At 47.1% G+C, this 115343-nt stretch carries 95 protein-coding genes, 3 pseudogenes and 1 other annotated feature (1 of these 99 running past the window's edge); of the genes and pseudogenes, 30 read left to right on the top strand and 68 right to left on the bottom strand.

Features of this window, described 5'->3' with window-relative positions; translation table 11 throughout:
• The 3 genes from bglX to G9G53_RS00470 form a co-directional block, all read right to left on the bottom strand.
• A protein-coding gene (gene bglX, locus G9G53_RS00480) for a beta-glucosidase BglX (protein ID WP_165144560.1) crosses the window boundary here: on the bottom strand, nt 1–1813 show its 5' portion. Its footprint begins 443 nt before the window's first position; only the first 1813 of its 2256 coding nucleotides appear in the window; it begins with the start codon at nt 1811–1813; the stop codon falls past the left edge of the window.
• Nucleotides 1814–1831: 18 nt separating this feature from the next.
• Complete coding sequence (locus G9G53_RS00475) at nt 1832–3238, bottom strand: sucrose-specific PTS transporter subunit IIBC (protein ID WP_069011536.1); 1407 nt, start codon at nt 3236–3238, stop codon at nt 1832–1834.
• A gap of 291 nt (nt 3239–3529) precedes the next feature.
• Entirely contained in the window at nt 3530–5299 is a 1770-nt protein-coding gene (locus G9G53_RS00470; protein WP_165145383.1) for an acid phosphatase, read from the bottom strand.
• Nucleotides 5300–5585: 286 nt separating this feature from the next.
• Between G9G53_RS00470 and G9G53_RS00465 the strand changes: the two genes are divergently transcribed.
• A complete protein-coding gene (locus G9G53_RS00465) occupies nt 5586–6272 on the top strand; it encodes a hypothetical protein (protein WP_165144557.1) in 687 nt (228 codons plus the stop codon).
• Nucleotides 6273–6480: 208 nt separating this feature from the next.
• Nucleotides 6481–7749: an MFS transporter gene (locus G9G53_RS00460; RefSeq protein ID WP_029516140.1), complete on the top strand. Its 1269-nt coding sequence runs from the start codon at nt 6481–6483 to the stop codon at nt 7747–7749.
• Nucleotides 7750–7799: 50 nt separating this feature from the next.
• Here G9G53_RS00460 and G9G53_RS00455 read toward each other — a convergent pair whose 3' ends face one another.
• The gene (locus G9G53_RS00455) at nt 7800–8726 is read right to left on the bottom strand and encodes an EcsC family protein (RefSeq protein ID WP_165144554.1); all 927 of its coding nucleotides are present in this window, start codon (nt 8724–8726) and stop codon (nt 7800–7802) included.
• A 133-nt stretch (nt 8727–8859) separates the two neighbouring features.
• Here G9G53_RS00455 and G9G53_RS00450 point away from each other — a divergent pair, with 133 nt between their 5' ends.
• Nucleotides 8860–9336 (top strand): GNAT family N-acetyltransferase, encoded by a 477-nt coding sequence (locus G9G53_RS00450; RefSeq protein WP_081317578.1) that lies wholly within the window; start codon nt 8860–8862, stop codon nt 9334–9336.
• 249 nt (nt 9337–9585) lie between these two features.
• On the opposite strand, the gene G9G53_RS00445 is transcribed toward G9G53_RS00450, so the two are convergent.
• Nucleotides 9586–10011 (bottom strand): Lrp/AsnC family transcriptional regulator, encoded by a 426-nt coding sequence (locus tag G9G53_RS00445; RefSeq protein ID WP_165144551.1) that lies wholly within the window; start codon nt 10009–10011, stop codon nt 9586–9588.
• 159 nt (nt 10012–10170) lie between these two features.
• On the opposite strand from G9G53_RS00445, the gene G9G53_RS00440 reads away from it, so the two are divergent.
• Together G9G53_RS00440 and G9G53_RS00435 are read left to right on the top strand one after the other, a co-directional pair.
• Complete coding sequence (locus G9G53_RS00440) at nt 10171–10923, top strand: MBL fold metallo-hydrolase (protein ID WP_165144548.1); 753 nt, start codon at nt 10171–10173, stop codon at nt 10921–10923.
• A gap of 76 nt (nt 10924–10999) precedes the next feature.
• Nucleotides 11000–11899 carry an SDR family oxidoreductase gene (locus tag G9G53_RS00435; RefSeq protein WP_069011529.1) on the top strand — a complete coding sequence of 300 codons (900 nt, stop codon included), beginning with the start codon at nt 11000–11002 and terminating at the stop codon, nt 11897–11899.
• A 105-nt stretch (nt 11900–12004) separates the two neighbouring features.
• Here the strand turns inward: G9G53_RS00435 and mmsB are convergent, their stop codons facing one another.
• The 5 genes from mmsB to G9G53_RS00410 all read right to left on the bottom strand — a co-directional run bounded on the left by mmsB (nt 12005) and on the right by G9G53_RS00410 (nt 17178).
• Nucleotides 12005–13168 carry a multiple monosaccharide ABC transporter permease gene (gene mmsB / locus G9G53_RS00430; RefSeq protein WP_039269462.1) on the bottom strand — a complete coding sequence of 388 codons (1164 nt, stop codon included), beginning with the start codon at nt 13166–13168 and terminating at the stop codon, nt 12005–12007.
• Nucleotides 13152–14702, bottom strand: coding sequence for a multiple monosaccharide ABC transporter ATP-binding protein (mmsA, locus tag G9G53_RS00425; protein WP_165144545.1), 1551 nt, complete (start codon nt 14700–14702; stop codon nt 13152–13154). The genes mmsB and mmsA overlap by 17 nt, the downstream gene beginning before the upstream one ends.
• Nucleotides 14703–14734: 32 nt before the next feature.
• The gene (gene chvE / locus G9G53_RS00420) at nt 14735–15820 is read right to left on the bottom strand and encodes a multiple monosaccharide ABC transporter substrate-binding protein (RefSeq protein ID WP_165144542.1); all 1086 of its coding nucleotides are present in this window, start codon (nt 15818–15820) and stop codon (nt 14735–14737) included.
• 408 nt (nt 15821–16228) lie between these two features.
• The gene (locus G9G53_RS00415) at nt 16229–16561 is read right to left on the bottom strand and encodes a nucleoside triphosphate pyrophosphohydrolase (protein WP_165144539.1); all 333 of its coding nucleotides are present in this window, start codon (nt 16559–16561) and stop codon (nt 16229–16231) included.
• Between the two features lie 77 nt (nt 16562–16638).
• A complete protein-coding gene (locus G9G53_RS00410) occupies nt 16639–17178 on the bottom strand; it encodes a HEPN domain-containing protein (protein WP_165144536.1) in 540 nt (179 codons plus the stop codon).
• Between the two features lie 353 nt (nt 17179–17531).
• Here G9G53_RS00410 and G9G53_RS00405 point away from each other — a divergent pair, with 353 nt between their 5' ends.
• Complete coding sequence (locus G9G53_RS00405) at nt 17532–17879, top strand: helix-turn-helix domain-containing protein (RefSeq protein ID WP_029516129.1); 348 nt, start codon at nt 17532–17534, stop codon at nt 17877–17879.
• A 41-nt stretch (nt 17880–17920) separates the two neighbouring features.
• On the opposite strand, the gene hcp is transcribed toward G9G53_RS00405, so the two are convergent.
• The 4 genes from hcp to G9G53_RS00385 form a co-directional block, all read right to left on the bottom strand.
• Nucleotides 17921–19213, bottom strand: a complete 1293-nt coding sequence (gene hcp / locus G9G53_RS00400; RefSeq protein ID WP_028543172.1) for a hydroxylamine reductase — start codon at nt 19211–19213, stop codon at nt 17921–17923.
• A 144-nt stretch (nt 19214–19357) separates the two neighbouring features.
• Nucleotides 19358–20659 (bottom strand): response regulator, encoded by a 1302-nt coding sequence (locus G9G53_RS00395; RefSeq protein WP_165144533.1) that lies wholly within the window; start codon nt 20657–20659, stop codon nt 19358–19360.
• Nucleotides 20610–22610 (bottom strand): cache domain-containing sensor histidine kinase, encoded by a 2001-nt coding sequence (locus G9G53_RS00390; protein ID WP_165144530.1) that lies wholly within the window; start codon nt 22608–22610, stop codon nt 20610–20612. The genes G9G53_RS00395 and G9G53_RS00390 overlap by 50 nt, the downstream gene beginning before the upstream one ends.
• A 34-nt stretch (nt 22611–22644) precedes the next feature.
• Nucleotides 22645–23652, bottom strand: a complete 1008-nt coding sequence (locus G9G53_RS00385; protein WP_165144527.1) for a substrate-binding domain-containing protein — start codon at nt 23650–23652, stop codon at nt 22645–22647.
• A 217-nt stretch (nt 23653–23869) separates the two neighbouring features.
• Between G9G53_RS00385 and G9G53_RS00380 the strand changes: the two genes are divergently transcribed.
• Nucleotides 23870–25096 (top strand): acyltransferase, encoded by a 1227-nt coding sequence (locus G9G53_RS00380; protein ID WP_165144524.1) that lies wholly within the window; start codon nt 23870–23872, stop codon nt 25094–25096.
• Between the two features lie 180 nt (nt 25097–25276).
• Here the strand turns inward: G9G53_RS00380 and G9G53_RS00375 are convergent, their stop codons facing one another.
• A complete protein-coding gene (locus G9G53_RS00375; protein WP_141695431.1) occupies nt 25277–25546 on the bottom strand; it encodes an aspartyl-phosphate phosphatase Spo0E family protein in 270 nt (89 codons plus the stop codon).
• Between the two features lie 226 nt (nt 25547–25772).
• Complete coding sequence (locus tag G9G53_RS00370) at nt 25773–27170, bottom strand: helix-turn-helix domain-containing protein (protein WP_165144521.1); 1398 nt, start codon at nt 27168–27170, stop codon at nt 25773–25775.
• A 204-nt stretch (nt 27171–27374) separates the two neighbouring features.
• Between G9G53_RS00370 and G9G53_RS00365 the strand changes: the two genes are divergently transcribed.
• From G9G53_RS00365 to G9G53_RS00355, 3 genes are all read left to right on the top strand, one after another.
• Nucleotides 27375–27824, top strand: a complete 450-nt coding sequence (locus G9G53_RS00365; protein WP_238437691.1) for an AbrB/MazE/SpoVT family DNA-binding domain-containing protein — start codon at nt 27375–27377, stop codon at nt 27822–27824.
• A gap of 170 nt (nt 27825–27994) precedes the next feature.
• Complete coding sequence (locus G9G53_RS00360; protein ID WP_165144515.1) at nt 27995–28501, top strand: DJ-1/PfpI family protein; 507 nt, start codon at nt 27995–27997, stop codon at nt 28499–28501.
• A gap of 92 nt (nt 28502–28593) precedes the next feature.
• Entirely contained in the window at nt 28594–29088 is a 495-nt protein-coding gene (locus tag G9G53_RS00355; protein ID WP_165144512.1) for a hypothetical protein, read from the top strand.
• A gap of 70 nt (nt 29089–29158) precedes the next feature.
• On the opposite strand, the gene G9G53_RS00350 is transcribed toward G9G53_RS00355, so the two are convergent.
• Complete coding sequence (locus G9G53_RS00350) at nt 29159–29629, bottom strand: hypothetical protein (protein ID WP_165144509.1); 471 nt, start codon at nt 29627–29629, stop codon at nt 29159–29161.
• 393 nt (nt 29630–30022) lie between these two features.
• Here G9G53_RS00350 and G9G53_RS26260 point away from each other — a divergent pair.
• From G9G53_RS26260 to G9G53_RS00330, 4 genes and pseudogenes are all read left to right on the top strand, one after another.
• Nucleotides 30023–30265 (top strand): annotated as a pseudogene (locus tag G9G53_RS26260) (hypothetical protein); the annotation flags it as partial.
• A gap of 82 nt (nt 30266–30347) precedes the next feature.
• Nucleotides 30348–31421, top strand: a complete 1074-nt coding sequence (locus G9G53_RS00340) for a polysaccharide deacetylase family protein (RefSeq protein ID WP_165144506.1) — start codon at nt 30348–30350, stop codon at nt 31419–31421.
• 176 nt (nt 31422–31597) lie between these two features.
• Nucleotides 31598–32533 (top strand): hypothetical protein, encoded by a 936-nt coding sequence (locus G9G53_RS00335; RefSeq protein ID WP_029516118.1) that lies wholly within the window; start codon nt 31598–31600, stop codon nt 32531–32533.
• A gap of 75 nt (nt 32534–32608) precedes the next feature.
• Nucleotides 32609–32845, top strand: a complete 237-nt coding sequence (locus G9G53_RS00330) for an NHLP leader peptide family RiPP precursor (protein ID WP_013309068.1) — start codon at nt 32609–32611, stop codon at nt 32843–32845.
• A 99-nt stretch (nt 32846–32944) separates the two neighbouring features.
• On the opposite strand, the gene G9G53_RS00325 is transcribed toward G9G53_RS00330, so the two are convergent.
• Nucleotides 32945–34834 carry a sensor histidine kinase gene (locus G9G53_RS00325; protein ID WP_165144503.1) on the bottom strand — a complete coding sequence of 630 codons (1890 nt, stop codon included), beginning with the start codon at nt 34832–34834 and terminating at the stop codon, nt 32945–32947.
• Between the two features lie 132 nt (nt 34835–34966).
• Nucleotides 34967–35254, bottom strand: a complete 288-nt coding sequence (locus tag G9G53_RS00320; protein WP_165144500.1) for a hypothetical protein — start codon at nt 35252–35254, stop codon at nt 34967–34969.
• A 183-nt stretch (nt 35255–35437) separates the two neighbouring features.
• Here G9G53_RS00320 and G9G53_RS00315 point away from each other — a divergent pair, with 183 nt between their 5' ends.
• From G9G53_RS00315 to G9G53_RS26785, 4 genes and pseudogenes are all read left to right on the top strand, one after another.
• On the top strand, nt 35438–35698 hold the full coding sequence (locus G9G53_RS00315; protein ID WP_165144497.1) for a hypothetical protein: 261 nt from the start codon (nt 35438–35440) through the stop codon (nt 35696–35698).
• Nucleotides 35699–35788: 90 nt separating this feature from the next.
• Nucleotides 35789–35968: a hypothetical protein gene (locus G9G53_RS00310; RefSeq protein WP_029516114.1), complete on the top strand. Its 180-nt coding sequence runs from the start codon at nt 35789–35791 to the stop codon at nt 35966–35968.
• 101 nt (nt 35969–36069) lie between these two features.
• Nucleotides 36070–36340, top strand: a binding site (T-box leader).
• An 88-nt stretch (nt 36341–36428) separates the two neighbouring features.
• Nucleotides 36429–37511, top strand: coding sequence for a bifunctional 3-deoxy-7-phosphoheptulonate synthase/chorismate mutase (locus G9G53_RS00305; protein ID WP_029516113.1), 1083 nt, complete (start codon nt 36429–36431; stop codon nt 37509–37511).
• A gap of 239 nt (nt 37512–37750) precedes the next feature.
• Nucleotides 37751–37918: pseudogene (locus tag G9G53_RS26785) on the top strand (hypothetical protein); the annotation flags it as partial.
• A gap of 86 nt (nt 37919–38004) precedes the next feature.
• On the opposite strand, the gene G9G53_RS00300 reads toward G9G53_RS26785, so the two are convergent.
• Nucleotides 38005–38865: a TrmB family transcriptional regulator gene (locus G9G53_RS00300; protein ID WP_165144494.1), complete on the bottom strand. Its 861-nt coding sequence runs from the start codon at nt 38863–38865 to the stop codon at nt 38005–38007.
• A 154-nt stretch (nt 38866–39019) separates the two neighbouring features.
• Between G9G53_RS00300 and G9G53_RS00295 the strand changes: the two genes are divergently transcribed.
• Entirely contained in the window at nt 39020–39922 is a 903-nt protein-coding gene (locus G9G53_RS00295; RefSeq protein ID WP_165144491.1) for a DMT family transporter, read from the top strand.
• Nucleotides 39923–40039: 117 nt separating this feature from the next.
• On the opposite strand, the gene G9G53_RS00290 is transcribed toward G9G53_RS00295, so the two are convergent.
• Both G9G53_RS00290 and G9G53_RS00285 read right to left on the bottom strand, forming a co-directional pair.
• Nucleotides 40040–40219, bottom strand: a complete 180-nt coding sequence (locus G9G53_RS00290; protein ID WP_025723205.1) for an aspartyl-phosphate phosphatase Spo0E family protein — start codon at nt 40217–40219, stop codon at nt 40040–40042.
• Nucleotides 40220–40369: 150 nt separating this feature from the next.
• Nucleotides 40370–41602, bottom strand: coding sequence for an MFS transporter (locus tag G9G53_RS00285; RefSeq protein ID WP_165144488.1), 1233 nt, complete (start codon nt 41600–41602; stop codon nt 40370–40372).
• 131 nt (nt 41603–41733) lie between these two features.
• On the opposite strand from G9G53_RS00285, the gene G9G53_RS00280 reads away from it, so the two are divergent.
• The gene (locus G9G53_RS00280; protein WP_029516109.1) at nt 41734–41991 is read left to right on the top strand and encodes a YqkE family protein; all 258 of its coding nucleotides are present in this window, start codon (nt 41734–41736) and stop codon (nt 41989–41991) included.
• 330 nt (nt 41992–42321) lie between these two features.
• Complete coding sequence (locus G9G53_RS00275; RefSeq protein WP_029516108.1) at nt 42322–42999, top strand: peptidylprolyl isomerase; 678 nt, start codon at nt 42322–42324, stop codon at nt 42997–42999.
• Between the two features lie 226 nt (nt 43000–43225).
• Here G9G53_RS00275 and G9G53_RS00270 read toward each other — a convergent pair whose 3' ends face one another.
• On the bottom strand, nt 43226–43897 hold the full coding sequence (locus G9G53_RS00270; RefSeq protein WP_165144485.1) for an MgtC/SapB family protein: 672 nt from the start codon (nt 43895–43897) through the stop codon (nt 43226–43228).
• Between the two features lie 120 nt (nt 43898–44017).
• Nucleotides 44018–45451 (bottom strand): N-acyl-D-glucosamine 2-epimerase, encoded by a 1434-nt coding sequence (locus G9G53_RS00265; protein WP_165144482.1) that lies wholly within the window; start codon nt 45449–45451, stop codon nt 44018–44020.
• A gap of 186 nt (nt 45452–45637) precedes the next feature.
• Here G9G53_RS00265 and G9G53_RS00260 point away from each other — a divergent pair, with 186 nt between their 5' ends.
• Nucleotides 45638–46429, top strand: a complete 792-nt coding sequence (locus G9G53_RS00260) for an SDR family oxidoreductase (RefSeq protein WP_165144479.1) — start codon at nt 45638–45640, stop codon at nt 46427–46429.
• A gap of 114 nt (nt 46430–46543) precedes the next feature.
• On the opposite strand, the gene G9G53_RS00255 is transcribed toward G9G53_RS00260, so the two are convergent.
• On the bottom strand, nt 46544–47338 hold the full coding sequence (locus G9G53_RS00255) for a YwaF family protein (protein WP_165144476.1): 795 nt from the start codon (nt 47336–47338) through the stop codon (nt 46544–46546).
• A gap of 152 nt (nt 47339–47490) precedes the next feature.
• On the opposite strand from G9G53_RS00255, the gene G9G53_RS00250 reads away from it, so the two are divergent.
• Complete coding sequence (locus tag G9G53_RS00250) at nt 47491–47703, top strand: hypothetical protein (protein WP_013309048.1); 213 nt, start codon at nt 47491–47493, stop codon at nt 47701–47703.
• Nucleotides 47704–47797: 94 nt separating this feature from the next.
• On the opposite strand, the gene G9G53_RS00245 is transcribed toward G9G53_RS00250, so the two are convergent.
• The 7 genes from G9G53_RS00245 to G9G53_RS00215 all read right to left on the bottom strand — a co-directional run bounded on the left by G9G53_RS00245 (nt 47798) and on the right by G9G53_RS00215 (nt 57466).
• Complete coding sequence (locus tag G9G53_RS00245; RefSeq protein ID WP_029516103.1) at nt 47798–49069, bottom strand: methyl-accepting chemotaxis protein; 1272 nt, start codon at nt 49067–49069, stop codon at nt 47798–47800.
• 263 nt (nt 49070–49332) lie between these two features.
• Complete coding sequence (locus tag G9G53_RS00240) at nt 49333–50673, bottom strand: hemolysin family protein (RefSeq protein WP_029516102.1); 1341 nt, start codon at nt 50671–50673, stop codon at nt 49333–49335.
• 141 nt (nt 50674–50814) lie between these two features.
• The gene (locus G9G53_RS00235) at nt 50815–51474 is read right to left on the bottom strand and encodes an SGNH/GDSL hydrolase family protein (RefSeq protein WP_029516101.1); all 660 of its coding nucleotides are present in this window, start codon (nt 51472–51474) and stop codon (nt 50815–50817) included.
• A 168-nt stretch (nt 51475–51642) separates the two neighbouring features.
• Entirely contained in the window at nt 51643–52560 is a 918-nt protein-coding gene (locus tag G9G53_RS00230) for a PD-(D/E)XK nuclease family protein (RefSeq protein WP_029516100.1), read from the bottom strand.
• A gap of 116 nt (nt 52561–52676) precedes the next feature.
• The gene (locus tag G9G53_RS00225; RefSeq protein ID WP_029516099.1) at nt 52677–53987 is read right to left on the bottom strand and encodes a galactokinase; all 1311 of its coding nucleotides are present in this window, start codon (nt 53985–53987) and stop codon (nt 52677–52679) included.
• A 189-nt stretch (nt 53988–54176) separates the two neighbouring features.
• Complete coding sequence (locus G9G53_RS00220; protein ID WP_165144473.1) at nt 54177–55700, bottom strand: copper amine oxidase N-terminal domain-containing protein; 1524 nt, start codon at nt 55698–55700, stop codon at nt 54177–54179.
• A gap of 101 nt (nt 55701–55801) precedes the next feature.
• Nucleotides 55802–57466: a PucR family transcriptional regulator gene (locus G9G53_RS00215; protein WP_165144470.1), complete on the bottom strand. Its 1665-nt coding sequence runs from the start codon at nt 57464–57466 to the stop codon at nt 55802–55804.
• Nucleotides 57467–57710: 244 nt separating this feature from the next.
• On the opposite strand from G9G53_RS00215, the gene ald reads away from it, so the two are divergent.
• On the top strand, nt 57711–58841 hold the full coding sequence (ald, locus tag G9G53_RS00210; protein ID WP_165144467.1) for an alanine dehydrogenase: 1131 nt from the start codon (nt 57711–57713) through the stop codon (nt 58839–58841).
• An 81-nt stretch (nt 58842–58922) separates the two neighbouring features.
• Here ald and G9G53_RS00205 read toward each other — a convergent pair whose 3' ends face one another.
• The 12 genes and pseudogenes from G9G53_RS00205 to melA all read right to left on the bottom strand — a co-directional run bounded on the left by G9G53_RS00205 (nt 58923) and on the right by melA (nt 75756).
• The gene (locus G9G53_RS00205; RefSeq protein ID WP_029516095.1) at nt 58923–59468 is read right to left on the bottom strand and encodes a mismatch-specific DNA-glycosylase; all 546 of its coding nucleotides are present in this window, start codon (nt 59466–59468) and stop codon (nt 58923–58925) included.
• 14 nt (nt 59469–59482) lie between these two features.
• Nucleotides 59483–60052: pseudogene (locus G9G53_RS00200) on the bottom strand (aldo/keto reductase); the annotation flags it as partial.
• A gap of 5 nt (nt 60053–60057) precedes the next feature.
• Complete coding sequence (locus G9G53_RS00195; RefSeq protein ID WP_165144464.1) at nt 60058–61299, bottom strand: WD40/YVTN/BNR-like repeat-containing protein; 1242 nt, start codon at nt 61297–61299, stop codon at nt 60058–60060.
• A 149-nt stretch (nt 61300–61448) separates the two neighbouring features.
• Nucleotides 61449–62903: a PstS family phosphate ABC transporter substrate-binding protein gene (locus G9G53_RS00190; RefSeq protein ID WP_165144461.1), complete on the bottom strand. Its 1455-nt coding sequence runs from the start codon at nt 62901–62903 to the stop codon at nt 61449–61451.
• A gap of 197 nt (nt 62904–63100) precedes the next feature.
• Nucleotides 63101–63865, bottom strand: a complete 765-nt coding sequence (locus G9G53_RS00185; RefSeq protein ID WP_165144459.1) for a class I SAM-dependent methyltransferase — start codon at nt 63863–63865, stop codon at nt 63101–63103.
• Nucleotides 63866–64074: 209 nt separating this feature from the next.
• Nucleotides 64075–66171, bottom strand: a complete 2097-nt coding sequence (locus G9G53_RS00180) for a DUF6449 domain-containing protein (protein WP_029516089.1) — start codon at nt 66169–66171, stop codon at nt 64075–64077.
• Complete coding sequence (locus G9G53_RS00175) at nt 66146–67048, bottom strand: ABC transporter ATP-binding protein (protein ID WP_165144457.1); 903 nt, start codon at nt 67046–67048, stop codon at nt 66146–66148. Before G9G53_RS00175 ends, G9G53_RS00180 begins: the two co-directional genes overlap by 26 nt.
• A complete protein-coding gene (locus tag G9G53_RS00170) occupies nt 67041–67430 on the bottom strand; it encodes a GntR family transcriptional regulator (protein WP_069010351.1) in 390 nt (129 codons plus the stop codon). The genes G9G53_RS00175 and G9G53_RS00170 overlap by 8 nt, the downstream gene beginning before the upstream one ends.
• Before the next feature lie 161 nt (nt 67431–67591).
• A complete protein-coding gene (locus G9G53_RS00165) occupies nt 67592–70267 on the bottom strand; it encodes a PAS domain S-box protein (RefSeq protein WP_069010350.1) in 2676 nt (891 codons plus the stop codon).
• 183 nt (nt 70268–70450) lie between these two features.
• Nucleotides 70451–71386, bottom strand: a complete 936-nt coding sequence (locus G9G53_RS00160; protein ID WP_165144455.1) for a nucleoside hydrolase — start codon at nt 71384–71386, stop codon at nt 70451–70453.
• 176 nt (nt 71387–71562) lie between these two features.
• Nucleotides 71563–73707, bottom strand: coding sequence for a glycoside hydrolase family 6 protein (locus tag G9G53_RS00155; protein WP_165144453.1), 2145 nt, complete (start codon nt 73705–73707; stop codon nt 71563–71565).
• 549 nt (nt 73708–74256) lie between these two features.
• The gene (gene melA / locus G9G53_RS00150; protein WP_165144451.1) at nt 74257–75756 is read right to left on the bottom strand and encodes an alpha-glucosidase/alpha-galactosidase; all 1500 of its coding nucleotides are present in this window, start codon (nt 75754–75756) and stop codon (nt 74257–74259) included.
• A gap of 264 nt (nt 75757–76020) precedes the next feature.
• Between melA and G9G53_RS00145 the strand changes: the two genes are divergently transcribed.
• The 5 genes from G9G53_RS00145 (at nt 76021) to G9G53_RS00125 (ending at nt 82476) form a co-directional block, all read left to right on the top strand.
• On the top strand, nt 76021–76866 hold the full coding sequence (locus G9G53_RS00145) for a Cof-type HAD-IIB family hydrolase (protein ID WP_069010348.1): 846 nt from the start codon (nt 76021–76023) through the stop codon (nt 76864–76866).
• 229 nt (nt 76867–77095) lie between these two features.
• On the top strand, nt 77096–78094 hold the full coding sequence (locus tag G9G53_RS00140) for a sugar-binding protein (protein WP_165144449.1): 999 nt from the start codon (nt 77096–77098) through the stop codon (nt 78092–78094).
• Complete coding sequence (locus tag G9G53_RS00135; protein WP_165144447.1) at nt 78091–79536, top strand: sensor histidine kinase; 1446 nt, start codon at nt 78091–78093, stop codon at nt 79534–79536. Before G9G53_RS00140 ends, G9G53_RS00135 begins: the two co-directional genes overlap by 4 nt.
• On the top strand, nt 79511–80848 hold the full coding sequence (locus tag G9G53_RS00130; protein ID WP_165144445.1) for a response regulator transcription factor: 1338 nt from the start codon (nt 79511–79513) through the stop codon (nt 80846–80848). The genes G9G53_RS00135 and G9G53_RS00130 overlap by 26 nt, the downstream gene beginning before the upstream one ends.
• 227 nt (nt 80849–81075) lie before the next feature.
• Entirely contained in the window at nt 81076–82476 is a 1401-nt protein-coding gene (locus tag G9G53_RS00125) for a sugar porter family MFS transporter (RefSeq protein WP_165144443.1), read from the top strand.
• Between the two features lie 69 nt (nt 82477–82545).
• Here the strand turns inward: G9G53_RS00125 and G9G53_RS00120 are convergent, their stop codons facing one another.
• From G9G53_RS00120 to G9G53_RS00010, 23 genes are all read right to left on the bottom strand, one after another.
• A complete protein-coding gene (locus G9G53_RS00120) occupies nt 82546–83457 on the bottom strand; it encodes an AraC family transcriptional regulator (protein WP_165144441.1) in 912 nt (303 codons plus the stop codon).
• 148 nt (nt 83458–83605) lie between these two features.
• Complete coding sequence (locus tag G9G53_RS00115) at nt 83606–84265, bottom strand: TetR/AcrR family transcriptional regulator (RefSeq protein ID WP_165144439.1); 660 nt, start codon at nt 84263–84265, stop codon at nt 83606–83608.
• Nucleotides 84258–85457 carry an MFS transporter gene (locus G9G53_RS00110; protein ID WP_165144437.1) on the bottom strand — a complete coding sequence of 400 codons (1200 nt, stop codon included), beginning with the start codon at nt 85455–85457 and terminating at the stop codon, nt 84258–84260. The genes G9G53_RS00115 and G9G53_RS00110 overlap by 8 nt, the downstream gene beginning before the upstream one ends.
• Nucleotides 85458–85599: 142 nt before the next feature.
• Entirely contained in the window at nt 85600–86256 is a 657-nt protein-coding gene (locus G9G53_RS00105; protein WP_165144435.1) for a DJ-1/PfpI family protein, read from the bottom strand.
• A 187-nt stretch (nt 86257–86443) separates the two neighbouring features.
• Entirely contained in the window at nt 86444–88282 is a 1839-nt protein-coding gene (locus tag G9G53_RS00100) for an ABC transporter ATP-binding protein (RefSeq protein WP_165144433.1), read from the bottom strand.
• The gene (locus G9G53_RS00095) at nt 88263–89999 is read right to left on the bottom strand and encodes an ABC transporter ATP-binding protein (RefSeq protein WP_185156334.1); all 1737 of its coding nucleotides are present in this window, start codon (nt 89997–89999) and stop codon (nt 88263–88265) included. The genes G9G53_RS00100 and G9G53_RS00095 overlap by 20 nt, the downstream gene beginning before the upstream one ends.
• Before the next feature lie 246 nt (nt 90000–90245).
• Complete coding sequence (locus G9G53_RS00090) at nt 90246–91382, bottom strand: homocitrate synthase/isopropylmalate synthase family protein (protein ID WP_165144429.1); 1137 nt, start codon at nt 91380–91382, stop codon at nt 90246–90248.
• Entirely contained in the window at nt 91360–92124 is a 765-nt protein-coding gene (locus tag G9G53_RS00085; RefSeq protein WP_165144427.1) for a HesA/MoeB/ThiF family protein, read from the bottom strand. The genes G9G53_RS00090 and G9G53_RS00085 overlap by 23 nt, the downstream gene beginning before the upstream one ends.
• Before the next feature lie 94 nt (nt 92125–92218).
• The gene (locus G9G53_RS00080; protein WP_069010336.1) at nt 92219–92608 is read right to left on the bottom strand and encodes a NifB/NifX family molybdenum-iron cluster-binding protein; all 390 of its coding nucleotides are present in this window, start codon (nt 92606–92608) and stop codon (nt 92219–92221) included.
• Entirely contained in the window at nt 92605–93912 is a 1308-nt protein-coding gene (gene nifN, locus G9G53_RS00075; RefSeq protein ID WP_165144425.1) for a nitrogenase iron-molybdenum cofactor biosynthesis protein NifN, read from the bottom strand. Before nifN ends, G9G53_RS00080 begins: the two co-directional genes overlap by 4 nt.
• On the bottom strand, nt 93902–95263 hold the full coding sequence (nifE, locus tag G9G53_RS00070; protein ID WP_165144423.1) for a nitrogenase iron-molybdenum cofactor biosynthesis protein NifE: 1362 nt from the start codon (nt 95261–95263) through the stop codon (nt 93902–93904). The genes nifN and nifE overlap by 11 nt, the downstream gene beginning before the upstream one ends.
• A 79-nt stretch (nt 95264–95342) precedes the next feature.
• Nucleotides 95343–96872: a nitrogenase molybdenum-iron protein subunit beta gene (nifK, locus tag G9G53_RS00065; RefSeq protein WP_165144421.1), complete on the bottom strand. Its 1530-nt coding sequence runs from the start codon at nt 96870–96872 to the stop codon at nt 95343–95345.
• Nucleotides 96869–98317 (bottom strand): nitrogenase molybdenum-iron protein alpha chain, encoded by a 1449-nt coding sequence (nifD, locus tag G9G53_RS00060; protein WP_165144419.1) that lies wholly within the window; start codon nt 98315–98317, stop codon nt 96869–96871. The genes nifK and nifD overlap by 4 nt, the downstream gene beginning before the upstream one ends.
• A gap of 88 nt (nt 98318–98405) precedes the next feature.
• The gene (gene nifH, locus G9G53_RS00055; RefSeq protein ID WP_069010331.1) at nt 98406–99272 is read right to left on the bottom strand and encodes a nitrogenase iron protein; all 867 of its coding nucleotides are present in this window, start codon (nt 99270–99272) and stop codon (nt 98406–98408) included.
• 6 nt (nt 99273–99278) lie between these two features.
• Nucleotides 99279–100778 (bottom strand): nitrogenase cofactor biosynthesis protein NifB, encoded by a 1500-nt coding sequence (nifB, locus tag G9G53_RS00050; protein ID WP_165144417.1) that lies wholly within the window; start codon nt 100776–100778, stop codon nt 99279–99281.
• A 313-nt stretch (nt 100779–101091) separates the two neighbouring features.
• Nucleotides 101092–103539, bottom strand: a complete 2448-nt coding sequence (locus G9G53_RS00045) for a rhamnogalacturonan lyase (RefSeq protein ID WP_165144415.1) — start codon at nt 103537–103539, stop codon at nt 101092–101094.
• 342 nt (nt 103540–103881) lie between these two features.
• On the bottom strand, nt 103882–107169 hold the full coding sequence (locus G9G53_RS00040; protein ID WP_165144413.1) for a DUF5704 domain-containing protein: 3288 nt from the start codon (nt 107167–107169) through the stop codon (nt 103882–103884).
• A 7-nt stretch (nt 107170–107176) separates the two neighbouring features.
• Nucleotides 107177–108121: a stalk domain-containing protein gene (locus tag G9G53_RS00035; RefSeq protein ID WP_165144411.1), complete on the bottom strand. Its 945-nt coding sequence runs from the start codon at nt 108119–108121 to the stop codon at nt 107177–107179.
• Between the two features lie 465 nt (nt 108122–108586).
• Nucleotides 108587–109096, bottom strand: a complete 510-nt coding sequence (locus G9G53_RS00030) for a response regulator (RefSeq protein WP_274597639.1) — start codon at nt 109094–109096, stop codon at nt 108587–108589.
• A complete protein-coding gene (locus G9G53_RS00025; RefSeq protein ID WP_165144400.1) occupies nt 109048–109212 on the bottom strand; it encodes a hypothetical protein in 165 nt (54 codons plus the stop codon). The genes G9G53_RS00030 and G9G53_RS00025 overlap by 49 nt, the downstream gene beginning before the upstream one ends.
• Nucleotides 109190–109501, bottom strand: a complete 312-nt coding sequence (locus tag G9G53_RS00020; protein ID WP_165144409.1) for a sensor histidine kinase — start codon at nt 109499–109501, stop codon at nt 109190–109192. Before G9G53_RS00020 ends, G9G53_RS00025 begins: the two co-directional genes overlap by 23 nt.
• Nucleotides 109473–109940 (bottom strand): hypothetical protein, encoded by a 468-nt coding sequence (locus G9G53_RS00015; RefSeq protein ID WP_165144408.1) that lies wholly within the window; start codon nt 109938–109940, stop codon nt 109473–109475. Before G9G53_RS00015 ends, G9G53_RS00020 begins: the two co-directional genes overlap by 29 nt.
• A 178-nt stretch (nt 109941–110118) precedes the next feature.
• Nucleotides 110119–114144, bottom strand: coding sequence for a DUF5695 domain-containing protein (locus tag G9G53_RS00010; RefSeq protein WP_165144406.1), 4026 nt, complete (start codon nt 114142–114144; stop codon nt 110119–110121).
• Between the two features lie 525 nt (nt 114145–114669).
• Here G9G53_RS00010 and G9G53_RS00005 point away from each other — a divergent pair.
• On the top strand, nt 114670–115071 hold the full coding sequence (locus tag G9G53_RS00005) for a VOC family protein (protein ID WP_165144404.1): 402 nt from the start codon (nt 114670–114672) through the stop codon (nt 115069–115071).
• A 75-nt stretch (nt 115072–115146) separates the two neighbouring features.
• On the opposite strand, the gene G9G53_RS26255 is transcribed toward G9G53_RS00005, so the two are convergent.
• A partial coding sequence (locus G9G53_RS26255; protein WP_238796258.1) for a hypothetical protein occupies nt 115147–115343 on the bottom strand: 197 nt, incomplete at its 5' end.

Raw genomic sequence — 115343 nt, 5'->3', positions numbered from 1 at the left:
GATAAGAGCCATTTTCCTTTAAATTCGGTCTGCCTGTATTCAACTCATTGTAGGACATCGGAATTTGTCCCACGCTCCGTGGAAAGGTCATGGCTAATTTCCCCGATGGATTGACTTCCCCATACAGTATATTGGCCAGTGCTTCTCCGCCCATCGTTCCTGGATACCAGGCTTGAACAATAGCGTCCACTTTTCCGGCTACTTCGGTAAGAATCAAAGGTCTTCCACTATAAACGATCAGAACCGTCTTTTTGCCCAGTAAACTTAATTCATGGAGTAGTTTCATTTGCGGCTTAGGAAGCGTCGGGTTCGTTCGCGATCCCCCTTCTCCGCTCTGATAAATACTTTCTCCCAAGGCGAGGACAATGACATCCGCTTCGTTAGCATTTCGGATTGCTTCGCGCAGCAGGGCCTCCTCATCGACTGTTTCAGCAGCCAGCTTGTCCGCATATTTGCCAAGGGCTTCTCTTGCATTAGCAGGAAGCATGTGCGCCCCTTTGCAAACCGAGAGATTGTCGGGATCAACATGCTTTAATAATCCCATTTTCAAATTGACGGTATCCGCCTCATCCCCCTTAATGGCCCACATGCCCAGGGTGGAGTTTTCATCTGCGTAAGGACCGATTAAAGCTACTTTGGTATGTTTAGACAATGGCAGCAGTTGATTCTCATTTTTCAGCAAGACGACGGATTCTTCAGCCAAGGACAGCGCGGCTTTTTTATGTTCATCTGACAGAATGCTGTTTCTCGACCGCTGAACGGTTTCCTGTAATCCGCGGAACGGGTCCTCAAACAGCCCCAAATCATTTTTCAGCTTTAAAATACGGTATACCGCTTCATTCAACAGCCCCAGCATATGCTCGTTATCAGATACTACTTTCTCCAATTGATTGGCGTATACTGCTGTCTTCATATCCACATCAACACCAGCCAACAATGCCAGCCTTGCGGCGGAAGCCTCATCTTCGGCATAACCGTGCATGATCAGTTCTTCTATAGCGGCGTAATCCGAGATCAACACACCATTAAAATTCATCTCTCGTCTTAGCACGTCGCGGTTAAGCCACTCGTTTCCTGTTGCAGGAACGCCATTCAGGGTATTAAAGGCCGTCATAACAAGCTTTGCCCCCGCCTCGATTGCAGCTTGATATCCTGGCAAATAATATTCTCGCAGCGTATGCTCCGACATATCCACGGCGTTATACTCACGTCCAGCGACAGGTGCCCCATAAGCGGCAAAATGTTTGACGCAAGCGGCAATTTTATTCGTTGGTATGATTCCTTCCAAGTTTCTCCCCTGGATCCCCTGAACCATGCTTTCAGCATATTTTTTCGCTAGCAAAGTATCCTCTCCAGGCGATTCCATCACCCGCCCCCAACGAGGATCTCTAACGATATCTACCATGGGGGAAAAGGTCACGTGCACACCTTCGTCATAACATTCCTGGGCAGCAATCGAACCTGCATGTTCTATACTCTCATAATTCCAACTACATGCTTGTGCAATCGGAATCGGGAAGATGGTTCGATACCCATAGATAATATCTGCCATGAACAGCAGCGGAATTTTATGAATCGATTTTTCCAAATAATCCGTTTGCAGTTGGATAATTTTTTCTGGATTAGTGATGTTCAATATGGAGCCCGTGTTATATATATTGTAGCCGGCGTTTAACCCTAATTTTTTTAAAGGACCCGTCACAACAGTGTCTATATCCCCTTCAAAAAAATCACCGGTCAGTTGGATGAGCTGGCCTATTTTCTCTTCTATTGAAAGGCTGTCCAATTTTTTAAGCAGTGTGTTGTTGTCCATGATTCTCCCCACATCATTTTATTTGTGATCTATTTTTTCTTTAAACCCAAAGATCCACGTTAGTGCAAATGCCACAGCAAAGCCGATTACACAAACTAAGATATATATGAATATCTGATTGTTCAGGTACAATAACATTCCCGGTAGGGCTGTGATTGACATGCCCGTTGCTTGAACATTAAATATACGTGCGAAGAAACCGCCAACCGCTCCGCCAATCAAGCCCATCAAGAACGGTTTGCCATATCGAATGTTCACCCCAAAGATAGCGGGTTCTGTAATACCCAATAACGCAGACAAGGTAGAAGGATACGCAATGGATTTGGTTTTTACATTTTTAGATTTTAGACCAACAGCCAATGCAGCACCCGCTTGTGCGCAAATCGACGCTGAACTGATCGGGTTCACCATATTCCAACCATTGCCTACTAACATCTGTATTTCAATCAGGTTTAAGGCATGGTGCAGTCCGGTAACTACAATAATCTGATTGATGCCACCGTAAATAAATCCGCCGATGCCGTATGGTAATTTTAAAATGGCGGTAACACCCATTAATATTAAAGTTTCCACCTCGTGAAAAATGGGACCAATCACGAACAATCCTAATACCAGTGTTATTAATAATGTCAGAAACGGTGTCAGAATTAAGTCCAATGCATCCGGGACTGATTTTCTGATTTTCTTCTCCAGCATCGCCCCCACGACACCTATTATGAAAGCAGGCAAAACCGAGCCCTGATAGCCTGCAATTTTAATGAATCCGAAAAATACTAGTGGTTCCTGAACTTTTTGAGCGACATCCCAAGATGTAGGCAACGAAGGACTTACTAACATTAATCCAATCAATATCCCCAATAGTGGTGATCCACCAAACACCCGGAAGGCCGACCAACATACCAACACGGGTAAAAATGCAAAAGCCGTATCGGTCAATATTTGCGTAAACAATATGAAATTCGCAGAAATATGATCAGGTGTAAGTCCAAATAACTGGAGCAGTGCAGGCTGAGTTACTAAGCCTCTAACTCCCATAAATAATCCTGTAGCTACCAATGCAGGCATAATCGGAACAAATACATCCCCGAAAACACGGATCATTCTTTTGAACCGATTATCACCTTGAGTGGAGGCCATCTCTTTCAAATCAGCCTTTGATGTAGCAGATATGCTTTGGCCAACCATGGCATCGTATACTTTATTTACAGTACCGGTTCCAAAAATAATTTGATATTGCCCAGAGGTAAAGAAAACGCCCTTGGCCTTATCAATATTTTCAATAAATTCATCATCAATAATTTCTCTATCTTTTACAATCAGCCTCAGCCGTGTGGCACAATGTGCCATGGAAATAATATTGTCTTCTCCGCCAAGCCCTTTAATGACATCTTGGGCTATTTTAACGTATTCTTTTTCAAGACTCATCAGTCTCTTCCTTTCCTCTGTTCCTCTTAGTTAGTCTGAATCATTTAAAACTTTTGATCAAATATGCTTCTTAAGAATATCATGACTGCGCTTTCAAACAGCGGGATTATTTTACTACATTAAGGTCAAATTTTGACCTTTTTATATCCTTAATTATAAATGCATACTAGCAACTGGTGCCTGATGAAACAATAAAGTGCACCCTAGAATACATACTGGAATAACCTTCTGGTTTATCCCCGTGTATTTTAAAGGTGCACTTCAATTGTTGTATAGAGAGTTACTTACGTTTTACTTAGTGACTTTCAACTGAGCACTGTGAGCTGTATAGATAACCTTCACTTTATAATTGCTTGGTAAACCTACCGTTTCAATCGAAGAAAATGCTCCATTCCGTTTACCATAAGTTAAGATCGTAGCACCATTAGCCGGCACATATTTGTTAGAGAAATTCAGGCGTAATTTTCCGTTAAGTATAGCTGTTCCCTTCATTTTGAGCACATCATTTTTAGTGCGCAGGTTAAGTTCAAGTGTTCCCTTGGCAGATTGTCTGTAATTTCCGCCAATAATCAGCTTCCCAGAAGCATTTTTAAGAAGAGTTCCCCCATTATTCGTAATTCCGCCACTTCCGAAAGCCGTGTCCGAAGTTCCCTCCAAAGTACCTTGGTCGATCTGTGTACCACCGGAATACGTATTGTTGCCCATTAGCTTCAACGTACCTGTTCCCTTTTTAGTCAGCTTTCCAACGCCAGAAATATTGTTGCGCCAGCGATCCAATGCATTGAAACCACCTTTGGAAGCGTCCATATTTACCGTCACATTATTGGCGAAAGCACCGTAGCCATCCGCAGCGGAAAACAAGTTCAATCGTCCCCATCCCTCAGCATCATCAAGTACAGGATAGCCGGAAGGAATCCCCGTGGTAGCCAAAACCCAACGACGTTGTGTGCTATCCAGGTAAGGCAAGCGTGTCTCCAATAGTACCTCAGCTCCCTTAGGCACTATCATAGGCGTCGCGGTTGGATTAACCTGACTGAATCCGTATGTTAATCGTTGATTATAATTTTTTTTGTTTGTGGCATAATTGCTGAACCGATCTGGAGCTGTACCTTTTTGAGACAGCAGTTGTTTACGAGCATCCTGATAAGCCGCTTTCTTCAAACTGCTATTGGCTGGATCAGACAGGATAGCAGCAGCCATCGCTGTTGCCATGACACGCCCTCCCATAACATCAAGCGGGGAATGCATACCGGCAACAACACGGTTATTGCCCAGCTCCGAAGCTCGCGTCAGCAGTTCTTGATAACGCTCCGGCACGGCGTAGGCCATAGCAATAGAACTGAGATACGCAGCATTGGTATGACCGCTAGGAAAGCCGCCATCGCTAGTAGCATCAGCTTTGAGAGCGGGAATAAGGCTCGGAACAACTACAGAGTTATCGCTCCAGCGAAACGGGCGAGGATAGCTAAAATAAGACTTAGCCGGGTTCGTCGTAGAATATTCTCCGCGCAAGGTATTTACCAGATTTACGATGTTGCCGAGATTGGAGCTTGTACTCCCAGCATTCGTTCCCTCATCTTCGTATTTCTTAGTCAGGGCATCTGCCGGAATGTCGTTGATCGTTGTCGTGGCACCTGCATTCTTTCGATATACATCAGTGAGCGAACCCAGCCCGTCGATCACACTGTAGCTCTGGTTTCTGCGATCATCCAAATAAGCCGCATCGGCCTCACTGGAAGTGCGACGGGCAGCGATATCAATCACTTTTTGAATATTGGCGTCCAGCACGCTGCTGTTTAGCTTGGTACCTGTATCCCAGGTAGCGCCGGGAGTCCAAAGCTTATTAAATTCGGAGAGCAACCCGAGGGTCGGATTAGAGCTTTCCGTCTTATTTGCAGAACTATTATTTTTATAATGATCTACGAAATATCCCCACGACGGTTCTGTTGGAGTTACCGCTGTTGGTAGGGTTGCTGCACTCGCATAACTTCCACCCAGGGAACCTAGAAGTAAGGGTAAAGATAGTAATGCAACTGATAATGGTTTCCTTAGCGATTTCATTCTCAAATCAGATCCTCTCTTCTCTTGTGCTCTTCATACTTTCTCTACGGAGCTATTATCTATATAACAAGATGTATGACATAAAGAATCATATCTTACGTTTGTTAAATCAAGAGCTTGGTTTTGTTAAATAATTCTTGCTTATTTATATGTAAAAGAATATCAACAACACTTAATATAGAAATAGTTTTAGTGTGTTTGTAATACTTTCGCCATGTTGATATGTGCTTATGATCAATATAGTTGGAGTAGTGGACCATAAAATTTAATTAAGGTAGGTCGTCTTATGAGCGAGGAAACTATTGCTTTCAAGTGTGGATCGTGTAAACAGGTACCAGATAAACCCCTATTAAAAGACAAAAATGTTGAGATTGTGGCCATCGAAGATGCTATGGACTGGGCAGATTTCAAGCATGATACTCCAGATCTAAATACTGAAATATGGGAAAGAGCATTGAAACCCCCGGCAAAAGGTGACTTAAAAAAAGTACAAGTATATTTTCCTTTTCATATGTCTGTTGGAGAAACTTTTTGGACTCTATTCAGACCTGCTTATTCACATTTTAATGGTTGGGATGAGCATCCTGAGGAGATCAACTTCTCTGCGTTTATTAAATGTAGATTTGAAGACATCATATCCAAAAATGAAAAAAAAGCTTGGATCAATGTCAGAGTGGAGGAAGTTCTGTTATTAAAAGATGTATGTAATAAAATCCCAGCGCGTGATGGAGCAGGCTATTTGGATTCATTTCATATGTTTGGAGAGCCTCAACTATTTCAATACAAGGATTGGATTTTCTTGGATGCAAACGCACAAAGTAATCTTGGTATTTGGGCATTAATTAAAAGAGTTAAGGATTATAACCATTTGGTGGCATATGGATCGTGGGAATTTCATTCCAACATGGTCTACTGTGGAAATCTAATAATTCCTGAAGATGAGTTGAACTCATTCATGCATATTAGCGAGTAAAATGACAAGTAAAGGATACCTTAAAACAAATACAATGCACCCAGAGCAAGATAATCTATCGTGAATTAAAGGATCGTGCAATAAAGAGTATCCAGCAGAATGGGCAAGCAGTAATGAGTAAAGTGGGACTTTATCCCACTTTCAGCCATTTGCTGCAAACGGATCGCTTCCTATATCTTAAAATATACATACATATTCGGAGGTTGCCATGACTAGTAAATCTGCTACAAAAAATGAAACGGGTCAATCGCTCCCCCTCCCAGGGCCGCAAGTGAAAGGCACCGTTTTTGCGATTCTGATTGCGATCAGTTTCGTCCATCTGTTCAATGACTCGATTCAATCGGTCATTCCAGCGATCTTTCCGATCTTAAAGGAATCTATGAGCCTGAACTACACGCAGATCGGCTGGATTTCATTCGCGATCAATTTTACAGCTTCGATCATGCAGCCTGTGATTGGCTTGTTTTCAGACAAACGGCCTACGCCCGCTATCCTTCCCATCGGCATGGGCTTTACGCTGACTGGCATGCTGTTGCTCGCCTATGCTGCCGATTATAAAGCGGTGCTGATCGCAGTCATCTTTGTGGGTCTGGGCTCGGCTGCCTTTCACCCTGAAGGCTCGCGCGTATCCCATATGGCGGCCGGGCCGCGTCGGGGATTGGCACAATCCATTTTTCAAGTTGGCGGTAATGCGGGCCAATCGCTGGCGCCGATGCTCACGAGCTGGATTTTTATCCCGTTGGGACAATTTGGTGCGATCTGGTTCACAGGTATTGCGGCAGCGGGAATTGTGGTGCAATCGTTCATCGCACGCTGGTACGGTAACGTCCTACGTACAGAAGGCATTGCACGCAAAAAAGCGGTGGCACGCCGCATGAAGCCCGAAGTGCGTAACCGCGTTATGTTTGCCATGATTGTCCTCATTCTACTGGTATTCGTCCGTTCGTGGTACTCGACCTCGGTCGGAAGCTACTATTCGTTTTACCTGATGGAAGTATTTAAAATGCCATTGGCTGATGCACAGCTTTACATTTTCCTGTTCCTCGGAGCTGGAGCGCTGGGCACCTTCTTTGGCGGTCCGCTGGCGGACCGTTTTGGTAAACGCAATATGATATTTCTGTCCATGGTATTAGCTGCACCACTCGCGCTGGCACTACCTTATGCTAACCAATTCTGGACGGCGATCCTGCTGGCAATTATCGGATTTATTATGCTGTCTAGCTTTTCGGTCACAGTCGTATATGCACAAATGCTTGTGCCTGGTAAAATCGGGACCGTGTCTGGTCTCATTACGGGCCTGGCTTTTGGCCTTGGTGGTGTGGGCGCACTCGTACTCGGCAACTGGATCGACAAAGTAGGCATCACCCACATCATGTTCCTATGCGGCTTTTTGCCACTGCTCGGCATCTTAACCTTCCTGCTTCCTACAGATAAAACCCTGAACCGCTGGGCGGAAGAAAATGGAGCCGAAGTGTAACAGGCTAACGTGTGGCGGCCATCCTGGCCGCTGCACACCTTTATAGCCAACTAACGTGATTCCTCACTTTCTACTTCTGCCAAACGCATCACAATCCGACGCTTCCGATACAGCATTTTCCCTGCTTCAGCTACATCACTAATAGCACTTCGATTCGCGATAGACCCGAACAAAATGCCCGCAATCGGGACCATTTGAAGCAGCTTTTTCCATCCAAACTGATCACGATAGGTGTTAATGACCTCTCTCCATCCCTGCATCTGGGAAAAAACCTGTGCCTGACGTGAAGGATCATCGAACAAAGCCAGCTCCTCTAATACGGCCTTCTTCCCCACAATATCGGCTGAAGCAAATTGCATACATTTAATAATAAAAATGCGTTCCTGCTTATCATGGGGATTAAAGCCATAGCACAAGGCTATTTCCTGAAGCACTTTGAGCGACAAGCCGAGCAAAAGAGGAATATCCGCCGCAATCGTAAACACACCACCAATCCCCGTTGTTGCTCCCTGAGCGGTGGCAAAGGTAATGCGAGCCGATGTCATATCGTCGGCAGTCCGATCCATGATGGTTAGCGGGAGCTCAGCCGCCTGCTTCAACTCCCACATAGGTTCGACACTATGTTCCGAATCAACGTTTTCCCCGGCACGAGGCAGGTCCTGCGTATCCGAAGCGGAATCTGCACCATTTTGCTGAATGACATGTTCATGGGCCGTCTTTTTCAGCCTGTTCAGAACCGTTTCTTCCTTCACCAAATATTTGCCGCCGTTCTGAATGAAGCTGCCCAACTCGTTAAGGAGTTGCTCCAGCTTGTCTTTAATGATTTTGGGCGTCAGCCGATCCAGCAACATAAAAGGCCATCTGCCGATTTTTTCCCAGAAAAAAATGTCCTTCTGTTCCTTCTCCCATTTTTCAATATTCTTCAACTCATGACGCAATACGTCCTGGCTTTCCCGATATTCTGTAAGCTGCTTCATAAGCGTAGACGTCTCCTTTTGACTATGCTAGTTTATGTATGGGTAATACGTAAGCAAGGCGAGTTCAGGTTTCTTTTTTTAGCAAACTAGATGATAAAGAAAGTTAAAAATCCATACAGATCGGAGTGTAATGATGAATAATGTAGAGCTTGTCCCTTACCATTGTGGGCATGATGCCATTTTACATACCTTCTACTTACCTGAGGAGCAGAAGCAGTTTACTGGAATGCCGGATGAAATGCTCATACTGGCCAAGGAAGATCCGCACCGCCATCCTGTCGTGATTACGGCTACTAGAAGACCCGTTGGATTTTTCATTTTATACAATGGGGATGAATTAGCGGACTATACGACTACTTCTGAGGCACTGCTGCTACGCGCGTTCTCTATTCATTACGCAGATCAGGGACAAGGATTCGCCAAAAAAGGGCTGCTTCTACTACCACAGTTCATCGCCAGACACTTCCCACATATTCGCGAGATTGTACTGGGCGTCAATGCCCGTAATCTGTCTGCCCAAAGTCTGTATCGCAAATGCGGCTTTATAGATGAAGGTGACACTAAAATGGGTCAACACGGCTTGCAGCATATTTTTAAAATGAGCCTATAAGAGGTTGTTCAAAAAGTCGTCTTTCCATAACGAAGCTATTCAAGAAGCGGATTCGACGTCGAATCTTGAATTCAGCCGGGCCTTCCGTTGCTCACGTAGATCTGTCTACGCTCCGCTACTCTGTCCCTAGCTTCATCCAACCTTCTCGGTCCTGAAAAGCCGTTTTTTTGAACACACACTATAAGTTGACCTCGATAGCCCTCGCCCAAATAGAAAAGCTTTCGGCACCAACGCCAAAAGCTTTTATCGTTAAATCTCACCAATTGAAAAACTCAATTTGTAATTACCAAACTTCGTAAGCTCATCCAGCATGGTATTTAACTCTGTCTGTGAGGACATGCGCACCCGCATCCAATAACAGCCCTCCCCACTCACCCGGTGGATTTCAACAATATAGGGATGCTCCCGTGCAAAAGCCTGGAAAGCACTGTGAGTCGTTCCTGAATTCAAAAAAACCGTAATAAAGGCATGAATCGTCTGTCCAATTTTTTCAGGGTTCCAGCGCAGCGTATAGCCTTCGATAATGCCCGCATCCTGCATTCTTCGAACACGCGCCCCTACGGCTTGGCCTGTCAAATGAACAAGCTGGCCGATCTCCTTGTGCGATAAAGAGCTGTCTTCAATTAAATGATGAAGAATGCGCAGATCGGTGTCATCAGGTGCGAATAGTTCCATAGTTATTTTTCCTTTCATGATGAAACGATAATGCTGATTTTCCTTTCAGCAAACCGTAGCCTGTAGCTCCTTGCGTCAGATATGATTGTAACAGAAACAATGAACTACCGAAAATACACTTGGTCAAAAATAACATTCATCACAAAGGAGCTTTCATATATGAAAATCACACTAATCCGTAACGCAACCTTATGGCTGGAATACGCTGGAATAAAATTTCTGATCGATCCGATGTTGAGCGATGCTGGCGCAAATCCGCCGGTCCCCAATACGGAAAATGCCCGCCGTAATCCGCTGGTTCCCTTGCCGCCACAATGGCAGGCACTCGGACAGCCTGACGTTGTCATCGTCACACATTTACATCCCGATCATTGGGACCCGGCAGCAGTACGCTGGTTGGACAAACAAATTCCTGTCTTCTGCCAGCCCGGAAATGAAGAACAAATCACTGCTGATGGTTTTACACAGGTTACCCCGATTCCGTTGGCTGGTTCTGTGGGAGAAATTGAGATTATCCGTACAACCGGGCATCACGGCACCGGAGAAATCGGGGAGCAGATGGGACCCGTATCCGGCTTTGTTTTTCAGGCACCAGGTGAACCTGTCGTCTATTTGGCCGGGGATACGATCTGGTGCAGTGAAGTCGCGGAAACACTGGATAAATACCGTCCTGACTGGACAATTGTGAACGCTGGAGGAGCACGGTTTACGGTAGGTGATCCCATTATTATGACTGCCCAAGATGTAACGGCGGTAGCACAACATGCCCCTTATACACAAATCGTGGCTGTCCACATGGAAGCAATCAATCATTGTCTACTAACTCGCTCAGAGCTTACGGAACATATCAACCGTGAAGGTTTAAAGGGGCGCGTCCATATTCCGGCAGATGGAGCGACGGTTTCGGAGTAAGGCAATCGTCCTGAGTCACCGTTTGCGCCTATTTTGAATATATTGGATTTCAAAACGTATAAAGAAGGGATTATCGATGAATTGGCAATATCCTAATTACGGTACAGAAACCCAATGTAAAGAAGTTCCGATTACTTTTCCTCCCCAGCATCAATATAGACAGCCGGGGTTGGAATACCTAATGGTTCCACGCCCTATTTATGATAATCCAAAGTATATCGGCACTGGAAAGCTTCAGGATCGGGTGGCTATTATTAGCGGTGGGGACAGTGGTATTGGTCGCGCGGTTGCAGTGGCATTTGCCAAGGAAGGGGCCGATGTGGTCATTGCCTATCTCGATGAGCATCGAGATGCCATGGAAACCCGTGATGTCATTCACAGGCTTGGCCGACGTTGTTTGTTAATTCCGGGGGATCTAAGGCTAAAAAGCAACTGCTGTCTGGTTGTTCAACAAACGATGGAAACCTTTGGTCGTATTGACATCCTGATTAACAACCTAGGTATTCAGTTTGTGCGCGAATCGTATCTGGATATCAGTGAGCAGCAGCTTCGTGATACGTTTGATACGAATATTATTTCCTTCTTCCATATGACTACAGAAGCATTGCCGTATATGCGGGCTGGGGCCAGCATCGTCAATACAGCATCGGTGACAGCCTATGTGGGTCAAAAGAATATGATCGACTATTCAGCTACCAAAGGAGCTATCGTCAGCTTCACCCGCGCTTTGGCTAATAATCTGGTCGATCAGGGTATTCGCGTGAATGCCATTGCGCCCGGTCCGATCTGGACTCCGCTGAATCCGGCCACACAGTCGCCTGAAGTCATTCGCACCTTCGGCAGCAATACACCAATGAAGCGTGCCGGGCAGCCTTATGAATTGGCTCCTGCCTATGTGCTGCTGGCTTCGGATGACGGTTCCTACATTACAGGCCAAACGCTGCATATAAACGGCGGCCAAATGGTCACGACTTAGTTTCGTTGGCTGATAGCCACAAGACCCAACAAGCAAGAAAACCTCCAGCATCCACATTTCTAGTGGAACTGGAGGTTTTCTTGTTTTACGATACCGAATCTGAGCTTAAGCAGATCTTTTGTTTTTGTTGTAAATATCGAAGGCAACCGCCAGCAGCAGCACCAAGCCCTTGATTCCTTGCTGCCAGTCAATACCCAGACCGATCAGAGACATACCGTTATTCAGTACGCCCATGACCAAACCACCGATAATGGCTCCAAAAACGGTTCCGATCCCGCCGGATGCGGAAGCTCCACCGATAAAGCAGGCTGCGATGGCATCTAGCTCGAAGTTCGTACCCGCTCTCGGCGTAGCCGCGTTCAGACGTGCAGCAAAGATCAGACCGGAAATGGCGGCCAGCACCCCCATGTTGACGAATACCCAGAACGTTACTTTTTTCGTTTTGACACCGGACAGACCCGCTGCCTTTTCATTTCCACCCAACGCATACACATGACGTCCCATAATCGTGCGGTTCATGACGAAGGAGTACACAACGATCAGTATGAACAGCAGCACGAGAATGTTAGGTATCCCCGCGTAGCTCGCGAGCATGAAGGTGAACAGATTGATGACCGCAGCTACCACAATCAACTTGAGTACAAATAAAGCTTGTGACGGAACCTCGAATCCATATTTAAGCTGAGAACGACGTTCGCGAAGTTCGTTCACGATAAACCATACCGTGAGTGCAATGCCGACAATGATGGATACCAGGTTATAACCGGTAGATGAAAAATCCGGCAGGAAGCCTGAACTGATTTTCTGGAATCCCCCCGGAAATGGAGAGATCGATTGACCTTCCAGCACAATCATGGTCAATCCACGGAAGAGCAGCATTCCCGCCAATGTAACGATAAATGCCGGAATCCGTACATAAGCGACCCAGAACCCTTGCCATGCGCCGATTAACGCTCCGACCAGCAAAGATGCAATCACAGCGATCCATGCTGGAAGCTGCCAATCGACCATCATTATGGCGGCAACCGCACCGACAAAAGCGGCTATGGAGCCGACGGACAAATCAATATGTCCAGTGATGATGACCAGCACCATCCCGATCGCCAGCACGAGAATATAGCTGTTTTGCAGAATCAGATTGGTAATATTAATCGGCTTCAACAGCAGGCCGCCCGTCAGCACCTCGAACAAAATCATAATGACGACCAGCGCAATCATCATGCCATATTGGCGGATGTTATTTTTAAATAGTTTAGTTATGGTTTCCATGCTTCACGCCTCCTGACTTGGTCATATATCTCATCAACGTTTCCTGCGACGCGTCCTCACGGCTAACCTCTCCAGTGATCCGCCCAGCATTCATGACATAAATCCGGTCACACAAACCTAGTACCTCTGGCAGCTCGGACGAAATGACCAGCACTCCCTTGCCTTCAGCGGCAAGTCGATGAATAATGGTATAAATTTCATATTTGGCACCCACATCAATGCCGCGTGTCGGCTCATCCAGAATCAGAATATCCGGCCCGGCGAAAATCCATTTGCTCAGCACCACCTTCTGCTGATTGCCACCACTCAGGTTACCCGTTTTCTGTAAAATGCTCGGCGCTTTGATGTTCATGCTTTTTTTCATTTCCTCTGCAATGACGACTTCCTCCTGCTCATTGACGACAGCGCCCTTCGTCAGCTTGTTCAGGCCAGTCAGCGAAATATTACGCTTGATATCATCCATCAGAATGAGGCCATACTCCTTGCGATCCTCTGTCACATAGGCAAAGCCGTTGTTGATCGCGTCCGTAACCGTGTTGTTCTGGATCGGCTTGCCGTCTTTAATCAGCTGACCAGAGATGTTACGTCCATACGACTTGCCAAAAATGCTCATCGCCAGCTCTGTCCGTCCCGCTCCCATCAGTCCGGCAATACCGACAATTTCACCGCGACGGATGTTCAAATTCACCTGATCCAGCACCTTACGGTCTGCATGATGCTCGTGATACACCGTCCAATCCTTCACTTCCAGAACGACTTTGCCAATCTCGGCATGACGCTCTGGATAACGGCTGGTCAGATCACGTCCAACCATCCCGCTAATGATCCGATCCTCCGTAACCTCATCCTTCTTCATATCCAGTGTCTCAATCGTCTTTCCGTCCCGCAAAATCGTGATCGAATCTGACACCTTCGCGACCTCATTCAGCTTGTGGGAGATCAGGATGCAGGAAATGCCCTGTCTTTTAAATTCCAGCATCAAATTAAGCAGATTTTCACTATCATCCTCATTCAATGCCGCTGTTGGTTCATCCAGAATAAGCAACTTTACCTTTTTAGAGAGCGCTTTCGCAATTTCAACCAGTTGTTGCTTCCCGACCCCAATGTTCGTAACCAATGTATTGGGATTTTCACTCAAACCGACCTTGGACAGCAGATCGCGTGTCCCTACAAAAGTCTCTTTCCAATCAATCACGCCGCCACTGGCGCGTTCGTTGCCCAGATAAATATTTTCCGCAATCGAGAGGTACGGGATCAGCGCCAGCTCCTGATGGATAATGACAATGCCTAGTTCCTCGCTCTGCTTGATATCCTTGAACTCACACGTTTTGCCCTGGAAAACAATATCCCCTTCATAGGTTCCATGCGGATATACACCGCTTAGTACCTTCATCAGCGTCGATTTGCCCGCACCGTTCTCACCGCACAGGGAATGGATTTCGCCTTCCTTGACCTTGAGATTTACATTTTCCAATGCCTTCACGCCGGGAAAGGTTTTGGTAATTCCCTTCATTTCCAAAATGATTCCAGTCATGGGATACGCTCCTTTCGGTTGGATTCCTACTCTTATTTCAGTCCAATTTGCTCTTTGGTGTAATAGTGACTGCCGACAATATCCTTCTCCACATTCGTTCGATCTACCGAGATCGGATCAAGCAAGTAAGCAGGAATGACTTTTTTACCGTTGTTATAGGATTTGGTGTCATTCACTTCCGCTTGTTTGCCCTGTAAAATGCTGTTGGCCATCACGACCGTTTGCTCAGCCAGCTTGCGGGTATCCTTAAATATAGTTTGCGTCTGCTCCCCGGCCACAATGGACTTGATCGAAGCCAGCTCCGCATCCTGCCCCGTAATGATCGGCAGCGGCTTGTTCGCTGATCCGTAACCGACCCCTTTCAGGGATGAAATGATACCGATGCTAATGCCGTCATACGGGGATAGTACCGCGTCCAGATTGGCCCCTGAATAGTAGGCACTCAGCAAATTATCCATCCGCGACTGGGCCAATGCTCCGTCCCACCGCAGTGTAGCAATCTGCGCCATCGTCATCTGCTTGCTGCGTACGACCAGCTTACCGGAATCAATGTACGGTTTAAGAACGGACATCGCACCATTAAAGAAGAAATAAGCGTTATTGTCATCCGGTGAACCACCGAAAAGCTCGATATTGAACGGGCCTTTGCCTTCCTTAAGTCCCAGCTTTTTCTCAATATATGCTGCCTGTAGTACGCCCACCTTGAAGTTATCGAAAGTCGCATAATACGTTAAATATGGTGTGTTGCGAATCAGACGGTCGTAAGAAATGACCTGAATGCCTCGGTCGTGTGCCTTCTGAATCACATCCGTCAGCGTGTTTCCGTCGACCGAAGCGATCACCATAACATTGACGCCCTTGGTGATCATATTTTCGATTTGGGAGATTTGGTTTTCCACCACGTCCTCGGCGTACTGTAAATCCGTTTTATAGCCTTGCTCCTGAAACAACCGGACCATATTTTCTCCGTCCCCTACCCAACGCTCGGACGATTTGGTCGGCATGGAAATGCCCACATAGCCTTTTTCCTTGCTACCCGTTCCACTCTCCGCCAGATTGCAGGCCGAAAGCATTAGGGCCAAAACCAGAAGCCATACGACAACAGCTCCTTTTTTCATATGAAGTTCCCCTTTCCTCATGTAATGCAGGTCATTTGAAGGTAAGGATTTTGCAAAATCCTCAGGTCAGTACTGATTAGAGTTGAGATGAGATAGCGCTTACATAAATGAGGCGATGAGCACCTCTCTTTTTTTATGTGCAAACACATGGTATCATTCCAGGCCGGGAAAGGTCTTTGCTGGTTTTGAACTTTTTTTATAAAATTTTAACCTTTGTGATGGGGGGAGTTAGAAGTTGGAGAAGATAAAATGAAACTCGTTGACTAAATAATCATATGGCTTGTAAATAAATTAAAATAACTTCCACTTTGTAAATTTTTCGCTATACTAGGTGCTTAAAAAGAGACAAAAAAGGTAGCTCCAATTATCAAGCTCCCCTTTTGAATGTGCTATCCTTGAAATATTTAGTTAACTTTTATCTTCATCTACATCAATTAAAAACACCCGCTCCTGAAAGCCACCCCGTGCCTCGGCTTTGTCTGCCCGCAGCTTGTCCAGCTCTGCTGCATTCGCCCCATGTACTTCTGCTAGTGCTCGGATGACTTCCAGCATATCCGCCAGCTCTTCTAGCGCTTCCTGATCTTTTTCCGCTTCAAAATATTCCTCGGCTTCTTCACGAAGCTTGGTTCGCAGTTCCTGCTTATACTCCTCTGTTTCCAAGATACGTGTCCGACATTCCTTACCCTGAGACATAATGAGTTGCGGAATCCGATCCCGCACCAGTTTGTTGTATGTAGGCATATCAAATAACACCCTTTCTGATGTGGGAAGCTCCAGGGCGCATCCAACATCTTCCTTTTCCTCATTATATCATTAGCTCAAAAAGAACCGGGTATTATTGATAAAAGATCTACCGATTCATTGAACGAATTTTCTTTATAAATCGATGGATACCGCTTAGCCGGATCAGCTACGATCCGCTGTGACAGAGACTCTAGAATAGAGTCCGTTTTATAAAGCAACTTGTCTACTTCCTCCTGTCTCATCGTCTCCTCGGATGCTTCATCCTCTCCCGAAACCAGATAATGTACCGTACCGATAAACAGCACCATATCTAAATTGGGCTCAGCATCTGTGTGAATTAAAGGGAATAGGTCAGTCATGGATCGAATGTACGATGGAATGATTTGGTTTCGATGAACATACATGGCCTTAGCCATAGAAAACATCGCTCGATCACAAAGAATGAGGCAGTTTTGAAACTGATGATGGTCGCGCATCATCTGTGCAAGCTTGATCTGGTATTCGGCAAGCTTTTGAAAATCCATCATGCAATTGAATATGTAGGTGTCGCTGTACTTAGGCAATTTGAAATCAGAACCATTATGTAGTTGGGGACTTAAGGAGTAATGTTTCATGGGGAATCAACTCCTGAATTAAAATTTCATAAATAAGGGTTTTGCAAAATCCTGAAACAAATGTGAGCAACGTAGCACAAATATGTAACCATCAAGATGTATAATTTTCTAGCTACCGGACAAGCTTCCTAATAAATATTACTATATAGTAGTTTTTAATTCAATTTACTTACTAACACTTATTAATTAGATGTAACTCTTTCTCTACACTTCTAACTAGAGGATTTTGCAAAATCCAACAAGCGACTTCCAATAATAATATATAGGTCGTGATGATCTAGTTCGTCTATATATTGCACTTTGGAGCGATTGGAATCGATTTTGTAGAACCCTTACTATAGAGAGGTGTATTCATGTCAGAACTTTTGGAATTAGTCGGTACACGTATTCGAGATATTCGAAAGTCTAAAGGGCTTTCCCAAGAAGCTTTAGCCGAAAAAGCAGGATTCAATTCGAGTTATATTGGATTTATTGAGCGAGCGGAGAGAAATATATCTTTGAAAAATCTGGAGAAAATAGCGAAGGCATTGAACGTGGGCGTCTATCAGTTGCTTACATATGTGAAGGACAATGATGAGCTTACCGAAGAACATTCAAGTATAAAAACCATTTTAACTCTCCTAAGAACTCGTGAATCCAAAGATACTGAACTGGCATTAAAGATTCTTACGGACATCTTTATAAGAATCGATGAACGATGAAACAAAAAAGGAACTGCACTTTGCAGTTCCCCACCAATCTCTTACGACAATGCCAACATCGCTTTCATATCTTCCTCTGCGGTCGTAATTAGCTTCAAGCCAAACATCTCCACCAGCACATCCAGTACACCAGAAGAAATAAACTCAGGCGGCTTCGGCCCAATGCGAATATCCTGGATGCCAAGGCTGAACAAGCCCAGCAGAATGGCAACCGCTTTTTGCTCAAACCAGGACAGAACAATGCTGACAGGCAGCTCGTTCACCGTACAGCCGAATGCATCCGCCAATGCCAGAGCAATTTTCACAGTAGAACCCGAATTGTTGCATTGCCCCAAATCAATATAACGCGGAATGCCGGTATCTCCAACGGTGCCATAATCCACGTCATTGAAGCGGAATTTACCACAAGATGTGGTCAGAATGACCGTATCGTTCGGCAAGGATGTAGCCAGCTCGCGATAATAGTTGCCGCCTTTGCCTGGTGCGTCGCAGCCTGCGATGACGAAGAAACGGCGGATATGTCCGTCTTTAACGGCCTGAATAATCTCAGGAGCCAGCCCGATAACTGTCTCATGATGATATCCCGTTGTAAGCACCTGCTCTGAATCTACATCTGCGGCTGGCAGAGCCAACGCGCGCTCGATCAATGGTGAAAAGTCGTCGTCCATGATCTTGGCTACTCCCTCCAGCCCGGCTACTTCATAAGAGAAGAAGCGGTCTGCATACGTGCCTTTAATCGGCATAACACAGTTCGTCGTAGCCAGAATTGCGCCCGGGAACTCTTCGAACAGTCTACGCTGATCGTACCAGGCTTTACCGATATTCCCTTTGAGATGTGCATATTTCTTCAATGCCGGATAACCGTGAGCAGGCAGCATTTCCGAGTGAGTATAGATATTGATGCCCTTGCCCTCTGTTTGCCGTAGCAATTCCTCCAGCGCATATAAATTATGTCCGGTCACGACGATGCATTGGCCTTCGATTTTATTTTGGCTGACCGTAATCGGCTGCGGAATGCCAAAACGATCCGTATGCGCACGATCCAGCACATCCATGATCCGTACAGCCGCATTTCCGACCTTCATCGCCATTTCCAAATGCTCTTGTACATTAAAGTTAGAATTGGTTAAAGTCATATATAACGCTTCATGCGTGATGCGATCTACCTCAGGATCGGTATAGCCCAACTGGCGAGCATGTGTCGCATAGGCAGCAATCCCTTTTAATGCAAAAATCATCGTATCCTGCAAGCTTGCTATCGTCTCATCTTTCCCGCATACCCCAACTACTTTACACCCGCCACTCGGCGTCTGTTCACACTGATAACAAAACATATCGTTTTCCTCCAAATATTTATAGATATTTGTTCGTTATCCCCAGCCTAACAAACCCCTGAATGCGTAGGTGTGATTACACACACATTTTTTAGCATTTATCATAATAAGACAGTGTAGGACAATTCCACATTCCAATTATTTCTATTCTAACGAATTTTCCTGAATTCCCCCGCCTTTACGGTACTGCACAGGAGACACGCCCATGGTCTTTTTAAAAGCGGTGCTAAAATAGTGCTGACTGTCGTATCCCGTACGTTCTGCTATATCATAGATAGACAACGTCGTGGAATCCAGCAGTTGCACCGCTTTACGGATACGGGCACGCGTGACGAGGGTCACGAAGCTGTCGTTGAGCTCCTTTTTGAGCACACGGCTGAGATATACGGCGGATACTTGTAGCCGCGAAGCAAGGGCTTCCAACGTCAGCTCCCGATCGGCGTAACCTTCCTGAATGAGCTGCCGTGCCCGACGTACGATGGGAGACAGCTGCGATTCACCATACACTCGATCCCGACTCACCCGGTACGCGTCCATTACGCCTTCCAGCCCACCCGCGTTGGATTCCACATGCGTATGAACCGCTATATTCAGGTAGCGTCCAATCGCCTGCTCTATGGAAGCGCCAATCGTCTCGGGTGCCTCCTGCCACAGGCATATGCCGATCAGCCCGTTCGCATCGCGGAACAACACATGTGGCAGGTCCTCCAGCAGTTCGCCAATAATATTTTCAGCGGCAAAAAGAAACAACTGTCGGTCATTCTCGCGCATAATCGTCTGCCGGGCCTCTGCCGCTGGCCACCGTACGACACCGATCTGAGCAGGCGGCCGCGATGGAAGCCGTAAAAACGCCAACTGCTCCATGACATCTATGCCCGTATGTTGCCCTTCCAGCCATTCCAGGCAAAACCGCTGGCGCAACAACGGAATATTCCGCTCAATCTGCCCGGCAGCTTGTTCTACATAGGCGGCACGCTTACGCTCTTCCTCGAGCCGCTGACCGAGCCGTGACAGCGCAGCGTGAAGCTGCTCAGCATCTACCGGCTTCAAGATATAATCCTCTACGCCAAGTCGGACTGCCTCCTGCGCATAAGCAAATTCATCATGCCCGGAAATGATTAGACAGCGGCACTCCGGACGTACTTCCCGCAGCCGACGAATCAGTTCAATCCCGTCCATGAACGGCATATTCATATCGACCAGCATGATATCTATGCGAAGCTGACCCACCAGCTCCAGCGCTTCTTCACCATCCTCCGCCTCAGCTGCAACCTCCATGCCGAGTGCCGCCCAGTCTATGCAATCCCGTATCCCCTCTCGGATGATCGGCTCATCATCTGCGATCAATACTTGGTAACGCTGTGCTGTCCCTGTTATCACTTCCGTTATGGCCTGGTCAATCAGACTCACCGTCGTTGAGTTGTCTCTGCCCTTTGATTTCGTCATCCTGACCCTCTCCTTTTTCATGCGGCTTCTTCAGTTGCGCCATATCCAGCAGCAGCGGATGAATGATCGTCACGCAGGTGCCTGCTCCTTCTTTACTATCCAGTACAATTCCATATTCCTCACCAAAAGATAGCCGGATACGCGCTTGTACATTCAGCATGCCGTAGCTTCTACCATTTGTACTAGCCCCACTTTGCTTCTGCTGTCCTTCCATCGCCTCCAGCGGTATTTCCAGCAATTCACGCAGCTCACGCAGCCTTTCTGCCGCCATCCCTGCGCCATCATCACGCACCGTCAGCAGCAGCTTGTCGCCTTCAGCTTTAGCTTCTATCCAAATCGTGCCTGGGCCACGTCTGGCCTTGATGCCGTGATAAATCGCATTTTCCACTACAGGCTGAAGCATCAACTTCAACACGAACAGATCCTTTAGCTCGTCGGGTACATTCAACTCCCAGCGAAGTCGGTCACGATAGCGGGTTTGCTGGATTTGCATATAGCTAGATATATGCTCAATCTCGGAGCGCAGCGGAATAAAGTCATCTCCCTTGCTCAGCCCGAGACGAAACAATCTCGATAGCGCTCCTACCATGTCAGATACGTCGTCTACTCCATTTCTTCGGGCCATCCAATGAATCGTATCTAGCGTATTGTATAGAAAATGGGGCTTAATATGCTCCTGAAGGCTGCGTAGCTCGGCATCCCGTTTTTGCCGTTCTCTCAGTTCGCTAAGTGACATGAGACGGCGAATTTGCTCCAGCATCCGGTTAAAGCTCCGCCCCAGCATTCCGACTTCATCCCCACGGTCACTCCATTGGCGAACTGTAAGATCCCCTGTCTCTGCCGTCCGCATATAGGACATCAGCCGGAAAATTGGCTGCGCAATGGAACTCGACAATCGCAAGGATGCCGTTAAGCCAAATAGACATACAATGAAAACAAAACAGACGACATAGAACTGAATTTGTCGCACTTCCAGTGTAGATTCGCGTGCCGGGAATACCCCCACTGTTCTCCAGCCCGTGAATTCGGAAGCCCTGAACATGAACAGCAATTCCCTGCCCCTAGCTTCACGGGTAAACATCCCGCTGTCACCTGCCCCGAACCATTGCGGTGGAATGCGCTCAATCAAAGGCATATCCGGCCTGTACACGCTGCGTCCCTCAGCATCTGTCACCATTAAATACCCACTTTTGCCCAAGGTTACATCTCTGGCGGCCTGCGACACAGCCCGTAGCTTGAGGTCAATCATTATCGCGCCTAGCACGCGTCCGGTTTCCGAATCCGTAACCGAACGAACGACGGAGACAATTTCACTGTCCTTGTACCGGACATGAGTGGTCACATTACGGTGGCTCGGCTGTCCTAGCACAGTGAATATGCCTGCATGCTGCGCCGCCTGTTGGTACCAATCTTCTTCCGTCAGGCTACGCGTGCTTCGAGCATACATTTCGTTGCTGATATAGTCGCCTTTTTCGTTCACGATCAGAATCCCTGCAATTTCAGGATATAACGTAGTATAGCCCTGCAAAAATTGCTTCATTTTATACAGCGTATCCTGCTCCTGTACAGAACTTAATGCCTGCTTGGAGCTGAGAGCCTGATTTTGCGCCGAGTTCTGAGTCTGCTCCCCCTGGTTTTCCGGTGTTATTACACTCGCATGACCTGCGTGGCCGTCAGCCAGCGTCTTCCCTTTCCAGAACTCCCCGATATCGGGGTTAAAAGCAATCAGATACGTCATGTTCTGCAAATTTTCCATTTTGGTGTCCAGTGCTTCATTTACCTTGCCAATCAACTGCATCGTATGGTCTTCCACCTGCCGCTCAATAATCCGTTCCACCGTCCAATTGACCAGCAGACCTAATCCCAGCGAAGGTACAATGCCAAACAACAGGAACAGAAGCATCAGCTGATAACGTAAGGGCATATTGCGCAAGCGTAACCGCGGCATCATGTGGTGCACTCCTAGCTGGATACGCTTCCAAAATTTATTTCGCATAATAATCATCTACATTCGCCTGGGTGACAACAGAGATTCCAGTGTCTACCCGCACGGGCAGCGGAGTGTTGTCTCCAGTGGAAGAAGGCGCAGGAGTCGTCAAATGATGATGCAGATGGAACAGATATTGAAGCGACCAATAGCCCATATTCCATGTTCCCTGGGCAATTGTTGCCGAGATTGTGCCACCACGAATCATATCCAATGTCGCTTTATTCGTATCAAAAGAAATGATTTTCAGCGGGTGGCTGTTTTTTTGACTCAGTACCGCTTCACCTACACCTGTTCCTCCCGTTGCTTCGGTCACAAAAATGCCCGCCAGTTTCGGATAAGCTTTCATCAGCCTTTGCGACTCATCCCGGGAGACCATCGCGTCTGCGCGGCCATCCGCTACTTCCACCACCTTCATGGCAGGATACTGCCGCTGTATGGTATCGCGAAAGCCACGCAAGCGCTCCTCATGATTTTGCTGACCGGGTAGCGTCAAAACAGCGACTTGACCTTCTCGTCCCAACAGCTCTGCCATTTTGTCCGCAGCGGTCACGCCCGCCTTATAATTATCCGTGCCCAAAAAAGAATACGCCCGACTCCCCGGCGCTTCGGCATCAAACAGTACCACAGGAATGCCCGCATCCAGCGCCTTATTAATTACCGGAATCAGAGAGTGAGGATCAATCGCTGATATGGCAATCCCTGCGGGCTTACGAGCAATCGCCTGCTCAATAACGGTCGTCTGCTCCTGTGCATCATAACGGGTAGCTCCCCGATACTCCACAGTCACTCCCAAAGCATCTCCCGCATCCTCGAAACCCTTGAGCCCGCTTTTCCAATACTCCAAGCCAGACTGGAAGGTAATCATCATATAGGTTTCTCCGATGCTGCCTCGTAGCCCCTTATCTTCCCAAGTACCATTCAACGGGCCAGTTTGTTCATACCTGAACACATAGAGAGCAAAGGCCGCAATCAACAGCATATATACCAGCAGCGTTTTTTTCATCCTTCCTCCCTCTTCCTGTGTGTATCCTTAAGTTATAAATTCACTTTAATTTATTCTGGTTTCACTTAGATTGTAAACGCAATCATATTAAATTGGAACTACTTCACTCTTCTTACTTTCAGGTGGCGTTAATCCTGCACTAATGTTTCTACGTTACAATACCTACAATTGCGCTAGGAAAAACATGTGCGTATCTTGAGGAAAAGGAGTGATATGGATGAGCAAGCCGCGTATCGCGGAGTGGACAGAACTACGGGGCCTCGCCTACCTCGCTGTCGTGCTTCAGCATTGCATTGGCGAATATATTTATCGCAGCGACATCCAACAGCCAGATTCTGTGATGCTCGCGATGCTGTATCATTTGACACGTTTTGGCACACCGACGTTCGTTTTCCTGTCTGCGGCGCTGCTTTTTTATAATGGTAACAAACCGATTGGCTACCCTCGCTATATTGGCAGGCGGTTTCGAGATATTTATGTTCCTTTCCTCTGCTGGACGGTTATTTATTGGGTATGTACTCAAAACTGGTCAACGGCGCAGTGGGGAAATATTTATTTTTACAAAGGTATGTTCGAGGAAATGATCATCCCCGTCAGCGGATATCATCTATGGTTTGTAGTGATGATCTTTCAGTTTTATATTTTGTTTCCTTTATTTTCAAAAGCAGCCGGGCAGGTTCAAGCGTTTCTACGCCGTTACAGCACGAAAAGACGCAAACAGCTTGTTTTGGCTGTTATGCTGATTGCCGCTGCGGCTTACGCTTTGTTGTTACAATGGTCCTACTATGACATGTCTGCATGGAGCACTGGGTTGCCGTCCTTTTGGCAGACTCTGTTAGATTACCGCACTTATAACTTTGTTATGTATTTTTTCTATTTTATGCTGGGCGCAGTGTGCGCCTATATGACGGACACCTGGCGGGGATTGGCCCAACAGACGTTACCGTGGAATGTATTTGTCTTTATTGGTCTATTCATGCTTATGGGTCACACAATGCTGATCCAGTCGGGTGATACGATCAATCTCAATATTTCTACTTATTTGAAACCAAGCACCTTCGTGCTGATTGTCTCGCAGTTGCTTTTGTTGTATGGACTGCTGCTTCATTTGCAAAAAGATACGCGATCCGAGCCGTTTCGCCGTATGCTGAACTGGATCGGACGCTATTCCTTCGGAGGATATCTGGCCCATGCGCTCGTGCTGTCCTTCATATCCTACTACACCCGCCCGCTTGCACTGGGTGATCATCATTTTACAGCTACGCTCATTACGTTTGTCGTCGTGGCAAGTGTTTCTCTGGGCATCAGCTGGCTCTTTGCCCATCTGCCCGGCGGCAACTGGATTGTTGGCTCCAAAGGCAGACAGCGGTTGAACTGGCATTCGTTTCGTTTCCAGTTCCTTTCCTCTAAGCGCGCTTCCAAAAGCACGCAGGAGCTTGGCTAAACTTGTGCGTCTGTGTTTCAGCATGGGGTTATAAATCCAATGGACTTTGGCAGGGCTCTCTTATGGAGCTCTGCTTTTTTGTTGCCTTAGTATGCTGTCCCCAAAAAAATGATTAACATTTTATGACATGAATATGTATTTTATTTTAAAATAAGTCATTATATAGAATAATAATAAACATTACGTGGGAGAAGTCACAGTTTTGCATAAAGAGAAAGGGGAGGATGGACTGAACATAACATCGTCGTTGTTAATGATCTGATCCAAAACATGGTGAGGCTGCTTTCTGGTCTGATACATACGGTTGTACTGATTAATCAGTTCATCCAAAAGCATAGACTGTTCAAGTACACAAGCATGTCCGAAGCCATACTCTGCGTAAAGATCATGCAAGTGTTGTCTGGCGTGTTCCATTTGTTGAATTAACGTTTCCGTTTTATCCCTGTTCATCCTGCATACCTCCTATTGAATCTTATTTTAAGGAGGGATGTCCAACTACGTCATGATCTTTTTTGAACCGAAAAATTACAAAATAATACAAAAATAGACCAGCGATAAGCTGGTCCAGGGTAATAAATTAGTGCTTGGTCAAGATCCACCAACGTGTCCTTGTGTTTGGATTGTGTCATGGCTTAGATTTCCAGCCTGGGCTGGTACTGTGAATACCAGTAAAAAGCTAGTTACCGTCAAGCAGAAAGCCATCCTTTTGATCATTTCTCTCCCACACCTCCTCATAAATAGATTGGAACTGAGCATGTGTTTCAGGAGCCGCATGTGTTTTGAAATGAGAAAATAGTCCAAAACAATTGGCAATAAGTAGTACGTGGTTAATTGTAACAGCTTTTTCAAAAGCGTTTATTAAACAATTGAAACCATATGGATATCTGCCTTTATTTAGGCTGTACTTAGCCATCTTGTACCAAAATCGCACGTATTCTTCAGGTAAAACTTGTTGTGTATACATGTCAGAAGATAACGGCTCCTGATACGCTGCAATTTGGGATTCAAAACGCTTAAGGATATGGTCTACATCTACATTGTACCGATTAGCCACTTCAATGACGTTTATTAATTCGGAAAAAATCTCTTTTTCGGCAGCCATATGTTCTACGTAATCCGGCAGAACACTGATGTCCCCGGACATAAGTCTATTGACGTACGTATTAATTTTCGCCCATTGCAGATACTGCTTCTTCCAATAGAGAGACTCGGAATCTTGTTCCTTCACCCAACTTAGATCGGCATAACCTCGAATATGTTCTAATGCCTGTTCATGATCGCCTTTTGCATCACAAGCATTAGCACACAGCAACTCGGAGTAAACTATGTATACAAACAGCGGCCTGCTTAGCCTTTTTCGCGGCTCTGTTCCTTTACGCTTGGAGTTATGAACCAAATTATATTGGATCTGTCCTAATTGACCCATCTGATGGGCAAATTCATACACCTTGTCCCACATACTTAATGATCTGTACACGTTAGCCAAATCTTTTAATGCATCTAATTGCTCTATCTCGTCTAAACGATCCACAAAAGGAGCAAATTCAATGGCAGCTTGAAGATTTACAGCTCTATCTTGTCCAATATTGATTTGGAACAAACGATACTGGCAGACCGCCAATCGCTCTGAATGCTGCTGCTTCTCACTTTCAGCCACCTTTTTGTAAAGGTATGCCGCTGCTTCGTTGTAACCGTCTTTGTATACATTTTCGGCAACTTCAAAGAGCGATGGCGGATAATTAGGGTTATCCAATAACATAATTACAACTCGCTGCAAGCAGTCGAGTCGTCCTAGTTCAATGCATCGGTACAGAAAAGGGCTTATTTTTTTCCAGTTTAGCGGAGATTCTTCAATGGATTCTTCAATATAACGTTCGTAAAAATAATCCGGTGGTAAATTCATTCCCGCAGTAATACTGTCCAGTTGGTGAACAGAAATAGATCGGTTACCAGTCACAATGCTACTAACTGTACCTACATTCAAATCAATCGTGTGACCAAACTTGGTCATCGTTAAGCCTTTTCGTTTCAGATAAGTTTGAATTTCTGCCTGTATCGTAGGTGTGATTTCCATGGATAAACCACCCTTTCAGCATTTTCATAGAATTTCAATTTCAATTTCAATAAACAATGTAGTTTGGAAACTAATGGTATAATTATTGATTTTCTTTCACGATAATACCATCTTTTGGAACAAACATAAATGCTTTTACTTTATTGATTTTTATATTTTTATTAGGAAATCATTGGATGTTGGATAATGAAAGGAGAAGATCACTTGAAAAATACAGGTATGACACGTCCACTGGATACGTTAGGTCGAATTGTTATTCCTAAAGAGATGCGAACCTCTATGGGTATTCAAGCTGGTGAGTCCTTAGAATTTTATTTAGATGTTGAAACAGGTTTATTGAGTATGCGGAAGTATATAGGAGTCTGCTGTCACTTATGCTATTCGATTCAGGATTTAAGCTATTTCAGGGATTCATTTTTATGTAAAACATGCATAAACGATCTGAAGGGGAATATAGGGGTGAGTCCATTACCTGTTCCTGTCGTAAAGAAACCTGCGTACAAAGAAAAAAATGCACCTCGGTCGTCTTCACAACACTTGGTTGAGAAGCTAAGAAGAATCATGCGCGAGCATCCCACAGCCAAGCAAGGCGAATATGCTGAATGGCTCGGCGTATCCCAAGGCCGTATTTCCCAGCTTAAAAAGCTATTATAGGTATCGCTCAACTCATATACTAGCAAAGCTCAATAACCAGTCGCTGGTTGATCTCATGCGACTGGTTATTTAAACTTCTAAGCCTATATTTTCTGTAAATTATGGAGTTAAACCTATCAAAGTGGTATATTGACTCAAAGCTAAAAACTAATGTTGAAGTAGGTGTATAAATGAAATCACACGTTCTAATTTATGATGGTTATGTGAGTTTTGAGATTATGCTAGCAACCTATTTTATGAAAACCAAAGGGGACATTGTTACGATTGGAGTAACCAAAGACCCTGTAATTTCCTATGAGGATTTTAAAGTTACGCCTTCGGTAGCCCTTGATGAAGTGTCTGCTGTGGATATTCAACTCCTAATTATACCTGGCGGAGATAACACCCCATTAAAGACGAACAAGCAGCTTCTAGCTCTAATTAATACATTGAATAATGATCATAAAGTGATAGCGACCATTTGTTCTGCCACTGAACTACTGGAGATAGCAGGTGTCTCCTATAAAAATCCTGTGAATCATCCAACGGGTCTGGAGATACACAAGAATATCATTACGGCTAAACCAAATCAGTATGTGGACTTTGCAATTGAAATAGGCAAGGTGATGAACATTTATACTGATGATGAAGATTTAAAAGAAACCATTGATTTTTTTAAGCTCTTTAAAGATAATTGACTCTTCTGCTCTCCCACAACAATCACTTTATATATGGTGATATTTAGGATACTATAGTGAGGGAATTAGCATACATAAGAGGGGTAATTAAAATGAATGACAAATTAAAGGGGCTATTAGTGGGCTTAACCATTGGTATGATGATTACTGGTGCAACCGCAATGGCTGCATCTGGAACAAGCGTAAATGCTGTTGTGAAAAAGTTTGATGTATTTTTAGAGGGGACAAAAAAGAACACTGCCGATGGCTTGATTTACAACGGAAACACGTATATCTCTGTTAAAGATATTGGGATTGCAGAAAGCAGACAAATCAGCCTCATTGATAATAAACTGTATTTAGGTAAACAGCAAAAGATGATTACAGAAAATCAAGCACTCCATATTCTTTCTGATAAAATAAAAAAGGATGCTGTTAAATATAATTTAAACTTAATGGTTGAAGGTTTGGAAGGAACTAAATATTGTATAAGAGTTTACGAAGATTTCCCTGATCACATTGCAACTTATGGATTCTATTATGTAGATAAACACACCAGTAAAGTAACTAAATATGACATAGCACAAGATAAGGAAGTAGAAATTTAAGGATGGGTTTCCCCCATCCTTTTTTTACTCCTCGACTTATTCAAGAGCAGATATACCACGGTATCCCCGGCTAACGCTTCAATTGAGCTTCATTCGAAGCGCCGGACTTACGATCGAATGTAATCGGGCCTTTACGGTTCACAAGCCGTTTCAAGTCCACGGTCATTTCATTCTTCAACTTATCAATGAGCTGGTCCTCTTTGATGCCTTTGCTTTTAGCAACCTCGGCCAACGACTTCCCTTGTCCCAGCTCTTTCTCTAACTGGACAGGAGTGATGCCCAGCAGCTTGGCTACTTTCTCGTTGAGATGGTGATTCAAGCCGCCAGGCCTTTTGCCGTGCCTATGTCTGTGAACATGCCCGTGTTCGTCCTGTGGTTCAGCATTCCATTGGCGGGCTGCCCCTTGGATAGAGGCGTTGGAGGTGATTGCTTGCAACGAATTACCCGGTTCCGTCCCGGAAGCTCCAGCTGCACCCGCAGTGCCATACATCATCACTCCTCCATACAGGATAGCAGCGGTCAGTTTCCATTGTTTTTTCATGTTGCAGACCCTTCTTTCATCCTTTTTAAAATAATATTTTCTTTTCCCGCTATTTTTATTCATATTTTCGCCTGTTAAGTAACCATAAGACGGGAAAAAAGAAATTATGAACATTGCTATCACAATTACACCCAACCTTCGATCTACACGCGCTCCTTGGGAACCCTATCCTGTAGAGTGAGCAAGAATGAATAACTATACTTTCTACAATATAACTTGAAATTTTCCAAGTTATATATTAAGGAAAATATGATAAAATAAAATTGTAAACGTTTACATTTTTATTTTTGGAAAGACATGTTGCATTAAGCTACTACAGAATGCACTGCATCATAGTGAGGCTACAGGAGGAAAGTCCAATGAAACAAAAAAATAAGGTTATTTTTATGGACATCCAAACGCACGAGCAAAACCATATCGGTCAGCGAGCACTTCAAAAAGTGGGAAGACATGGACAAGATGTATGAAGATTCACTTATTGTATAGGGATACCAAAGCAGTCGGAGTGCCAATGTAACTAGTAATACAATTACGATTGGCGGCAATAATGGCACCAGAAACCAAGAGATCGAGCTCGTTGTAATAGCCGATGACGGAACATGGAATGCTTATGTTGATTATTTGGAGATCAACTAAAATTTCAAATCTAGTAAAGAGTTGAATCGGTTCGGAGTATCGGAACATCCATACTATATTAAAATAGCTAGGAGGTAGACCCATGTTTATAGCTAAAGCAGGAAAATGGACGGCGATTATGTCAATCACCTTGTCTTTATTCACAGGCTCGCTGGTGATCTCGAGCAACCAGGCGCTTGCGGCTGATTGCTCGAGCGGTTATGTAGCGTTAACCTTCGACGATGGTCCCAATCCCTCTAACACCAAAGCGCTTCTTAGTGCTCTGAAGCAAAACGGTTTACGCGCGACGCTCTTTAATCTTGGACAAAACGCGCAGAATAATCCTTCGCTTGTACGTGACCAGCAAGCAGCAGGCATGTGGATCGGTAATCATTCATGGTCACATCCGCATATGACACAACTGAGCACATCGCAGATGTCATCGGAAATTACACGCACGCAGCAAACGATACAGTCCATTACTGGCACGGCACCAAAGTTGTTCCGTCCTCCGTATGGCGAGACCAACGCAACCCTCAAATCCATTGAGACCCAAAACGGTCTTACCGAAGTATTGTGGAACGTTGACTCCCAAGACTGGAACGGCGCCTCCACCGCACAGATCGTAGCTGCTGCGGGCAAACTTAAAAACGGCGATGTGATCCTGATGCATGATCAGTACCAGACTACACTCCAAGCTATTCCACAAATTGCACAGAACCTCAAAAATCGTAACCTTTGCTCTGGTATGATCTCACCAAGCAATGGCCGGGCGGTAGCGCCTGATGGCGGAAACGGCGAAACGCCGCCAAACAAAGGCACAAAAGTGGAAGCAGAGAATATGACCAAAGGCGGTCAGTATACTTCAAATATCAGCTCGCCGTTCAACGGAGTGGCTTTATACTCCAACAATGATTCAGTGAAATTCACACAGAATTTTACCAGCGGCACCCATAGTTTTTCACTCCGTGGTACTTCAAATAATTCCAACATGGCCAAAGTTGACTTGAAAATTGGTGGACAAACGAAGGGTACCTTCTACTACGGCGGGAACAGTCCTGCGGTCTATACTTTAAACAATGTCAGCCATGGAACCGGAAATCAAGAGATTGAGCTTGTTGTAACAGCCGATAATGGGACATGGGATGCTTATATTGACTATTTAGAGATCATCTAATTTAAAAAAACAAAATCCCGGCGGGATCTTCCCAACCGGGATTTTTGTCGATATCCTTTTTACAACATTCTCAATGTAAAAATAACAAAATCTTGAAAATTGCAATCTGTTGTATAATGGCGGGTAACAACTAGAAGTCGCTATAAAAATATTCATAAGAGATGCAGGTGATGGCGATGGAATGGTATTTTGCATACAAAGACGAATTGGAAAAAGTATTTCGTCAAGCGGAGGAACGGACGTCCACGTTTCCAGCTCCCTTTCAGCAAGAGGGTTTGGACTATCTGGCGCGTTTTAATCCGTTGCGGGAAGACAGCACGCGTAATTACATATGCTATTTGCTTCCATTTTGGCTGCAAGAACTCACAGGACTGCCCCCCGAAACATGCCGCAGGCTGTCACTTGGCAACGTGTTCGTCATGGCTCACTATTTAATTCAAGACGATGTGATGGACACAGCAGCAGACAACCGTAAAACGCAACTCGCTTTAAGTCAACTATTCTATACCGAGTGTCTAAGCGTATATCGGGACCTTTTTCCGGCAACCTCTCCTTTTTGGTCATATGCCCGAACGTATGTTGATGAATGGGCCGTTAGTGTGATATCCGAAGGAACAGAGGACTATTTTCAAGGAGAAAAAAATAAGGTCGCGCTGAAAGCAAGTCCATTAAAAATGGCCGGAACGGGTGCTTTGCTGCTCGCAGGCCGTGCTGATCTGATTCAAAACATTACAAATATGACGGACTTGGCGCTACTCGTGCTTCAAATGTCGGATGATTGGGCGGATTGGTCAGAAGATTTGGTCGAACATAGCTATAACTGTCTTTTGTCCCATATCAGTGCCGAGCAAAAGACGGCTTACTGTGAAGGATTGGGACCCAAACAGATTCAGGAAGCGATTTATGTACGCGGTGCGCTTGCCAGCTATGTGAACATTGCCGATCAAGCAGTCCAACAGTTAGAGACCCTGGAGCCTTCTATCCACGGCCTACATAGCTTTGCACATTCTATCGCAGCTGAGCTGGGCGAAGTGGCGGCAGAAATTGAAGGCGGACGCTCGCATTTGAGAAGAGGCGGACTTGACTACTGGCTCTCCAAAAATATGAAATAATGCTAGATTTTTCTGAGCCCTTCGTGGTATACTGACTAGGTAAATATAACCAATTGAATGAGAGGGTGATTTTTGATGGCTACTGAAGTTCTTCAAACACAAGTCATTCAAAAAGCTTGGGAGGATGCCAGTTTCAGAGAGAAACTGATGACTGATCCCAAATCTGCAATTCGTGATGTGTTAGGAGTCGTGATCCCCGATCATATCCAAATCAAAACATTAGAAGAAACGCCTGATCAGTTTTTTCTGGTAATTCCTCCAGACCCCTCCGGCGTGCTCGCTGCATCCCAGAAACCTCGCTCAATGTGGTAGAATGGTTGTTAATGCTTATTTAATCTAGATTCCTTAACCTCATAGGGGTGGGCTCAGCAAGCTTCCCTCCGTTTTCTCCGAACGCAAAAAAGCCGGATATTATCCGGCTACGGGGAAGCGGATGGTCGCTTCTGTTCCCACCCCTTTTGCACTTGTAAAAGTTATTTTTCCATTCATCGTTTCAATAATCCGAAAAGTCACCATCATTCCTAAACCCGTGCCTTTTGTCTTATTCGAAAAATAAGGCTCACCTAGTCTGGATAAAGTCTGAGCATCCATCCCTTCACCATTATCCCGAATATGAATGACAGCTTCTCCGTTATCCACATAAGCCCATATATGAATAAGCCCCTGGTCTCGCAGCGCTTCAATACTGTTTTTGATGATATTGATGAACGCCTGCTTGAACTTGGAGGAATTCCCGCGTACTTTGATTTCCTGGGGAATATCCAGCGAAATTTTTCCACCTTGCAAATTAGCCATTGGACTGATGATTCCTTCAATATGCTTGAATTCGTCCAATATGGTCAACGTTTTGGTTTGGTCAAATTCTGGCTTGGCAAAGGTCAGAAAATCAGTAATAATCGCGGAAGCTCGATCCAGCTCCTCCAGAGCAATATGTAGATAGTCTTTGTTCTTACCATCCTCCTGCTTGCTCATCAACTGAAGAAATCCACGTGTAACTTGAAGGGGATTACGTACCTCATGAGCTACAGATGCAGCCAGATCGCTAATTATCTCCATTTTCTCCGAACGTTGAAGCTCATTGTTGAACATCTCCAGTTCTCTGGAATACCGAACCACCTGCTTGTGCTTTTCTGCCAGCCTTCTGCCCAAAATCGCGATCAACGCCAGTACAAAGCCGAACACGCCCCATTTCCACAAAAACATATTGTAGTGTCCGTCCAGAATGAAAAACCAGCTCAGTTCCCCGATAGAGATGACTGCAAAAAATGCAAAGCCTGTCGATAAGATAATCGCTTCGTGATCACCCTTAAGTGCCATGCGAACCGAAGCAAATACCAGCAGTATCATTAAGGCGACGAGTAATATACCCAGAATGACTACACTAAAAAAATAATATATGTTGTTCAACCGCTCCTGTGCTCCTAAATTCACAATCATCATGGTAAAGCAGAACAAAGAGTAGGCGGTTAACAACTTTCTGAATTTACGAATCAGTATAATCGAATTGATGTTTTGCTCAAAAAAGAAGGCTAATGAGGGCAGCAGAATAAATAGTGCCACATCAAAAAGTTGTAAGTACAGCTTGCCATAGCCGCGATAGAATGTATACAAGAATGGTGAATACGTTACGATCATCAGACCAATAGACAATACAATCGCACTTAGAGACAGCCACATGGCCATACTCGGACGGAACAGAAAAAACGAGCAGATCAGCAGCACCAGGGCGATAAAGATAAACGTACTGCCCAGTACAATATCTAAAACATCCATTCTGACCAAGGTCCCCAACAAATCGCGATAATCACCGGTCATCACATTACCGATGATGCCCAGTCTATTCTTACTGCTTTCCGTCCATATGTATAATGTTTTACCGCTGTCTTCCGGCTTCAGCGGAATCAGAATACGATTATTCTCATAATTGTACCCACGGTAGGATTCGTAAAAATTGGTTCCATCCTTATACAGCGTAATATGCCTGCCATAAATATTTTCAAAAAGTATCGCTGGCGTTTCATCATTTAGCGAAGGTAACTTAATACGAATCCAGGCGGAGCCTATATTGCCAGGCTGCCTAAGCAGTTGTGTATCATTTTCAATATGCATCCAGATCTTGCTGGGATCCTTTACCTCATCTAAAGAGCCATCCTCGTCTACCTCTCCCCATCTCATATCCCAGGAGGGTATTTTATAATCCCCTTCCGGGGTTATTTTGGCCGCATAGGCGGAGTGACCCAGCGACAACAGCATCACAATGACCGCTAGCAGGGCGGCGACAGCTTTGGGCACATGCCTCATATTAAGCACCTCAAAGTTACATAGTAGGATTTACAAGTTTGTATACGTTTTAACATTTTTTACGTCCTGAAATTATATTATTCTATACGATGATGTGCATACCTTCTTCACAAGAAGGATATCATGTTCTTTTTACTCATTTTTTGTAAAATCTTCATATTGATTAATGATCATTTCCTGTTCGCGCCGCTCTTTCTGCTCTCTAATCCCCAACCATGGTTCACAATCTTCATCTTCATAGATCGTCCAAATATCGGAAAATAAATAATCGCGTATTTCTACTATTTTTCCGGCCTGTCCGCCATCTGTCCAGTATAAGCCTTCCGGGCGCCTAATGAGGGTGCGGGAAAATCCCGGGGTAGATGCCTTTTGTCCTACGCGGATACGACTAATCATCGGACCAAACATGTACCATTCCAATTCATATCCCTCCCTATCTTCTTTATCATATCACAGCAGTTACCAAAAAAACGCTAATTGAGAATGGGCATCTCCCTATTCGCATGATTTTAACTTCCTACAGACACACTAACTGAAGGTTTAGCCGTTCCGCTGTTTGGGTAAGGTCGGAATAAGCAACAAAAAGTAAAGGAGCTGAGCAACATGGCAAATCGTGACGATCGAACTACTGAGCTACATGACAATGATTTTGAGCCTTCTCTGCAAAATGCAGAAACCAACTGGGAGAATCTAACCGAGGGTCCGGATACTCCTCTGGAAGACGTCCCAGATGCCGATGAACTGACACCGAACAGTCCCGTTGATCCTTCTGCTCCTGCCGAATTCCTGCATGGTACCGATTTGCTGAATGGTACCGATGGGGACGAAGAAGAGCAACTGGACAGCGACGATATACTGGATTAACCACTCATTTTATCGGGTGAAAGAAAACGGTTACCCATTCTGCTATGCGGGTAATGAAGTGTATAACCGAAAGGAGTTGACTGATCTCCTATGTATAAAGACCCGATGTCTCAAGCCGATATGGAGTATAAGCGCTACAAAGCCTTGAATCCTGTGGAAGCAGACGACCGTAGGACTGCGGACAAGACGAATACGGACGATACCTCGACCGAAGATAACCCACGAGGAGTTGCATCTGCGAATCCCGAACCCAGGGATCAAGGAAAATAAAAGGGCAGCAATTCAAGGGAAAAAACTTGAACCTGATAATCAGGGCTTGCCTTCTGTACCTACTTTGTTTAAAATAAGGTCAAATCTTTTGAATACCATGAACAAAGACATCGACGGAGACAAGTAAACGTCTAACGGATTCCCACAGAAAGGTACGAATTGCTGAGAGCGTACCGCAATCCCGCGTTGAAATTCACTCCCGAGTCGAGCCTTGAACCGACAGAAGGATTCATTCCTTTGTCCGAGTAGAGGTTTCCGGAAGCCCCCGTTACGGGCATCAAGCTCAGAAGTTACTGCTGTCGACTGAACGACGTTGACGATTCGTATGTATACTTCTGTAATTAGGGTGGTACCACGGCATTCGTCCCTTGCGGCGAGTGCCTTTTTGTGTTATTTTCTGCAAAAAAGTCCATGGACTGACAGAAAAAACAAATTAAATTCGGGAAGGGTGTAGTACTGTATGTCTACAAATGAAAATTCTTTGGAGCTGCTGCGTGAACAACTCGATGCTACAAATTTGCAATTGCTGGAGCTGCTGTCCCAACGCGCTGAACTGGCCGGACAACTTGGAAAATTGAAGGAAGCTCAAGGGGTACCTGACTTTGATCCGGTACGTGAGCAACAAATGCTGGACAAGCTGATCGCGGCTAACCGTGGGCCTTTTGACGATGCTACGATTCGCCAACTGTTCAAAAATATTTTCAAGGCTTCTTTGAACTATCAAAAAGAAGAACACAAAAAACATCTGATCGTCAGCCGCAAAAATCAACCAGATAGCACAATTATTAAGGTTAAAGATACGCTGGTAGGCGGCAAAGCCTCCATCATGGTCGCAGGTCCATGCTCGGTGGAAAGCTACCAGCAAACTCGTGAAGTAGGTGCGGCTCTCAAGGAAGCCGGTGTGCCGATTCTTCGTGGTGGCGCGTTTAAACCACGTACGTCTCCGTACGATTTCCAAGGACTGGGCGTGGAAGGACTGCAAATTCTCAAACGTGTAGGTGATGAGTTCGGACTGGCTACAATCAGTGAAATCGTCGATCCAAGACATTTGGAGGAAGCGATCCAATACATCGACATTATTCAAATTGGTGCGCGTAACATGCACAACTTTGAATTGCTCAAAGCTGCGGGTGAAACAAGAACTCCGGTTCTGCTCAAACGCGGACTGGCTGCAACAATGGAAGAGTTCCTTCATGCTGCTGAATACATCGTTTCCCGTGGTAACACGCAAGTCATGCTGATTGAACGCGGTATCCGTACGTACGAAAAATGGACGCGTAACACGCTGGATATTTCCGCTGTTCCGATTTTGAAAAAGGAAAGTCATCTGCCTGTATTGGTGGACGTGACTCACTCGACAGGCCGTAAGGACATCCTGGCCCCTTGCGCCAAAGCTGCCCTGGCTGCTGGAGCCGACGGTATCATGGTGGAGGTCCATCCGAACCCGGCAGTCGCTTTGTCCGATGCTCAGCAACAGCTGAACATTCCTGAGTTCCACAACTTCCTATCTGAAGTCAAAGAATCCGGTTTATTCAAAGCGTAAAACTAATTTTATGCTGGGACTTGTAAACCGCTTTCATTTTCTCGGACATTGATGTAAAATCGGATCAGGATTGTGACTGATCATGCAGGCAAAACCTAAATGTATATATGCTCAACTATTGTTGAGACATATATATGTTTAGGTTTTTTTTATGCCTAAATCTTGAATAAAAAGAATACTTACATGGTCATAATCCTAAAAAACATCATAGGAGCGTTCAGAGTGGGGAACAAAAATGAGAGAAAGTAAACACGATTGACTTGCAAGGTAGTGATACGAATGCAGTTAGTTTCACAGTTCCCGCAGATGCTAAGTCAGGGAATACGCTTCATATCATTGCAGAAGTACAGGACAATGGAAAACATCCTTTAAAGCATTATCAACGTGTGATTGTAACCGTAAAATAATAGAACACAACATCCAATAAAATTAGGCTCATGGAATAACACTCCATGGGCCTGTTTATTTTTGCACATCGGACCTCAGACAATCTCTATACACGTTTCATGCTTTTTTCAGTCAAAGGAATATAATATCCTTTGCCATTCGGACCCATAGCAAATTTATTGCGGAGATGGATTAGATTAGGGCCGAATTTCTCTTCTAATTGTTCACGGAACTCATATAGGATTTCCATGATATAAATATCATGAATAATCACTTCAGTAATCGGCATCACCAGCCCCGGATGCAACGTCCATGCCGCGCGACTGTCATCACCAAGTGAAAGTATGCCAGCTACGACCTCCCGGTCGTCTACGCTAAGTACAATCCACCGACCACCAATTTCAGACGTAATCTCCTCACTCATATCATGGCGGTAAACAGTAGCGAAATCAAAGTTAAGCTCCCCATACGCTACAATGATCACTTCAATTCCTTGTTGAGCGACTTGCTCTAAGGCATCTCGGAACACCTCGGCATCCTCTTTCCAAATTTCCAATAAAATTCGGTGTTTTGCTCCCTTTACCCCTTCATTTATGCGATTGATAATGGCTTCATACCCTGAGATATTCCAAATATTCTCTCTATTTTGAAATGATGCTGTGTACTGCTCCAAACTCTCTTGCGCCACATTGAAAATCTGCTCTGCTTTGCGTTTTCTCTGGGCAATCAATTCATGCGGCGGAAGCGGCACATACAGAGGCGTATTTTCTTGACTGACCATGATATCCCCACGGTTAACCATTCCAGACAAAACCTCGTAAATTTTGGATCTCGGTACCCCGGAATTCAATGAAACGGCGTATCCCGAAAGTGGAGAGCTTTCCAATAAGGTCACATAAGCCTTGGCTTCATATTCACTAAAATTCAAATCCCGTAGAATTTCTAATATATTTGGTTTTGGTTTCATGACGTCTTCTCCTCAATTCGTGTTCATCCTTACTATATCACTTCCCCTTGACAAAAACTGATATACACACTATCTTTTTAGTAACGTTTTTATAGTAGTCACTATAGTAGCAACTATTGTATTTCACAGGGGATTACCTCAGGGAGGATTTAACTTGAACAAAGTCATAGCTCATCACAGCGAAAGCAACAGGATTTACTATGGTTCTACGATTCTGGCCCTATTGATCTGGAGTACATCGTTTATTGCCACCAAAGCAGCCTACACGACGTTCCCCCCTCTTACCTTGGGTCTATCCAGATTTATTATAGCTTCCGTAGTGCTAGGTATCGTTTTGCTGATTAAAAAAGAACATGTCAAAGTAAAGCCAAAAGATTTGGCTACGATTTCGTTTAGTGGTGTTTTGGGGATCACTCTCTATTTTTCAATGGAGAATATAGGGGTTAGCCTGACTACCGCTTCCAACGCAGCATTGATTGTTGCATCATATCCCGCAATTACGTCGCTGCTTGAGCTTATTTTGTATAAAGTAAAAATATCCAAATATAAAATTTGCGGCATAGCACTGGCCATGATCGGGGTATATTTCTTGACTTCAGTTGGCGAAAGTTCGGATAGTAAGAATCAACTCATCGGAAATTTAATATTAATCGGGACGGGTTTTGCGTGGGCGTTTTACATTTTCATGACGCGTAAGGTTGTGGACAAATATCCACCCGTGACGTTATCTTTTTATCAAACCGTTGCAGGGAGTATCTTTTTCATACCGTTGGCTCTATTAGAAAAGGATCGTTGGCAGGTTCCGACAACAGGATCGTTTATGTTGTTAGTATATCTGGGAGTATTCTGCTCCGTTATCGCATTTTTGCTTTACAATTACGGATTAATTAAGCTGTCACCAAGTAGTTCCGTTTCTCTAATGAATTTAGTTCCGATATTTGGAGTCTTATTTTCTGTGTTGCTTTTGCAAGAAACGATTACATGGCGCCAAATCATTGGCGGTTTGGTCGTTATTATCGGTGTTTTACTGAGTGCACATCAAACAAACCGTACCTAATATGATAGATTGCGCACTTGTTATAAAGGTTAAGACAAGCATCGTTGTTATAAATATCAGCGCTACAATACAAGGGCGAGTGACCTCACCAAAAGTTTCTCGCCCAGTCGGTTGCATTTATGCCGTCGGCTTTTTTTCTTTTATATAAAAAAGGTGGTTATATTGATTGATGAGGTTATCCATAATTACAGACTGTCTGAGCACACTGGCATGATTAAAACCATGTTTTGCTTGCAAAATATACAGCTTTTGACGAGCTTTCTCAAGCTGTTGACGCAAAATGTCGTCTCTTATCATAATATATCCCTCCTTGTCATATTATCAGTGTAGAGGGTTATGAATAAGTATACTAAAAGTAAAGGTTTGGGATAATTATCTAATCGTGCAAAAAAAGACCTGCTCTAGGAGCCTTAAGCTTATGCCATTAGACAATCTGCTGTCATTCGCCTATCCGGCAGAATGAATATCCTGATCCGTGACGTTCTTCTTGGCTGAAACCGGAAAAACGTTTTTTCCCTTGGCCCATAGCAACAACGCTGCAAGCAGCAATATGCCACCGTTTAACACAAAGATCCAGCGGATCGGCATCCAGCTACCAAGCATGCCGCCAATCAACGGCCCTGCCATTGTCGCGAGTTGAGTGGCTGATTGGCTCAAGCTAAAGGCTCGTCCGCGAAACTCCGGCTTGGTGACCTCCACAGTCATCGCGTTGATAGCAGGCATGACGGACGCATAAAACAATCCATATCCAAACCGAAGCGCACCAAAACCAACAAAGTTGGTTATAAAAAATTGTAAGATATTCCCGATTCCCGAACCGATCAGCCCAATCAGCAACACGTGTGCAAATCCGGTCCGTCCTCCAATCCGTCCCCATCGGGGAGCCATCAGCACCGCCGCAATCCCTACGGCTGAGAATACAATCCCGGAACTTAAAGACGCCCGGCTACGGTCAACTCCCATTTCAAGCACATATACCGTAATTAACGGTTCCAATATCATGACGGAAAAGGTACTTAATCCCGCCAGAATAAGCAAAAAGCACAAAGGCCGATTAGCAATAGCCTCCTTGATATCATCACGAACATGCGAGCGGGTACTGGTTCCCTTGAAGCTGTCCTCTCTAGCACCAAAGGTCGCAATTAACGCAGATACCAGTACAAGAGCCGCAGAGAAAAAAAAGGCATTCCGATTGCCATAATAATGGCTCACCACACCCCCAATCAACGGACCTATAATGCTGCCTGTCGCCCCAGCGGTCGCCATAATACCGAGTGCATAGCCGGTTTTCTCCTCAGGCGAACCCGTTCCGACCAGCGCAATCGCAGCAGGAATAAACCCGGATAGAAGGCCTTGAAACAATCGTACTCCTACGAACACATATGGATCTGTCACAAAAGCACATATCAGGTATAACACCGCCAGGCTAAAGCCTGAACGAATCAGCATCGGCTTACGTCCATACTTATCTGCAAGCGAACCCCAAAATGGGGCAATCAGCGCGCTGGCTAAAAAAGTAACTCCAAAGGCAATCCCTGACCACAGTTCCAGATGATCATTTACACCCATTTCCGTATTCAGAAAAATAGGTAAAAACGGAATAGACACGGAATAGGCCATGCTGCAAAACAACACGCCAATCCACAAAATGACCAGGTTTCGCTTCCAATATAGATGCATGATGCCACACGTCCCTTCTGCTCATTCCATTATTACCCCCTCAATTAGAAAAGTCTACCGCCCCCCTCATCCTTCCATCGTGGAACAACCGTGAAGAAGCTGATATAATCGAATGGAATGGAGATGATGACATGGCTAAGAAAAGAAATTCGTCTTCCCCTGCTCCTGCGCCTCAGGACAAACCTGCTACGTTAAAGGATCTGTTGAGTCAGGATGTGCTGAATAAGCTTAAGGCTCAAGCCAATGAAGCCCAAGCAGAACAGGACAAGCGTAAAGAAGACGAACGGCAGCGTGCCGTCGAAGCAAAAAAAGCTGAACAGAAGAAGCTAGATAACAACTTTGAGCATCTGCTGAATAACAGCAATTTGGACTGGCACAAATACAAATAAGCCAAAACCATAACGGTTTTGGCCTATCTTTACGCTTTATGTTATAGCCAGTCACGAATATGTTGTACTGAGTACAGCACCCCTACCCAAACCGGCAGACTGAACGCCATACCCCATATGAGACCTTTTGCCAGCTTTTTGTCTACCTCCATCATGATCCTGCCCCTTTCCTTGGGAATAGCAGCAGTATGGGTCAAGAATACGGCTTTCAAACCCGTATTTCCTTATCCCCAGCAAAAAAGGTATGATAGAAAATGGAAAAGTGTTCTGCGCTGCCCCCAAACTTTAAATTAGGATGTTACACCATCCAACCTTTCAGGAGGAATATCAATGAACCGAAAAACGATACGCCCATGGTACACGCTGTGCCTACTGGCCATCATGCTCGTGCTGGTTGCTGGATGCGGTACAAAAGCGGCCGATGTGGAAGCTGCCAGCCGGACAAGCACTTCAACTCCTGCTGCGACTAAAGACAAGAACAAGGCTGTTTCCCATCCGATTGTCACGATTGTCATGAATGATGGCAAGAAAATTAAGCTTGAGCTGTATCCGGAAGTAGCACCGAACACGGTTAACAATTTCATTTCTTTGGTACAAAAGGGAGCCTATAACGGCACCATTTTCCACCGTGTGATCCCAGGCTTTATGATTCAGGGTGGTGATCCGCAAGGTAACGGTACAGGTGGCCCCGGCTACAGTATTAAAGGCGAATTCAAGAGCAATGGTGTTAACAATACACTCAAACATACACGTGGCGTATTATCCATGGCCCGCTCAGCGGATCTGGATTCGGCCGGATCGCAATTTTTCATCATGGTTGCCGATGCGGACTACCTCGACGGTCAATATGCCGCTTTCGGTAAAGTAACGTCCGGGCTGGACGTGGTCGATGCTATCGTCAATTCCAAACGGGATAGCAATGACAAACCGATCCAACCGGCTACGATGAAAAAAGTAACTGTGGATACGCTAGGTAAAAAATATCCAGCTCCAGTCAAAGTAAAGTAAGACATTCAAATCACTCTTTCAAAACGGGATAACAGCAACGACCTTGTGCATACGCATGAGGTCGTTTTTGCTTATCCCTTGATGCTCTCTAAGCTGCTGCCTCTATGATGTAGTAAGAGTATATACACAAAAGGAAGCGTTTTCAATCATTATTTTTAAAGTTTTTTTCCGTTATAAGAGCCGCCAGCGTTCGACAAAAAAACTACTGTATGAGCAGTAAATTCGTCTAATTGGACTTGGTCTCGACTGAACGAATACCTTCCATCTCTTGCAGCAGTGACAGCAATTCCTCCACTCCTTCTGACCGGGACAGCTTTAGAAGCATATGAATAACCAACTGTTCACCGTTATTGATGCGCTCGGCGTGAAAACTGTGAATGGTCAGCTTCTTGTGCTCCAACAGTTCTTTGATCCGATTCAGTACGCCCGGTTCATTGTCGACCTGAACAACCACTTGTCGCGTAGACGGGGTAGCCATCTGATAAAACCGACTATGGAGCAAGGACTGAGCCGCTAAAATAAACAACGTCACACCTGCACCAAGCCCATACATTCCTGCACCTACGGCTATACCGATTCCGGCGGTAGTCCAGATGCCTGCGGCTGTGGTCAATCCTTTGATTCTATTTTTTTGTGTGAAAATCATCCCTGCGCCGATAAAGCCGACTCCACTTATAACCTGCGCTGCTATTCTGGAAGGGTCCAGCGACAGGTTAGACCAGACGGCTTGATCCTGAAACCCATATTTGGATACCACCATCATGAGCGCTGCGCCAATACCGACAATGAAATGCGTGCGAATGCCTGCCTCCTTCATCCGACTCTTCCGTTCATAGCCGATTAACGCACCGCACAAGCCAGCGAACATGACCCGAATCAGATAATCCCAATCCCACATACTTTTTTCACTCCACTATTTATTTATGTTTTGAAAAGATGTTGCCTTAATATATACAACTCAATAATGCTACGGCAAATGAGCCGTTTATACAGCTGTTATTTTGTTATTACCCAAATTTTAAGGTATCTTCACTTCATGCTCTGGCAGATTGCGATGTACCTTTCTCCCCTTAAACAGCCACAACTCCGGTGTATCCTGTACACCATCAAGGCGCAAGCTGAACGCCCCCGCTGGTAAATTGCGTATACGCAGCAATAGACGGTTTCCGTCTGCTACGGCATCCACAAGCTCCAACAACGTTAGTGAATCCTTCCTTAGGTGGCGGCTCAGGTCACGTGTTGTACCTGCTCTGTCCTCCCGGCTCCATATACGCAGCTCATCTACAGACGGTGTAGCAATCCGCTTGCTGAAAGAAATAACCACCTCATCTTCAGCTGATCGTTCCGCCTTAAGCGGTTTGGGCGGCTCATCGTACATGTAACCACCCAAATGGTATTCATAGGCGGTCCAGGCGTCGTACCCGCCCTCCAAGGCGGCAGCGCCAAACCGCCGCGTCCACTCACGGTCCCGAACCATACGCGCGAGAGAACCGATATCCGCCTGCACCCCGAGGGGCAGACCCGGATAAGCGGCCCGTATCGACTGCGCGATGCGGGCGTAGCCGTGGGTATACTGCGGCGGCAGACGGCGACGCATCCAGTCCGGCCAATGGGTCTGGAGCACGTGCATATCCGGGGCTACGCACCCGATCATGGCTACCGCGTCAAGACCCTGCCATTCCCGTAGCTGGCCGGGGACATCGCCGCGTCCGCTCACAGCAAGCGACCATGTCGCCACACAGATGTCCGGTCGGACATCTCGCACACCACCCGCACCGTTTACCAGCTCGCTGATCAGGCCATTCACGGCGTCCACACGCAGATCAACCCACTGCGCGTACAGCTTCGGAACCTTCCGGTAATAATTCCGCGCATGCTTGTCGCGAAAATCCGGAATGTCCTCACCGCTACGCTCGCGAAAGGCGCGCTGTGCATGTGGCCCAATATCCCCGTACACTCCACTGCGCAGCCCGTTCCATTCGGGGAAATAAGGCTCCGCCACCTCGAACCCGTCGAACGGAATGTCGGTGACGAGCCGGGCAGCAGCTTTCTTTTTCCATTCCACATACTCCTGGGCAAAATGCGAAAGCCGCTGAAACCCGTCGTTCGGTTCGCGCAGCAGCTCCATGCGCCATCCTTTCCACTCCGGCGGCAGCTGGGACACGCCAAAAGAACCGTTGCCTAGCACCATCGCCCACACCGCTATGCCTCTGCGTTGAAAAGCAGCAACAAGCGCTCCATCCACTTCATTTTCACGCACGACAAAATAATGAACGGTCTGGTAGCCCGCAAGGGCGATCTCATCTGCTATACTGTCCCGCGAACGGTTCGCGTAATAGGGAAACAACGGATCGATTTGAATACTGGGGCCGCTCAGTGCCCACGGTTTCACTTTTCCGGTCAGTGCTATAGCGTCTGTCGATTCGGGTTGGTCATTTGCGTTATAGCTCAATTCGATCCACCTCCGTCACCCGGTCTTCCCCGATACGTGTTCCTGCTATAAGTTCCTGCTGGTTCCCTATGTTACCATATTTCGCAAATGGGGTGAAATCCAGCGGTGACTGTTTCACCATCAACGTACAGAGGTATGGAATAACGAGTCAGGTTTAGTTTATGAACGGAATGGGAGGAATAGTCAATGGCAGAGCAGAGATTGCAAGGAAAGATAGCAGTGGTCAGTGGTGGAGGTTCAGGAATCGGCAAGGCGACCGCGATCCGTTTTGCAGAACAAGGCGCCAAGGTGGTCATGCTGGATCGGACACCCAAGCATGCAGAGGAGACCCAAGCAATTATTGAGCAGGCTGGCGGTGAAGCACTTGTGCTGGAATGTGATATTTCCAAGCCAGATATGATTCAGCAGGGGTTCGCTAAAGTCGTGGAAACGTACGGAAAGTTGGATATCGTGTTCGCCAACGCAGGCATTAACGGCACCATGGCCCCTATCGAGACACTGGAGCTAGAGGAATGGGACCGCACGATGAACATTAATCTTCGCGGCACCTTTGCTACTGTTAAATATGCCGTTCCTTACCTGAAAGAACGCGGCGGCAGCATTATCATTACCAGCTCCATCAACGGTAATCGAACCTTTTCGGGTATTGGATTCTCAGCCTACGCCTCCACCAAGGCAGCTCAGGTTGCGTTTATGAAAATGGCAGCGCTGGAGCTGGCACGTTACAAAATTCGGGTCAACGCGATATGCCCGGGAGCCATCGACACGCAAATTGACAATAACACATACCCTTCGGAAGACTTGAAGAAGGTACAAATTCCAGTCGAATTTCCGAAGGGCGGAGAGCATCCGCTAGAGGATGCCCCTGGTGAACCAGAGCAGGTTGCCAATCTGGTCCTGTTTCTCGCCTCAGACGAGTCATCTCATGTATCGGGTACGGAAATTTATGTAGACGGAGCAGAATCACTACTGCGTTAAGTATTAGAATGGAGAACGTTATCCCCAGGCGTACTATTGTTTAGGCATTCTTAGCATTCTTAGCAGCCTTATCCTTGGTCAGATACTTGTGGAGAAGGCTGCTTTCATATGGCTTTACAACGGCTTTGATGTCGACCTATCAGCACCATGCACAGCTCCTTTGCGAAAGCGGACATACAGCCTGCCTCCCGGGAGCACCTCGAACAACAGCATCAGAAGCGAAAAGAACAGCAGTGCAATGGCTTCTTCTGCCAAAATGTACAGAGGATATGGCCCCAAAACATCCAATATCGACGGTGTCGACGGCTTTCCGGCTAGAAACATATAGTTAGCACCGAGAGCATCGTCTACGATCCACACCATCAGCGCCAAGCCATTCAGAAAAAGCATAGCTCCTCCCACACTCTTCCATGTCGGTTTGAGTCCTTCTATCCAGGTCATATACAAGGCTGCCAAAATAATAGCACTATGAGCTACGAAAAAATGGATAAAACGATAATGTGGAAAGGCATATGCCAAATTAGGCGTGAGTACTGCTTGGAGCGCCCCTCCAATTCCGGCAAAAAGGATGATCGGATATAACCAGCGGCTTCGAAAAATGAGCATCAGGATAGACAACAGCAGTGTCACACTACACAGTTCTAATGGCAATGAAGTCTGGACATCCCAAATATGCTGCATCACATACCAAATATTCAGAGTCACCTCTGACAGAATGAGGACTGTAATTAACAACCAGCGAATTCCCTCACTTACAGGCTTGTTCGACCGAATCCATCCCCTAGTCAGCCACAGCAGCAAAGCGCAAACAATGAGTCCCAATACAGCCAACCCATGTGACGGAGAAAAAGCCTCGAACCCTTCTGGCGCGTTGGCATCAAACCAAGGCCCTGACCACGACCTATCCATAGCTAGCCCCCTTTGATCTCTTTCTCGATCTCTTTCTCGCTTCATTGCATTCTATTTTATACCCAATAGCCAATTATGTTCTAGCCGCGTTTCTTGCTTGTTCAATACCTTACCTTTATGATAAAAGATATTATATTCAAAGGAGAACCCTCATGGCCATTAATCGCCGATTAATTACAGATCAGGATTTCAATGAGGCACTGGAACGTCATCTTCGTGTCCGAGTATTTCAGGATGACCAATTGATTGGCTCTGGCGGAATCATAATCCGTTTCGACGATCAAACCATCGTCGTGCAATCCAGCGTCAGTGATCTGGCTTACCACCCTAGAAAACAATGTGAGTTTTTTGAAATTAAAAAATAGCCGCTACACACCGGGAAACCATTTTGCTGCGTTTTCCGGTGTATAGCGGCTACATTTTGTTCGTATATATCATGCCTCACATGACGATTTCTGATTATAGTTGCATTCCACGTGTTTTCATCATGAGTTTATTCGTAAGCACTTTCAAATCCTCGGAAGAAGACGAAATTTCCTGCATAATTGCTGTCTCCTCATGAGCAGCTGTATAAATTTTGTGAGCCCCTTCTGAGAAGGCCCCAGACATTTGTTGAATACGATGGATCTGCTCAAAGGTTTGATCTACCCGATTCGTCTGCTCCGTTACGGCCTCTTCCATTAAACGGATGCTCTCGACAAATTCACGTACAATAGCGTTCAAATGGTTCAGCGTCTGATCCACAGAGCTTGTCCGTTCCGCCTCGGCACTGACCAATGACGTTTGCTGATGCATCAACTGCACTGTCTCTACGATTTGTGACTGCACACGGCTAACGATGGCATTTATTTGCTGCACAGACTCCGTACTTTGGGCGGCAAGTGCGCGAATTTGGTGAGCCACTACCGCAAACCCGTTCCCTTCTTCTCCCGCACGCGCCGCTTCTATAGAAGCATTCAACGCCAGCAAATGGGTTTGTTCAGCAATATCCTTCACGGTGCTTGTAATCGCTTCAATTTGGGAAGCTTCTTTTTCCAGTCGTGCAATTACCTGCTGCGAACGACCATGTGATGCTGTCAGCTCTCCCATTCCATCCATCAGGGATGAAAATACGGTCTGCGTCGAATCTACTGAATGCTCCATATGGCCTGACAGTTCCAGCATATGTCCCGATTTGCTACGCATCATTTTAAAATCGCCCAGCATTCGGTCTGCTGTTTTAATCGATTGGGCAGATGCTTGCTTTTGCTGCTCCACGCCATTCAAAATATCTTCTACCACCGAAGACATGGACTCAATTTGTGTGGTAGCCTGTACAATAGCCAAGCTCAGATTTTCCGCACTTTGCGAAGTGGTTCTGGTGCTGTACGAGATCTCATTGAACATATCTTTAATGTTCAGCATCATGTGCCGAAATGCATCATACAGAACTTTGATTTCATCCTCCGAGCGACGTTCAGGAATCACAACAGACAGGTTCCCCGCCGAAGCTTCCTCTGCCGCCTTCGCCAACCTAACAATGGGCCGCGTGAGTAATTTTGAGATCAACCAGCCCAAAATGCCACTCCACAGGACACCCAATAACAGAATGATCGAAGTGTACACCCATTCTTGTGTACCTTGAGCAAGCCAGTCCTTGAGTACAAAAATAAAAAAAGCGCTTGTTCCATAGGTTATTGCAGAAATTGAGACAAATGCAGTAACCATTTTCGTACCTAGTGACATCTTCATGTACTGTAGCCCACCCCAAAAAACTCAAATTTGATTCCATTTTACCATAAAATTGCTACATTTCTAGTAGAATTTTTCACAGACAGATATATTTATGAGCATAAAGATACAGAGTCTTAAGTCCCCTATCCTAATTACAAAAAACAATATGTTACCAGGTAGCAGCTTGCATCTTAAGATGGACAAATTGCGTTGCCACAAGCTTTACAGGCTATTCGTCACATCTTAAGCAAGCTGTTACTCGACAAAGCCATTTTCCATTATTAAAAATCATTGTCATTTTTCTGTTCAACGACTGCTTTCTTCATCGCTTCAATTGTGTCTATTTGGTGACTGTTTTTTTCCAGTACAGTAAACTCCCATAAACCGATGGTCAGCTTGTCTCCTTGCTGGATATCAAAACGCTCTGAAAGCATCCATCCACCAATCGTATATACGTCCCCGGCCTCAATATCCGTCTCCAAGCGCCGATTGACCTCATGAATGAGCGCCTGTGATTTGAGTATGTAACGATGATCATCTGTTTTTGTAATGAGTGGAGTTAACGCTGCGGGGGTTTCGGTGTCGGTATAGGAAGGAATGTCTCCAACAATCTCCTCCATAATATCCTCCAGTGTGACAAGTCCAGATGTTCCACCATATTCGTCCACCAGCACCGCTACTGGAATGCGCCGTTTTTGCATCTGAATCAGCAGATCCCGAGCCTGAACCGTCTCGATAACCTGAAGCACCGGATGAATATAAGAAGCCATCGTCGTATTCCCTGTGCTGTGCCCACGTGCCAAATCATGCAGGGCTTCCTTAACGCGAATCATCCCGATAATACGATCCCGGTCGCCATGTTCAGCTACAGGTAGAAAATTATAAACTTTGTCCTCGATCAGCTCCATAAACTCGGCCACTGTTGCCTGGTGGGAGATGGAGCGGATGTGGATGCGCGGTACCATAATTTCCTGCGCTGCACGGTCGTCAAAATCAAATACATTGTTCAGATATCGATATTCTGTCGGTGTAATTTCACCACTACGAAAACCTTCAGATAATGCCAAACGAAGCTCAGCTTCACTAAGTGCTGCATCTTCTTCAGATACTTTTTTGAGCCCAAAGAGACCTGTAATGACACGCGATGAACGACTAAGAACCCAATTCAGAGGATAGGTCATTTTATAAAATATCGTGATCGGACGGGCAAAAAACAATGCCATCGGTTCCGCAATCTGTATGGCGAATGTTTTCGGTACCAGCTCCCCAATGACCACCTCAAAATAGGTCAAGATCAGAAAAGCCAGCAAAAAGGAGAGCACTCCCGTCAGGCCTGGCGGAATATGAGCCAGCACAAACAGGGGGTGTAGCAGATGTTCAACAGTAGATTCCCCTAGCCAGCCTAGCGCCATTGAGGTTAATGTCGTTCCGAGCTGACAAGCAGATAAATACTCGTCCAGCCGAGACAAAATGTTTTTAACAGCTTTCGCATTTTTGTTGCCTTCAGAGGCCAATTGATTGATGCGAGATACCCGCACACGAATAATGGAATACTCCGAGGCCACAAAAAAAGCAGTTAATGCGATAAGTAATATAACCAGAATGATATTTATCGTTTCCATAGCCCTCTCTTGCTCCGTTCATGATGAAGCAAGAAGCACCCCCTTTGACATTCATTTTTGGATGGAACCATAACATAAGTAATGATGTCCATAATCGTGTATTACCCAAAAATGACAAGGAGTAGACTATGTATGACCCTGTTAGCGAATCGCCAGCGGACTCTTTTGCACGATATCTATCCATTGATTAGCTATCAACTGATGCCCAACCGCTGTCGGATGAACCCCGTCATGCAGCCAATAGGAGGCGTCCGCCTGGGTAGCGGCTTCGTTCAACATGCTCTGGAGCGGCACAAATACAGCACCAAATTCGTCCGCTAGCTGACGTACAATACGCTGATACCCCGTTATTTTTTCTTGCCAAATGTTCCATCGCGCTTCGGTAGCTCCTGTTTTCAAAATAAACGGCTCGCACAGCACGAGTCCCAGATCAGGCATCACTTCACGCGTTTCTTCCAGAAGGTGGCGATAGGCTCGTTCAAATCGGTCCGTCACCCCGGACGGCTCCTGCTCGACGATCCGCCAGGCGTCGTTCACTCCGATTAGAATGCTGAGCAGGTCTGGCTTCAGGCTAAACATGTCCTCATTCCAGCGTGCATACAAATCCGAAACTCGATCCCCCGAGATTCCCCGGTTCACAAATTCTGGCTGTGTGGTCGTCAAACGGCTCCCCAATGCACCTGCGATCAGATACACATAACTCTGACCCAGCCAATGGTTCGCATCCTCATTTCGTCCCCTTCCTCCGTCTGTTATAGAATCTCCCTGAAATAGAATACGTGCGTGTTCTGTACTCGTCATCTTCCTAACTTCCTCCTTCACATTTTCCAATAATACCCTTATCATACCTCGCGTCATCTAAATTATAAAGCGGTTTCAAAATATAGAAGAATTATAGATTTGCCATATGGCCGGATTCACTAGCTTTAATTAGGGTAGGAATCCGGTGGCAAAGGCGATCAAGTCATTTCACACCGCTCGGTACTTACACACCTCACGAAAATTACAGCCTCCGCACGCTCTGCGTGAAGGCATCGGAGTGAAGAAAGACTCGGACTTGGGGCGGTTATAGTAATCGTCATCGAGACAGGACTTCATTTCATCGATGTATCGTCCTACATTACCAACCACTTTGTCGATATCTTCTTGCGCGGGACGATATACCTCATGCTCTCCTGTCATCAAATACTCCACACGTACCTCAATCTTCTCCAAAGGAAGCTGATAGTGCTCCTGCACGTAGGAAGCATACAAAAAAAGTTGGTCGGAAAAATCGCCTTCCTTGCCTGTTTTCCAATCCACGATGACCATGTCTCCATTGTCTCTACGGTAGAGCAAATCCATTTTGACATACACCTTCGTCTCATGAAGGAGCATCGTATCCCACTTCTCCACTTCTACAATTCGGGCCTTTCCCTGTTGCAGTTCACGCCAAACCGCAGTACGGTACAAATTGTGTATCACCGCGTGCTGCCGCTCCTTAATAAGGGCGATCCGTTCTGGAAGCACCTCGTCGTCGTAATAAACCTCCGCCAGCATGACGCGATTTTTCGGATCTTGTAGCCATAGCTCACGGTGTAGCGATTCCTTGTAGCTGTTATTCAACATGTTCTTCATCGCTGTCTCAAGGTATGCTGTGCGCGGGATAGCCCCTTTTTCCATCCATCCACGTATGACGGATTCACACATTTGATGCGTAATATTCCCGAATAAAATATATAAGTTGCTCAGTTGCTTGAGCCGATACAATGTAACTTGCTCTTCAGTGCCCTGTGCCGAATTCCAGCCATTATGCGAGCCGTAATAATGATAATAGTATTTGCGTAAGCATTCATCGAACGTTTGAGCCCTCGATTGCGAATAGGACCAGGACGGGTATATAGCCATGACAGGCCCTCCTTCATTAAAACTATCATCTCTTTATTATAACGCAAACCCAAGCTGTATCGGCGATAAAAAGGACGAAGACCTTAACCCATGGGTTAAAGTCTTCTACTGACTGACTAGTTTGTAGACTCGCAATGAGTCCGTTCAACATTGATCAAATTACTAACATTAACGGCACCGTCCTCACGGACGTTGACAACAAGTACCGGAGTTCCCAGCATGCCGCTGATCCACTCCTTATAATCATCCACATGATCATTCGGAAGAATCGTCAAGATGACACCAGCAAAGCCACCACCATGTACTCTGCATGCGCTGTTATCTATTGACTTTAAATACATTTCGGTTAAAGCCAGTGCAACCGATACGTCTTGTTCCCGCGCAATCCCACTTCTATATACGTTTTGGAGCCATTTCCATGAGGAATTACCAGATTCAGTAACGAGCCTCAGGAAATCAGTAAAGCGCCCTTCCTCCAGTGATTTCACCTGTTCATCCACACGTCTATTTTCTTCAAAAAAATGCAACGCCCGCAGCACTGCACGGTCTCCTGCTTTTTCCCTGACCATCTTGAGGTTGGCATATAGATCCTCCGGCAATAAGTCACGGCAAACCGTTGCGCCTAAAGATTGTGCCACTGCACGCATTTCGTTGGGCACTGCCGCGTAATCGTCCGTTAAATCGGCATGATTTCCACCTGTATTTACAATAACGAGGGAATATCCGTTTTGTTCAAAATTCCAATGAACAGGATTTATGATCGGTTCCTTGGGATTTTCAAAGTCAATGGAAATCAAGCCGCCATACGCACAAGCCATCTGATCGAGCAGCCCCGACGGCTTGTTCCAATAGCCATTTTCTGCATACTGACCAATTTTGGATTTAGCAACAGCATCTAACGCTCCCTCGTTATAAAAATGATTTAATATCGTACATATCAGCATTTCAAAAGAAGCGGAAGAGCTTAAACCTGAAGCAGAGAATACATTACTTGATATATAAGCTTGGAATCCCCCGATACGGTATCCGAATTCAAGTAGACCAGCGGCAATACCACGGACCAGCAGCATCGTACTGTCATCCTCCGGTTTTGGCGACAAGTCAGTTAAATCGATGACGTACTTCGTCTTGTAGCCTTCAGAAAAGAATGTAATTACAGACTCCTCCACTTTAGAAGCTACAGCGATGGTATCAAGTGTAATACTGCCTGCCAGCACCTTCCCGTGATTGTGGTCTGTATGATTTCCACCAATTTCGCAGCGCCCCGGAGCACTAAACAGTTCAATATCCCCTACACCAAAATGCTCCCGATACGCCTGTATAAGTGATTCATATCGAGTCGTTTGCTCAGAGATTTGCTGTTGACCGTACATTCGGGCAAGCACTATTTGTCCCTCTCTGGAATTCAATAGTTCCATATCTTTCATCGTATATCCCCCTAATTGTATGTGTTTTCCTAGGCTCGAATGATACTATCATTATCTCAATTTTCCCTGTATGAAAGTATGGCACTTTTCAAATCTGTAAGCGCTTATTTTAATCGCTTTACTGAGCATTTTACCAATATAACTAAAAAAGAACCAGCCCCTAATTGGGCTGGTTCCTTGAATTTCTTTTTAGTCGCGTTTCAGTACATATTCCCCATCATTATTACGAGTTACTGTGGCGCCAAGCGCCTCGGCAACTGATTTGAAAGGAACATACAATGTGCCATATTCATCCGTATATGGAGCTTGTGGCAACGTCAATGTGCTTCCTTCCAATACAGCTTGTTTAGAGCCACTTTTCAGCTTAATCGTCTTACCTGTAATATCATCAATTACAGTAGTCTGTTTGGCAGCTGCATCCCATTTTAACTCGGAGTTCAGTTCGCTCGTCAGTTCACGCAATGGAATAAAGGCAGTACCACCACGATTCTCCAAGACGTAGTAATCGTCTTTAGGATCGAAAGTTGTTTCTACTTTTGTAATTTCCAAATCATTTTTTAAAATGTTGTAGATCGGAGAATTCGCTTCAAAATTGCGCAGCGTCGCTCCCGGAGTTAATTCAGCTTGTTTATTCAAGTCAATAACACCGTTAGAAATATCCACTTTATCAGCCGTCACACTACCATTGACGTTCCAAGATTGAGTTTCGGTCAGAATTGTGAAGGACTTCACCGGAAGACCATCCACATCTGGCAAAGCAACCGTCAGGTCTGTTGCCGCTTTGCGAACATTTCCTTTTTCATCAAAATACATGTCGCTTTTCAGAACCGTGTTAGCACTCAGGACCGTTTTGATTTCAGGGGACTGTGCATACATGGTGCTAACGCCTACATCATATTGATCAACAGCTAGATCCAAATATTTTTTAACTTCGGTATAAGCCTCATTGACCATTTTTTCTTTGTTAGCACTCAGTTCCGCTGTTACTTTATCACTATCTTCAATATTCATGCCGGAAGCAATCGTCTTCGTCATATCAATGGCTTGCCCGATCAGCTCTTTCAAGCCTGCTTCGTCCTTGGCCAGATTCGCCAGGAACGGTTTTACCAATGTTACCAGCTCATCACCACGAAGTTCAGCATGCAGATGGGTCAGTTTCACTTTGTCTTTTTCACCGTATACTTCCTCGGTTACAGACGTTGCAGAAATGGTCGAAGGGTTAGGCGCATGCTTGAGCATAAGTGCAGCGGCTGTTTTCGTCAGTTCTCTCACGTCTTTGGAATATACATATGGATCAAATCCAGCAGGCAGACCGCTCAAACTCTCTTGCGAGTTCAGAGATATGTAATAAGGTTTTTTGGCACCTTCCAGTTGAATAGCCAAACCTTGGCGGTCTAAAGCAAGTTCAAACGGCAAATTATACTTATCGATGTGCAATGTACCTTTGGCAGAAGCAAGTTCCTCCGATTGTACTTTGGCTTCATCCACAGTGACGGAAATCGAATTAATCAAATCTACGATTTCCTTATCTCCTTGCGTGATTCCTTCTTTGGGAGTCAATTTAAGAGAGATTTTCTCCGTTGTCTGCTGGGATTTCACATCAAGTGTTCCCAATAAATTTTTACTTACATCAAATCCGCCTACTGCCTGGCAACCTGTCAAAGCTACCATTAACAGAATAAGAGGGACGGCAATCCATTTTTTTATATTCATATTAATCCCCTTTCAAGATATTTCCGTAATCTCTTCTATTATCTCAGTGTTAACACGCATTGTAAATGAGTAGAATGGAAAATAGAACTAGTTATTTAGGATCAATTTTCAGCCTGCAGCATCCGGTAAGCCAGTAGTGCCATTTCCAGGCAACGACGTTTGTCAGGGTCTGCCAGATTTCCCTCTATGATTTCATTAATTTTATCCAGCCGATTATAAAGGGTCTGTCTGTGAATGTACAAAATTCCGGCGGTATCACGCTTGGAACCATGGGATTGAAAGTAGGCATCCAGTGTATCCAAAAGCTGCATATGGTGCTCACGATCATGCGCAATCAGCCCACCCAAATGGTCCTCTACGAACTCTTGTAGAAAAGGAATGCGGGGCACCGCCTTCAACAACTGATAGATTCCGATGCTGTCGTAAAATAACCGATCCTTCATGACTGGGACGCTTCGTGCCACTTCAATGACCTCATATGCCTCTTCAAAACTGCGATCCGTCCCCGTCATGCGATGCCTTACCTTACCAAAGCCTGCATGAATGCGCACCTTATCAAGCTGTCCTGCGGCATAGTTCTGAATATATTGAACTGTATGGGCAAGCACTTTTTTCATTTGCGCTGCGGAACGTAGTGTTAATTCCTCCTTGGCACAAAGGATGTAACACTGACTCCCCTTCATCATCAACAGATTGTGCAACGTTTCTTTTTTCAACAATGAACGAAGTAGCACTAGCACATCCTGATTGATGGACTCCTTGCGTACCTGACTGGCATCTTTGTCCTGATGTTCCACCTCAATGACCCCTGCCCAAAATAAATACTGTCCCTTCGATAACAATCGCAGGCCCATTCGGGTCTGGGCCTGTTCTTCACTGGGAAGCTGCCCGCTCAGCACATCCTGAATCAATTCATTTTGATTACGCAGCAATCGGTCTTCAAGAAACTGTGTTCTCAGCACCAATGTAGCGGCTGCCTTGGCCGTGTAATCGAGCAGCAGCGACATTTCTTCTGTCGGCATTTCACCATGCAGCACCAAACCTACTGCGGAAAACACCTGACCGAAGCATACAACGGGCTGGAACAACACGGCAGTGGATTCATTCAGGTGAAACAGCAGATGCCCCTCCCGATCGGCGGTCATACTAGATTCCACTTCATGGGCATAAAAATCTGCAATACGGTCCGCTAGATCCGGCTGGACGGAAGGTACGAATCGATTGGTATCAATGGAAGACATGTACATGACCTGCCGGGCTGCATAGTCATGGAGCACACGCAAGAGGGCGCTCATATCAGTACTGCGCAGGGTTTCCTGCTGAAGTTGACGTGAAAATCGTTCCAGATCTTTTAGGAGTTCATGATGTCGGTTAATAAGTAGGGAATGAATATCTTGTGTAATTTCAACAAAACGTACTGGCTGCTCAAATACGATGACCGGGAAGTGATGTCGTTCCGCCAACTCCAGAATTTCAGAAGGGATTTCATGAATGCTCGTGCCCAGCTCCACACACAATCCCGCAGCTTCCGAGCGGATCAGTTGCTCCATATACTCGGCGCGCTCTTCCCCCTTCCGGGTAAGCCACAGGCCGGTCGTCAAAATCAAGTCATGACGGCTCACAAACGGAGAGACATTTGTGATTTCTAGCACATGGACCCAACCCACACGGCGATGTACGCCCTGTTCCCCCGCCGCCAGCTTCGCCCGCCGGAAAACGGGACGTTCCAGCACATCCGCAATGGTAAATGTTTTTTTACCGTTCATCGGCATTCTCCTTATGTATATGTCTTTATGTCATTTTACATGACATATATTCATCAAAAAGTCGAGCCTTTAAGTCAGATAATCCGACAAAATGTATGATGTCAAGGAGCTTCACCCCTTGTAAACTGTACCTAATCTAACATGAATTGCATTTATCGGCTTGAGTCCATGTAACTAATCAGCAGGCTGCATAAAAATGATAGTGTAATTTTCTTAACCATTATTTTTAGGAGAGGTGAATGAAATGAAAATTGGGGTTCCGAAAGAGATTAAAAACAATGAGAATCGTGTCGCTCTAACGCCCGCAGGTGCAGCTCAAATGATCCAACACGGACATCATGTGTTTGTGGAAAGCCACGCAGGTGTTGAAAGCGGCTTTACGGATGGAGATTATGCCACTGCGGGTGCGACTCTTGTGCAGCAAGCTGCGGACGTGTGGTCTCAGGCGGATCTGATCATCAAGGTAAAAGAGCCGCTCCCCTCTGAATACGGATATTTCCGACCAGGATTGATTTTATTCACCTATCTGCATTTGGCCGCCGAGCCAGCACTGGCCCGCGCTTTAACAGACAACGGTGTAGCCGCTATTTCCTATGAGACACTAGATGTTGAGGGCAGCCTCCCGCTGCTTACTCCGATGAGTGAGGTTGCCGGTCGAATGGCTGTACAAATTGGAGCACAGCTGCTGGAAAAACCAAAGGGTGGCAAAGGTATCCTGCTGGCAGGTGTGCCGGGGGTCAAACGCGGTAAAGTGACCATTATTGGCGGAGGGGTGGTCGGTACTAATGCTGCCAAGGTCGCCATCGGTCTCGGGGCAGATGTGACACTAATCGACCTAAGCCTGCCAAGACTGCGCCAACTGGATGATATTTTTGGCAATCAGCTCCATACGCTAGTGTCCACCCCGTCCAACATTGCTGAAGCCGTGGCGCAAAGTGATTTGCTGATCGGCGCTGTCCTAATCACTGGTGCCAAAGCTCCGCGGCTCGTAACGGAAGCCATGGTACAGACGATGCAGCCCGGTTCTGTGATTGTGGATGTCGCCATCGACCAAGGCGGCATTGTCGAGACGATTGACCATATCACCACACACGATCAGCCTACCTATGTGAAGCATGGCGTCATTCACTATGCGGTAGCAAACATGCCGGGCGCGGTACCGCAAACCTCGACGCTGGCCCTGACGAACGCGACGCTCCCCTTTGCTCTCCAGCTCACAGATTTGGGTGTGCAGGAGGCGCTTCGCAGAAGCAAACCACTGCTTAGTGGCACCAATGTCCTGAATGGACATATTACCTACGAAGCGGTCGCACGTGATCTGGGATATCCTTATGTTCCCGTGGAACAGGCATGGCAGGCGAAAGCCTTACAATAGAAACAGCTCAAAGAACCACACGCTCTTCCCAGCAGGAACCGAAGCGTGTGGTTCTTTTTGTACTAGCTATATTCACCGTACTTACTGCATTTCAGATATTTCTGACGAAAGGAACGTTTGAAGACGGCGATAAATATCTGTGATTTCTTCCAGCGACATGCGCACCAGTCCGCTAGACGAAGGTGCCACAAATTCATGCATCTCAGGAATTAGCGGTTCAGGCTGAAATCCCCAATCTACTTTGGATCTTTTACTGTATTCGGTGTACACGCCTTTGCCGACAAAGCAAGCAACCTTCGGGCGGTATTCCTTTAGCTTCTCGTATAGCTTCAGACGTCCTTCGGCGTATTCCTCGCGTGCAATGTCCTCCATTCCCCTCGTGGGACGGGAAACAATGTTCGTAAAACCGAAGCCCAGCTTCAGCAGCTCCCGATCTTCCGATGGATTGTACAAGCGAGGTGTCAAGCCTGCTCCCTCAAGTATGCGCCAAAAGCGGTTGCGCGGATTCGCATAATGATGTCCTACCTCGCCTGATTTCAGGCTGGGATTAAAGCCGATGAATACAACGGATAATCCATAATCCAGATGATCATCTACCTCATGCAGTTCTGTCTCTCGCTCTGTCATGGGCTCCTCCTTCCTCAAACCATATCCAGCGGCTGCTTCCGCGTCGGCGGAGGAAAAGCTTCGTCTATTTGTTGAAGTTGTTCAGGGGTGAGCCGAATACTTGCTGCCGCTGCATTTTCTCGTACATGCGATTCCTGTACCGCCTTCGGAATGGCCCAGACATCACCGTCTCGTATGACCCACGCAAGCGCAATTTGCGATGGAGTTACCCCGTGGCTGGCAGCAATGTCTACCATAACAGGATGCTCCAGCAGGCCCCGTCGCAGGCGACCACCTTGGGCAATCGGGCAATAGGCCATCACAGGCACTCCATTCGCACGGCTCCAAGGTAGCAGATCATATTCGATGCCCCGCGAAGCCGCGTGATACAGCACTTGATTGACAGCGCAGGCTTCGCCTCCACTCAGGCTCCATAGCTCCTCCATGTCGGACTTGTCCAGATTGGACACTCCCCAGCTGCGGATTTTGCCCTGCTCACGCAGTTTTTCCATACCTTCTATTGTCTCTTCCAGTGGAATATTCCCTCGCCAATGCAACAAATACATATCCATGTAATCCGTTCCCATGCGGGTTAAGCTGCATTCCCTCCTTAGGAGCCTGGTGTCACAGGCTTATCAAATACATGGCTCTGCGTCCAATGCTGTCCACCATCCGAGGTAGTGTACATAACTGGGGCCTGCTCTGAGTCCGAAAAAATAGCCCAGCCTTCTTTGGCATTTGCCATCCCGATTTGCTGACCGCCATAACCGTCAAAGCCTTGCTTTCCATTGTTCCACGTCTTGCCGCCGTCAGTCGTCCAGCCAATCGTATTGGGCTTGTCGCACGGTGCGCAATAACCGCCCATCCATGCGGTACTGCTATTAACCGCATAGAGCATACCTGGTGCCGCCCCTTCATTTTTAGGAACCTGATTGTCTTGCTGGCTAATACCTGGTGCCGGGCCACCGCCAGCGGTGGCATTCGCCAGTACAGGACGCCAGCTTTGTCCACTATCGGCAGTATGCCAAAGCGAATACGACGTCTGATTCATCCCCGTATCTCCAACCAGCTCGATCCATGCGTTGCCACGTTCTACCGAACGAATAATGGCTCCATTTAGAGGCGCCTCCGTTGTCCGTGACATGACAGTAGTCCACTTTTGGCCCCCGTTAACGGTATGTAAAATCTGGAATGAACGGTCTGTGTCCTGCGTAACCGCCCAGCCGTTTTGCCGATCATGGTAATATGGCTGTCCTACCATGTGGCCAGGCACGGGGAGCGAAGACCAGCTTTGCCCGCCATCCTTCGTATATTGGTTGCCACTGAACCCTTCCTTGGATGATACAAAGTGTAAAAAGCCCGTTTGCCCTTGCTCAGGTACACTCCCAACAACCTCCCAGCGTTTGCCGCCATCGCGAGTGGCCAGCAGCGATCCGCTGTCTGCCATAACAGCCCAGCCTTGCTGCCCGTTCAAGGCAAAAATCTGCTGAACCGTACCTTGACCCTGATATTGCACATTCCACGTCGATCCGACTGAACCGGATGCAGACGCGTCCGTTCGGGCAATCCAGCCATTTCCGCCGATCCAGCCGGATTGGCCGTCGATCAAACGCAACGCGGTAATATTGTCCATGCGGACTTTCGCTATAGTAGTGTCTGTGGTTGCTTGTCCTCCTGTTTTCGGTGTATCTACAGTCGCTCCCGAACCATTCGCTTGTGCCGAGACGGCACCCTTTTGCTCATTTTGAGCCGTTTGTCCTGTTTGCGAACTTGTTTGTGAGCCTGTTTCACACCCCGCTGTCACTATGGCTACGGCGAGTAAAAGCACCCAGACCGATGTTTTTTTCTTCATTTTCGTTCATCCCCTTATGTTGGTGATATACATGGCTGTGCGGGTATTGTATTCACAGCCATGTATATTCTATGTATTACCCTGCTGTCTTCGTTTCACTCTTAAGGTGAATATACGGAATGGACTGAATGCAAACCAGCGTTACAGGATTACGAGTTTACAGGAACAAAGCCGCCTTTTTCGATGGCCCGAGTTCCTTCTTCACTTTGCAGCCATTCGAGTAATCGTTGCATCGAAGGGCTTGGTTCCTCGCCTTCCCGTGTGACTACAAACAGTTGAGCTGTGAATGGATATTGCTTCGAGCGGATGTGCTCTTTGTTCGGCTCCACTCCATCAATAGACAAAAATTTGACCTCTTGACGATTATGCATCACATTTGCAAAATAATAAAATGAATAACCGAGCGCGTTGTGATCCTTGTTAAAATCTGCGACTGCATTAATCATACCACCCATAATGCCAATTTGTAGTTCACGTGGCGGGTCAGCCATTTCATGGCCTGCCATCACTTTCTTTTGCATATATGTCTGACTGCCTGAATTTTCTTCTCGCTGATAAGCAATGATCGGCTGATCCTTGCCCCCTACCTCATTCCAATTGCGGATAGCCCCTTCATATATACGGCGAACCTGCTCCGAAGAAAGTCCTCTAACCGGATTGTCTTGATGTACGAGGAAAATAAACGCATCCCACCCAATGGGTGTGAGCTTCATTTGTATTCCCCGACTTTTCGCCAGCCGCAGTTCCTCATCGGAAGGACCAGCCACCAGAATCAGATCCGCCTTCTTTTTGATCAAATTGACATATGCCTGATGGGTCGTGTTGAATCTCAGTTCGTGCGCTGCTCGCGCCTTGCTCATTCCGGTCAGTTCATGCAGCATATCCTGCGCAAACGGAATGGCCGCTGTAGCCCCGTCAACTACCGGAAAATCTCTCTCTGCAATGTATGGGCGTTGAGGAAGCATCAGTGTAATCGTCAGCACAATGACGAGCGCAGCAGATATCGCGGCAACAATCCATTGCCATCTATGATCCACCTTACCATTCTTGTCGGTTAGCGCTGGATAACGATTTACCCCAACTCCTACTACCATGCCAACTATCGGCAGCAGTGCAGCCAGTAGAAACCAGATTTCACCATGCTGTGTATATGGACCCAATACCTCTAACACAGGCTCCGCCCAAGCATGATAGAGTGAAAAGAGCCCCCACGCCCCTCCCAACACTTCAGCAGGTTGACCACCAGACCCTTGTATTCCTACAATCCACAACCACAGCCCACATAATAATGATAATAGCCCGGTCAGCATCAGCGAAAGCTTGCCCATGCTGGACATACGCGCACTCAAGGCACCATAAGCTGCAAAGATGAGACCGATAATCCATGCATATAGAAGCAGTATTACAATCACAGTTGTATCCGTTACACCTTCATGCCTCAGCAGAAGCTGCACTTGGGGTGCCACAACCATACTCCAAACTACATTAAACATGACTGAAAACAATCCAAACATAAACGTACCGCCCAACCATGGCCAAAACCATGCTATCCGCACAGACTCGTCCTTTTCCGGCTTGGTTATAACTTCCTTTGGATCAGACATGTACATCCCCCTATAACTAATGAATGAAATGAGACTGTAAGCCATTGCTTCTTCATTGTACAATTATGGTAAAGATTAGTATACGAGAGGAGGATAAAAATGTCCTTATCCGATCTTCCTAGCGATGAATTACTCAAGCTGCGTATGGCAAAAAAGGCCTCCCCCACGGGAAAGGCCTTTTTGTCATCGAATCTTCTTTATATTGCTCTGGCATGGATCAAAAAACGGTGCTGCTTCACGTCCCAATAGCCATCACGTTTAATATCTAAATACAGACCATATAGCTGTTCTATATATTTCTCCGGCTGAAAGTCTGTAATCTGCCATTCGATTGCTTTTAAGTAATAGACAATCGCTCCAATATCGTAAAAGCGCTGTATCGGAAACTGTTCCTGCTGCTCTAAAATTTCGAAGCCATTGCTTTTCAAACCTGCAAGTGCTTGAGAAAGGGTCCAGTCCGCATACTCGTAATCAGGTGCTCCCAAACGGTCGTTGATGCCCGCACAATCTAGGCCCCCTACCTGTTGAGTCAAAAACGTCCCACCTGGTCGCAAAATACGCCGTACCTCCGCTGGCGAAAATGACTCATGCTTATTCAGCACGAGGTCGAACCCGGCATCGCCAAACGGAAGGGAATCGTCATCCTGTATAGCCATAACGCGCACACCCAGCGGCTCCAATCTTTCCTTGGCGATAGGAACATTCGGTGCATACGCTTCTGTCGCACATACGATCTCTGGAAAAGGGCGTAGCCGAGATAATAGCTCTCCCCCGCCTGTTCCCATATCCAGCATCGCCTTGGATGAATGAATAAACTTCATAGCCTTGCTGACATAAGACCATTCCAAGGGCTCGCTCGCCACACGTCCCGTATCCGAGATGAATGAAAAATCCCATCCGGAAAATGACTGCTTATAATTCTCCAAGAACTGTAGAAATTCACGATCTTCTGTATATTTCATATTATTTTTGCTCCTCCACCATTGAGCTGTACGTTATTGAACTCTTCTCTCTGTATGTTCTACGTTGTATCTCTCTGTACATCTATTTTATGTCAGCTCTAATGTGGAGGAGCTCTTGCCCGTCGGTGAGGTTGTTATATGTCGTGTCGGAACCATCCCATGTTTATCTACCTCCGTCCATATGCCATCCAAACCAGATGCTGTCCCACTTAAGGAACTGTCGGTAATGCCTTCGCAAGCTCCGGTGTCATATCGTTCGGAGTAAAATAGCAATAGCGTGTATGGGGGTCTGAACTAAATAAAGGTTTGATCTTGACCTGAACCAGGTAAGTGCCTTTCGCCATATTTGGAGTATAGCTATAGGGTCTGCGCTTTTCCAGTACAGTGCTCCAGAGCTTCGGATCTTCAATCGTTATTGCTTTATGCTTCTGTTGGATGCTTTTAAATAGCTTATAGTCTTCAATATACTGATTGGATTGATAAGGTTCAAGCTCTTCAGCAATAATAGGAACAGCCCGTATCGAAAAAATATCCTTGGAATCAATGATCACCTTATCCGCATAACCTTTTTGCTCTAGCCAACCTGTAAGCTTGTGATAGGAAGCCGGCCATTCAAATGAAAATTCACGATGCCAGCTCGGTTCGTTATTGATAGAGGATGACTCTTTATTTGTAATAGAAACACTCCCCAATGGATATTTCTCTGATTGCATCTCGCTATAGCTCATATTTAATACTTCTTCTCTGAGTATATCTTCAAATTCACGAGTTTCTTTTGGATTGGTTAAAACCACTCGTCTTTCACTATCATCTACGGATTGGATATTAATGGTCTCTGCTTTTCCTTGCAGCTTATCCAGCCTGTATCTTACCGTTTTATAAGGCTCTGCTTCCATCACTTTAGTCAGTTCTGTCCGGAAAGGCTTCTCCGGGAATGTATAGCGGCGAGTCATGGTGGAACCATCATCCAAACGGTAGACTATGAATGCCGATTCGACGGCCAGGTTTTTGGACAACATTTTCTCGCCAGCTGCATGTGCACGTACGAGTTCTCGATGTAAATTCAGCACAGAGGTGATATAGGCCCTGTCTTGGGAGTAATACGCTTCTTTTTCTGCATCTCCCCCTAGAGGCTCCTCTCGCCCGACATAAACTTTTTCTACGGAGTGTGCTGTTGGAATCCGCCCCTCATAACCCAACCAACCTGAAACCGGGATATATAGTACCAGCCCCATGATCACACCGTACACGACCATTTCCACTAAAGCACGAACACGCATAATTTGCCACGTCTTGCGAATGACCATCTCTACAACGATATAGCCTAAAATAGCTCCAAGTGCATACCCAAAAATCGACCAATTAGCTCCTCTTGTACCTGCATTATTAAAATAATCGCCTAGTATAAGCATGGCGCATAGTATGACTCCTGCCTTGAACAAAGGCTGTAAGAAAGGAAATGCTATGGCCTGAGTCGCCTTTTCGACCAAGCGTTTACGATACAAACCATAACTCAAGGCGACAAACAGCAGAGAGATACCTAAATAGGCAAGTAACTCCATGTAGGAAAAGGCGCACTGTGGCAAGTTGTCCATAATGCGTACAAACGGCGATAAGTTTTCCCAAACATTATTATTGCTGCGAAACTCCCCACCATTAATATATTGAACAACGGTTTCTCGCACCCGCACATATCCGTATAAATTACGTTCTAGAAAACGCCCTATCATCATGAATAGAAACTGAGGCAATAGCAGCAAAACATACACTACTACGGTCTGTAGCAACGATTGTCCCACACAAATCCCTACAAACACAGTAAAAGTAAACAAGAAAATCGTAAGGACGGACACGACCAAAGCCCACGATCCAACATCATTAATTTGAAAAATATAAGGCAGTTCGACTGACGTGTTAACCCAAGCAGTTACTCCCGCAGTCAGCCATACAGGTACAAGTAAAAGAATAAGACCGCTAATTAAATGTGACGTTAATAGATGCTCTCTACGCAAAGGTAGGCTGTGATACAAATCGGATGGCCCCTGTCGCTGAACAAAACGAAGCAGCATCACACCTGCCAGCACCGGTACAGTCATTAAAATCAATTTTTGCAATTCATTACCCGAGTTTGTACTATCGAACAAGCTTTTTAAAACCACTCGTGGTTGTTCATCACCAATGCTCATAAACAATGACAGCGGTACTGTAAACAATAACCCCGCCAAGTACAGTAGACCGATCCAGCCATGCTGTCTCAGGCATTGGCGAATTACGCCGCCGCTACAGAAGAATCGGTTGGATGTCATAACCTGCGTCCTCCATTTCATAAATGAAAATTTCTTCAAGCGTCAACGGCAGCAAATCAAACACATGCGGCTCATACGCCTCAATCGTCTCTGCAATCCGCTCTCGTTCCCCCCGGATAATGAGCAGCAGAACACTGCCCCTCCGCTCCTTATGTACAACCGAAAGTTGTCCACATACGGTTTCCTCATGCGTGCTTTCACGAAAGGCAACCTGCACCTTATGCGTATCAGACTTGAGGTCGTCGACCTCTTTTTCCAACAGCATCCGCCCGTGGTGCATAATGCCGACGTGATCACACATGTCTTCTATTTCACGCAAATTATGAGATGAGATCACGACGGTCATCTCGCGTGCAGCGGTTTCCTGGAACAGTAAATTTTTGATCATTCTACGCATCACCGGGTCCAGCCCATCAATCGGTTCATCCAAAATGAGCAGCTCAGGCATACAGCTCAAGGCAAGCAAAAATGCAGCCTGACGCTTCATCCCCTTGGAAAAACGGTGAAGCTTTCGTTTAGGATCTAGCTTAAAAATCTCCGTAAGCTGTATGTAGCGTTCCTCGCTCCAGCTCGGATAAATGGAGCGGTAAAACCGGGCCATCTGACGAATTGTCGCTTGCGGAAAAAAATAGGGGGTGTCTGGCATAAACAGAATGTGCTGCTTGACTTCTGGCTGCTCATATACGGACTGTCCGCCAATCAGTACCTTTCCTGCATCCGGTCGGTAAATCCCGGCGATGATTTTGAGCAGTGTTGTTTTCCCCGCCCCGTTTGAGCCCAGCAGTCCAAAAATGGAGCCCTTCTTCACTCTAAGGGCGAGCTGGTCGACAGCCTTTTCTTCTGTAAATGTCTTTGTGACTTCCCTTAATTCAATCAAGGGACATCCCCCTTTCCTTTGTTTGCATAGCTTCCACGTATATGTCGTCCACTTCCTGCTGTGTAAAACCGAAATGGACAGCTTCGATCATCTGTTTTAACAATGCCACCCGAATCTCATCCCGCTTCATTTGTTGCGGCTGCTGCTGGGTAGGCGTGACAAAGCTGCCTTTGCCCTGAACGGAATAGATATATCCTTCGCGTTCCAGCTCGCGATACGCCTTCTGAATCGTATTCGGATTCACCGTAAGTTGAGCGGACAATGCCCGTACAGAAGGCAATTGCTCATCCGGCTCAAGTGATCCGTACACGATCATTTCCTTTACCCTGTCCATAAGCTGTTCGTAGATCGGCTTGCGGCTGCGGATATCCAGCTCGAACATGGACTTCCTCCTTTCAGGACTTATTCTGATTCACTTGTATATACTGAACTGTTCTAACTGTACTATCATTAATAGTACAGTTAGAACAGTTTGTCAATCTTTTCTTTGGGTATTCCTTACAAAAATAACCGTGATGCATGATGCATCACGGTTATCTCTTTTTAGCCTTCCTTTGATTCATAAGGTTCATCACGGCTTATATTCGCAAGCGTTGAACCTTCCGGCAGCTTAAGATCCAGTTGGAACCGGAACGTCGCTCCTCTGGCCTCATCGCTATCTACACCAATGGAACCCCCCATCAGCTTGACCAAGTTTTTACAGATGGACAATCCTAGTCCTGTCCCTCCATATTTTCGGTTCAGTGCCGGATGAAGCTGGGAAAAAGGCTGAAACAATAGATGTTGGCGGTCTGCTGGAATACCGATTCCAGTATCAGTAACACTGAACTCAATCAGGCATCTATTTTTACGACGGCTGTAAGCCTTTCTCTCCACAAAGATATTTACACGCCCTCGCTCCGTAAATTTGATCGCATTACTCACCAAATTCACTAGCACCTGTCGAATACGCACATGATCACCGACCAGCATTCCCGGCATTTCCTGATCCACATGCCATTCCAGCTCAATGCCTTTTTCCATAGCCTGCGTCCTGAATAGGTCAGCCACACTGCCCACCACATTATCTAGCACAAAGGACTCGTGCAGCAAAGACATTTTGCCAGCTTCGATTTTGCTCAAATCCAGTATCTCGTTCAATATCTGCATTAAAGCACCGCTGCTGCTGGTAATAATGTCTATATAGCTACGCTGCTCCTCATCCAATTCAGTATCTGCCAGTAACCCTGCCATACCTATAATGCCGTTCATCGGTGTACGGAGCTCATGGCTCATCACAGAGAGAAACTCTGACTTGGCTCGATCGGCGCGCTCGGCAGACTCCTTGGCCCGAATGATCTCCTTTTCATTCGTCCTGTCTACAAAAACCATCACAGCCCCTTTTCGCTCGCCATTATCCATCAAAGGGCTGATTCGATAGGAGGCCAGAAAGCTGGACCCGCCTTTTTTCCAAAATACAGCTTCCTCTGCCTGATAAGAGGCTCCGCTTCGAATCGCTTGAAGAATAGAGGACTGTTCGTCCGGAAAGTGACTGCCAATTTCGTCAGCATGGCGGATCAAGTCTATGCATGCGCCATTCAGCGGTTTGGCCGATCCTACGCCGAACATCTCGACAGCTGCCGGGTTCATAAAGCGGACATGTCCTTCGGTACTTAAACCCACAATTCCTTCGGATACGGCATTCAAAATAAGCGAATGCTCATTACTAAGCTTCTCAATTTGAGCAATGTAGCTTTTAAGAGGGGTAACATTTTCTATAATCCCGTAGCAGCCTACAATTTCATCTTGTACGAAAATCGGAATATTCGTCATCTTGATGAATAGACGCTCCCCCTCCTTATGTATAAATTCCGATTCATAGGTTTGCGTCTCACCCTGCTGGGCCAGCTCCATGTGACGCTTGATTTTATCCTGTTCCTCAGAGGAAGCCATGATAAGTATGTCAGCCCCAAGCAACTCATCCTTCGTATAACCCGTAAGCTCCTCCAAGCTCGGATTCACACTTAAGATATGACCTTCCATATTCACGGCGCATATCCCGAGTGGATTATGCTGAAATAGTGACTTATAGCGGTTTTCACTTTCACGCAGGCGCTGCTCCATTTCCCGGTGCTCTGTAACATCCTGGATCATACCCACCACTTGAACGGGCTTGCCTGCATGCTCGTCCATTTCAGCTTCCCAGATTGAACGCAGTACCTTTTGTTCCCCATTCGGCAATACAATTCGGTAAAAGGTCTCTTCGTGTATTCCCTTCAATATAACGTTGGTGATAATCTGTTTCATGCGCTCTGTATCTTCTGGATGAACAGCCGCCATGAACGCGTCAATACTTGTTTCAACCGGCTTGACACAATAGCCAAATATGCTGCGAAATTCCTTGGAAAAATGCATAACATTGTTGACCAGATCCCAGTCCCATGAGCCGAACATCGCCAACTGTTGAGCTTTTGCCAGGTTCTCCTCGCTCTTCTGGCGCTCTGTGATATTTCGTCCGATGGATAGAACTCGCTTGATTCTGCCCCGTTCATCCCGAATAATGCGGTACGATACTTCTAGCCACAAATAGTGCCCGTCCTTATGACGAACACGCCGCTTCATGATGCCTGTTTCCTTGAACATTCCATGTACACGCATGTAATCGGCATCTTCGACATGGTAAAATTGCAATCGTTTTTTCCCAAGCATCTCCTGTTTCGTATAGCCTAGGAGTTTTTCCACCGAAGGAGAGATATATTGGAGTATGCCGTCCGCCGTGCTATATGAGATAACATCCGGCGTATTTTCCGTAATCAGCATATACAAATCCTCATTATCCGAGAGCACCTGCTCCATGTCCTTTTTCTCCGTGATATCCATTGCATACGCAATCAAATATGATTGCTCGGTAGCCTCATCATCAAATATGGTTAATTCCAGCGATAGCCAGACGGATGTTCCCCGTTTATGTTTCAAACGTAGCTCTGTCTTATAGACTTGATCCGTAGCCTGTAGCCAACCTGCGTAAGCCTCCCTCAACCCTCGCTGATCCTGAGCCTCTTTATACAAGAGATGGTAATATCGGATATCCAGTAATTCCTCCTGCTCATATCCGACCATTTTGCAAAAGGCGGGATTGACGTACAGGCACTTCCCTTCCCTCGACAAAATCACGATTCCTGTCGGGGCATGATTATACATATGTTCCAGCAAAGGTAGTCGTCGAGCAGCAGAAAACACAATCAATCTCCTCCTTTGTAGTCTGGCAGTTTTATCCAATTGCACATATTATACCATGACGTGGGATTTTTATAGCGGTGAGTCCACCTCTAGATGAAAGCCCTTAAACATGTATGCACAAAAGATTGCCGATGCAGATTCATCGGCAATCTTTGAATTATTTTTTTATACCACCCGGCTAATTTATACCACCCGGCTAAGAAAATGACGCAAAAATCGCTCCGCATCGACTTCAAGTGCCACATCAACCGTAGTCAGTGCTTGAGCTTCGTTCTCATTTTGCATCTCACGGGTGCGACCAACCTCGGTGGAATCGCCCACCTCGACGGCAATGTGCATTGGACGCGTCTCCACAAAACTGGAGTCAATAGCCAACCCTACGGCTAGAGGGTCATGCAAAGCACAGCCTGCAATGCCAGGTCTGAAATTGCGATAGGCTTCCATATAAAAGTCTGTCATATCTGCCATAAACGCGCCCAGCTCGGTCCCTTGCTCACGCCATTTGTCCACATCCTGCTGGGGAAGCAGTGTCTGCATCGTGACGTCCAGCCCGACGAGCGTAAGCGAAAAGCCCGCTCCCAGCACATAGGCTGCGGCTTCTGGATCGGCGTAAATATTCGCTTCAGCCGTTGGAGTTACATTCCCTTTCACTGTGACCGCGCCGCCCATGATGATCAGGCGCTCAAGCAATTGGGGCAATTCGGGACAGCGATCCAATGCAATCGCAAGATTGGTCAGCGGTCCCACAGCTACCAGGGTAAGTTTGCCCTCATAGCGACGAGCCTGTCCGATTATAAAATCAGCAGCATCCCCAGACGCAGCCTGACGGGAGGGCGCTCCTTTCAACTGATTGCCAATACCGTCTTCACCGTGAATATGCCGAGAATAAGGTTTGAACAGCTCCCGAGCATACGGCTTGTGAGCCCCAGACACGACCGGAGCCTCTACCCCTAGTTTTTCCAGCAGAATCAGTGAGTTACGTGTTGCCTCCTCCACCGAGATATTGCCAAAGGTGGTTGTAATACCGAGTAGCTCCAATTCCGGCGAATGGACCGCGTACGCAATAGCAAGCGCGTCGTCAATGCCCGTATCTACATCTAAGATTAACTTTTTGCTCATGATGACCCTCCACAGTAGAAACAGCATTCTTTTTTTCATTATACACAATTTCAATGCTTATTCCCTTGGTCATCAAATTCTTTATTCGAAGACGTAAAAGAAGGCTACGACAGTTATGCCGTAGCCTTCTTTTACTACTTTTCAATCACTCAAGGGGCACATGTTCTAGCCGAATCCTAAGGCTCGATTCCCCACACCAGCTTATCATTGTGGAACAACGTTACTTTGTTCCATTCTGCATAAGAGGTTTTAGTTGGATCAAAGGAATAATCATTGGATTCGTTCAGGTTAGACCAGTCGCTATTGTTCATGCGGATCTGAATATCACCTGTTTGCGCTCCAGCAGCAAGCGTGCCGGCAGCAGCACTGAAACCAATTTCAATGTAGTTGTCTGTAATGGTACGCAGCACGTTATCATTGCCTACTTGCGCATAGTCTACTACGGATTGCAGCTCTTGGCTGCCATCCTTCGTAAAATAGTAACGTATTTTCAGCTCACTCAGCTTCACGGGTGTTGTGCCTTTATTTTTCAGGTTAAGGAAAGGCTTAACTGCGTTATTCGCTGGGTCGGTGTCCCCGGCCCGGTACATTACAACCAGATCACCCGCTGGTTCTGTTGGATCAGTCGGTGTACCTTTAGGTTCAGCACTTACCGTTGCAGAATCCTTACTTGTTCCTTTCGCATTCGTAGCACTTACAACATAGAAGTAAGTTGTTCCGTTCGTCAGTCCCTTATCTGTGTACTCTCTTTCTGTTACAAGAGGGGCAACGGCTGTAAAAGGACCTGCTTCGCTAGTGGCACGTTTTACCGTGTAGCTATCGGCACCAGTAGACGCACTCCAAGTCAGCGTCACTTGAGCATTACCAGCTACGGCCTTTAAGCCAGACGGTACAGCTGGAGCTGTAGGCGCTGGGTCCACACCACCAGTGGAAGGCACGATTGCAGGGTACGCATTTTGTACCAGCATCACAAACTGATCATGGAACCATGCTCCTGAAATAGGTGCATTCGGCAAAGCATCCGTTAATGTGCCATCCTTGGTTGTATAGGTAGGATCACACATACGGTCAAAGCCTTTACCCTCATCGTTCGGAATGAGTGAGCTGGAACCATCGGAATCACCCGGAGGTTTCGCCCAGACATAGGCATCGATATGGCCAGCTGGAGCCGTTTGTGGCGGTGTTCCCATCCCTGCTCCGCTGCTATTACACCAGTTACCACGGTGCGAACGTTTGTCCACACGACCTGAGTTTACATAGGAGTTAATATCATTGCCGACTGCGGAAGTCGGACGGTTAGGTCCTCCCCATCCATTACGGCCGGTATCAATTAACATGCCGAGCGAGCTTGGCCAGCCTGCATTGACAAAATCTCTATGCAAGGACTCAGCGAAATCCGATTCATCGAAATTAGGATTCCATTCGTAGAATTTGGATGATTTGATCGGCTGCCCGCCAATATTCAGGTTGGGATCAGGCAGATTCGGTTCTGTCAACGGTGAAGTATTGGCTGTATTCGTGATAAAGCCATCCACACTGGACAAACCTTTGCTAGTATCTTTGAAGATAGTTGTAAACAGAGATACCGTTGCTGTACGGTTGTTATCCCAACCTAACCAACCAGAGTGACCGATATCCACGTATTTGTACACATTCGGAATCTCGTTCAGCTTATTCATTGTGTATTTAACGCCAGCCTCATAAATTCCTGTAGATTTGGCTTGTCCACATTGGGGAGTATCCAGATTGGTTACCAGATTTGGCAAACTGTCCGGTTCAATGATCGCTACGATGCGAATATCCTTATATTTGGGATTCGCAAAAATAGAAGCGATTTTGTCAATATAATCCTTTTTGTACGTTTCCAGACCTGCCTGAGTCAACGGCAATTCACCATTGGAAGCCAAGGCATGACAATCTCGTCCGGGCAGATCATACACAATGAATTCCGCCGTAATCGGCATGTTGCCTTTCTTTTGCGCCAATACTTGGTCCAAATGCGCTTCCAGGCCAAGCTTGCCTCCACCGCCGTTAATAGCAGCGATACGATCAAGCCATACGGCTGTCGGGAACGTTTTGACCGTTTGCATTTTTGCCTTCAGGTTCGCATCTGTAATCTTGGCAATCGATGTGTCGACACTAGCCGCATAATCAGGGTTAACATATTTTGTCGCTCCTTGGTAAGGATTATCGACATGGGATTCTGCATGTATTTTATCCGTAAATCCTGCACCTGGTAGAAAGCTGCTTGCGACGAGTGATAGCGCAAAAGCATACTTCATTCCTTTACGAAGCACTTGCTTTGTTTTCAATTGCTTCACCTATCTTTCCGTGGATTTTGTTGAATCTTCCTATGTCGGCACCTGATTGTTACATGATTAATTGTGAGTTACGCCTACTCTACTCTCTCCAAAAAAAGTGGCGTTCATAGTTGCGAAAGGTAAGCGCTTTCTATTTGTGCATGCGCTCACATTTTCCCCTTTTTGTCACCTCCTATGTTAGATTATAGTGAGCTGGAAATCTGCTGTAAATTGAATAAATTAAGGACTACATTATTAATTAGGCATATGAATTGCCACCCTAGTGGTTCATCACGGCCCCTCTTTTTCTGAAGTCGGTTTCTTCATTTGTTGAACATCCCTGCTATAACAAGCTTTCGGGAGATTTAGGATCGACGGCAAAAGAGCAAATTCATAAAAAGCAAGACCGTATTCTTTAATTTCCGTCAGCCTAAATCGACAATGATAAACTCCAGAACGCCAACTATGCCAAATCGTTATATCTATCGACAGCAAAAGGGTGTTTTCAGGCCCTCATGACCGTGAAAACACCCTTTTATTGTTGTGAAGTCAATCTCTGCCCTTGTTGTTCTACACTTTTTCGCGATCCTTGCCCTTGTCGGATTGTCCTGCATTTTTATTGGCGGCATCCCGATCCAGTTGCATTTCTTCAACCGTCTTCACCTTAAGTCGTGCTGCTCCCTCATAAGGCCGGGTTGGAATCAGATCGCCTGCAGCCAAACGTTGGCGCGCCTCGGCAATCGCTGCTCCGTATTGCGGCAGCCATGCTTCCTGTGCCACTAGCATCTCATCGACCATCTGCCAAATTTCTTTGGGATTACACACCGCGCCCACTAACGGGTCCATCATAAACGCTTGCCGAAGTAGCATGTCGTCACCATGTACAGCTGCTTCGACAGCCAAACGCTGGACGGAAATACTTACATTGCAGACGGCAGCAGGACCGAGCGGAAGGTCTCCTACATGTGGCATGGAGATACCATTCCGATCCACATATCCAGGCGCTTCAATAATCGCATCGTCCGGCAAATTGGAAATCACACCGTTATTAACGACATTAAAATGCCCCCGGTATACACGTCCGGTTTCCAGACCTTCGATAATGTATGAACCATGCTCTTCACCGCGATTTTCCGCCTTGTACTCCAATGGCTCTTCTTTCATCCAGTTAGGGAAATCTGTTTCAAACCAATTACGTCCTTCTGTACATACACGCAGATAGCCGCCTGTTTCTCCGTTGATCCAGCTGCCTAGATCAATCCAGTCCATAATTTCATTCGGACGCTTCCGGTACCAAGGTACATATTCACTTAGATGACCATTCGACTCTGTGCTGTAATAGCCAAAACGGCGAAGCATGTCGATGCGCACCTTTTCGGTACGGCTATATTCGGGATGTTTTTCAAAAGCCTCCAGCAGCCCGACTGTCAGATCCTTGCCTTCATGTGACGCCTGAATGTACCACGTCTGGTGATTGATTCCGGCGCACACAATGTCCACATCCTGCTTCTCCAGACCATACACCTCGGCAATTTGGTGATGCCCATGCTGTACGCCGTGACATAGACCGATTGTACGCACACCGCTGTATTTATTACAGGCCCACGTCATCATTGCCATGGGGTTCGAGTAGTTCAGCAGCAATACATCCGGTGCACTTAGCTCGCGGATATCCTTGCAGATGGCCAGCATTTCAGCGATACCACGCTGACCGTACATAATCCCTCCTGCACACAGTGTATCACCCACGCATTGATCCACGCCATATTTCAGTGGAATATCCACATCGGTTGCAAAGCCCTCCAGCCCGCCAACCCGGATCGTACAAATGACGTATTTGGCATCCTTTAAAGCTATCTTACGGTCCGTAGAGGACTGTATTTGTATGGACAAACCATTCTCGCGAATATCCCGCTGGCACAGCTCAGTAACCATATCCAGATTGTGCTGACTGATATCCGTAAAAGCCACTTCAATATCATTAAATTCCGGCACCGATAACAGATCTCGCAAAATTCCACGGGTAAAACCGATGCTTCCTGCTCCAATAAAAGCTACTTTAAATGACACGGCATTCAACCTCCGGTAATTAGAATGGGTATATACCGTCATTGTAGCAATAGGCCTGTGGAAAGCGTTATCAAAATCATGACCAGTTTCGTATTTAGGTGTCAAAAATCCTAACTTTCGCGTGATCAGAGGGTTTCCCATTTCCATTTTGATCCATCCCGTTTCTCTCTTTCTATCTAGTGTTTTTTCAGTTCAATATGTACTTTAAGTGCGGTAAATGTAGTAACATAAAAGAAAACATTGGAGAGCAAGGAGCAGCCTAAGATGAACAAAAAGATTATCTTTTTAGATATAGATGGAACGCTAGTGAATGATGATGGTATGATTCCCGAATCTGCAAAAACAGCATGTATCGAAGCGAGAAAGAACGGACATCTGATTTATTTATGCACTGGCCGATCCAAAGCGGAGATTTATGATTTTATCATGGAGGTCGGTTTTGACGGGATCATCGGAGCTGGCGGGGGCTTTGTAGAAATCGAAGGTGAGATGTTATATCACCACAAAGTATCGGATGAAGATGTTAGACATATGGTCGATTACTTTGATGAACATGATTTGGACTTTTATTTGGAATCGAACGGGGGACTGTTTGCGAGTAAAAACTTTTTGCCCCATGTGGAACGGCTTATCTACGGAGATGTAGACAATGATCCCGTGGCCAGAGAAAAAAAAGAACAACGCCCGCATCCTTTTATCACCGGCCTAACTATAGGAGAGGACAACCTGTACCGTAGTGACGTGAACAAAGCATGTTTTTTGGAAAATAAAAATGTTCCTTTTGAACAAATCAAAAAGGAATTCGCAGGGAAATTTGAGGTTATTCAATGTACTGTATCTGCTTTCGGGCAAGACAGTGGTGAGCTAATGGTTCCCGGTATTCACAAAGCCGTAGCTATTGAAAAGCTTATTGAGCATTTGGGAAGATCCCAAGAAGACACCATTGCTATCGGAGACGGGATGAACGATGCTGAAATGATTGAATATTGTGCCCTAGGAATTGCCATGGGCAATGCCAAACCGGGCCTCAAAGCCATTGCAGATGACATTACGGATGCTGTGGATGAAGATGGACTGTTTCACAGCTTTAAAAAGCATGGTCTGATTTAGTGAGGTTATTTTTATATACTTAAGCCCCTGCAGCAGTTTCTGGACTTAAAAATGTCCTAATCCTACTGGTAGGGGCCTATCTCCAATGCTATCTTTCCACGGAATTCATTTAGTGCCTGCTCGACTTCCATCTCCTCAATAATCGCGCTTATGATGGCGATAGCTGCCTACGCTTCTTTGGCTACTGTATAATGAGTTAAGTCTCTAAATATTTACAAAGGAGCAAGACATGTCAAACCGTAAATGGACATTTATCCTTATCCCAGTCTTCCTGCTATTTGCCTGGCTGCTCTTTCAGTTCACTCTGTCTTCCTTTCAAATCCACCAATTTGCAGAACAATTGAAGACGGTTTCACCAAACGACGGGGGTTCCGATACAAAAGTGGTATTGATATCACAGGAGTTGGATAATTACTACTGGCGGTCAATCGAACAAGGAGCCCGAAAGGAAGCGGAACAGTACGGTATGAGGCTCGATTATATCGGGCCGGACCGCATTAATCCGTCCGAGCAGGTCAAACTGCTGGATAAAGCGATCGCCAGTAAGGCGGATGCAATTCTGGTTCAAGGGATAAATGATCCAGAATATCGCCGATTAATCGACAAAGCAGCCGGACTTGGCATACCCGTCATCACGATCGATACGGATGAACCAGACTCCCGTAGACTAGCTTACGTGGGAACGGATAACGAAGGAGCAGGAAAACGGATGGGCGCACTGTTAGCGAAAGCCTCTGGAGAGCGTGGCGACATTGGAGTTATGATCAGTAGCGAGCGCGTCGAGAATCAGCGACTCAGGCTTGCTGGATTTCGTTCCGTGATCGGTCGCTATCCCAAGCTCCGCATTGTGGAGATTCGCTCCTCAAATATTTCACGGCTTCAGGCAGCACAGCAAGCACAGAACATGCTCACCCGGTATCCGCAGATCCGCTACATGGTCGGATTCAGTGCGCTGGACGGCCTTGGCATTCTGGAAGCCTCCGAGCGGCGCGGCGCGCGGAGTTTGCAGATTTTCGCTTTTGACGATATGACCGAGACGTTGGAAGCCATCAGAGATTGCAAAATCGAACTGACCCTTGTTCAACAGCCAGAGGAAATGGGGGCTAAGGCCATAAAATTGCTGAATGATTATCTAAAGGGGAATGCCCCCCAGGAATTAACATACACCAGGGTATATGAAGTGCATGCGGACACTCCCGACAACATGTCCGGAGATGACAGACGATGACGATCAGAACGAAGCTGCTTCTGTTCATCCCTCTTCTAGTTGTGTTCGCCAATATCATCGCTTATTTTGTATTCCAAAGCGGAAAGGTCGTACAACAGAGCTACGATGAAATGCTTGGCCGAATTCTCCTCATCGAGCAAACCTCCGAATCGGCAGAGAGCAACTTAAAGCTCCTATATGCCTATCTGCTTAATCCAAGAGAAGATAAGGCTATGCAGGGTCCGACAGAATACCAATTAATGCAGTTGAAAGCCAGAATTCAGGAAGTCTCCGACTCGACCGACCCTTCTTTCGCCGAGGAGGACTACGTGAATCTGTTGGCCACATTTCTTGAACAGAAACAAGCCGCAGTTCTGGATGCAAAGGCACAAGATCCTCAATCGGCTTTTGAACATTATATTGAAGCGGAAAAAACCGTCAGCTATATTCATGAGGAGGGTCAGCAACTGATCGATGCTGAACTGGCTTATTACCGGCCAATCATTGAGAACATCCGGAACAAGAATGAGCGAATGAACGGATGGGGAGTGGCGTTGTTCGGCATGAACGCGCTGATGGGGGTTTTGCTTGCAATCTGGGTCTCGCGCAGCATTACTGGCCCTGTCGGCAGACTTGTCGGACTGGCGAAGCGAATCGCCACAGGTGATCTGAATATTAGGCCCCAACCGCGACGGGATGACGAGCTAGGCGTACTGTCGGACGCCATTTCGCAAATGTCCACCGATTTGAGTATCCTCATCGAGAAGGATAAACAGAGTCTGGAAATGCGGCGGCTTGTGAAGGAATTGGAGCTTCTGGCTCTGCAAAATCAAATTAACCCGCACTTTTTATTCAATACCTTAAATGTGCTCTCCAAGCTGGCGATCCTGGAAGGGGCGGAGAAAACCAGCGATCTGATCGTTTCGCTGTCCAATCTGCTACGGTACAGCCTGCAGAAGCTGGACAAACCCGTAACTCTTCAGGAGGAACTGGATCATATCCGCGAATACGTAACCATCCAGCTGGCGCGCTTCAGGGACAGAATTCGCTTTGATCTTCACTTTGACGCTTCCGTACTTCAGCAGCAAATTCCGGCCCTGACGATCCAGCCATTTATTGAAAACGCTTTTCTTCATGGTGTGGCAGATATGGAAGACGGAGCCATTATCGTGTTAACGCTGTCGAGAGCACACGAAGATGTACAAATTGAAATTTCGGACAACGGAAAGGGCATGACGGAGAAAACCCGACTGTCCGTACTCCATCTTAAAGGCGAAGCCGAAAGCGGCAGTTCAACAGGACTTGGAATGCAAAATGTGTTTAGGCGGCTGCAGTTGTTCTACGGAAAGGAAGGAATGGTTGAAATCAATAGCAATATCGGACGAGGTACGACCATAACAATACGAATTCCAGTCAAGAAGGAGAGTGAGCGGACTGATGTATCGGTTGTTGATCGCGGATGACGAGGCTTTGGAGAGGGAAGGACTGGAAATGACAGTGGAACGGGCGATGCCGGGGATATTCCGGTTTATTCATGCAGGTAACGGTCGCATGGCGATTGAATGTGCGGAAGAGCACCGTCCCCATATTGCCATTCTGGATATCAATATGCCTGGAATCAACGGGCTTGCGGCGCTTCGTGAATTAAAGGAGCGGCTTCCCGATACCCGATTCGTGCTCGTCACTGCCTATGATTATTTTGCCTATGCCCGGGAGGCGCTCTCTTTGGGCGCAAAAGAATATATTCTGAAGCCGGCGAAGCGAGAACTCATCATCGGCACATTGAAAAGACTGATTGAAGAAATTGAGTATGAGAAGCGGGCACGTACGGAAGAATTAGAGCTTAGGCATAAAATCTCACAGTTAATGCCGCTCGCAGAAAATGAGCTGGCTTTAATGCTTATGGTCGACCAGACCGTGGATTCGAGCGCTTCCCAGCTATCGGAATGGCTGGACTTTCCTCTTGATCAGGGAAGCGCCATCATTGCCGCCTTTGACGGATATACGGACGAGCAGGATAAAAAGAAAATTTACGATCATTTCCGAAGCTATGTAAAAGCGCATGGCCCGAATGCCATTGTAAGCTCTTTGATCGACCATCATGTAGCCACTTTTTTACGCAAGCCGCCTACCACCGGCGAAAACGACTGGCGCCAGTTGGTTAAACACCTCGTTCAGCAGTTCTCCGAGCTTGCCCAGCAGCAACTTGGTATAAAGACAGCCATTGGAATCGGATCGCTGCATAACGGCGAGGAAGGACTTCGCAAATCCTATTTTGAAGCCGTTTTTGCCTCCACCCTACGCAAGCGGGATGGAGGTTACTGCCACTTTGACGAACTGAAGTCATCAGAGGCTGGAAACACTTCTTTGCTTGCCATCAAAGCGGAGAATGGAATGCTTCAGCAGACGTACGTCATGTCAGCACTGCAACGGATACGCGAACAGCGGGAGGTTCAAACACTGACTATGCTGGGTAGGGCGAAAATGTATATCGAGGAACGGTTCGACGATGATCTTTCGCTGGAAGAAGTGGCTGATTTTGTCCATTTGAATCCTCACTACTTCAGCAAAATTTTCAAACAGGAATACGGAGAAACATTCATCGACTTTGTAACCCGGCTGCGGATTGATAAAGCCATCTCTTTGATTAAGGCCGGCAACCTTACTCTTAAGGAAATCAGCTTTGAAGTGGGTTATAAGGACCCGAACTATTTTAGCCGCGTCTTTAAGAAGATAACGGGCGTTCCTCCCACTGAGTTTAAAGCCCAAAAGTAGTAGAGATTCATCCATGTTGACTACCGGCATGGATTTTTTTAAGTTCGAATGACAAGGTAATGCTAGATTTAGCCCCTCCGTCTCCAATTCGTGAATCGAAGCCAAAATCGTGCGTGAAAAGGTCCGTTTATTGAAGACGATAACCGGCCTTTCTTTTATAGGCGCATGTTATACTTCTCCTCGAAGAACGGAATGAGGTTCTAGGAATCTGGAGGGGAGATGATCATATGGGAGTAATCATCAATAATGAAAGCGCTCAACAGAAAGCGCTTCAATCAGAAAAACCCAATATGCTTTTTGTGACGCTGGTATCCATCGTAGCTGCGCTTGGAGGCATCCTATTCGGTTTTGATATCGCGGTAGTTTCGGGGGCAGTTGAATTCCTACAGCAGCGTTTTTTGCTGAGCGAATTTCAGGTTGGTTGGGCGGTGTCGAGTCTGATTGTAGGGAGTATCACAGGAGCGGCTCTCTCCGGCTACATGAGTGAAAGGATCGGCAGAAAAAAGGTATTGCTAGCCGCCGGATTTTTATTCGTCGTCGGCTCGATCTGCTCTGCACTTCAAGATACGTTCACCGGGTATGTTATCTTTCGCATGATCGGCGGCATTGGCATAGGAATCACTTCCACCGTTTGTCCGGTGTACAACGCGGAGATCGCTCCCGCCAAATACCGAGGTCGTTTGGTTGCTTTAAATCAGCTGGCGATCGTAACAGGGATTTTCCTGGTTTATTTTCAGAATTCGTGGATCGTCAGCCTGGGGGATGAAGCTTGGGGTGTCTCAACAGCCTGGCGCTGGATGTTCGGAGTGGGAGCCGTTCCGGGACTGATCTTTATGCTCTTGATGCTCTTCATACCCGAAAGCCCGAGATGGCTTATTAAACAGAATCGGCCTTATGAAGCGCTGCCGATTTTGCTGAAAATTCACGGTGAAGAAGCCGCTAAGCAGGAAGTGCTTGATATCAAGGAATCATTCAAAAATGAGAACGACTCATTGAAACAATTGTTCGCTCCCGGTATTCGGGTCGCTCTCTTTATCGGTGTTATGCTCGCCATTATGCAGCATATTACCGGCATCAATGCCATTTTGTATTACGCGCCGGTTATCTTTAAGGGAATGGGACTCGGTACGGACGCTTCTTTGACCCAGACCATTTGGATCGGGTTGATCAATGTGTTGTTCACCATCGTATCCGTATGGCTGATCGACAAAGCGGGACGAAAAGTCCTGCTGATAATCGGCACCTCGTTGATGACCTGCTGTTTGGTCATTATTGGAGCCGCATTCAAAATGGGTTTGACCACCGGACCGCTCGTACTCATCATGATATTGATCTACGTGGCCTCCTATGCTATATCGCTGGGGCCGATCGTATGGGTTATGATCTCGGAGATCTTTCCGAACCGCATTCGCGGCAAAGCTGTCGCCATTGCTTCGATGGCATTGTGGGCCGGCGATTATCTGGTATCGCAGGCATTCCCTCCTCTGCTGAGTTCAGCCGGCCCGTCCAATACCTTCTGGTTATTCGGAGCCATCTCGTTGTTCGTCGTAGTCTTTATATGGCGCAAGGTTCCCGAAACCAAGGGGAGATCGCTTGAACAGATGGAAAATATGTGGCTCGGGAAATGACCCAACTTTAGCCACGCCCTCTGAGTCATACCGACTTAAAATCGGTAATGGTTCAGAGGCTTCTTATTATCAGTTCCCATCCTCCTCCGCATAGTTCCTCACATTGCGCTCTACAGCAGAGCGGTATTCAACAGGCGTCTTGCCTGTGTGCTTTTTGAACAACATATGAAAATACTGCCTGCTGGCCACGCCTACATAATCGGCAATTTCTTGAATGGGAATGTCCGTTTGCTGAAGAAGCATACGGGCCTTGTCCATTCGCAGCATCGTTAAATACACGGTGAGCGTTAGCCCCGTATGTTTTTTGAAAATACGGTGCAAATAACCTGGATGCAGATTCACGGCTGCCGCCATGTCCTTAACCACAATATCTCGGTCATAGTTCAGATGGAGAAATTCAATGCATCGTTTGATGTACATATCCGTTTGCTGCGTGTTGCTGCGCTCTGCCTCTTCTCGTAGACGTGCAATTCGTACTAGCAATTGCATAAAAAGCATCTCGGCCATTGCACCCGGCTGTTCTTTTCGTTGGTCCAGCTCCAGCACGAGACTTTTCAGCGCATAATATACCTCTTCCGGGTCCGATAGTACCAGATACGGGAACGGACGTGACATGAGGGTCGTGACCTCCTGCTCCTCTGCTGCCATTTGTCGGATAGACGGTCCTACCCTCACTCCCTCCGTAAAACCAAACTCTACATTTAGCATCCGGCACGGTTGTTCTCCTTCCACCACCAGTCGATGCGGTACACCTGCGTCCAGCATAATAAACTCGCCTTTACGCAGCGTGATGCTTTCTTCCACATTCTCTCCCGTTTGTACATCTACCCTGCAAAAGCCGGAAATCATGTACATAATTTCGGTAGAATGATGATCGTGGTAAGACATGGTATAGTCATGCCATTGCTTGTAATAGTAAGCAAAAAAACGGGGAATATAATCCCCGTCACGCAGCCGTGGCTCAAACAGACTTCCGTTCATCCCCGCACCTCCGTGAAATAGATAAGGCTAATATGGAAACGTATATGTAACCGCTCTATTTTCACAGTTTAACAGACTGAGCCATGTACTTCTATTTCACTCCATCGGACGATCTGGAATCCTTTGGATTACGGCAGGGGACTCCTGCCTAAAAGGTTGGGGATTTATCACTTTCTGGACTTAAATACTGAATCAACATTCCCGCAAATCGGTTAGCAATTTCTATATCATCGAGTTCGTTATTCCAATCGTCCTTGGACGTCAGACTCATTTTCTGGAGTATACCCATCATAGAACTGAAGATAAAATGAGCGGTCTTTAAGGGGTCCGTGTCGGACTTTAATGATCCATCATGGAATCCAACTTCCAGAGCATCCATCAGGAAATGTCGTTCCTTTTCCCGGCTAACAAAATTTTTGTACTGTTCTTTGAGTTCTTGATTTGAATCATAAGCTTCGTAATGCAGATCGAATAGAAGAATAAACTTGATGTATTCCGGATGTTGCCAAGCGTAATCAATCCATGCATCAAGCATCGAAGTAAGCATCTTCTTCCCGCTCATTTCTGCTGAAGGCGCCCTTCTAACAAATTCGGTCATGCTCTCCAGGATTTCCATCTGAACCTCAAAGATCAGTTCGTTCATGGACTGAAAGTGCTTATAGAATGTGACCCGGCTTACACCAGCCACGTTGCATACATCCTTAATATTAACTTTGAGAAAGCTTTGCTTCATAAAAAGCTCCTTCGCAGCCGCAATGAGTTCTTCCCGATTTTTGTTTTTTAAATTCTGGTGCCAGTTCTCAGTCATTAACAACCATCCGTTTCTCATTTTTCGATTTTTGTAAGGTTAAGAAAAGGGCAGATGCAAGGATAAGTGCACCAAAAATATAAGGAATATGAATGTGCTTGTCAAACAACAAACCCGCTAAAATAGGCCCCAATATATTGCCTAGGCTAGTATACGTCGTATTCAATCCGGCGGCATATCCTTGACGATCGCCAGCTGAGTTCGCGATCATTGTACTTACGGTTGGCCTTAGGAAGGCATTAAAAGCAAAAAACAGTGCCGATACCGCCAGCAAATAACCTAAATTAATCTTAATGATCATTAACAGTAAAGCGATGGCTGTCATGATCAAAGAGAGGCGTATGAGCTTCATCTCGCCGAGTCTCTTGATGAGATAATCGAGCAGCCATATCTGCACAACGATGCCTATAATTGCACCAACCGTAATGATCATTGAGATTTTAGTGGCATCAAAACCGTATTTTCGTTCCACAAAAAGAGCATACACCGTTTCGTAATTCATCAAACCTAATGTCATGATCAGAATGAGGAGAAGATAACGAAAATAGGATGTCCGAAATGAATTTAGGATTTGGTTGCGAATGGGCTCCCGGCGGACCCATTGGCTAGCGGTTTTTCGTTTTTCCTTGGGTAGTGTCTCTGGCATATACAAGCTAAGCAGCGTAGCTACAAGTCCAAGTCCACCAGCAAAAAAATAGGGCACCCTGATGCCAAACTCAGCGATCATACCGCCTAACCCCGGACCAAGTACCATCCCCAAATTCATGGAAGCACCCAAGTATCCCATTCCTTTAGCTCGGGTTTCAGAAGTGGTAATATCAGCGACGTAGGCCATATTGGAAGGAACCATTAATCCAATACCTATCCCCCCAATAAATCGAGCAATATATAGAAGGGGCAATGTCGTAGATACAGCAAACATGAGATCCGAGATGACGGTTAAAAACAGACCCGTTATGATCATGGATTTTCGACCCCATCTATCCGAAAGCTGCCCACCTAGGGGCGAAAAAATAAACTGTGCTGCTCCAAAAGCGGCAATAAGATACCCCGCAGCAGCTCCTGCCGCATTAAATTGTTTCAGATATTCAGGCAGAATGGGAATCACCATGCCTTGACCCAATAAAGCAATAAACAAATTCAGCATCAGAATGAAAAGTGGAAATTTAGCAGACTTAGGTAAGCTGCTCATGTTTGTACCCCCTTCAACCATTTACACTATGTAATCCTTTACTATGTGTAAACTATATTAGTTGAAATAGGGACCCTTGTAAATAAAATTACAAACTTATTAAGCCAAGCTAATACCTGAAAGAGATCTTGTTATTCTTGAGTTACACATTGGGCTCCTGTTTTGCAAACTCCTGTAACATGCCTCTTATTTGTTCTACCAATTTAGCAGGAGCTTTCTTGGGTGAACCCGTGTCAAACGGAGGCTGAGGATCGTATTCCAAAATCAGCTGGACTCCTTTACTCATGTCTTCTCCCAATTCCCAAGCTATTAACTGGAGTGCCATATCAATACCAGAGGAGACACCGGCTGCTGTAACCATTTTGCCCTGACGAACCACTCTCTCATCTGTTGGAATGGCTCCAAGAGATTGGAGCAGGTCTAAGGAACCCCAATGACTGGTGGCTACGGTTCCATTTAACAAGCCTGCTGCGCTCAAAATCAAAGAGCCGTTACAAACCGACGTGGTCCATTTTGTAGTTTCATGTATTTGGCGAATCCAATTTAACGTTTCTTCGTCATTCATTGGGGTTTTATAATTTGGCGGACTGCATCCAGGAACAACAAGAATATCAGCTGAATTAACTTCAGAAAAACTGTAATCGGCATGCAAATAACCCATATTTGAGTCCAGCTTGATTAACCCTTTTTGCTTAGCGACAAACTTCACTTCACATTTCAGTGTAGCAGCAAACACATCGTATGGACCTATTGCATCTAATGCAGTAATTCCATCGAAAAGCATGATTGCGATTTTCATGATGCTCTCTCCTTTGAAGTGGGATTTTATTCTTGCATACCCATACTAACATACATATACGGGGTATGGGTATATTTGATGATGTAAACCTTTAATAGTACGTACCTGTAAAAAGGCATACTTAAAAAGGACCACCCCAGGGTAGTCCTTTTTAAGTATACCTGCAAAGCTGTTAATCGCGAGCCGCTTAAGAGCTTTGCTTTCTCAACTGACCATAATATAAATCACTGTAAAAGCCTTTATGGGTCAGCAGTTCATCATGAGAACCCTGCTCCTCCAAACGGCCATCCTTCAAGACCAGAATCCGGTCAGCCTGACGAATGGTATTCAGCCGATGCGCGATGACGAAGCTTGTTCGACCCTGCATAAGCCGCTCCAGTCCTTCTTGTATTTTCATCTCGGTAATGGTGTCGATGCTGCTGGTTGCCTCGTCGAGTACAAGGATGGAAGGGTTGGCTAAAATAGCACGGGCAATAGCCAGCAGTTGTTTTTGCCCTTGACTGATGCCGCTGCCGTTCGCTTCCAGCAACTTGTCGTATCCGTCCTTCATTCGCATGATAAAGGAATGGGCGTTGGCCAGCTTCGACGCTTGTTCAACCTCCTCATCGGTGGCGTCCAGTCTGCCGAAGCGGATATTTTCACGAATCGTCCCCTGAAACAGGAAGGAGTCCTGTAGCACAAATGCCATGCGGGAGCGCAAGCTTTCACGCTGTATGGTGGTGATATCGCGCCCGTCCAGCGTAATCGTTCCCTTGTCGGGGCTATAGAATCTGGAAAGGAGCTGGATCAGTGTCGTTTTTCCTGCCCCGGTCGGACCGACTAGTGCGATCATTTCACCAGGTTTGGCTTCAAAAGAGATACCTTCCAGCGTAGCGCTTCCCTCATCATAACCGAAGGAAACATCCGTGAACCGCACCGCCCCCTCCACATACCCTACCTCCACTGCGCCGCGTTCGTCCTTAGACTCTTCATCTTCATCCAATATTTCAAATACGCGCTCAGCTCCGGCAATGGCGGACAGCAGGGTGTTCCACTGGTTAGCCAAATCGTTCAGCGGTCTGGTGAACTGGCGGGCATATTCTACGAATACAATAATTGTACCTATAGTGATGGAACCTCGAATGGCCAAAATCCCACCGATCCCCGCTACAATAGCAAAGCTAAGATTATTCAGTCCGTTCATCAGCTTCGGTATAAAGCCTGAAATCGTTTGGGCCCAGAAGCCCGATAGCCGAATACGGTCATTACGCTCGCCAAAACCACGGATGACTCTCTTTTCCTGCGAAAATGCTTTAATAATCTGCTGCCCAGACAGCGTTTCTTCGATGTATCCGTTCAGTTCGCCCACATTCTTCTGGCGTTCCTTATATAAAGGCCCGGTGCGACGTGTAATCCAGCGCATCCCGACTGCCATTAACGGCACCACGATAAAGGTCAGCAGGGTCATCAGCGGGCTTAACCACAGCATCACTGTGAGTGTACCGATTAACGTCAATATGCTCGAAAAAATCTGAATGGCCGAGCTGTTCAGCGTAGAACTGACATTTTCGATATCATTGGTCAGACGGCTCATGATCTCTCCCTGCTGACGTTTGCCGTAAAAAGGAATGGGTAGCCGATGCAAATGTGAAAACAGTTCGAAACGCATGCGGTACACCGTCTCTTGAGCAATCTCGATCATCCAGATATTTTGCAGCCAGGAGGTCAGCGAGTTGAGCAGATATACAGCTCCTAATCCGATGAGAAAATAAATCCACGTGCGTCCACCCGGACCTTCGAGAAAATCATCCACCGCTACGCCGACCAGATATGGACCCAGCAGAGCCAGCCCGGAGCTGAGCAGCACCATGAACAGTACCAGCATCAGTTTGGCCTTACGACGAGCCAGATAAGCCCATATCCGTCCTAAGGTGCCAGACCAGTTTTTCGCTTTGGCCTTGCGGCGTCCTTCAGCTCCCGCCGGATTTCGCAGCACACCGGACGGCGGTGTAGGCTGACAGAACGGTTCAATGAGTTCCTTGAACATGCGACTCCTCCTTTCCATATTGTGATCCATAGATACGTCGATACAGATCCGAGCTATCCATGAGATGCTTATGACTTCCGCTTGCCATCAGACGACCCTCATCCAGCAGTAAAATCTGATCTGCCGATGCGGTCGAGCTGATTTTCTGCGTAATGAGAAATGTCGTACAGGACAGGCCATCGAGTGCATTCAGTAGTGCTGCCTCCGTCCCTACATCCAGCGCACTTGTGCTGTCGTCCAAAATCAGCACTGCCGGCTGGCGTACCAGCGCGCGGGCAATCGAAAGTCGCTGTTTCTGTCCGCCAGACAGATTGACGCCACGCTGCCCGAGCATCGTATCATAGCCTTGCGGCAAGCGTTCAATCATACTATGGATTTGCGCCATGCGTGCGGCTTCCTTAATTTCCTCCAGGCTGGCATTCTCCAGCCCCCAAGCAATATTATCCCGAATCGAGCCGGTGAATAGCAGTACCTCCTGAGGGACATAGCCAATGGCCTCTCGCAATATGGACGCATCCAGTTCACGAGCGTCCTTTCCGTCAAAGCGCACATGACCTTCATCCTCTTCATAGAGACGCGTAATCAACTGCACAAGTGAGGATTTTCCCGAGCCAGTGGCCCCCATAATAGCTATCCGCTCGCCCGATTGCGCTTTAAAAGATATTTCCTTTAGGACAGCCAGATCACTGCCCGGATAATGAAAGCTCACCCGGTCCATTTCCACCTGTCCCTCAATCCGTGTATGATGTGTTGAAACAGGCTCCAGCCCATGCCTATCTTCATTAGAAGTTTCCAATATCTCTCGGATCCGCCCCGTAGATGCAGTTGCCCGGGAAAACACAACAACGATACCTGATAAGGCAGACAAGGCTCCAATCGTCCGCAGTGAATAATTGACGACTGCGACCACCTGTCCTACACTGGCATCCCCAGTGGAAATTTGGCCGCGTCCGAACCAAAGTACTGCAATAATCCCTGCATTCATCGTAAACAAAATGAACGGCATCGTCGTTTCCGTCCAGCGTAGAGCGGACACCGTCCCTTTCATCAATTCGCCTCCGTAATGGGCGAAACGTTCGATTTCATGCCGCATCCGTACAAAAACCCGGATGAGCCGGATTCCTGTCAGGTTCTCCTGAATCACTCCGTTAACGTCATCCAGGCGACGCTGGACACCCTTAAACAAAGTGACCGTTCGCCGCATCATCACCAGCACAAACACGAACAGCACCGGGGCCATAACCGCCAATAGCAGCCCAAGCCTGAAATGCACAACTAGTGCCATCACAATACTGCCGATGACTACAAGCGGAACCCGTGTCATAAACCGCAGGCTCATAAACACCGTATCCTGTACTTGCGTGACATCCCCGGTCAGGCGCGTAATCAGCGACGAAGTGGCAAAACGTTTAAACACAGGATACGAAAAGGATTGCACTTTACGATACAGCTTTTCCCGCAAATCATAGCCGAAGCCCTGACTTGCATGTGAAGCAAAAAAAGAGCTGGATATACCCGCCATAAAAGCGATAACCGCACTCCCCACCAGTACACTGCCCCATAACCAGACGACGGACAAATCCTGCTGTCGGATGCCCTCATCAATGATTTTAGAGATCAAATATGGCTGCGATAGCTCTACCGTCAATTCCAGCAACATCATCACGAGCGCTGCGATGGCTGGAACCCGATATTTTTTTAGAAAAGAAAACATCATTCCCACAAGCATTCCTCCAATTGCCCATAGCCGTCCTTCCAGATCAGCGTGTAATGGTTATAAGATTCGAACCCGCCTGCTGTAAAACCATATATACGCACTTTATACAACACTATATTTTATTATACCCTTCTGAACGGCTTCGTTTAACCAGCAAATTGGAGACTCCGGTTGCAGGAATTAACAAATATACAAAAAAAGCATTCCAGTCACGGTCACACTTACCGGACGGGAACGCCTTTTCGGTTATTTCGGCAGCTCAGCCGGATAATACTGCAGCCAGCGTCTTAAATCCGCGCTATGAATGACAAGCTTGGGATCTTCACCGACTAGGCGAAGCCGCTCCAGCAGGAACTTGATTTCACCGGAGCCTGCCTCGATTCCTTCCTGCTCCAGCATATATTGAACTGCACTTCTGCCCGAATGCTTGCCGAGTACGAACGAATGGTCCGTTCCCAGCTCGGTCGGATCAAGCGCCTGGTAGGCGGCGCGCTCCTTTAGCAGACCGTTGATATGTATGCCGGATTCATGGGCAAATACCATGTCTCCCACAATGGGCTTGCCTTCGGGAATGATTCGGTTGGAGGCTTGGGACACCAGTGCAGCCAGCGGGTTCAGCAGTTCGGGACGGACGCTGCAGGTTCCTTGATATAGGTCCCTCCACGACATCACCACCTCTTCCAGCGCCGTATTACCTGCCCTTTCCCCAAGTCCCAACACCGTGGTACTGGCCCAGACAGCTCCCGCCTGCAAAGCTGCCAAAGTATTGGCAAGCGCCAGGCCATAATCATTATGACAGTGAATCTCAAGCTCCACATCCTGCGGCACGCGCGATACAAACCTGTCTATACGGGCAGCTATGGCAGCAGGATGGTGAACGGACAGCGTGTCGGCATATCTGAAGCGCCGGATACCATCCCTGTAGAGCTGATTCGCCAACTGTTCAAGGAACAAGTCATCTGCCCTTGAAGCATCCTCAAAGCCTACGGAAATAGTCAATCCTTTACACTGACCGTAATCGACAGACTTGCGGATCAGTTCTGTCACCTGCTCAGGATTCATACCCAGCTTGGCCTTCATCTGCACCGTCGACACGGGAACCGAAATATGGGCCCAGCCGACACCTGTCGATTCAGCTGCATCAATATCTGTGAACACCGCGCGATTCCAGGTCATTAGCTTCATCTGAAGTCCAAGAGCAGCAATTCTGGCAATAGATCTGCACTCCGCCTTTCCCATTGCCGGAATTCCGATCTCAGCCTGCTCCACCCCCGCCGAGTCCAGCATGATGGCAATTTCAGTCTTCTCCTCGGCCGAAAAGGCAACGCCCGGAGCCTGTTCTCCGTCACGCAGTGTTGTATCACAAATATGCAACTGACTCATCTGTATCCCCTCCCGTTCCGCAGCACGGACAGCGTGGGTTGCGTTTGACTGCTATGGTGCAGCTGCTCATATCCAGCACATTCATACGGTACATGCGGTCAGTGAACAGATTACCCGCATCTGTAATCCATTTGACCGCTTCCAGTGCAGCCATGCAGCCAATCAAGCCGGAGGTGGCTCCCAGGACCGGGAATCCCAGAGGTTCCCAAGGCTGTCCGCCTTCCGGGTAAAGACATTCCAGGCATGCCGTCTTACCGGGCTCAATGGTCATCAATGATACTTCATAGGCGTACATGGCCGCTTCTATCATCGGTCTGCCATGTCGAACACATAGTCTGTTCAGCGCATATCTTTCCGGAAAGTCATAACGTGCATCTATCACAATATCGGCCGCTTCTACCCATGATCCAGAAGATTCTTCTGTGATTCTGTGGGCGTGGCCCTCAAGCTCCGTCTCCGGATTGATACGATGCAAATGCTGTAATGCCGTCTCCATCCGTTCCTCCCCGATTCGTCCGCTGTCCATCAGCACCTGCCGGTTCATATCGGGCAGATGGATTATGCCCTCATGGGCCAATATCAGCTTTCCTACTCCGGCAGCGGCCAGGTACATGGCCGCTGTCCCTCCCAATCCTCCGATGCCTGCAACCATAACAGTAGCCTGCTTTAGCCTGTTCTGACCTTCTACTCCCAACAGCTTCAACTGGCGTCCGTATCTACTGTCTTCCAGCAGCTGTACCATTCGTCCACCCCCTCCATGTGCGGCTCCCGCCTTTAAGATATTCGGTCCGCAGGATCTTGATAACTTATAGGGTTGCTCTTCCTTACAGGAGAGCTCATGATTCGGCTTTGCCGCTGCCCTCCTCAGCATGCAGGATTTTGGCAAGCCACATGGGCGGATTGCGAGCCAGCATATTCTGGAGACGCTGGACCTGCTCCTCAATGGTGCTACCGAAGGCCACCTTCACAGGCATAATGGTCCGTTTGGTAACCTGTGCGGCGGCCGAAGCGCCAATCTGTACCAGGAAGATCAAGGTACAATCCTCGATCAAGCCAATTCGGCTGGCGATCTTGCCCGCCTCGTTCTCATCGCTCCCCAGGGCTATCCGCCGATGCTCCAGGAACTGGACGCCTGAGTGCCGGATTTCAAATACAGTGAACATAGGACTCTGCCCAAAATGAGCATTCACAAGCACGCCGTCTTCCGTCGCAAATGCAACCTTCATCCTCCCCTCCCCCTCTCGGCAAGCAATACATTGCCCACCTTATTCACCCACTCCATGGTTCCACGGTATCCGACGCTTACGGATGTGTGGGCGCCTAGCTCGTCATACACCGGCAAGCCTGCCGGTACGAATGAGGCCCCAGCCCGTGCCGCTCCCTTTCTTCCATGTGAATTGCTGATCCACAAATCAACACCCTGCGCGCTCTCCTCTGCATCATCCAGATCACCGATCCAGACTTCCCGTTCTGTCCTTTGCAGTGCGGGCGTGCTGCAGGGTGTAATTAACCGTTTCAGTTCCACTCCCATCTCCTCCAGCCAGGCTGCGGTCGACAGCATATGATCCGGCTCTAGCGCCACTACAGCCGAAGCGCCGGAATAATAGAAATGGGCATCCAGCATGCTGTCCAACAGATTTTCACGCTGCCAGCGGAAGCGAACAGGGGCTGGCTCGCGGCTGATCTTCTGTAGAAAATGTATGAACGCATCGCTCGCGGCCAAGCCAGACAGACCCGTGAACAAGTGGTAGGGAATGCCTACGGCATGAGTCAGCCTGCGGGCTGGACGCTCCATGCTCGCGCCAATGGCAATGGTGCAGGAAGACTCCAGCATCTGGCAGGCTGAATCCAGCGGAGTCCCCCCTCTCGTCAAAGGGGAGAAACCTGTCAGCAGGTGACCAGACAAGGAAGTGGAGATATCGGGGAGCGTAATAACCTCCAGGCCGAAGGAAGCGATAATATCCTTGATTTCCATAACATCTCCGGCAGTCAGATAAGAAGCCGGCAGCAGATTGACCTGCGTCCGGCGCTGTTTTTTGGGGGACTTGCCTCCGGCCAACCCGAGTACGGCATCCATTAGTGACTCTACTGTACTGCTGTAGCCCGTCTCCAGAGAGCCGTGAAAATCAGGCAGCGATACAGAAAACAGCAGACTGTCCTTCAATGCCCGTTCTCGCTTGAACGCCTTTACCCTAGACTGAAAATCAACGCCTGCCACCTCGGTGAGGGCCGTGCTGATAACGCCGATGACATCTGGATGGTGTTTGGACCAGATATGATCCAGCGCCTCTTCCAAATTCCGGTCTGCATCAAATATAACGTCCATCTCTTGCAGTGCAGAGGTCTGAACGGCTATCGGCTCTCGAAAATGGCGAGTCAGCAGCGCCTTGGAGAAGGCCGAGCAGCCCTGAGCGCCGTGCAGCAGAGGCATTGAGCGATACATCCCCTGCAGAGCCAGCACGCCCCCCAAAGGCTGTCCTACCTTGAGCGGGTTGATACTGACAGGCTTCATGGCGGATTTAATCGGCAAATTCCGTCTCCTCCTCCCATGGAGCTGGTTTGGCGGTCAGCTCCCATACCGGATGCTGCAGCGTATGCACAAGCTGTTTCGCCAGAGACAACAGCCCGTCATAGCCCGCATAGGCTTTGTGCCGCTCCTGATTGATGTCCACAAAAGGAATCTGTTCCTTAAGCGCCATATACATATTCCGGCCCCCGGCAATGACCATGTCTGCCTTGCGGCTCCGTACGGTTTTGAGAATCTGCCGGGCACCGCCTTCCGGGATGTATTCCGCATCATCCCCGATACGGTCAGCAATCCGGGATACATCCTCGGCAGTGCTCTTGCTCGTGCCTACACCTACCACCTTTATGCCCAGCTCCTGCAAAGCCGTAATGACAGACCAGCTCTTTACACCCCCGGTATAGAGCACTGCCCGCTTTCCTTTCAACTGCTTGCGATAGGGCTCCAGCTCCAGCGATAGCCTCATTTCCTCCCGTGCGGCCAGCTTATCCACCCGTCGCTCTACATCACGATCTCCGGTCAGATAAGCCATCTGCCGCAAGGAATAACTCGTCTCCTTTGCTCCATAAAATGAACCTTCAAAATAAGGAATGCCGTATTTACGCTCCATTTGGACTGCTAGGCCCAGCAAAGCTCGGCTGCATACGACCATGTTGGCCTTGGCACGATGCGCCCATCCCACCTCACGGAACCGACCGTCCCCGGTAATTCGGGACAGGATAGTCATTCCCGTCTGCTGCATCAGCCGCTCGATATGCCACATCTCGCCCGCAATATTGTATTCCCCGATGAGATTGATATCATGGGAGGTTGTCTGTTCCGGCTCGGTACTGCCGATAATATGCTGGAACAATACATCTCCGGCCAGCCGAGTCCCGAGATTCTTACTGCCCACAAATCCCGGACTGTTCACCGGAATGATCGGCGTCCCCAGCCGCTCCGATTCAGCCTTGCAGACCCCCTCGATATCTTCACCGGTGAGGGCTGTGACGCATGTGGTATAGACGAATACAGCGGGAGGAGCAAAACGGCTGACAATGTAGCGGATCGATTCATGCAGCTTCTGTTCACTACCAAAAATGATATCCTGTTCTCCAAGATCAGTAGTGAAGCCATACGCCGACAGCCCCGGGCCGCTGGACAGGCTGCCTCTGCTCTCCCAGCTATTGCCGAGACACGCAATCGGCCCGTGCACCAGATGAGCCGCATCTGCAATGGGGATCAGTGTAATCTGGGCCCCGTCAAAGGAGCAGCCACCCGAAGCCTCCCCCGGCACAGGCCGGGGACAGGGCGTGCTTTTGGGAATTTTGTTGCCGCAGGATACCTCCAGCCTTCCGTTAGACACAGCCGGCTCCATCCGCACACCCCCTTATTTCAGATAGAATCCATTGAAATCACAAGCCAAGCTGCCAACTTCCATCTACGCGATACAGCAATTAGCGCACCAAATCAAAGCTATGATCCGGAGCCTGCTCTTCCATGACATCCAGTACGGTATTCACGAATTGGGTAAGCAGATTCAGCGTACCCTGGTAGCCGATAATCGGATAACGATGTAGATGATGCCTGTCGAAGATCGGAAAGCCCACACGGAGCAAAGGAATTTTCGCCTCTTTCGCCGCAAACTTCAGATGGGAACTGCCAATAGCCAGGTCCACCTGGTCCTGGAACAGCAGCGAACGCATATGCCACAAATCCTGACCAGAATGAACCGTGGCTTCTGCACCGTAAGGGCTGGACTTCAGCAGAAGCTCTGCTTCCTTCTCAAATTTCCGGTCTCCATTGGAGCAAACAATATGCACCGGCTCCATGCCCAGCTCTAGACAAAAGCCAATCAAGCCGATGAGCATGTCCGGGTCTCCTGCCATAGCCACTCGTTTGCCGTGCAGATAAGCATGCGAATCCATCATGGCATCCACAACTCGAGCACGCTCCTGCTTCAATGCCTCGGGTATTTCTCTTCCGGACAGGCGGCTAATCTCCTCAAGCAAGCGATCTGTAGCCCGGATACCCAGCGGTGTGGAGATGGAGAACATCTGCTGCCCCCAGGTTTGCTTCATATAACCTAATGTTTTACGAAGAGAGTACTGCTGGATCGCCAACGTGCCGGCAGCATCTGCGGCCTTGGGCACATCCTCAAGCGGCGTTCCCCCGTAATAGTAGCTGTACTCTCCAGTAGCTCCTGAATCAAAATTACTGCTGTGGTCACCCAAAATGGTATACGTAGCGCCGAACATCCCCAGTATGCGCCGCATTTCCGCAAAATTTCCCGTATACCCGTCAAACCCGAGCAGTACATTCAGCTTCAATTCATGACCAGGCTGCGGCGTCCGGCCTGACTTGTTATACAGCGTCTCCAGCACAGAGCGCAGCATGGCATCATAGCCTGTAATATGTGAACCGGAGAAGCTGGGGGTATTGGCAAAAGGAACTGGCATATCCTCGGGAAGGGCTCCCTCCTGACGGGCATTAGCCAGGAAGGCAGACAGGTCATCTCCGATCACCTCTGCCATACAGGTCGTGCATACCGCAATCATCTCCGGCTGATACAAGGCAATACAGTTCTCTATACCGTCAATGAGGTTGCGCATGCCGCCGAATACGGCGGCATCCTCGGTCATCGAGGTGGAGACGGCAGGAACAGGCTCCTTGAAGTGGCGGGCAAGATGGCTGCGGAAATAAGCCGTACAGCCCTGTGAGCCATGAATGAACGGGAGCGTTTTTTCAAAGCCCAGTGCAGCCATAACCGCTCCCAGCGGCTGACAAGCCTTGGCCGGGTTCACGACTACGGCTGTGCGGGCAAAATTCTTGTCCTTGTATTCCTTGGTCTTGGTGTACTCCAGGGTGTCGGTAACCTCCTCTGGCGAACAAGGGGCCTCGAAGGCTCGTTTCTCCTCACGCTGGCGCACATATTTATCCTGCCGAAACAGCTGATTGTGATCGACAATATTCTGACGCTCGCTCATACCGACACCTCCGCAGTCTGCCAGGACGGCAGCAGGCTCCAAACTGGACTGTTTATGGTCATATCCATATCACGTGCAAAAATCCGGAAGCCGTCAAAACCATGATAAGGCCCGCTGTAATCCCATGAGTGCATTTGACGGAAGGGAATGCCCATTTTGTGATACACATATTTCTCCTTGACTCCGGCGCCCATTAAGTCAATATTCAGCCGCTGGGCCAATTCCTCCAGCTCATAAGCCGCTGGATCATCGTACAGAATGGTGCCTTCTTTTACATCGGGAAACGTCTTTTCGTAATCATCCTTATGGGCAAATTCATAGCCTGTAGCCACAATTTCCATACCCAGATCCTCATAGGCACCGATGGTATGCCTTGCCCGCAGCCCGCCAATCAGAAGCATCACCTTTTTACCTTCCAGACGTGGGCGGTATTTACGGATGACTGCCTCCATCTGCGGCATATATCGGGCGATGACCTGCTCACATTTTTCCTGAATCGTCTCGTCAAAGCGGGCAGCAATCGCTCTTAGGCTCTCCATCGTCTTGGTCGGGCCAAAGAAGTTATATTCCATCCAGGGAATTCCGTATTCCTGCTCCATCGTTGTGCACATATAATTCATGGAACGATGACAATGGATCAGGTTGAGCTTGGATTTGTGCGCAATCCCCAGCTCATTGACCGTACCGTCCCCCGACCACTGCGCTATGACCCGCAGTCCCATTTCCTCCAGCAAAATGCGCGACGCCCAGGCATCACCGCCGATATTGTAGTCTCCGATAATGGAGACATCATAAGGCCCGCACTCCTTTAGCTCCCGGCGCCCCATCAGAAAATCGCGGATAGCATCATTGGCAATGTGATGGCCCAGAGACTGACTCACCCCGCGAAAGCCCTCACAGCGTACGGGAATAACCGGAATGCCCAGCTCCTCTGTCATCTTCTTGGCCACAGCCCCGATATCATCACCAATCAGTCCGACCGGACATTCAGATTGCACGGAGATGCCCTTAGCCAGCGGGAACATCTCCTTAATTTCCCTACAGATCACCTCTAGCTTCTTATCTCCGCCGAACACGATATCCTTTTCCTGAAAATTGCTTGTAATCTGCATGGCGGTAAAATTATCGATTCCCAATATCCCATTCGCATAATTACGTCGAGTACCCCAACTGTATTGCCCGCAGCCGATGGGACCATGGCTAATGTGCACCATGTCTTTAATCGGGCCCCATACCACACCCTTGGACCCTGCATAAGCACAGCCCCTTGCTGTCATGACGCCGGGTCGTGATTTCATGTTGGACTTGATGGAACAGGTCCCGCAGTTCACAAGCTCCTCATCCGCGATCTCAAAATGCTTGGTCCGGTCCTTCTTGGCCTTCTTGGGATATACCTCCAGTATCTCCTCTACGATCTGCTTACCCTTATCCACAATACTGCTCATTTGACCTATTCCTCCCTCCTGCGAGCTGCGCGTTCAGCTCCTCCCATCATCACACGATGATTCCGTCATTAAGCCTTCTGGCTACAGCCTACTGCCCGGACGCCTCAGCTTTGTTAATTGCGGTTTCTTCATCCTCAATAATGCCGAATTCCATCAATAGATCCTCCAGCTCTTCCATGGAAATAGGGGTGGGAACCGTTAGCATGTCATTATTCAAAATTTTACCTGCCAGCTCTTCATACTCCGCAGCCTGCTTATGGTCCGGGTTGTATTGAGTTACAGTCATACGGCGCAGCTCAGCGTGCTGGACAACATTATCACGCGGCAAAAAGTGGATCATCTGCGTGTTCAGTCTTCTTGCAAGCTCTGTAATCAATTCCGCTTCCAGGTCCGTATTCCGGCTGTTGCAGATTAAGCCGCCCAAACGCACCCCACCGCTGTTGGCATACTTCAAGATCCCGCGTGCAATATTGTTGGCAGCGTACATAGCCATCATCTCGCCTGAGCATACGATGTAGATTTCCTGCGCCTTCTTCTCCCGGATCGGCATGGCGAAGCCCCCGCACACGACGTCCCCCAGTACATCGTAGGATACGAAATCCAGCCCTTCGTAGGCCCCCTCTTCCTCCAGAAAATTAATGGCCGTGATAATGCCGCGCCCTGCACAGCCGACACCAGGCTCCGGCCCACCGCATTCCACGTTCAGAATGTCACCGAAGCCCTTCTGGACAACGTCCTCCAATTCCAGGTCCTCCACCGTACCCCTTTCAGCCGCCAGATGCAGCACAGTCTGTTGGGCCTTCGTATTCAAAATAAGACGGGTGGAGTCTGCCTTGGGATCACAGCCTACGATCATAATTTTTTGTTTGAATTTGGTCGCGAGTTGAGCCAGTGTATTCTGCGAGGTTGTCGATTTGCCGATACCGCCTTTACCGTAAAACGCAATTTGTCTCATATTTTCTCAGCCTCCAAAATGTTCAATGGGTAAATCCGAATGACTGCCCTTAACTCCCTTATTACGCTGACTTCCCTTATTGCTCTGCACAGGATACATATAACGTAGAAATTTTACATATTCCAGAACGGATTCCTCAATATCCCCGCCGCATACAATAGGCAGCACGCCAGCTTCCTGCAATGCCTCTTTGGGGGCCTCGCCTATGCCGGCCGACAGCAGCAATGCACAGTCATGCACCATGGAAAGAATCTCCTTCATCGTCTCGGCCTTGTCTCCATTGCAATCGGCTTTCCCGTGGCAGTAGGATTGCACCTTACGAATGCCTATGAAATTTACGATAATCCCATCGCTTTCATAGATCATAAATTCCTTGGCACGGCCGAAATGCTGATTCACCTTCCCTCCGCCACGACTGGCCACAGCGATTAGGACTGGCTTTGAGGTAAAGCTCACTTCAGGCCTATCCCCAGATAACGGGCAGCTACATCCAGCCCCGGTTGACGCTTGTTTGGGGTGCGATTGTCCCTCCTTGCGTTCCATTCTCACTCTCACCTTCTCATCCAGTTCTTTCTGAAATTGTGCCCTTGCCTCTTCATCCATGGGAGGAGCAGCCGCAATGTTCTCCCATGTAAAATCCTGATTGCGATCCTCGCCCAGCAGTCCAATCGCATCCGCCCTGCACTGACGGCAATGGCGCATAATGACAGCTCCCGCTTCAGCACATTTCTCCTGCAGCTGCCGGACCAGGCGGGGACGGGGGGCCCGCATCCCTTCCTGCTCATATCGGCTACCAGGTGCGATGATGAGCGGCATAATGTTGTGCAGCACCGCGCCGTGCTCCTTGACCACCCTGGCTACCTCCGGCAGATGGGCATCATTGACTTCGGGAATCAGCACCGAGTTCACCTTGCACAATACGCCTCTCGAAGCCAGCATCTTCAAGCCTGCCAGCTGGCGGTCAATCAACAGCCGTGCGGCCTCCTCACCTGTATAGCGTTTTCCTTCATCGTAGACCCATCCATAAATGCGGCTCCCCACCACTGGATCTACAGCATTGATCGTGATCGTGACATGCGAAATGCCCAGCTCTACAATCCTGTCGATATGCCTGATCAAGGTAAGGCCATTCGTGCTGAGACAGAATATGACGTCCTTAACTGTCTCACGGACCCGGCGGAAGGTATCGAAGGTTGCCTCCGCATTGGCCAGCGGATCTCCAGGTCCCGCAATGCCGACAACGGACAGCTGCATCAGCTGTGCCGCTACGCCATAGGTCTTGCTCGCCGCCTGCTCCGGCGTAAGCAGTTCACTAACAACGCCGGGACGGCTTTCATTGACGCAATCGAATTTGCGGTTGCAATAATGGCACTGAATATTGCATGCCGGGGCTACTGGAAGATGAATGCGCGCAAAATAGCGATGTGCCTCTTCGTTATAACAAGGATGTCGTCTGAGGGTATCCATTGCTAAGGGGGTTTCCGAGAGATCAACTAAAGAGTCCATTCATTCCCTCCTCTCTACGTTATATTACCTTACATAAATCTCTGTTTTTGTCTGGAATATAATTACATCTTAGAGACAGGGACAAATACAGTCAATTCACTTCTCCATGAAATCCCTGACATTTATCCTCAATTCACATATGTGTCAAATTTTACGTCAAGTAATATATCGTACACTTTACATGTGCGCGGTTACATTTCATATTCTCAATAACATCAAGACGTAAAAAAAGAGAGTCCGTAAATACGGCTCTCCTTTTGAGATAAGAAACTTTAATTTTTTATTATATATTTTGGGAAATAGTCTCCGCTTATCATTCCTTCACATCTATTTTCGTCCCATCGACTATCGTTCCATCGACTTCTTTTTCATCTACCTCTGCTGCCTCTACTTCATCCGCTTCGTCACTGCTCTCTTCCTCTATTAAGGCTTTTGGCGTGTAGAGCTTGGGAATCGGCACATTCGCCCAATCCATATCGGATGCAAAATAAAAGCTCGTGTAGGACGGCTGGTTATACCCGGTATTTTGACGCGCCACATCCGTGCGATACTGCGGATCATGCATCAACGTGTACAATTTATGCGTCGTAGGTTCTGTGCTCAGATAGATACGGATGGCTGAGCTATCCGCTGTACGGACGAGCATTTCCTCCCGCCAATCTCCGAAAATGTCGGCTACCAGCGATGGAGTTCCTTTCGTATAGTTATTCGTTTTGGTTCCAGTAGCGGTCAGCAATGTACCTCGTTTCCAATCCTCAATGGTTGGGGTTACATCAATTGCGCCATTTACGATTTGTGTGGTCATATCAGCTGCCCATTTGATACTCATATTGGTACCCGGCATCTTCGTATCCAGTTGTTTGCCCGCTGCGGTCCACAGGCCTATGGCCCAGGTCTCCAGACCTCGCTGATCCGGGTCTATGTCACCGACCATTCCCCGACCTGTATCCTTGCCGGAATATGCGCCGTAAATAATTTCACCTGTTTTGGCATCCCGCAAAGAATAGCCATATGGAGCGTAAGTGCCACCTTCATGTACCATAAAGATTTCTTTGCCGGGGCGATCCGGGTCAATATCGGTTACATGCAGTGCATCGCCGTGCCCCAATCTGGCGGTTTGACCCGGAGTTGCACTTTCAGGAGGCATGACATCAAATGAGCTGTACAACAGGCTGCCATCATGGTCAATCGTGGCGGAACCGTATACGATTTCGTCCTTGCCGTCACCGTCCACATCCACCACGCTCAAAGAATGCGCTCCCTGTGTGGTCAAGGTGCCAAATTTCGGGTCCGTTCCATCACGCCCGTGCGGACCATCGTTAAATGGATTGGTCATTGGTGTCCAGCCACTGTCCACCATCCAATGTTTTTGGAGATGGCGACCATCCCATGTGTAGGTGGCCAAAGTGGAACGCGTATAATAGCCGCGTGCAAATACGGCATACGGCTTGCGGCCGTCCAGATAGGCCACACCTGCCAGGAAGCGGTCTACACGGTTGGCGGGTTCAATTCGGGCCATGGCGTAGTCGCCCCACATGAGGCCATCGTCATGACGCTCCGGCTCATAGCGGACGGTATCCAGCTCAGCTCCCGTTTTCCCCTTGAAAATTGTCAAATACTCTGGTCCATCGACAATAAAGCCCTCGAACTCTCTCAGCTTGTTTTTGTCGCTCCGTGATGGTGCATATACATCCATAAAGTAGTCTGTCAGGCTTTCCGCATCCTTTCGGGATAACGGATAACTGTACTTCGGAGCGATGCCAAAGCATTCCTCCAGCGTAGCAGGCCATTGTCCCTTGACCACTTCTTCATGCTTCGTCCAGTTCATGAACATGTTCACCACATGCTCATAATAATCCGAACGACTCAAACGGTAATCGTCCTCATGTGTAATCCCTGCTTTGCGATCCTCACGTGGCAGAGTAATATACTTTTCTTTTTTCGCCTTGCCCTTCTTATCAAAAGAAATCGTTTTGGTCCCTGGAGCCGTTTTGAACATCAGCTCGGCTTTACCATCGCCGTCAAAATCGTACACCATCATCTGTGTATAATGCGCACCTGATCGAATATTCACGCCTAGGTCGATCCGGTACAGCAGCTTGCCTTCGGCCGTATACGCATCAACATACGTATTTCCGGTATACCCCTTCTGAGATACATCTTTGGAGTTCGACGGGTCCCATTTTACAAAAAACTCATATTGCCCGTCTCCATCCACATCCCCCACACTCATATCGTTGGCCGAATAAATATAGGCTTCACCTGCCGGGGTTACTCCATCAGCAGGCTTTTGGAGAGGAAGTTCATAGTAACCCTGCTGCCATGGCTTCACTTTAGCGCTAAGATCCTTTTCCCGCCCATTAACGACTGAAGCTACTCTGTATACTGATTTACCATTCCCTTCCTTATCCACATAGTTGGTACTGTCGGTCACTGTCGCAATCTTCTTACCGTCACGGTATACGTTGAAGTCCGCTCCTGTCAGCCCCGTTGAACCGTAACCGTTCACTTCTTGAGCCAATAACCGCCAGCTTAAAAAGACCCCTTCCTGCGTCACCGCAGCTACCAGTCCGCGATCCAACTTTTCCAGCTGAATGCTACCGCTACGGTTCTGTTCAACTGCAATGGCTGATTCCGCCTGTAGTGTCGGTTCGGACAAATCTTCCGCAGCCACTCCTCCAGTCGTGCCCGTCATCGCCAGCATGGTTGCCAGCGCAGCGGTCAAGGTTCCCTTTCGCCATGCGCCTTTCCTTTGAGCCATTCAAGTCGTCCTCCTCAATTGTATTGTGATGACAAGCAAGTACGCCAAAATGATTGCGATTACATAAATTAAATTCCCTATTATTATAGTTTTGCCGTTCCCCCAAACGCGTTTAAATATCCGAGGATTTCCCTACACAAATCCGTGTTGTTTACTCATTCCAAATAAAACAGCCCCCACCAAGGCTATATGAAAATGGCATGTCGAGGGCTGAAGATAGGTCTAAATATTCGCATAAACGCAAAAGGAAATATAAAAAAACGGACAGTGGATTGTTCCCATTGTCCGTTTTTTTATATTTCGCGCTAGTTATGGATTAGGATTCGTCTTGATTACTACAACCTAGTGAGGGACAAATGAACTGAAATCGTCTCTGCTCGACTGATCCGCATGATAAAATACTACATCCCCGTCCTGTAAATGAAAGGTATGCCCGTACGGGTCCTTTATCTCTCGGCGGTAACCCTCCAGTTGCCACTGGTTCAATAGCGGGCCATTTATATACTGTAAATGCGGATGCTCGGTGTCACCCTGACGCAGTGACTCCAAATTAAAGCGAACGACGATAAAGCCTGTTTTCTTGAATATATCCGTATGCTCGTTAAGCTCCTGACGGCGACTGACCTCGCGCAAATCTGTGCCTTTGGTGACTGCGTACACATCAGCAGGCAGGCTATATTCACCATACCAGCGCTGAATCGACGCATTAGCGCGATCCACATTGACCCCATCCGGCAGGTCTGTCTTCGGACCCATCAAGGTACGCACAGCCGCAGGCAGCACCAGCCAGTCGTAACGTCCAATCCAGGTCTTGCTGCGTGCAATACGGTGGGCATACAGAGAAACATAGCGTTCCAGCGTCGACTGGATTTGCTCTGCTTCACTCAGCTCATGCTTGTATTGGTAGGCTGACGTGTCCTGCATTTCCTCCATCGGCACATTGCGCAGCCGTTCATTCAAAATAACATATCGCTTCTCCCGGTCCTCCGCCGATCCCAAACGGATAAATTTCCGGTTGCCGGAATGTGTATACAGATCCACCTCTTCCCGCTGTCGCCCATCTTTGCTCACCCAATAGAACGATGGCGTGATGCGAATACCGTCCTTGGCGCTAAACATATTGCCTTTGGTTTTGAGATCAAACTTGAAATGATAGCCTGTCTTGACCGACACATTTGCATAACCTTCATGTGGGTGACTGCCGGGACGAATGGGCAAGGTGAATGGCTCCTGGTTCCCTCTCGGTAACCCGTCAATATTGCCATGCCCCGTCCAATAGGACAGGCCGCTATGCGTCGGGCTCCCTTTTCGTTGCCGAAACACCCGCTCCCAATGGTAATCGGCAATATCCGTGATATGAAAATCATACATCCGTCCGATGACCTCTATATTTACCACATCATTGGCGACATGATGGGCGATATCCGTGTTGGCATGGCGCTGTTCAGTGAACCCGTCCGGTGCATTTTCGGCAATGGTACGGAACTCAACTGTGTAGTTGCCTTCATCTACCCACACGGGAAGATAAAAGTCTGTGTTGAGCTGCAGCACTGGAATGTCGATCCAGGTACCCCGCGGATAAAAATGCGTCTTTCCTTTGTCGTACACATCGAACGGAAAGCGAACCTGCTTGGTTCGTACATATTTGGCATACTCCCGATCACCATATCCGGGAATATCCAAATGTGGTCCCGCTGTTGAAATCGTCACCCGGAAAGGTCGCTCCAAAATAAGTGCGGATCGTCCCTTCGTAGGTTGGGTTTTCTGATTATGAGCAGCATCGTCCGACACTTTAGACAGATTCACTACGGGAGTGTGGACAGTCACCGTATTAATTCCCTGTATCGGGAACGTTTTATCCGCACCTCCATTGATATTTCCTTTGAGAATAGCGTAAGTGATGTCACCGCTGCTGGGCGTATTGGGTTTATTGATCTTATGCTTTTCAATCATATGGCCCGGGCTGTACAGGATATCCAACCCGATTTTTACGGGTTCAGGGATTTTGCCAGGAGTCGGCCCCTTTTCCTTGACACGCTGGTGGTCCATGATCGTTTGACCGTTGAATTTCACAGTATCGTTTTCAACTTCCACGTCTGGTGTAGCCTTCTGGGCCACAGGCTCCAGTGATCTTTGTTCATTGGGCACCTTCGGCATACTCTTACCGCCATAAATATAAAGTGAACCCCCATCGACGATGCCCGGAGAAGGAGCCGGATAGTATTTTCCGTTGGTCGCTGATTCTACAGACGGCGGCGTGTAATTCCTTGGTGGAATCGTAATACTACCTCCCGGCAGTGCATAGTTGCGTAGCTGCGCGTTCTTGATACCGTACACCTCAAGGTTGTCGATCACCCAGTAGGAGTACGGTTTCACAATTTCGTATTTGTAATACTCCGCGACCTTCATGTGCCGGGTATCGTTGATATCTTCCCATTCCAGATCATACGTGCGCTTCAGCTTGACGTTGTAGGTGCACTCGCCTTTGAGCTGTTGGTAGGTGTTTTGAAACAGGTAATTCCGGGCCAGCACGTTTCCGTACAGGCTTTCAGAAGTTGGAATACCCTTGGCTACATCAAAACGTGACGCGCCTCGCTGATCGGCTTTAATAACGGCAGATACTGTCGGGTCCAATTCAGCAGTTTCCAAGCGCAGACCTGGAACGGGGCGGGAGCAGACAACACCTTTTGTTGGCTGTTCATGATCTTGGCAATCTGAGGGTGCTCCCTCTTGGCTTTCTCCAGGCTTAGGACAGCCCTGAGCTTCTTTGTAATACAAATAAGCGGTAAACTGCTCAAAAGAACCGTCATAGGTAAATCCGGGTACAATTCCCGGCAAAATATCTCCGCTTGGCGGTTTACCTGTCGTGCTTTTCTTATAACCCACATACTCATATTTCGGGTTGGTTGGCGGGGTAAAATCATACGGTTGATCAGCTTTCAGTTCATCTTCTAATGGTGTAAATACGTTGTTAAGAGATTTTCCGTCAGTGGTAAAATGCTTGACGATTAGGTTGCTGTCCAGTTCGATCTTGAATAGGATGGGTTGGTAGATGCGCCAGGCTTCTACTTCCTTTGCGCAGGTAGGACAACTCTCTTCTTTTATATTTTCTGCTTGAACTGCTGCATTTAATCTTATATTCACAGTGATTGGTATGGTGGCTGTATCCGTTCCAATCCCCTTTTTTTGAAAAGGCCGAATATCTGAATCCTGTGTGCCTTTACTCATGTAGTCTTTGTAATCGTCATAAAGATCGGACCGGGATTTTGTAAAATAATTTTTATAATCAGGATTACCTTTGTTAACTTCTGCTACTGGATCATACAATTGTGCGTCAATCTTCTTGATCTTACGACCAGGAAACTTAAATTTGTAAGTGAATTCTGCTTCACCTTGCATGTCCTTGTCAGGCTCCTTGCCACCTGTGACCCAAGTACCTGCGGTATTTTTCCACATGTCGAAGTACATCATGCCAACAAAATAGCGGTCGTTCTTATCGGCATAGTAAGACAGCGGTGTAATTTCGTTATCAGCTACCGCCTTGTCAGTAGGAAAAGAAAAGGGTGGGAGCTGCAATAAGAGCAGTACCCCCACCAGCAATACGGCCAGAATGCGTTGCGTCTTCTTCATGCTGTGGTTAGTTTCCTTTCCACGGATTGACCATCAATGGAATATAATTATCTGCTTGCAAGCGGAATCCAATGTACTCAATATCTTTTAGTTTCAGGGATTTATAGTTTTTTATTCCATGAAAGAGTTCATCGGCAGATGAATAAATCGGGTAATATACCATCTTTGTGCCGTCCCCGTTATCTTGTGTCATTTCTCTCAATGGAGGACGGAGACGTGCATTCTGGTTTTCGGTTATGAAAAAAATGCTACCTGCTGTAGATTTCGTTTTAACTCTCATCTTTAAGTAAGGTACACCCTTCGGACTTGTGTAGGGCTCAACGGAATAAACATCCCGAATCAGCTTAATAGGTAGATCAGACTGCTTAAAGATCATTATTTTATCGTATGGCTGGTCAGTGCTATTGCTTAAAAGAGCAGGTATTGTGCCAATCGCCTTCTTATACGGCTCGATACTTACCGTCTTATGCCCCGTATCCTCCAGAGCAGCAATTTCCTTCTTTCCAATCCAGACCCAGCGACTAACTTTATCCCACTCCACCGTTTGTCCCAGACCCTCACTTACCAACCGCAGCGGCACAAAAGTACGGTTTTGCTTCAAAATAATCTTCGTTTCATACGTTTTGGTCTGTCCATCCACGGTAGCGGTGTTTTGACCCACTGTCATGTTAACAGCATGGGCATCATTTTTAATCGACACAGCCAATTGACCGCCTGTTTTCTCCCAGCCTACCTTAGCCCCTAGCGCTTCGGATACAAAACGAATCGGAACCATCACATAATCGTTACTATCCTGAAAAGGTTTAGCATCTGGAAACTGTATTTTTTTCGCGTTTAACAAGACTTCAATGGGCTTGGTACTGCTTGCCGCCTCCGTCGTTGGAATCGTACTTGTCGCGCCCCATAGTAACGTGACTGCGGTCAAACTCAACATCCATTTTTTCATACTCATCTCTCTATCCCCTTTGTCAGCTTAAACTTTAAACTATGTATATCATCTCTAATCTCATAAACTTATAGCATCCCCACTTTCGGAAAATACTGGATACAACTTATATATTATAGGGTTTCCCTCTTACAAAATCTATAAGAAAAACTTCTAATACAAGGCATTCCAAACAAATAGACTCTATTGGGCAATCCTCTCCCTAAATCATAGAACTGACTCTTAAAAAAGTTATATTCCTGAAAATATCAACAAAAAAGGGCTGCCACTCCCCTAGAAGGAAGAAACAGCCCGTGTGCTTCACGCGCAAAAACTATGAATATATCAGCTCATACCACCATATGGATTATTCCAGCATCATCCAATATTTCTTATATCATAAATCATACCGGACTAAAAATCAAACGTTACTTTTTTCTCACAAAGCATTTCAAAGGTCATTCATGTATACCTTATACCTGAACTTCCAGCTTAATAGAGTTGCTCATACAATGTTGACCATCCTCCCCAAACAATCTGCGGATACGCTGAATGACCCCGGCTGCAGGACGCCACTGCTGGAGCAAATCCAGTAGTAGATACTCCCTGTACCCTGTACAATGGCTCCAATGAACGATGGCGATGAATGGCTTCCTCCTCGCTAGTCACCGGCTTGAGCCAATAATCGACCGCTTGAAGCGAGACTGCCTGACGAATATACGTCATAGATTCGTGTCCTGTCAGGAATAATAACGGGGTCTGCTGATCCTTTTCTCGAATGGTTTTGGCTACGTTCAGTCCACTCATATCCGGTAAATTAATATCCAGTAAAATCATGTCCGGTCGCTCCTCCGTATACAAACGTAATGCCGTTGCGCCGTCCTCCCCTTTCTTATTCGGTTCAAATGGGTGCCAGTAAGGTAACTGAGGTATACTGACCCGGCTCGCGCTTGTCACGGACAGTCCATATTGCGGACCATAATGCCGATGGCGTTCATGCACATTGCGCGCCCAAAGCCAACAGCACTCCCCCGTTCCGCATCCAGCGACTTCCGGATATCGTTCAGACGCTCGGCTCCAATATCGCCCCCATCATCACTGACCGTCAAACGCAACATATCTCCTTCCCTTGTGCCGGATAACATGATATAGCCACGGTCGGTGCGCCCTTTTAAGCCGTGGTAAATAGCATTTTCGGCGAGCAGCTGGATGATTAGTTGGGTACATAAATCCGCAAATATCCTCCTCTACCTCGCAAATCCACTCGAACGAATTCCTAAACCTGAACTGCTGCACCTTCACATAGGCGCTTACATGCTCGACTTCCTGTCCCATACTGATTTGCTCTCGGCCATAACTTAGCGAGATGCGAAAACATTTACCGAAGGCACCGATTACCTCTGCCATATCCTGTTGCCCATTTGCCAAAGCCATTCCCATCGACCGCCATTAATCGGCTCAATTGAAGCAGGGAGCGACGAATCGTGTCACTTAGCCGATAAGACACCATCCAGCCCAGCATCAATGCAATCAAAAAAGTCCAGATGGTCCAGGCACCAATTTTCCGCGCATCCTCAAACAGCACGGACTGATCGACTTTTTGTAGAAGCGTCCATTGTCCCTCGTTTAACGGGCCATAGGAAATCATCGTCTGGCGGCCGTTCCATGTTCTCGAGTCCTTCGTAATCACAGGCCTGTCCACAGCCGATTTGGCAATCTGCCTCAATTCCGGCTTGGTCTCCAGCGTAGACTGCACGTCAGGATTGCTGAGAATAGCATTGGTCAGGTCATTCAAGTCGGAGAGCGTCGCATTGACGTAATTTTCACTCATTTGCCGGGACTGCATAGCCAGTGCTTCCTGCCTGCACCCAGAAATGTAATCTTGCTCATACTTTATCCCCCATTCACATTTTGTTCGCAGCTTTGCACTCCAAATGCAAGGATACCCACCGCCACTCTCCCCTTTATAGGAGGAAAGTGACGATGGGAAAAATTAGTCATGACTATGCGTTGTTGCCGCCCATTCAGAATACCCCCGCTGATTTAGCGGAGCTGACAGGTCGAGGCGGTAAGGCAGATGTTACCGAGGATGTCGTAGTTGGCGGGGTTACTGAATTCTCCGGGCCAACCGGTGTTACCGATGGAACCGCAGCCCCTGCCTCAATCACGGTTACCTTCGCCATTGCCTTTAACTCTGTCCCTTCTACTTTGCCCTTCAACTCAAACGAACCTGGAGCAGCATATTGTGCAGGGTCTATATCCTCCCATTCCACAGCCACCCATTTAGTGGAGCCTTCGCCATACGTAGCTTCCACTACGCTTGGCAGTTCGGGTTTTTCACCCGTACGAGTCGTCACGTTTACTTCTTTTAAAGCCGTAATTTTCTCGACTCCCGTTAGGCTTTGTGCTGTACCGGAGACCAAACCTGCTACCTCAGAAGCATTCAAAGCACGGCTGTAGATCCGGAATTCATCCACCAGACCATTGAAATAAGGATCAGGGTACTGAGATTTGCCGATAAAATTATTTTTGGTCTGTCCCAGACTGGTAGGATTCAGGGTCAAGTTGGTATTGCGTCCCACTTCTTTTCCATCCACGTATAAAATACCTGTGGAACCTGAAAGCGTGACCGCAACATGCTTCCATACGCCTGTCGGCAGTACAGGGCCTTCAATCGTCTGCTCCTGTCCCTGCCCGTTGCCTTGATTGGTAATGGCAAACAGCATGGTATTTCCTGCTTTAGGCGTCAGGAACATATATTCATTCGTCCCGGAGCCGAAGTCAAAGATCCGTACATAATCGCTCAGGCTGTTCGCTTTGACCCAGCCGGATACGGTCAATTGCTGTGCACGACTGACAATACCCGCCGGAAGCTGCACGTAGCTGTCCTTGCCGTTCAGGCTGACAGCATTGCCTGTTTTACCCGCAGCCCATGCAGCCGTTCCCTTCACGGCAGCATCATTGCCACTGTCCGATGAATCCGCAACTACAGAACCGCTTGTTTCATCAAACTTGTAAACTGCAAGCTGTTCAAGTAACGGAGCGGCCGGTTCAGCTACCACCGTTACTTTAGCCTCCGCTGACAACTGAGAATCGCTGGCTGTCAGCTTGAACACATACGTTCCTGGCTCGGAAACGTCCACCTTCGTGCGCAGCGATGCTTTGCTGCTGAATGTGACCTTCGCGTCCTGCGGTCCTTCAACCAGACTCCATTCGCTTGTCACCTTGCCTTGTGGAAGTCCATCATCCGTAGCTGTGCCTTTCAAAATGATTTGATCCGGCAGCTTCACCTTCGAATCTTTGCTAGCGTCTACAACAGGTGCCTTGTTCGGATCCGGTGTGGTTGGTGTCAGCTCTACCGTGTAGGAGGAAGCTGTTCCAATCTCCAATTTAAGCTTGTTCGAAGGTGCATACGCATTAAATTTCCCTTGTGATTGACCGCCTACTTTAACCAAATACGTTCCTTTCTTCAAACCGTCAAATGTAACGTACGTAGAATGAGCTTGGCCTGGCGTTTGATTTTTCAACTGAAGCCATACATAATCCTTGGAAGTTGCCAGCTTGGCTTCTGTATACTGATCCTTTTCCAGCTCGATATACATCTTTTCCGTAATCAGATTGATTCGCTTGAACAAACCGTCCAGCGGCTTGTTCGTATACACGTTGCCACTTTTGCTCACCTCTGCACCGTAGCCCGTCAATCCAAAAATCGGATCCATCGCGATATCAGCGCTTAAGGTTTTGAGCGCACCGAACAATCCGAGATCAGCCTCACCACTCATGCCGCGCCAGCCGTTAAAGAGCGGAACATTTTTACCGCCGCCAGTGCCGTTCGTGCCGTTATTGCCTTTTTCCGCTTGATACGTCCATGCGACCGCCCCGATGTTCTCAGGGTCCGAGCTGATTTGCCCGGAGTTAATCGCTCCGACATTGGAAATTTTAGCTGCATAGGACAACCGTTGTTGTTCCTCACGGTGATTGTCCTCATGATGGCGAATCCAGTCATCCATCGCATATCCAGCAAGCGAAGTCGTGTACTGGAAGTTAAACCAGTTCTCCCCGGTAATCGTCACCGGATCGGTGTAGTAGTACCATACAGGCATGTGACCGCGTGCCGCACGGGTTTTGGCATTGATTTTACCCATCATTTCCAGGGCTTTACTTTGCTCGCCCTCTGTATCTATATTCTGCTTGGCTAACGTATATACAGCTTCTTCCCCTGTATTGTCATAGCTATATTCAGAACCATAAGGATACTTTGTATTTTTAAAATTGTTATATTTACGATCCATTTTTTCCTTAAGATCATTCGCTTCATCATCATAGCCTTCATCATGAAGTGCCTGAATAATATCCGGTGTGGTCAGTTCGCCCATCAAACCTGTTTCCCAGTTGTACGCGACTGGCCCTTCATACAATGCTTTGAAAATGTTATACGCCCGCAGCAAATACGTTTCCTTTGGATGCTTGTAAGTAACAAGATCCGGGTATTCCTTGGCAATCTTGTACATGCTGAAATACGTGTTGTATACATGCGGATACGCATACCCTCGATAGGTCGGTGTATCATTCGGCTCTGGCATCAAGAAATCATGAATTAAATAATCCTCATGGTGTCCGCTCATCAGATTCGTCCAGATCGCCGTTTCCAAATAATCGTCTACTGCCCGCACCTCTTTGGCGACCGGAGACAGTGTGTTTTTCTCAGCCAGGAACTGTCCATGCGTCAGACCCCAATCGTCTCCCCAGCCCCAGTAGCCGTTGAAAATGTTCCGTTTGGATTTGGTATGCATCATCCAATCGTCAAATACCTTGTCGCGCAGATCACCCGGTACATTCCATTGGGTTTTGTCGACCATAAATGTAGCGTGCCGTTGCAGCGCTTGATCAATCGGCTCGATGGCATAAAATTGTAGAACCGTTTTGCTGCCATTGCCGTATTCTACCGTTATGAAATTCGGACCCAATTTAGTAAATTTCAATTCATAAATGTGGTGTCCTCCAGCCTTGCTATCCGTCTCTGGAATAACGGTTCCGTCGGGATAGGTTACTTTGCTGATCGCCTGCTTGGAGCGCAGGTCCACCTTCGCCTTTTGATTCGTAGGCACGATCATGCCGGGTACGACTGTTGTATCCACCAAGTTTTCTTGGTACAACGTATCTTTTACATCATGCTCGTCCTTCACAGCCAGAAACTTGAAGCCATAGTTTTTGCTTTGACCGGGATTCAGGATCAGGCTTGTATTGGGCAAATAGCCCCGGTTGGTGGACTTGATGACATTGGAATGAATATAAAATACATTCAGCCCTTCCAGCCATTTACCTTCATTGGCCGGATTCCAGGCCCATTTGCTGCCCGGATGCTCCTCATCCCGCCAGTGATCCTGATATTCAAAACCCGCACCTGTTGTCGAATCAGGAATCAGCAAAAGGGAAGAGCCAATGCCGCTGGGACGCCCAGCTGTAATATAGGAGCTGTTATTGCCGACAAAGGAATGCGTCACCACTCTAGTTTCGTAGATCGCATCACCATTAGTCCATTGCTCATTGAAAGGCAGAGGCAAACCGAAATCGCCAATCTCCAATTTTTTCCCACTTGTATTCTGTACCTGTATATTCCACAACACCGAACCATTCGACTCTGCCGAATACGTTTCGATGACTTTAAAATTGCGTATGCCTTCTGCATTAGTAGAGTTCTCGTACGTGACAGTGACACGGTTACCACTGGTTGTGATCTTGCGTGCGTCTGCCGACTTGTTCGTCCATGCTTTCGTCCAGCTACCTCCATCCAATCGATACGTGAACATCAGCTCCCCTAGCCACTGATGATCTGCGGTGTTCTGCTCAGGTGTAACCGTTGCATTCATCACATATTCAGTCGGGAAAGCATCTCCTTTGATACGTATGGATGAGATTTCTCCATGCTCGCCTGTCTGAATCGTTAGCTTGTCATTGGTTAGTTCATGGGCCTCTGCCGTATGCACTCCAAACAACACAGACGCTGTGGTTAAAAATAAAAACGCCGCCAATATTCCCTTAAATTTCATCAACACGGCCTCCTTTTGGATTTCGGGGTCCTTATTTGCTTGCCAATCACCTGAAGTCTCTTCATTTCGCCGCAACCTCCTTGGAAATGTAAGCGCTACAACTCTATTGTACAAATCCTTGTCCATTGGTAAAATCAACATTTTCAACCGATTTATATAGGATTTCAACCTTTCGAGACCACCACTTTATCATTGAACTATCGTTTCTCGTTAGTTCAATGTTTTAATTCTACTTTAGTCCCAAAAATTTAATTTCAGTAATTATATGTTTCGCGCTGAGGGTGCTTATCTATAGACTGGATTACAAAACGCATTTCTACTTTGATGCGAAATCCATTTCTTGGCTAGATCGATACCTTGACGGAGACGATGCTGGAACAGAGAAGTAAATAAGTTTACTAAGGAAACCGCAGAATGCATGACAGGAATGTCATACCTTGCAGTTTCTTTTATAAGATTCGCTTCTGCTGCCAGAAGTAGAGTATAGTAGGAGTAGTTGAAAAAATATTCCAGGAGGCTACAGCCATGTCACAGGATATCTGGATTAACCTGCCGGTCAAAGATGTTGAGAGGTCAACTGCCTTTTTCAATGAGATTGGATTCCATGCGGTGAGCGTTGGTAACGAGAGATCCAAGCTTGCCATAGGCCAAACAACGATTCTGCTGTTCCCGGATGCGGCGTTTGAGCAATTCACAGGTTCAAAAACCGCAGATACTTCCAATACCGCAGAAGTAATATTTCCCATTGGCGCTGAAAGCAGAGAAGAAGTAGATGCCTTTATTCAAAAAGTAGAGTTTGCCGGAGGAAACATCTTTGGCAAGCCGAGTGAAATTGACGGCTGGATGTACGGCGCAGGATTTGCCGACCTGGATGGTCACCGCTGGAACCTGCTGTACATGGATGAGAGCAAAATGCCGAAACGCTAATATGAAAACGCCGGTCACCTGCTTAAGGTGACCGGCGTTTTTTACACCCTTATAATCTCATATCAGTAATTCAAATCAAAATGGTTGCTTAGAAGGAAAAATTCGTGGGTTAAACTTATACAAATCACCTGGGTTAGCCCGTATTAATTTATTGGTCTTACATAAATAATCAATATTAACGCATATTTGAACTAACCTGCCCGTTCGTATTATGGGATCAACCAGTTCTTTCTGGTTGATCCTTTTTGCCTTTGCTTTGAGGATTAAGGTAG

This window comes from Paenibacillus sp. EKM206P, assembly GCF_011066155.1.
In the GTDB taxonomy this organism is placed as follows: Bacteria; Bacillota; Bacilli; order Paenibacillales; family Paenibacillaceae; genus Paenibacillus; species Paenibacillus polymyxa_D.
This window is presented reverse-complemented; position numbering and strand designations above follow the sequence as displayed.

Bases quoted from the DNA above. Each gene is read 5' to 3' on its own strand.
- G9G53_RS00475 (WP_069011536.1), bottom strand. From the start codon at position 3,238: ATGAGTCTTGAAAAAGAATACGTTAAAATAGCCCAAGATGTCATTAAA.
- G9G53_RS00470 (WP_165145383.1), bottom strand. From the start codon at position 5,299: ATGAAATCGCTAAGGAAACCATTATCAGTTGCATTACTATCTTTACCC.
- G9G53_RS00465 (WP_165144557.1), top strand. From the start codon at position 5,586: ATGAGCGAGGAAACTATTGCTTTCAAGTGTGGATCGTGTAAACAGGTA.
- G9G53_RS00460 (WP_029516140.1), top strand. From the start codon at position 6,481: ATGACTAGTAAATCTGCTACAAAAAATGAAACGGGTCAATCGCTCCCC.
- G9G53_RS00455 (WP_165144554.1), bottom strand. From the start codon at position 8,726: ATGAAGCAGCTTACAGAATATCGGGAAAGCCAGGACGTATTGCGTCAT.
- G9G53_RS00450 (WP_081317578.1), top strand. From the start codon at position 8,860: ATGAATAATGTAGAGCTTGTCCCTTACCATTGTGGGCATGATGCCATT.
- G9G53_RS00445 (WP_165144551.1), bottom strand. From the start codon at position 10,011: ATGGAACTATTCGCACCTGATGACACCGATCTGCGCATTCTTCATCAT.
- G9G53_RS00440 (WP_165144548.1), top strand. From the start codon at position 10,171: ATGAAAATCACACTAATCCGTAACGCAACCTTATGGCTGGAATACGCT.
- G9G53_RS00435 (WP_069011529.1), top strand. From the start codon at position 11,000: ATGAATTGGCAATATCCTAATTACGGTACAGAAACCCAATGTAAAGAA.
- mmsB (WP_039269462.1), bottom strand. From the start codon at position 13,168: ATGGAAACCATAACTAAACTATTTAAAAATAACATCCGCCAATATGGC.
- mmsA (WP_165144545.1), bottom strand. From the start codon at position 14,702: ATGACTGGAATCATTTTGGAAATGAAGGGAATTACCAAAACCTTTCCC.
- chvE (WP_165144542.1), bottom strand. From the start codon at position 15,820: ATGAAAAAAGGAGCTGTTGTCGTATGGCTTCTGGTTTTGGCCCTAATG.
- G9G53_RS00415 (WP_165144539.1), bottom strand. From the start codon at position 16,561: ATGCCTACATACAACAAACTGGTGCGGGATCGGATTCCGCAACTCATT.
- G9G53_RS00410 (WP_165144536.1), bottom strand. From the start codon at position 17,178: ATGAAACATTACTCCTTAAGTCCCCAACTACATAATGGTTCTGATTTC.
- G9G53_RS00405 (WP_029516129.1), top strand. From the start codon at position 17,532: ATGTCAGAACTTTTGGAATTAGTCGGTACACGTATTCGAGATATTCGA.
- hcp (WP_028543172.1), bottom strand. From the start codon at position 19,213: ATGTTTTGTTATCAGTGTGAACAGACGCCGAGTGGCGGGTGTAAAGTA.
- G9G53_RS00395 (WP_165144533.1), bottom strand. From the start codon at position 20,659: ATGACGAAATCAAAGGGCAGAGACAACTCAACGACGGTGAGTCTGATT.
- G9G53_RS00390 (WP_165144530.1), bottom strand. From the start codon at position 22,610: ATGATGCCGCGGTTACGCTTGCGCAATATGCCCTTACGTTATCAGCTG.
- G9G53_RS00385 (WP_165144527.1), bottom strand. From the start codon at position 23,652: ATGAAAAAAACGCTGCTGGTATATATGCTGTTGATTGCGGCCTTTGCT.
- G9G53_RS00380 (WP_165144524.1), top strand. From the start codon at position 23,870: ATGAGCAAGCCGCGTATCGCGGAGTGGACAGAACTACGGGGCCTCGCC.
- G9G53_RS00375 (WP_141695431.1), bottom strand. From the start codon at position 25,546: ATGAACAGGGATAAAACGGAAACGTTAATTCAACAAATGGAACACGCC.
- G9G53_RS00370 (WP_165144521.1), bottom strand. From the start codon at position 27,170: ATGGAAATCACACCTACGATACAGGCAGAAATTCAAACTTATCTGAAA.
- G9G53_RS00360 (WP_165144515.1), top strand. From the start codon at position 27,995: ATGAAATCACACGTTCTAATTTATGATGGTTATGTGAGTTTTGAGATT.
- G9G53_RS00355 (WP_165144512.1), top strand. From the start codon at position 28,594: ATGAATGACAAATTAAAGGGGCTATTAGTGGGCTTAACCATTGGTATG.
- G9G53_RS00350 (WP_165144509.1), bottom strand. From the start codon at position 29,629: ATGAAAAAACAATGGAAACTGACCGCTGCTATCCTGTATGGAGGAGTG.
- G9G53_RS00340 (WP_165144506.1), top strand. From the start codon at position 30,348: ATGTTTATAGCTAAAGCAGGAAAATGGACGGCGATTATGTCAATCACC.
- G9G53_RS00335 (WP_029516118.1), top strand. From the start codon at position 31,598: ATGGAATGGTATTTTGCATACAAAGACGAATTGGAAAAAGTATTTCGT.
- G9G53_RS00330 (WP_013309068.1), top strand. From the start codon at position 32,609: ATGGCTACTGAAGTTCTTCAAACACAAGTCATTCAAAAAGCTTGGGAG.
- G9G53_RS00325 (WP_165144503.1), bottom strand. From the start codon at position 34,834: ATGAGGCATGTGCCCAAAGCTGTCGCCGCCCTGCTAGCGGTCATTGTG.
- G9G53_RS00315 (WP_165144497.1), top strand. From the start codon at position 35,438: ATGGCAAATCGTGACGATCGAACTACTGAGCTACATGACAATGATTTT.
- G9G53_RS00310 (WP_029516114.1), top strand. From the start codon at position 35,789: ATGTATAAAGACCCGATGTCTCAAGCCGATATGGAGTATAAGCGCTAC.
- G9G53_RS00305 (WP_029516113.1), top strand. From the start codon at position 36,429: ATGTCTACAAATGAAAATTCTTTGGAGCTGCTGCGTGAACAACTCGAT.
- G9G53_RS00300 (WP_165144494.1), bottom strand. From the start codon at position 38,865: ATGAAACCAAAACCAAATATATTAGAAATTCTACGGGATTTGAATTTT.
- G9G53_RS00290 (WP_025723205.1), bottom strand. From the start codon at position 40,219: ATGATAAGAGACGACATTTTGCGTCAACAGCTTGAGAAAGCTCGTCAA.
- G9G53_RS00285 (WP_165144488.1), bottom strand. From the start codon at position 41,602: ATGCATCTATATTGGAAGCGAAACCTGGTCATTTTGTGGATTGGCGTG.
- G9G53_RS00280 (WP_029516109.1), top strand. From the start codon at position 41,734: ATGGCTAAGAAAAGAAATTCGTCTTCCCCTGCTCCTGCGCCTCAGGAC.
- G9G53_RS00275 (WP_029516108.1), top strand. From the start codon at position 42,322: ATGAACCGAAAAACGATACGCCCATGGTACACGCTGTGCCTACTGGCC.
- G9G53_RS00270 (WP_165144485.1), bottom strand. From the start codon at position 43,897: ATGTGGGATTGGGATTATCTGATTCGGGTCATGTTCGCTGGCTTGTGC.
- G9G53_RS00260 (WP_165144479.1), top strand. From the start codon at position 45,638: ATGGCAGAGCAGAGATTGCAAGGAAAGATAGCAGTGGTCAGTGGTGGA.
- G9G53_RS00255 (WP_165144476.1), bottom strand. From the start codon at position 47,338: ATGGATAGGTCGTGGTCAGGGCCTTGGTTTGATGCCAACGCGCCAGAA.
- G9G53_RS00250 (WP_013309048.1), top strand. From the start codon at position 47,491: ATGGCCATTAATCGCCGATTAATTACAGATCAGGATTTCAATGAGGCA.
- G9G53_RS00245 (WP_029516103.1), bottom strand. From the start codon at position 49,069: ATGAAGATGTCACTAGGTACGAAAATGGTTACTGCATTTGTCTCAATT.
- G9G53_RS00240 (WP_029516102.1), bottom strand. From the start codon at position 50,673: ATGGAAACGATAAATATCATTCTGGTTATATTACTTATCGCATTAACT.
- G9G53_RS00235 (WP_029516101.1), bottom strand. From the start codon at position 51,474: ATGACGAGTACAGAACACGCACGTATTCTATTTCAGGGAGATTCTATA.
- G9G53_RS00230 (WP_029516100.1), bottom strand. From the start codon at position 52,560: ATGGCTATATACCCGTCCTGGTCCTATTCGCAATCGAGGGCTCAAACG.
- G9G53_RS00225 (WP_029516099.1), bottom strand. From the start codon at position 53,987: ATGAAAGATATGGAACTATTGAATTCCAGAGAGGGACAAATAGTGCTT.
- G9G53_RS00220 (WP_165144473.1), bottom strand. From the start codon at position 55,700: ATGAATATAAAAAAATGGATTGCCGTCCCTCTTATTCTGTTAATGGTA.
- G9G53_RS00215 (WP_165144470.1), bottom strand. From the start codon at position 57,466: ATGAACGGTAAAAAAACATTTACCATTGCGGATGTGCTGGAACGTCCC.
- ald (WP_165144467.1), top strand. From the start codon at position 57,711: ATGAAAATTGGGGTTCCGAAAGAGATTAAAAACAATGAGAATCGTGTC.
- G9G53_RS00205 (WP_029516095.1), bottom strand. From the start codon at position 59,468: ATGACAGAGCGAGAGACAGAACTGCATGAGGTAGATGATCATCTGGAT.
- G9G53_RS00195 (WP_165144464.1), bottom strand. From the start codon at position 61,299: ATGAAGAAAAAAACATCGGTCTGGGTGCTTTTACTCGCCGTAGCCATA.
- G9G53_RS00190 (WP_165144461.1), bottom strand. From the start codon at position 62,903: ATGTCTGATCCAAAGGAAGTTATAACCAAGCCGGAAAAGGACGAGTCT.
- G9G53_RS00185 (WP_165144459.1), bottom strand. From the start codon at position 63,865: ATGAAATATACAGAAGATCGTGAATTTCTACAGTTCTTGGAGAATTAT.
- G9G53_RS00180 (WP_029516089.1), bottom strand. From the start codon at position 66,171: ATGACATCCAACCGATTCTTCTGTAGCGGCGGCGTAATTCGCCAATGC.
- G9G53_RS00170 (WP_069010351.1), bottom strand. From the start codon at position 67,430: ATGTTCGAGCTGGATATCCGCAGCCGCAAGCCGATCTACGAACAGCTT.
- G9G53_RS00160 (WP_165144455.1), bottom strand. From the start codon at position 71,386: ATGAGCAAAAAGTTAATCTTAGATGTAGATACGGGCATTGACGACGCG.
- G9G53_RS00145 (WP_069010348.1), top strand. From the start codon at position 76,021: ATGAACAAAAAGATTATCTTTTTAGATATAGATGGAACGCTAGTGAAT.
- G9G53_RS00140 (WP_165144449.1), top strand. From the start codon at position 77,096: ATGTCAAACCGTAAATGGACATTTATCCTTATCCCAGTCTTCCTGCTA.
- G9G53_RS00135 (WP_165144447.1), top strand. From the start codon at position 78,091: ATGACGATCAGAACGAAGCTGCTTCTGTTCATCCCTCTTCTAGTTGTG.
- G9G53_RS00130 (WP_165144445.1), top strand. From the start codon at position 79,511: ATGTATCGGTTGTTGATCGCGGATGACGAGGCTTTGGAGAGGGAAGGA.
- G9G53_RS00125 (WP_165144443.1), top strand. From the start codon at position 81,076: ATGGGAGTAATCATCAATAATGAAAGCGCTCAACAGAAAGCGCTTCAA.
- G9G53_RS00120 (WP_165144441.1), bottom strand. From the start codon at position 83,457: ATGAACGGAAGTCTGTTTGAGCCACGGCTGCGTGACGGGGATTATATT.
- G9G53_RS00115 (WP_165144439.1), bottom strand. From the start codon at position 84,265: ATGACTGAGAACTGGCACCAGAATTTAAAAAACAAAAATCGGGAAGAA.
- G9G53_RS00110 (WP_165144437.1), bottom strand. From the start codon at position 85,457: ATGAGCAGCTTACCTAAGTCTGCTAAATTTCCACTTTTCATTCTGATG.
- G9G53_RS00105 (WP_165144435.1), bottom strand. From the start codon at position 86,256: ATGAAAATCGCAATCATGCTTTTCGATGGAATTACTGCATTAGATGCA.
- G9G53_RS00100 (WP_165144433.1), bottom strand. From the start codon at position 88,282: ATGTTCAAGGAACTCATTGAACCGTTCTGTCAGCCTACACCGCCGTCC.
- G9G53_RS00095 (WP_185156334.1), bottom strand. From the start codon at position 89,999: ATGATGTTTTCTTTTCTAAAAAAATATCGGGTTCCAGCCATCGCAGCG.
- G9G53_RS00090 (WP_165144429.1), bottom strand. From the start codon at position 91,382: ATGAGTCAGTTGCATATTTGTGATACAACACTGCGTGACGGAGAACAG.
- G9G53_RS00085 (WP_165144427.1), bottom strand. From the start codon at position 92,124: ATGGTACAGCTGCTGGAAGACAGTAGATACGGACGCCAGTTGAAGCTG.
- G9G53_RS00080 (WP_069010336.1), bottom strand. From the start codon at position 92,608: ATGAAGGTTGCATTTGCGACGGAAGACGGCGTGCTTGTGAATGCTCAT.
- nifE (WP_165144423.1), bottom strand. From the start codon at position 95,263: ATGGAGCCGGCTGTGTCTAACGGAAGGCTGGAGGTATCCTGCGGCAAC.
- nifK (WP_165144421.1), bottom strand. From the start codon at position 96,872: ATGAGCGAGCGTCAGAATATTGTCGATCACAATCAGCTGTTTCGGCAG.
- nifD (WP_165144419.1), bottom strand. From the start codon at position 98,317: ATGAGCAGTATTGTGGATAAGGGTAAGCAGATCGTAGAGGAGATACTG.
- nifH (WP_069010331.1), bottom strand. From the start codon at position 99,272: ATGAGACAAATTGCGTTTTACGGTAAAGGCGGTATCGGCAAATCGACA.
- nifB (WP_165144417.1), bottom strand. From the start codon at position 100,778: ATGGACTCTTTAGTTGATCTCTCGGAAACCCCCTTAGCAATGGATACC.
- G9G53_RS00045 (WP_165144415.1), bottom strand. From the start codon at position 103,539: ATGGCTCAAAGGAAAGGCGCATGGCGAAAGGGAACCTTGACCGCTGCG.
- G9G53_RS00040 (WP_165144413.1), bottom strand. From the start codon at position 107,169: ATGAAGAAGACGCAACGCATTCTGGCCGTATTGCTGGTGGGGGTACTG.
- G9G53_RS00035 (WP_165144411.1), bottom strand. From the start codon at position 108,121: ATGAGTATGAAAAAATGGATGTTGAGTTTGACCGCAGTCACGTTACTA.
- G9G53_RS00025 (WP_165144400.1), bottom strand. From the start codon at position 109,212: ATGTTGCGTTTGACGGTCAGTGATGATGGGGGCGATATTGGAGCCGAG.
- G9G53_RS00020 (WP_165144409.1), bottom strand. From the start codon at position 109,501: ATGGCAGAGGTAATCGGTGCCTTCGGTAAATGTTTTCGCATCTCGCTA.
- G9G53_RS00015 (WP_165144408.1), bottom strand. From the start codon at position 109,940: ATGCAGTCCCGGCAAATGAGTGAAAATTACGTCAATGCGACGCTCTCC.
- G9G53_RS00010 (WP_165144406.1), bottom strand. From the start codon at position 114,144: ATGAAATTTAAGGGAATATTGGCGGCGTTTTTATTTTTAACCACAGCG.
- G9G53_RS00005 (WP_165144404.1), top strand. From the start codon at position 114,670: ATGTCACAGGATATCTGGATTAACCTGCCGGTCAAAGATGTTGAGAGG.